Source organism: Clostridium sp. AF19-22AC (assembly GCF_003479085.1).
Lineage (GTDB): Bacteria > Bacillota > Clostridia > Lachnospirales > Lachnospiraceae > Faecalicatena_A > Faecalicatena_A orotica.
In genome coordinates, this window is sequence record NZ_QUGN01000016.1 from 1 (window position 1) to 115,343 (window position 115,343).

Annotated in this window: 96 protein-coding genes and 1 riboswitch (1 of these 97 running past the window's edge); of the genes, 76 read left to right on the top strand and 20 right to left on the bottom strand. The window is 46.2% G+C overall.

Going from position 1 to position 115,343, the window contains the following annotated elements; translation table 11 throughout:
• Window positions 1-341 precede the first annotated feature (341 nt).
• From DWX43_RS17315 to DWX43_RS17405, 16 genes are all read left to right on the top strand, one after another.
• Entirely contained in the window at window positions 342-1,268 is a 927-nt protein-coding gene (locus DWX43_RS17315; RefSeq protein WP_118621220.1) for an alpha/beta hydrolase, read from the top strand.
• A gap of 207 nt (window positions 1,269-1,475) precedes the next feature.
• On the top strand, window positions 1,476-2,453 hold the full coding sequence (locus DWX43_RS17325; protein WP_118621221.1) for a sugar ABC transporter substrate-binding protein: 978 nt from the start codon (window positions 1,476-1,478) through the stop codon (window positions 2,451-2,453).
• Window positions 2,454-2,481: 28 nt separating this feature from the next.
• Window positions 2,482-4,005 (top strand): sugar ABC transporter ATP-binding protein, encoded by a 1,524-nt coding sequence (locus DWX43_RS17330; protein ID WP_330582286.1) that lies wholly within the window; start codon window positions 2,482-2,484, stop codon window positions 4,003-4,005.
• Window positions 3,986-4,975 (top strand): ABC transporter permease, encoded by a 990-nt coding sequence (locus tag DWX43_RS17335; protein WP_207657845.1) that lies wholly within the window; start codon window positions 3,986-3,988, stop codon window positions 4,973-4,975. The genes DWX43_RS17330 and DWX43_RS17335 overlap by 20 nt, the downstream gene beginning before the upstream one ends.
• Window positions 4,976-4,977: 2 nt before the next feature.
• Complete coding sequence (locus tag DWX43_RS17340; RefSeq protein WP_118621223.1) at window positions 4,978-7,296, top strand: hypothetical protein; 2,319 nt, start codon at window positions 4,978-4,980, stop codon at window positions 7,294-7,296.
• A 15-nt stretch (window positions 7,297-7,311) separates the two neighbouring features.
• The gene (locus DWX43_RS17345) at window positions 7,312-8,913 is read left to right on the top strand and encodes a glycoside hydrolase family 43 protein (RefSeq protein ID WP_243099373.1); all 1,602 of its coding nucleotides are present in this window, start codon (window positions 7,312-7,314) and stop codon (window positions 8,911-8,913) included.
• 25 nt (window positions 8,914-8,938) lie between these two features.
• Window positions 8,939-11,290: a hypothetical protein gene (locus tag DWX43_RS17350; protein ID WP_118621224.1), complete on the top strand. Its 2,352-nt coding sequence runs from the start codon at window positions 8,939-8,941 to the stop codon at window positions 11,288-11,290.
• Window positions 11,291-11,334: 44 nt separating this feature from the next.
• A complete protein-coding gene (locus tag DWX43_RS17355) occupies window positions 11,335-12,372 on the top strand; it encodes a LacI family DNA-binding transcriptional regulator (protein ID WP_109729748.1) in 1,038 nt (345 codons plus the stop codon).
• A gap of 370 nt (window positions 12,373-12,742) precedes the next feature.
• Window positions 12,743-13,270, top strand: a complete 528-nt coding sequence (locus DWX43_RS17365) for a nitroreductase family protein (protein WP_118621225.1) — start codon at window positions 12,743-12,745, stop codon at window positions 13,268-13,270.
• A 358-nt stretch (window positions 13,271-13,628) separates the two neighbouring features.
• The gene (locus DWX43_RS17375; RefSeq protein WP_118621227.1) at window positions 13,629-14,345 is read left to right on the top strand and encodes a nitroreductase family protein; all 717 of its coding nucleotides are present in this window, start codon (window positions 13,629-13,631) and stop codon (window positions 14,343-14,345) included.
• Between the two features lie 12 nt (window positions 14,346-14,357).
• On the top strand, window positions 14,358-15,494 hold the full coding sequence (locus tag DWX43_RS17380; protein ID WP_118621228.1) for a metallophosphoesterase: 1,137 nt from the start codon (window positions 14,358-14,360) through the stop codon (window positions 15,492-15,494).
• Between the two features lie 97 nt (window positions 15,495-15,591).
• A complete protein-coding gene (locus tag DWX43_RS17385; RefSeq protein ID WP_118621229.1) occupies window positions 15,592-16,260 on the top strand; it encodes a response regulator transcription factor in 669 nt (222 codons plus the stop codon).
• Window positions 16,257-17,270: a sensor histidine kinase gene (locus tag DWX43_RS17390; RefSeq protein ID WP_118621230.1), complete on the top strand. Its 1,014-nt coding sequence runs from the start codon at window positions 16,257-16,259 to the stop codon at window positions 17,268-17,270. The genes DWX43_RS17385 and DWX43_RS17390 overlap by 4 nt, the downstream gene beginning before the upstream one ends.
• 114 nt (window positions 17,271-17,384) lie before the next feature.
• Complete coding sequence (locus tag DWX43_RS17395) at window positions 17,385-18,152, top strand: ABC transporter ATP-binding protein (RefSeq protein WP_118621231.1); 768 nt, start codon at window positions 17,385-17,387, stop codon at window positions 18,150-18,152.
• A complete protein-coding gene (locus DWX43_RS17400; RefSeq protein WP_118621232.1) occupies window positions 18,142-20,358 on the top strand; it encodes an ABC transporter permease in 2,217 nt (738 codons plus the stop codon). Before DWX43_RS17395 ends, DWX43_RS17400 begins: the two co-directional genes overlap by 11 nt.
• Before the next feature lie 241 nt (window positions 20,359-20,599).
• Window positions 20,600-21,796 carry a DUF6070 family protein gene (locus tag DWX43_RS17405; RefSeq protein WP_243099374.1) on the top strand — a complete coding sequence of 399 codons (1,197 nt, stop codon included), beginning with the start codon at window positions 20,600-20,602 and terminating at the stop codon, window positions 21,794-21,796.
• 8 nt (window positions 21,797-21,804) lie between these two features.
• Here the strand turns inward: DWX43_RS17405 and DWX43_RS17410 are convergent, their stop codons facing one another.
• Window positions 21,805-22,716 carry a cation diffusion facilitator family transporter gene (locus tag DWX43_RS17410; protein WP_181368564.1) on the bottom strand — a complete coding sequence of 304 codons (912 nt, stop codon included), beginning with the start codon at window positions 22,714-22,716 and terminating at the stop codon, window positions 21,805-21,807.
• A 233-nt stretch (window positions 22,717-22,949) separates the two neighbouring features.
• On the opposite strand from DWX43_RS17410, the gene DWX43_RS17415 reads away from it, so the two are divergent.
• Window positions 22,950-23,279 (top strand): nucleotide pyrophosphohydrolase, encoded by a 330-nt coding sequence (locus tag DWX43_RS17415; RefSeq protein WP_109729744.1) that lies wholly within the window; start codon window positions 22,950-22,952, stop codon window positions 23,277-23,279.
• 30 nt (window positions 23,280-23,309) lie between these two features.
• Here DWX43_RS17415 and DWX43_RS17420 read toward each other — a convergent pair whose 3' ends face one another.
• Window positions 23,310-24,173 (bottom strand): helix-turn-helix domain-containing protein, encoded by an 864-nt coding sequence (locus DWX43_RS17420; protein ID WP_182440751.1) that lies wholly within the window; start codon window positions 24,171-24,173, stop codon window positions 23,310-23,312.
• A gap of 157 nt (window positions 24,174-24,330) precedes the next feature.
• Between DWX43_RS17420 and DWX43_RS17425 the strand changes: the two genes are divergently transcribed.
• Genes DWX43_RS17425 through DWX43_RS17435 form a run of 3 tightly spaced genes read left to right on the top strand, consistent with a single transcriptional unit; the run spans window position 24,331 to window position 27,214 of the window.
• Window positions 24,331-25,686, top strand: coding sequence for an MATE family efflux transporter (locus DWX43_RS17425; RefSeq protein ID WP_118621234.1), 1,356 nt, complete (start codon window positions 24,331-24,333; stop codon window positions 25,684-25,686).
• A gap of 36 nt (window positions 25,687-25,722) precedes the next feature.
• The gene (locus DWX43_RS17430; protein WP_109729741.1) at window positions 25,723-26,508 is read left to right on the top strand and encodes a histidinol-phosphatase HisJ family protein; all 786 of its coding nucleotides are present in this window, start codon (window positions 25,723-25,725) and stop codon (window positions 26,506-26,508) included.
• Window positions 26,509-26,566: 58 nt separating this feature from the next.
• Window positions 26,567-27,214 carry a sugar O-acetyltransferase gene (locus DWX43_RS17435; RefSeq protein ID WP_118621235.1) on the top strand — a complete coding sequence of 216 codons (648 nt, stop codon included), beginning with the start codon at window positions 26,567-26,569 and terminating at the stop codon, window positions 27,212-27,214.
• Window positions 27,215-27,357: 143 nt separating this feature from the next.
• On the opposite strand, the gene DWX43_RS17440 is transcribed toward DWX43_RS17435, so the two are convergent.
• Complete coding sequence (locus DWX43_RS17440) at window positions 27,358-28,779, bottom strand: phospholipase D-like domain-containing protein (protein WP_118621236.1); 1,422 nt, start codon at window positions 28,777-28,779, stop codon at window positions 27,358-27,360.
• Window positions 28,780-28,933: 154 nt separating this feature from the next.
• A riboswitch (cyclic di-GMP riboswitch) is annotated at window positions 28,934-29,018 on the top strand.
• Between the two features lie 170 nt (window positions 29,019-29,188).
• On the opposite strand from DWX43_RS17440, the gene DWX43_RS17445 reads away from it, so the two are divergent.
• From DWX43_RS17445 to DWX43_RS17475, 8 genes are all read left to right on the top strand, one after another.
• On the top strand, window positions 29,189-34,453 hold the full coding sequence (locus DWX43_RS17445) for a M60 family metallopeptidase (RefSeq protein WP_118621237.1): 5,265 nt from the start codon (window positions 29,189-29,191) through the stop codon (window positions 34,451-34,453).
• A gap of 12 nt (window positions 34,454-34,465) precedes the next feature.
• A complete protein-coding gene (locus tag DWX43_RS27425) occupies window positions 34,466-35,884 on the top strand; it encodes a collagen-like protein (RefSeq protein ID WP_118621238.1) in 1,419 nt (472 codons plus the stop codon).
• A gap of 140 nt (window positions 35,885-36,024) precedes the next feature.
• Window positions 36,025-38,004, top strand: coding sequence for a sensor histidine kinase (locus DWX43_RS17455; RefSeq protein WP_118621239.1), 1,980 nt, complete (start codon window positions 36,025-36,027; stop codon window positions 38,002-38,004).
• Entirely contained in the window at window positions 37,964-38,680 is a 717-nt protein-coding gene (locus tag DWX43_RS17460; RefSeq protein ID WP_109729736.1) for a response regulator transcription factor, read from the top strand. The genes DWX43_RS17455 and DWX43_RS17460 overlap by 41 nt, the downstream gene beginning before the upstream one ends.
• 101 nt (window positions 38,681-38,781) lie before the next feature.
• A complete protein-coding gene (locus DWX43_RS27040) occupies window positions 38,782-38,958 on the top strand; it encodes a hypothetical protein (protein ID WP_181368562.1) in 177 nt (58 codons plus the stop codon).
• A gap of 34 nt (window positions 38,959-38,992) precedes the next feature.
• The gene (locus DWX43_RS17465) at window positions 38,993-40,012 is read left to right on the top strand and encodes a response regulator (protein ID WP_118621240.1); all 1,020 of its coding nucleotides are present in this window, start codon (window positions 38,993-38,995) and stop codon (window positions 40,010-40,012) included.
• Between the two features lie 136 nt (window positions 40,013-40,148).
• Entirely contained in the window at window positions 40,149-42,812 is a 2,664-nt protein-coding gene (locus DWX43_RS17470; RefSeq protein WP_118621241.1) for a DEAD/DEAH box helicase, read from the top strand.
• Window positions 42,793-44,847, top strand: coding sequence for an ATP-dependent helicase (locus DWX43_RS17475; RefSeq protein WP_330582287.1), 2,055 nt, complete (start codon window positions 42,793-42,795; stop codon window positions 44,845-44,847). Before DWX43_RS17470 ends, DWX43_RS17475 begins: the two co-directional genes overlap by 20 nt.
• 35 nt (window positions 44,848-44,882) lie before the next feature.
• Here DWX43_RS17475 and DWX43_RS17480 read toward each other — a convergent pair whose 3' ends face one another.
• Window positions 44,883-45,125, bottom strand: coding sequence for a helix-turn-helix transcriptional regulator (locus tag DWX43_RS17480; RefSeq protein ID WP_243099375.1), 243 nt, complete (start codon window positions 45,123-45,125; stop codon window positions 44,883-44,885).
• 210 nt (window positions 45,126-45,335) lie between these two features.
• On the opposite strand from DWX43_RS17480, the gene DWX43_RS17485 reads away from it, so the two are divergent.
• The 14 genes from DWX43_RS17485 (at window position 45,336) to DWX43_RS17550 (ending at window position 65,473) form a co-directional block, all read left to right on the top strand.
• Window positions 45,336-46,928, top strand: a complete 1,593-nt coding sequence (locus DWX43_RS17485) for a response regulator (RefSeq protein ID WP_118621244.1) — start codon at window positions 45,336-45,338, stop codon at window positions 46,926-46,928.
• A complete protein-coding gene (locus tag DWX43_RS17490) occupies window positions 46,925-48,712 on the top strand; it encodes a histidine kinase (RefSeq protein WP_118621245.1) in 1,788 nt (595 codons plus the stop codon). Before DWX43_RS17485 ends, DWX43_RS17490 begins: the two co-directional genes overlap by 4 nt.
• Window positions 48,709-49,992, top strand: coding sequence for an ABC transporter substrate-binding protein (locus tag DWX43_RS17495; protein WP_118621246.1), 1,284 nt, complete (start codon window positions 48,709-48,711; stop codon window positions 49,990-49,992). The genes DWX43_RS17490 and DWX43_RS17495 overlap by 4 nt, the downstream gene beginning before the upstream one ends.
• 93 nt (window positions 49,993-50,085) lie before the next feature.
• Window positions 50,086-50,679, top strand: coding sequence for a type IV toxin-antitoxin system AbiEi family antitoxin domain-containing protein (locus tag DWX43_RS17500; RefSeq protein ID WP_118621247.1), 594 nt, complete (start codon window positions 50,086-50,088; stop codon window positions 50,677-50,679).
• Window positions 50,676-51,506, top strand: a complete 831-nt coding sequence (locus tag DWX43_RS17505) for a nucleotidyl transferase AbiEii/AbiGii toxin family protein (protein WP_118621248.1) — start codon at window positions 50,676-50,678, stop codon at window positions 51,504-51,506. Before DWX43_RS17500 ends, DWX43_RS17505 begins: the two co-directional genes overlap by 4 nt.
• Before the next feature lie 183 nt (window positions 51,507-51,689).
• Window positions 51,690-52,964 (top strand): extracellular solute-binding protein, encoded by a 1,275-nt coding sequence (locus tag DWX43_RS17510; RefSeq protein WP_118621249.1) that lies wholly within the window; start codon window positions 51,690-51,692, stop codon window positions 52,962-52,964.
• Between the two features lie 38 nt (window positions 52,965-53,002).
• On the top strand, window positions 53,003-54,385 hold the full coding sequence (locus tag DWX43_RS17515) for a sugar ABC transporter permease (protein ID WP_118621250.1): 1,383 nt from the start codon (window positions 53,003-53,005) through the stop codon (window positions 54,383-54,385).
• Window positions 54,385-55,245 carry a sugar ABC transporter permease gene (locus DWX43_RS17520; RefSeq protein WP_207657843.1) on the top strand — a complete coding sequence of 287 codons (861 nt, stop codon included), beginning with the start codon at window positions 54,385-54,387 and terminating at the stop codon, window positions 55,243-55,245. The genes DWX43_RS17515 and DWX43_RS17520 overlap by 1 nt, the downstream gene beginning before the upstream one ends.
• Before the next feature lie 9 nt (window positions 55,246-55,254).
• Window positions 55,255-57,195: a type I pullulanase gene (gene pulA, locus DWX43_RS17525; RefSeq protein ID WP_118621251.1), complete on the top strand. Its 1,941-nt coding sequence runs from the start codon at window positions 55,255-55,257 to the stop codon at window positions 57,193-57,195.
• Window positions 57,196-57,235: 40 nt separating this feature from the next.
• Window positions 57,236-59,206: an amylo-alpha-1,6-glucosidase gene (locus DWX43_RS17530; RefSeq protein WP_118621252.1), complete on the top strand. Its 1,971-nt coding sequence runs from the start codon at window positions 57,236-57,238 to the stop codon at window positions 59,204-59,206.
• A gap of 44 nt (window positions 59,207-59,250) precedes the next feature.
• Complete coding sequence (locus DWX43_RS17535) at window positions 59,251-61,509, top strand: glycogen/starch/alpha-glucan phosphorylase (protein WP_118621253.1); 2,259 nt, start codon at window positions 59,251-59,253, stop codon at window positions 61,507-61,509.
• Window positions 61,510-61,578: 69 nt separating this feature from the next.
• Entirely contained in the window at window positions 61,579-63,045 is a 1,467-nt protein-coding gene (gene malQ / locus DWX43_RS17540; RefSeq protein WP_109729722.1) for a 4-alpha-glucanotransferase, read from the top strand.
• Window positions 63,046-63,054: 9 nt separating this feature from the next.
• Window positions 63,055-64,848: a glycoside hydrolase family 13 protein gene (locus DWX43_RS17545; protein WP_118621254.1), complete on the top strand. Its 1,794-nt coding sequence runs from the start codon at window positions 63,055-63,057 to the stop codon at window positions 64,846-64,848.
• Window positions 64,838-65,473 (top strand): sugar O-acetyltransferase, encoded by a 636-nt coding sequence (locus DWX43_RS17550; protein ID WP_243099376.1) that lies wholly within the window; start codon window positions 64,838-64,840, stop codon window positions 65,471-65,473. The genes DWX43_RS17545 and DWX43_RS17550 overlap by 11 nt, the downstream gene beginning before the upstream one ends.
• 107 nt (window positions 65,474-65,580) lie before the next feature.
• Here the strand turns inward: DWX43_RS17550 and DWX43_RS17555 are convergent, their stop codons facing one another.
• Together DWX43_RS17555 and DWX43_RS17560 are read right to left on the bottom strand one after the other, a co-directional pair.
• Window positions 65,581-66,132, bottom strand: a complete 552-nt coding sequence (locus DWX43_RS17555) for a hypothetical protein (RefSeq protein WP_118621255.1) — start codon at window positions 66,130-66,132, stop codon at window positions 65,581-65,583.
• Between the two features lie 38 nt (window positions 66,133-66,170).
• Complete coding sequence (locus DWX43_RS17560; RefSeq protein WP_118621256.1) at window positions 66,171-66,530, bottom strand: metal-dependent transcriptional regulator; 360 nt, start codon at window positions 66,528-66,530, stop codon at window positions 66,171-66,173.
• A 284-nt stretch (window positions 66,531-66,814) separates the two neighbouring features.
• Between DWX43_RS17560 and DWX43_RS17565 the strand changes: the two genes are divergently transcribed.
• From DWX43_RS17565 to DWX43_RS17635, 15 genes are all read left to right on the top strand, one after another.
• Window positions 66,815-67,030 (top strand): FeoA family protein, encoded by a 216-nt coding sequence (locus tag DWX43_RS17565; protein ID WP_109729718.1) that lies wholly within the window; start codon window positions 66,815-66,817, stop codon window positions 67,028-67,030.
• 15 nt (window positions 67,031-67,045) lie between these two features.
• Window positions 67,046-67,267: a FeoA family protein gene (locus DWX43_RS17570; protein ID WP_109729717.1), complete on the top strand. Its 222-nt coding sequence runs from the start codon at window positions 67,046-67,048 to the stop codon at window positions 67,265-67,267.
• A gap of 139 nt (window positions 67,268-67,406) precedes the next feature.
• On the top strand, window positions 67,407-69,590 hold the full coding sequence (feoB, locus tag DWX43_RS17575) for a ferrous iron transport protein B (protein ID WP_118621257.1): 2,184 nt from the start codon (window positions 67,407-67,409) through the stop codon (window positions 69,588-69,590).
• 27 nt (window positions 69,591-69,617) lie between these two features.
• Window positions 69,618-69,758: a FeoB-associated Cys-rich membrane protein gene (locus DWX43_RS17580; protein ID WP_109729715.1), complete on the top strand. Its 141-nt coding sequence runs from the start codon at window positions 69,618-69,620 to the stop codon at window positions 69,756-69,758.
• On the top strand, window positions 69,748-70,158 hold the full coding sequence (locus tag DWX43_RS17585; RefSeq protein WP_242995939.1) for a transcriptional repressor: 411 nt from the start codon (window positions 69,748-69,750) through the stop codon (window positions 70,156-70,158). The genes DWX43_RS17580 and DWX43_RS17585 overlap by 11 nt, the downstream gene beginning before the upstream one ends.
• A gap of 90 nt (window positions 70,159-70,248) precedes the next feature.
• The gene (locus DWX43_RS17590; RefSeq protein ID WP_118621259.1) at window positions 70,249-70,449 is read left to right on the top strand and encodes a hypothetical protein; all 201 of its coding nucleotides are present in this window, start codon (window positions 70,249-70,251) and stop codon (window positions 70,447-70,449) included.
• The gene (locus tag DWX43_RS17595) at window positions 70,439-72,172 is read left to right on the top strand and encodes an ABC transporter ATP-binding protein/permease (RefSeq protein ID WP_118621260.1); all 1,734 of its coding nucleotides are present in this window, start codon (window positions 70,439-70,441) and stop codon (window positions 72,170-72,172) included. Before DWX43_RS17590 ends, DWX43_RS17595 begins: the two co-directional genes overlap by 11 nt.
• Window positions 72,173-73,831, top strand: a complete 1,659-nt coding sequence (locus DWX43_RS17600) for an ABC transporter ATP-binding protein (protein WP_118621261.1) — start codon at window positions 72,173-72,175, stop codon at window positions 73,829-73,831.
• Window positions 73,832-73,847: 16 nt separating this feature from the next.
• The gene (locus DWX43_RS17605) at window positions 73,848-74,129 is read left to right on the top strand and encodes a DUF2325 domain-containing protein (RefSeq protein ID WP_118621262.1); all 282 of its coding nucleotides are present in this window, start codon (window positions 73,848-73,850) and stop codon (window positions 74,127-74,129) included.
• Between the two features lie 237 nt (window positions 74,130-74,366).
• The gene (locus DWX43_RS17610) at window positions 74,367-75,089 is read left to right on the top strand and encodes a phosphatase PAP2 family protein (protein ID WP_118621263.1); all 723 of its coding nucleotides are present in this window, start codon (window positions 74,367-74,369) and stop codon (window positions 75,087-75,089) included.
• Window positions 75,079-76,140, top strand: a complete 1,062-nt coding sequence (locus DWX43_RS17615) for a lysylphosphatidylglycerol synthase transmembrane domain-containing protein (protein ID WP_109729707.1) — start codon at window positions 75,079-75,081, stop codon at window positions 76,138-76,140. The genes DWX43_RS17610 and DWX43_RS17615 overlap by 11 nt, the downstream gene beginning before the upstream one ends.
• 43 nt (window positions 76,141-76,183) lie before the next feature.
• The gene (locus DWX43_RS17620; RefSeq protein WP_109729706.1) at window positions 76,184-76,861 is read left to right on the top strand and encodes a CDP-alcohol phosphatidyltransferase family protein; all 678 of its coding nucleotides are present in this window, start codon (window positions 76,184-76,186) and stop codon (window positions 76,859-76,861) included.
• 12 nt (window positions 76,862-76,873) lie between these two features.
• On the top strand, window positions 76,874-77,764 hold the full coding sequence (locus DWX43_RS17625) for a phosphatidylserine decarboxylase (RefSeq protein ID WP_118621264.1): 891 nt from the start codon (window positions 76,874-76,876) through the stop codon (window positions 77,762-77,764).
• A 196-nt stretch (window positions 77,765-77,960) separates the two neighbouring features.
• On the top strand, window positions 77,961-78,875 hold the full coding sequence (locus DWX43_RS17630) for a sugar phosphate isomerase/epimerase family protein (RefSeq protein ID WP_118621265.1): 915 nt from the start codon (window positions 77,961-77,963) through the stop codon (window positions 78,873-78,875).
• Window positions 78,876-78,905: 30 nt separating this feature from the next.
• Complete coding sequence (locus DWX43_RS17635; protein WP_118621266.1) at window positions 78,906-79,847, top strand: ROK family glucokinase; 942 nt, start codon at window positions 78,906-78,908, stop codon at window positions 79,845-79,847.
• Window positions 79,848-79,894: 47 nt separating this feature from the next.
• On the opposite strand, the gene DWX43_RS17640 is transcribed toward DWX43_RS17635, so the two are convergent.
• From DWX43_RS17640 to DWX43_RS17655, 4 genes are all read right to left on the bottom strand, one after another.
• Entirely contained in the window at window positions 79,895-80,758 is an 864-nt protein-coding gene (locus DWX43_RS17640) for a sugar phosphate isomerase/epimerase (RefSeq protein ID WP_118621267.1), read from the bottom strand.
• 78 nt (window positions 80,759-80,836) lie between these two features.
• The gene (locus DWX43_RS17645) at window positions 80,837-81,847 is read right to left on the bottom strand and encodes a Gfo/Idh/MocA family oxidoreductase (protein ID WP_330582288.1); all 1,011 of its coding nucleotides are present in this window, start codon (window positions 81,845-81,847) and stop codon (window positions 80,837-80,839) included.
• A gap of 53 nt (window positions 81,848-81,900) precedes the next feature.
• Window positions 81,901-83,094: a Gfo/Idh/MocA family oxidoreductase gene (locus tag DWX43_RS17650; protein WP_118621269.1), complete on the bottom strand. Its 1,194-nt coding sequence runs from the start codon at window positions 83,092-83,094 to the stop codon at window positions 81,901-81,903.
• A 48-nt stretch (window positions 83,095-83,142) separates the two neighbouring features.
• Window positions 83,143-84,027, bottom strand: a complete 885-nt coding sequence (locus DWX43_RS17655) for a TIM barrel protein (RefSeq protein ID WP_118621270.1) — start codon at window positions 84,025-84,027, stop codon at window positions 83,143-83,145.
• A 163-nt stretch (window positions 84,028-84,190) separates the two neighbouring features.
• On the opposite strand from DWX43_RS17655, the gene DWX43_RS17660 reads away from it, so the two are divergent.
• On the top strand, window positions 84,191-85,423 hold the full coding sequence (locus DWX43_RS17660; RefSeq protein WP_118621271.1) for an AraC family transcriptional regulator: 1,233 nt from the start codon (window positions 84,191-84,193) through the stop codon (window positions 85,421-85,423).
• A 50-nt stretch (window positions 85,424-85,473) separates the two neighbouring features.
• Here the strand turns inward: DWX43_RS17660 and DWX43_RS17665 are convergent, their stop codons facing one another.
• The 3 genes from DWX43_RS17665 to DWX43_RS17675 form a co-directional block, all read right to left on the bottom strand.
• A complete protein-coding gene (locus DWX43_RS17665) occupies window positions 85,474-86,181 on the bottom strand; it encodes a DUF975 family protein (RefSeq protein WP_118621272.1) in 708 nt (235 codons plus the stop codon).
• Between the two features lie 86 nt (window positions 86,182-86,267).
• Window positions 86,268-87,686 (bottom strand): AbgT family transporter, encoded by a 1,419-nt coding sequence (locus DWX43_RS17670; RefSeq protein ID WP_118621273.1) that lies wholly within the window; start codon window positions 87,684-87,686, stop codon window positions 86,268-86,270.
• A 49-nt stretch (window positions 87,687-87,735) separates the two neighbouring features.
• Entirely contained in the window at window positions 87,736-89,538 is a 1,803-nt protein-coding gene (locus DWX43_RS17675; protein WP_118621274.1) for an aminopeptidase P family protein, read from the bottom strand.
• A gap of 285 nt (window positions 89,539-89,823) precedes the next feature.
• Between DWX43_RS17675 and DWX43_RS17680 the strand changes: the two genes are divergently transcribed.
• Window positions 89,824-90,837 carry a LacI family DNA-binding transcriptional regulator gene (locus DWX43_RS17680; RefSeq protein WP_118621275.1) on the top strand — a complete coding sequence of 338 codons (1,014 nt, stop codon included), beginning with the start codon at window positions 89,824-89,826 and terminating at the stop codon, window positions 90,835-90,837.
• 362 nt (window positions 90,838-91,199) lie between these two features.
• Here the strand turns inward: DWX43_RS17680 and DWX43_RS17685 are convergent, their stop codons facing one another.
• The gene (locus DWX43_RS17685) at window positions 91,200-92,516 is read right to left on the bottom strand and encodes a HAMP domain-containing sensor histidine kinase (protein ID WP_118621276.1); all 1,317 of its coding nucleotides are present in this window, start codon (window positions 92,514-92,516) and stop codon (window positions 91,200-91,202) included.
• Window positions 92,506-93,189 carry a response regulator transcription factor gene (locus tag DWX43_RS17690; RefSeq protein WP_118621277.1) on the bottom strand — a complete coding sequence of 228 codons (684 nt, stop codon included), beginning with the start codon at window positions 93,187-93,189 and terminating at the stop codon, window positions 92,506-92,508. Before DWX43_RS17690 ends, DWX43_RS17685 begins: the two co-directional genes overlap by 11 nt.
• A gap of 170 nt (window positions 93,190-93,359) precedes the next feature.
• Between DWX43_RS17690 and DWX43_RS17695 the strand changes: the two genes are divergently transcribed.
• The 11 genes from DWX43_RS17695 (at window position 93,360) to DWX43_RS17745 (ending at window position 105,354) form a co-directional block, all read left to right on the top strand.
• Entirely contained in the window at window positions 93,360-95,606 is a 2,247-nt protein-coding gene (locus tag DWX43_RS17695; RefSeq protein WP_118621278.1) for an extracellular solute-binding protein, read from the top strand.
• The gene (locus DWX43_RS17700) at window positions 95,515-96,483 is read left to right on the top strand and encodes a sugar ABC transporter permease (protein ID WP_243099378.1); all 969 of its coding nucleotides are present in this window, start codon (window positions 95,515-95,517) and stop codon (window positions 96,481-96,483) included. Before DWX43_RS17695 ends, DWX43_RS17700 begins: the two co-directional genes overlap by 92 nt.
• Window positions 96,467-97,312 carry a carbohydrate ABC transporter permease gene (locus tag DWX43_RS17705; protein ID WP_109729690.1) on the top strand — a complete coding sequence of 282 codons (846 nt, stop codon included), beginning with the start codon at window positions 96,467-96,469 and terminating at the stop codon, window positions 97,310-97,312. Before DWX43_RS17700 ends, DWX43_RS17705 begins: the two co-directional genes overlap by 17 nt.
• An 18-nt stretch (window positions 97,313-97,330) precedes the next feature.
• Window positions 97,331-98,863 carry a hypothetical protein gene (locus DWX43_RS17710; protein WP_118621279.1) on the top strand — a complete coding sequence of 511 codons (1,533 nt, stop codon included), beginning with the start codon at window positions 97,331-97,333 and terminating at the stop codon, window positions 98,861-98,863.
• A complete protein-coding gene (locus DWX43_RS17715; protein WP_118621280.1) occupies window positions 98,853-99,896 on the top strand; it encodes an ABC transporter permease in 1,044 nt (347 codons plus the stop codon). Before DWX43_RS17710 ends, DWX43_RS17715 begins: the two co-directional genes overlap by 11 nt.
• Window positions 99,897-99,962: 66 nt before the next feature.
• Window positions 99,963-101,321, top strand: coding sequence for an MATE family efflux transporter (locus tag DWX43_RS17720; protein ID WP_118621281.1), 1,359 nt, complete (start codon window positions 99,963-99,965; stop codon window positions 101,319-101,321).
• 287 nt (window positions 101,322-101,608) lie between these two features.
• Window positions 101,609-102,610, top strand: a complete 1,002-nt coding sequence (locus tag DWX43_RS17725; RefSeq protein WP_118621282.1) for a hypothetical protein — start codon at window positions 101,609-101,611, stop codon at window positions 102,608-102,610.
• A gap of 102 nt (window positions 102,611-102,712) precedes the next feature.
• A complete protein-coding gene (locus DWX43_RS17730) occupies window positions 102,713-103,060 on the top strand; it encodes a DUF134 domain-containing protein (RefSeq protein WP_118621283.1) in 348 nt (115 codons plus the stop codon).
• Between the two features lie 120 nt (window positions 103,061-103,180).
• Window positions 103,181-103,585: a NifB/NifX family molybdenum-iron cluster-binding protein gene (locus DWX43_RS17735; RefSeq protein WP_118621284.1), complete on the top strand. Its 405-nt coding sequence runs from the start codon at window positions 103,181-103,183 to the stop codon at window positions 103,583-103,585.
• Window positions 103,586-103,744: 159 nt separating this feature from the next.
• Window positions 103,745-104,689, top strand: a complete 945-nt coding sequence (locus tag DWX43_RS17740; protein ID WP_118621285.1) for an AEC family transporter — start codon at window positions 103,745-103,747, stop codon at window positions 104,687-104,689.
• Window positions 104,690-104,736: 47 nt separating this feature from the next.
• Window positions 104,737-105,354 carry a flavodoxin family protein gene (locus tag DWX43_RS17745; protein WP_118621286.1) on the top strand — a complete coding sequence of 206 codons (618 nt, stop codon included), beginning with the start codon at window positions 104,737-104,739 and terminating at the stop codon, window positions 105,352-105,354.
• Between the two features lie 89 nt (window positions 105,355-105,443).
• Here DWX43_RS17745 and DWX43_RS17750 read toward each other — a convergent pair whose 3' ends face one another.
• Entirely contained in the window at window positions 105,444-106,496 is a 1,053-nt protein-coding gene (locus DWX43_RS17750; RefSeq protein WP_118621287.1) for an ABC transporter substrate-binding protein, read from the bottom strand.
• A 177-nt stretch (window positions 106,497-106,673) separates the two neighbouring features.
• Here DWX43_RS17750 and DWX43_RS17755 point away from each other — a divergent pair, with 177 nt between their 5' ends.
• Window positions 106,674-107,699 carry a hypothetical protein gene (locus tag DWX43_RS17755; RefSeq protein ID WP_118621288.1) on the top strand — a complete coding sequence of 342 codons (1,026 nt, stop codon included), beginning with the start codon at window positions 106,674-106,676 and terminating at the stop codon, window positions 107,697-107,699.
• Window positions 107,700-107,857: 158 nt separating this feature from the next.
• On the opposite strand, the gene DWX43_RS17760 is transcribed toward DWX43_RS17755, so the two are convergent.
• Both DWX43_RS17760 and DWX43_RS17765 read right to left on the bottom strand, forming a co-directional pair.
• The gene (locus DWX43_RS17760; protein ID WP_118621289.1) at window positions 107,858-109,147 is read right to left on the bottom strand and encodes a DUF4013 domain-containing protein; all 1,290 of its coding nucleotides are present in this window, start codon (window positions 109,145-109,147) and stop codon (window positions 107,858-107,860) included.
• 197 nt (window positions 109,148-109,344) lie between these two features.
• Window positions 109,345-109,569, bottom strand: a complete 225-nt coding sequence (locus tag DWX43_RS17765) for a hypothetical protein (RefSeq protein WP_109729670.1) — start codon at window positions 109,567-109,569, stop codon at window positions 109,345-109,347.
• Window positions 109,570-109,668: 99 nt separating this feature from the next.
• Here DWX43_RS17765 and DWX43_RS17770 point away from each other — a divergent pair, with 99 nt between their 5' ends.
• Both DWX43_RS17770 and DWX43_RS17775 read left to right on the top strand, forming a co-directional pair.
• The gene (locus tag DWX43_RS17770) at window positions 109,669-110,400 is read left to right on the top strand and encodes a phosphatase (RefSeq protein ID WP_118621290.1); all 732 of its coding nucleotides are present in this window, start codon (window positions 109,669-109,671) and stop codon (window positions 110,398-110,400) included.
• 83 nt (window positions 110,401-110,483) lie between these two features.
• The gene (locus DWX43_RS17775; RefSeq protein ID WP_109729668.1) at window positions 110,484-110,789 is read left to right on the top strand and encodes a YerC/YecD family TrpR-related protein; all 306 of its coding nucleotides are present in this window, start codon (window positions 110,484-110,486) and stop codon (window positions 110,787-110,789) included.
• 48 nt (window positions 110,790-110,837) lie between these two features.
• On the opposite strand, the gene DWX43_RS17780 is transcribed toward DWX43_RS17775, so the two are convergent.
• Complete coding sequence (locus tag DWX43_RS17780) at window positions 110,838-111,449, bottom strand: DUF1836 domain-containing protein (RefSeq protein ID WP_118621291.1); 612 nt, start codon at window positions 111,447-111,449, stop codon at window positions 110,838-110,840.
• Between the two features lie 245 nt (window positions 111,450-111,694).
• On the opposite strand from DWX43_RS17780, the gene DWX43_RS17785 reads away from it, so the two are divergent.
• Window positions 111,695-112,615, top strand: coding sequence for a class II fructose-bisphosphate aldolase (locus tag DWX43_RS17785; RefSeq protein WP_118621292.1), 921 nt, complete (start codon window positions 111,695-111,697; stop codon window positions 112,613-112,615).
• A gap of 53 nt (window positions 112,616-112,668) precedes the next feature.
• Here the strand turns inward: DWX43_RS17785 and DWX43_RS17790 are convergent, their stop codons facing one another.
• A complete protein-coding gene (locus DWX43_RS17790) occupies window positions 112,669-113,529 on the bottom strand; it encodes a PocR ligand-binding domain-containing protein (protein ID WP_118621293.1) in 861 nt (286 codons plus the stop codon).
• Between the two features lie 186 nt (window positions 113,530-113,715).
• On the opposite strand from DWX43_RS17790, the gene DWX43_RS17795 reads away from it, so the two are divergent.
• Window positions 113,716-115,116, top strand: a complete 1,401-nt coding sequence (locus DWX43_RS17795) for a hypothetical protein (RefSeq protein ID WP_243099380.1) — start codon at window positions 113,716-113,718, stop codon at window positions 115,114-115,116.
• Between the two features lie 39 nt (window positions 115,117-115,155).
• Window positions 115,156-115,343, top strand: the 5' portion of a protein-coding gene (locus DWX43_RS17800) for an FGGY-family carbohydrate kinase (RefSeq protein ID WP_118621294.1). 1,297 nt of this gene lie beyond the right edge of the window; only the first 188 of its 1,485 coding nucleotides appear in the window; its start codon is at window positions 115,156-115,158; its stop codon lies off the right edge, out of view.

Below are 115,343 nucleotides of genomic sequence, written 5' to 3' on the forward strand. Positions count from 1 at the left end.
GATAGGCTGGGAGCCGTAACGTAAAACAGCCAATAAGCCTGGTCTACGCTCCGCTTCGGTCCGTGCTAAACGTGCGCCACTGGCGCACAGCACCTCTCGCCGAAGGCGACTTTAAATGGGCAGGCGCGTTACTGTTTACAGGCTTGCCTGTGAACAGTAACATATACAAAAGGAAAGAGCCACACCGTGTGTGACTCTAAGGGGGAAAAAGTTTATGAAAAAGTGTTCTTATCTTTTGAACAATTATAGTATAAGATTTACTTGTGTAAAAACTGTGATACAAATTTGAATGAATTGTAAACATATATATAATAAATTGTGAAGAAAGGGATGGCAGTAATATGAAACGTGTGTGGAAAGGGCTTTCAATTATGGCAGGGGTACTGGGAGCGGCTGACGTGCTGGCGGTCGGTGCCTTCTTTAATCTGGCAGCAGGGCGGCGATGTGTATTTTTAAGGAAGAAGAAAGAGCCGGAGTTAAAGCGTACTGAGGGCGTCTGCTGGATGGAAGGGATGAACCCTGAAAAAGCAGTGATCGAAAGCAGGGACGGATTGAAGCTGAAAGGATATTATCTGGAAGCTGAGAACCCAAAACGGATTGCTGCCCTGTTTCATGGGTGGAGGGGGTCCTGGGGACATGATTTCGGGCCCTGCATCAGGTGGCTTTACGAGGAGGGGACGAGTCTTCTTCTCGTGGACCAGAGGGCGCAGGGGGAAAGTGAAGGCAGATATATGGGATTCGGTGTTCTGGAAAGGGAGGACTGCCATGCATGGATGGACTGGCTGATTAAGCGGAATCAGGGCGGACTCCCGGTCTACCTGTATGGGGTATCAATGGGGGCCGCAACAGTGCTCATGGCAGCGGGGGAGGAACTTTCCGGGGATGTAAAAGGTGTTATAGCTGACTGCGGATTCACATCTCCCTATGAGATGGTATACCGGTTCGGTAAGCTGAACTTCAAACTCACGGAACATCCGGTTATGGATCAGCTGAACTGGCTGTTTAAAAGAAGGGCCGGATATGGCCTGAAGGAATACAGTACACTGGAGGCGATGGGGCACTGCAGGGTACCGGTTCTGTTTATCCACGGAAAAGCAGACACTTTCGTGCCATATGAGATGACAGTGCGTAATTATGAGGCATGTACGGCTCAGAAAAAGCTGCTTCTTGTGGAAGGGGCGGATCACTGCATGAGCTTTCTGAAGGACGAAGAAGCATATAAGGAGGCGTTAAAAGAACTGTTTCAGGAAACAGCAGGGGGAATATAGGACTGTGTGCAATTTTGCACGGTCCTTTTTTATTGGTAAAAACAGAGAAATTTACAAGCAAAAAATATCGAAATTATACAAAAATAAATTGAAAAGCAAAAAACAATTGACATTTAAAAATACGGGTGCTATTCTGAAAAAAAGAAAGTCCGTGCACGGGCACAATAAACAAGAAGTCAGAATATTTATTTGAAAGGAGTAAATTTTATGAAAAAGATTCTTAGTATTATCTTATGTATCGGTGTCATTATTTCTATGTGTGCATGTAGTTCAGGAGGTAAAAAAGAAGAGGGCACCACTAAGGAATCAGAGGTAGGAGATAAAGGGCTTATTGGGATTACCACCTCTATGTATACGAATGAAGGACTTACAATCATGTGTGACACGATCAAAGAAAAGGTAGAGGAAGAGGGCTATCAGGCAGTTATCAAAGACGCAAATCTGGATCAGGCACAGCAGACAAAGGATGTAGAAGATTTTATCAGCCAGGGAGCCAAGCTGATTATCGTAGAGGCATGTGATTCCGTAGGTGTAAAATCCGCATTTGAGCTATGCAACAAGGCAGAAATCCCTGTTCTGAGCGTAAACCAGATACTTGGCGATGATCTTTTGGAGCTTGTTACGGGTTCTGTTACAAGTGATAACTATACGGCAGGATATGAAGTAGGTAAAGAAGTTGCAAAAGAACTGGATGGAAAAGGGAAGGTATGCATTCTTACTTATGATGTGGCTTTTGTATGCAGGGAAAGAGGAGACGGATTCAAGGATGCTATGGCTGAAAATGAAGGGATTGAAGTGCTGGAAGTCTTCGACGGAGTATGTACAGAAGATGAAGCCATGAAGAAAACGGAAGACTGGCTGCAGCAGTATCCAGATGTTACTGCAATCTTTGGAAACAATTCAAACTGCGGTGTTGGAATAGCGGCGGCAGTCAGGTCAGCAGGCAAGGTTGATGATATTCTGGTTGCCAATGTGGACGGGCTTTCCGCGGATATCCGGAACATGGAAGACGGTGCACTGGATGTGACGGCTGTTTATCCGATGAAGGAGCTTGCAGCAGCGGCATCTGAACGGGCAGTTGAAGTACTGAAAACAGGAAAATGCGGTGAGGACCCACGTTTGAAATTTAGTCTGTGTACGATTGACGACCTCGATACATATAAAGAATACTGGGGAATAGAGTAGCAGAAAATGCTTCGCAAAGGAGAAGTGGATGATGAATGAGGATTACATTCTGCAGATGAAAGGCATAAACAAGAGTTTCGGCGGAGTACAGGTACTGTATGATGTGGATTTTAGTATGCATGCCGGAGAAGTAAGGGCCTTGGCGGGTGAGAATGGTGCCGGAAAGTCTACTTTGATGAAAATACTGGGAGGCATTTATGACTGTGATTCAGGTGAGGTCCTGATAGACGGGGAGAAGACCAGCATAGGTTCTGTTGAAGACGCACAGAAGCGGGGGGTATCCATAATACATCAGGAAATCGTGCTTGTGCAGGATATGACAGTCGGTGAAAATATATTTCTTGGGCGGGAATTTAAGACGAGAATGGGGTTCATCGATTATCAGAAAATATACAGGGAAGCGGCGGAGATTCTTGGGAGGATAGGCCTTGAAAGCCTTCGCCCGGATACGATTGTCAGAGAACTGAGCATATCACAGCAGCAGATGGTGGAAATTGCGAAAGCACTTTCCACCAATTCCAGAATTTTAGTCATGGACGAGCCGACCTCTTCCCTGACTGACAGAGAAGTAGAGTTTCTGTTTGAGCAGATAAAAACATTGAGCCGGAAAGGAGTATCGATCATTTACATTTCCCACAAAATGGAGGAAATCAGTCAGATCGCGGACAGCATAACAATTATGCGGGACGGTCATCATATTCTGACTACTTCCATCCGGGATATCAGTTATGAGCAGATTATCCAGAATATGGTGGGACATAAAATAGAAGATTACTATCCGGATTATAAAGTCAGGCTTGGAAAAGAAATACTCAGGGTTGAACACCTGACAACGGAAAAGGTAGAGGACATCAGTTTTTCCCTTGCAGAAGGTGAAATCTTGGGAATAACAGGACTCATGGGTGCCGGGCGTACAGAACTGGCAAAGGCGGTCTTTGGACTGGATGAGATTCTTTCCGGCAGTCTCTATATAGATGGTAAGAAATGCACGATAAAATCGCCGGGGGAAGCAATCAGGAAAAAGATAGCGCTTGTGCCGGAGGACCGGAAAGAGAATGGTTTATTTTTGGAAAATTCAATTTCCTTCAATATGACCGTTACAGTCATGGATGAGTTCATAAAGGGAATATCTGTTGATGCCAAAAAGGAAAAACAGATATTAGAGGAATATATCAGCCAGCTCGAAATAAAAATGGCAGGTACAGAGCAGCTTGCCGTGGAGCTGAGCGGGGGGAACCAGCAGAAAATTGTGATTTCAAAATGGCTGGCGTCCAATCCTAAAATACTGATTCTGGACGAGCCTACCAGAGGCGTGGATGTGGGGGCAAAATCTGATATATATCATTTGATATGTAAAATCGCAGAAACAGGAGTAGCAATTATCCTGATTTCGTCAGAATTACCAGAGGTTATGAATATGAGCTCCAGAATAGGCGTGATGTGTGAAGGAAAGCTGGTCAGGTTTTTTGAACCGGATAAAGAAGAGGTTACACAGGAGCAGATAATGCATTATGCAACAGGAGGATATGAACATGAAACCTATAACGGATAAGATAACAAATCAAAAAAGCCTGCTAAAGTTCCTGAAGCGTAATTCTATGATACTGATAGCTCTGCTGCTGATTGTATCGGCACTGTCAATATTTACAGATACGTTTCTGACAACAGATAATATTTTATCAGTCATGCGGCAGATCAGTGTGGATTCAGTATTGGCATTTGGGATGGCAATGGTACTAATTATAGGATGCATTGACCTTTCTGTAGGCAGTGTGCTTGCACTGAGCGGCTGTGTATGTGTTTCCATGATAGAAGGCGGTATACCTACGGAGGCGGCGCTTATTATTACGCTGGTATTTGGTGCTTTCTGCGGGATGATCAATGGATTGCTTGCAACATTTACAACGATTCCCAGTTTTATCATCACTCTGGCTACACAGCAGTGTTTCAGGGGAGCGGCATATTTAATGACGAATGGCAAATCTATCATGTGCTATGATGAAAAATTTAGCGCGATCGGCACCGGGTATATAGGCCCTGTCCCCATTTTGGGAATCGTGATTATTGTCTGTCTGGCCTTTACCTGCATTCTGCTGAATAAGACAAAATTTGGAAGAGGAATGTACGCAATAGGTGGAAATAAGAGTGCGGCCGTGTATGCAGGAATCAAGGTAAGGAAAATAACCGCCTGTGTGTTTATCTTTACAGGGGTTATGAGTGCTATGGCGGGTATCATGCTGGCATCCAGAGTTTATTCCGCACAGCCTGCATCCGGTGCGGGATATGAATGTAATGCAATTGCAGCAGCCGTATTGGGCGGCGTCAGCTTTAACGGGGGAATCGGAACTGCCGGAGGCGTTATGATAGGTGTGCTTATAATCGGCTTTATGAATAATGGACTGAATATGCTGCATGTGACATCATATTGGCAGATTATCGTAAAAGGCCTTCTTATATTATTGGCAGTATATCTGGATACTTTAAGGAATAATAAACGTTTACACATTAAGAAAAGAGGTTAAATATGTTTACAGATTTAGAGTTTGTCAGACAGTATGAAAAATATTCTATCGTCATAAAAGGATTTCATCAGGAAGGTGAGCAAAAACTGGAGATATTTCTTGATTTCCCGGTAGTGTTACAGGACATTTCAGGTGCGGGAAAAAAACTTCGGTATGACAGCTATGAGAAGAAGGAAAATGGATATGAAGCTTTGGCATCTGCCGAAGATTTATATGGCAATAAGTATGAAATAACAGATATATGGAGTCAGGAAGAAAACGGATATAAGCTCAGCCGTCAGGTTGCATGTAAAGAAATAAAAGAAAAGACAGGGATTCGACTGACATCCGAGTTTCGCTGCAGGGACCTGGAAGCGGCAGATTTTTCCGATTACCAATTCATAATACCGGGAGCTTTATACAATCAAAATGATACAGACGGGGACGGCATGGATGATTATCTGGGGACATTTAACCAGGATTATAAAGACGACAGAAATCCCTCGCTTTCAGTTACCGCATATGGGAAAAAGAGCAGATGGTTTGTTTCACTGATCAGGGGTGATTTGCCAAAGACAGATGAGACAATAACGCGGGAACAGATCCGTGCAAGGCATTTTATACACCATACGGATATCGGGTCATTAGGGATCTCGCCATCGGAGTACAGGACACAGGAATTTATCTTAAGATGTGACTATCCTTTTTATGAAAGAAATTCATTCTGCCTGAACGTGGATGGCTCAGAATGGTCAGCATATAAAGAAGTAGCAGAGAATCAGGTTTTTTGTATGGAATATCTGCTATATGCCCGGGAGGCAGGAAGTCTGACGGAAGCGTCCTGGAATACGACCCGTCTTCAGATGCAAAGAATTATGGACCCAGATGTAGAATTATCGTTTACTCTGGAAGAAGCACAGCATTACAGACGTGAAATGATACATAACAGTTACAGGGAATTTCCGGATAAAAAAGGAAAGCCGGCGGGGTACTTTGTCCATTTTTCCCCGCGCAGCCGCTATGGTGAGCAGAATCTGCTTGAATACGGCTTCTGCGGAGCACAGACTCTGTTGAGTTTAGATATGATGGAAGCGGCAAAGGAGAATGGCTCTGAGGAATATAGGGAAAGGGCTGTAAAGACGGTCGATTATTTTGTGGAAAACTGCATAGAAGAATCCGGGCTTCCAAATGGGATTTATAATGTAGATAAAGAAGAGTATGTGTACTGGTGGACCGGGATTCTTTTCCCATTCCAGTACTCAGATGACCGGGATGAGCTGGAAGCCTATCTTGGGAACCAGGTCGTAAGTTCTCTGATGGAAATTGCAGGGGAACTTAGAAAAGTAAAGGGGAATTATTGCAGGTCTATGGTAGATTCCATGCACTATCTGCTGAGATGTTATCTGTTTGAGAGGGAAAGCGGGATTGAGCATCCAAAATGGCTGGAAGCCGTTGTGAAATTCTGTGACAAGCTCTTAGAAATGCAGAATGGAAATGGTTCGTGGAACCGTGGATATACGATGGATGGGAAGCCGATTACGAACCCGCCGCAGTGGTTTGGCGCCTCTGAAAAGGAACAGGGGTCAGGTGCAATCTTCCCGGCCCAGGTCCTGACGGAACTGTACCGGTTTACTAAGGAAGAAAAATATTTGAGGGCAGCCGAAAGGGCCGCATATTTCGTATATGATAATTATGCCGGAAATGTAGAATACATCGGAGGCCTCAATGATACGACCCACAGGAAGTCTGTAAAGATTGACGCAGTAGGCGTTATGTTTGCAATGCGTACCATGCTGGTCGTGTATGAACAGACAAGAGATGTGAAACTTCTTGCAGGCGCGCGTGATGCGGCACGTATTTTAGCAAGCTGGACATATCTCTGGGATATTCCGTTTGATAAGGATACACTTCTTGGAAAACATGGATTTAAAACCACAGGCTGGGCCGTATGTGATGTCATCCCGGCAGGAAGCTATGTGGACTGTGAATTTGTTGAATTTATTCCGGAACTGCTGCGTATTGCAGAATACTGTAAGGATGAAGACCTGGCTGTACTGGCAAAGATCGTGACAAGGGGGATGCAGCACGGTCTGTCGATGCCTCAGAATATGTATGGATATGCAATGCCGGGGGTACAGTGTGAAGGGTATATGACTTCCTTATGGCTGGCAGATACGGAGTATAAAGGATTTTCGGGAGCAGCGGCGAAAAACAAAGGGGACGATAACGATACGTGCAATGGTCTGGTGAATGGACAGGCGCTGCTGAATCTTGATTATTTGTCCAGAGAATACAGGACAATGGATTTTGACACAATCATACGGCAGATTATGGCCGGGTAGGGATGGAGGAGCTATATGGCAGAAATGATTAAAAATCCGGTTCTGCGGGGATTTCACCCGGATCCATGCATATGCAGGGCCGGAGATGATTATTATATTGCAACGTCAACGTTTCAATGGTTTCCCGGGGTGGAATTGTACCACAGCAGGGATTTAGTACATTGGGAGTTTACCGGCCGGCCGCTGGATGAAAAGCGGCTGCTTGATATGACCGGGGTGCCGGATTCCGGAGGGGTGTGGGCGCCTTGTCTTACATATGAGGACGGGATGTTCTATCTTGTATATTCTAATGTGAAAACATTCCGTAATTATTATAAAGATGTGGATAACTTTTTAACATGCAGCAGGGATATACATGGCCCGTGGTCCGATCCTGTGTACCTCAACAGCAGTGGGTTTGACCCTTCCCTTTTCCACGATGATGACGGGAAAAAATATATCTTAAATCAGATCTGGGACCACCGGGATAAAAACGATCCATTCGACGGGATTGCGCTGCAGGAGTATGACCCAGAACAGCAATGTATGAAGGGGAAGCCTGTGCAGATATTCAAAGGGAGCAGCATAGGAGTGACGGAAGGTCCCCACCTGTATAAAATAAACGGCATGTACTATTTAGTGTGTGCAGAGGGCGGAACATTTTATGAACATGCAGTGACCGTTGCACGGTCAAAAAATATAGAGGGGCCATATGAACTGTCACCATACCATCCATTGATGACATCGTACGGACATCCGGAACTGCGCCTGCAGAAATGTGGACACGGAAGTCTGGTATGTACACAGAATGGGGAGTGGTATATGGCACACCTGTGCGGCAGACCGGAAGGTGTCCATAAGCGATGCATGCTGGGCAGGGAGACATCTATCCAGAAACTTAAGATGACAGAGGATGGCTGGTTTGTAATCGACCACCCCTCCGGGCTGCCACAGAATGAAGTTCCGTCTCCGGGCCTTCCGGATTTTATAGTCAGCGAGAGGCCTGTAAAAAGGGTGTTCCCGGCGAAACTTCCGGATGAATTCCAAACCCTGCGTATTCCTCTTGGCCAAAGGTGGATGGCTTTTAACGAGGAGAGGCAGTCACTGGTTCTGTATGGGAAAGAGTCTATGGAATCTTTACATACACAGAGTCTGGTTGGAATACGCAGAGAACACTTCGATTTTATGGCAGAGACAAGTGTACGGTTTTGGCCGGTGAATTACCAGCAGATGGCAGGAATGGCATTGTATTATGATACTACGAACTATTTTTACCTGAATGTTTCCTGGGATGAAGTGCTGGGAAGAACGGTATCCATGATTGTCTGCGACCACGGGGAAATAAGTGTAAGCGGAGAAAGATGCCAGATAGCTGAGGGAGAAGACAATGTATACATGAGAATGAAGGTAAAGAATAAGACGGCGCAGTTTAGCTGGTCACCGGATGGAGAAAACTATTTTGAGATCGGGGAAGAACTGGACGCTACGAAGCTGTCGGATGATTATTATAATGAGGCCGAGCATGGCCTGAGATTTACAGGGACATTCATTGTACTCTGCTGTCAGGATACCTCAGGGCAGCGCTGTCCGGCAGAATTTGAGTATCTGACTTATTCGCCTTCAGGCGTGGAGGCATGATACACACTGGAAGGGAGCGAAAGTATTGGACACTAAAATTGAGTTTATCCGCCGGTATGAAAAATATTCACTGCTGATTACTGCAGGGGATGACAGAAACGGTCAGGATCCGGCTTTCAGTATCTTTCTGGATTTCCCGGTTGTACTCAAAGACATAAAAGGAGCTAAAAAGAAACTGCGCTATGATGTGTGGAGTACAACAAAAGATGGATACTTAGGAGAGGTGGAGGCCAAAGATTTATATGGCAGCCAGTATAAGATAACAGATTTATGGACGGTGGAAGAAGGGGCGGTAAGGCTGGACAGGAAACTGGAGTGTATCCGGTGTGTGAAAGAAACAGGGATTCACCTGACGACTGAGTTCAGGTGCAGGGGCGGTCTGGAAAAGTCTTTTGATGATTATCAGTTTATCGTCCCGGGGGCATTTTATAATAAGAATGATACAGATGAAGACGGGGTGGAGGATTACCTTGGCACATACAGTCAGGATTATAAGGATGACAGAAACCCTTCTTTATCCGTAACCTCTTATGCCCGGAATAGCAAATATTATGTATCCCTGATCAGAGCGGATCTTCCACAAAAAGATACGACCATTACGCGCCAGCAGATTCAGAAACGGCATTTTATCCATGATACGGATATTGGGTCTCTGGGCATGGCACCTTCAGAATACCACGCAGGAGAGTATATTCTGCGCTGTGATTATCCATTTTGTGAACGGAATACATTCTGTCTGAATGTGGATGGTTCCGGGTGGGAGGCTTACAAAGCAGTAAAGGAAGGAATGGTTTCTGAAATGTCTTACTTATTGCAGACTGGGAAGGCACGAAACCTTACGGACGCCTCGTGGCAGACAACAGCCATGCAGATGGAACGGCTTCTTCATGGTGAGATAAGGCCGCCGGTTGGGCTGGAGGAATCAAGACATTACAGAAGGGAAATGGTTCTTCATAGTTTCCGGGAATTTCCTGATAAGAAAGGAAAACCGGCCGGATATTTTATTCATTTTTCCCCGCGGCAGGGCTATGGGGAACAGAATCTTCTGGAATATGGTTTTTGCGGTGCACAGACGCTGCTGGCACTGGATATGCTTACGGCTGCATGGGAAGGAGCGGACGGTGTGACCTGCCGGGAAGATTATCGGGAAAGCGCGCTAAAGACATTGGACTATTTTGTGGAAAACTGTATAGAAAAGTCTGGTCTTCCTGTGGGGCTGTATCATGTGGATAAAGAAAAAACGGTGTATTGGTGGACAGGAATATTACTTCCTTTCCAATATTCAAATGACAGAAAAGAATTAGAAGATTACCTCGGAAATCAAGTGGTCGGGGCATTGATGAGTATTGCAGGGGAACTTGGCAAAGTAAAGGGGAATTATTCCAGATCCATGACGGATACGATGTACTATCTGATGAAGTGTTATCTGGCGGAGAAGGAAAATGGACAGGAGCATCCGAAATGGCTCGCAGCCGTTCTGGATTTCTGTGAAAGGCTTCTTAAGATGCAGAATACGAACGGTTCATGGAACCGCGGGTATACAATGGAGGGAGAACCATTGGTATATCCTCTGGAATGGTTCGGGAGTTCAGAAAAAGAACGTGGTTCTGGTGCGATTTTCCCGATCCCCCTGCTTGTGGAAGTCAGCCGGTATACAGGGGAGAAGAAGTATTTGGATGCGGCGGAAAGAGCAGCAGATTTTATCCTTGCGAATTATGCCGCAGAGGCAGAATATATAGGGGGCATTAATGATACAGCCCATAAAAAGTCAGTGAAATTGGATGCCGCAAGCGTCATGTTTGTCATGAGGAGCCTGCTGGCGGTATATGAAGAGACTAAAAACGTGGAGTACCTTTCCGGTGCATTAGATGCCGCAAGAATTCTTGCAAGCTGGACTTATCTGTGGGATATCCCGTTTGATGAAAATACACTTTTAGGCAGGCATAAATTCAAGACAACAGGCTGGGCCGGATGTGATGTAATACCTGCCGGAAGTTATGTAGACTGTTCCTTTCAGGAAGTGGTTCCGGAACTTTTAAGGCTGGCAGAATACTGCAGGGATGAGAAGCTTGTAAAACTTGCTGAGGCCGTGACAAAAGGGATGCAGTACGGGCTTTCGTCTCCGGCAGATATGTATGGCTATGCGATGCCCGGAGTCCAGTGTGAGGGATATATGACTTCCTTGTGGCTGGCAGATACGGAGTATAAAGAATTTTCGGGAGCTGCGGCAAAGAATAAAGGGGATGATAACGATACGTGTAACGGTTTTGTAAATGGTATGGCACTTCTGAATCTGGATTCTCTCGGGAAAAATTATGATACGCTGGATTTTGGAAAAATTTTCATGAGAATTAAACAAGAATGGCCGAAGGCGTGATATACTTATGAAAGCAAAAGAATCACACAGATGAGGATGAAGGTATGGTAACGATTAAGAAGATAGCAGAAATAGCAGGTGTATCAAGAGGAACAGTGGACAGGGTGCTGAATAACCGGCCCGGGGTGAATGCGGAAACATATCACAAGGTAAAAGAAATAGCGGATAAGTTAGGCTATGAACCCAATATGGCCGGGCAGATGCTGGCAGCAAGGAAGAAGAAGATCAGGCTGGGATTCATTGTGTGCGATACCCCGGTGGATTTGTTCTTCGCAGACGTGTACAGGGCGGCCTGCAAAAAAGCGGAAGAGTTAAAGACATATGGTGTTACTGTTCATTTTTACCTGATAAAAGAATTGTCAGATAAGGTTATCGCACCACTTCTCAGGGAAGCAGAGGAAGACGATCTGGATGGAATTGCACTGGTGCCGCTTAAGATGTCGTCCGTACAGACATTTGTGAATAAAATGAATGCCCGAAAGGTTCCTATGGTATTTTTCAACCTTGATATGGAAGATGTCCAAAGACTTTCTTATGTAGGATGTGATTATTACGATTCAGGAAAAGTAGCTGCCGGTTTGATATCTCTGGTAACGCGGGAAAAGGGGAAGATCGCTCTGGCAACCAGCTTTGATGAACAGTCACCGGCTTTCAGACAGAGGCTGGAGGGCTTTATTAAAGAGCTTGATGAGGAATATCCACAGATAGAGATTGTTAACAGAGACTCTAATTTTGTTTTTCAGAAGGGCGATTATTCAAACATTCTGGATGTGGTGAAAAGGGAGGGCCATTTGGAGGCTTTATATATCATCAATCCGGGAGACTACAGCATTTGTGAAGAAGTTGAGAAGCTGGACAAAGAAAGAAGAATCAAAATCATTACAAATGACGTGAATAATAAACAGAAAAGCTTTATGGACAGAGGCATCATTTCTGCGACAATCGGTCAGCAGCCGGAAAAACAAGGGGCACTGCCGCTTCAGATTCTGTATGATTTTATCGGTTTGGGGATAGAACCTGCAAATCAATATTTAACAGAACTTTCAATCCATATAAAGCAAAACATAGCAGGTAAAGTGTAGAGAATGACGAAAGATCCGGGCACATCGAAAAAGGTGTGCCCGGATCTTTAGCTATGCCTGCCCGATTGCTTTTAATACTCCTTCAGTAAGAAGTGTATGTATCACTGCCCCCAGATCATCAGTACTTAACTCATGGCCGTTTTTCTGCCATTCACTTACAATGGATATAATTCCCGTCTTCCCTTCGATTTATACGACAGATAGGATTAAAGTGTTGGTTGCATTTTTGACAGGGCAGAGTATAATTCGAATTATACGACAGGTGTCGGAAAAAAACAAGGAGGGGCGATGAGGAGGCTTTATGCAATCCCTGGAATGAGCCAGAAACCGTCCTGTCATACAAAAAATATTCAGTCAAAGGAGAATTACTATGGAAACGATGAAAGCTATTGCAAAAAGAAAGTCTACCAGAGCTTTTGACAGTGAGAAGCAAATTTCAAAGACAGAACTTGAGGCCATTCTGGCAGCAGGCTGTGCGGCCCCTGTTGGAGCTGGGGATTATGCATCTCTTCACCTTACTGTTATTCAGAACAAAGAAACGCTGGACAAAATCAGCAAAGCAGTGCAGACGACAATGAAAATGGACCGTGATGTCCTGTATGGTGTTCCGACAGTTGTTCTTGTGTCATCATCTGAACCTAAATTTCCAAATGTGCAGTATGCAAATGTAGGCTGCATTATGGAAAACATGCTGCTTGCTGCTACAGATCTGGGAGTGGACAGTATCTATCTCTGGGGAGCGGTGAATGTCATCGCACAGATGTCTGAATTACAAAGAGAACTTGGTGTTCCAGAAGGATTTAGGCCGATTTCCGCTGCGGGGCTTGGTTATGCGGCTGAAAGCAGCCCGTATGAGAAGGAACTGGAAGTTACGCTCGCAATTAATTATGCACCGTGATCACAAATTCCTGCCGCTTCGCATCTGGGACGAATATAGGAAATGGCGCGGGAACTGGGATGACTTATGCAGCCATTGCGGGCGTTGCTGCTATGCCAGGTCCGTTTCATATGACGGAGAGGTTGAGATAGACTTCTCCTCACCCTGTGAGTTTCTTGATGAGGAAACGCGGTTATGCCGTGTATTTGAAGATCGTTTTAGAAAGTGTCCAACCTGTCAGAAGGTAAATCTGTTCCGCGCCTTATTCCACCGCAGCCTTCCGGTGAACTGTGCATATGCCAGAACGTTCCGGTTATGGAAAAAAGAGGAGTAAAGCTTGTACTATATTACCACGACAGTATATGAAAGGAGGTTCACTATGGATTTATATTCACCAATATTTACCCGCGCTTCTACGCGCAAATTTGACCCGTCACCGCTTCCTGAGGATATTCTTTCAAAGCTTGGTGACTTTTTGGCGGAGGTAAAACCGCTGCTGCCCGATGTGGAACTGAAACATGAGATCGTGTCAGGCAGGGATGTGAAAGGGATGGCTCTTCCGAAAGCACCCCATTTCCTGTTGATTTCCGGTAAAAAGCATCCGCTGCGCAATACGGCGGCAGGATATTTATACCAGCATGCCGAGCTCTGGCTGTATGCACAGGGATATGCGACCCGGTGGCTTGCAGGTGTGAAACCAAAAGAGCCGGATCCGGACTATATTATAGGGATTGCATTCGGAAAACCGGCAGAGCCGGCTGTGAGGAAAACGGAAGAATTTAAACGTAAAGCAATGAGTGAAATAACAGGTGGGAGGGATTCACGCCTGGAAGCGGCGAGGCTTGCACCGTCCGGCATGAACGGCCAGCCCTGGTATTTTATTGTGGATGGCGGAAAGATCCATACTTATTACAAACCAAATCTTGGCGGCCTGCTCAGCAGGATGTATAATCTTACTGATTTGGATGTTGGAATTGCTCTCTGCCATTTAGCCGTGGCAGGCGAACATGAGGGAAGGACGTTTGAATTTGCTGTAATGGAAGAGAGCGTTCCGGCACCGCCGGCCGGGTTTTCTTATGTAGGAACCGTCAAATAGGGGAGAAGAATAATGCAGATTCTAATGATTCTGGTATTTTTAGGGGCTTTTATAGGACTGATTGTAAATACGGGCAGAAAACTTTTTCTTTGGTTCAGGCCGCTTTTTTCAGGTGCCAGCCCTCTTGCATTCGGGGTAATATACGGCATTATTATGACTTCTGTCATTGTCTTATTTGTACTCAGCCGCTTACCGGACAGCCGGATTCCAAGAGTGGTTTTCCTTGCGGACCATTATGCATTGGGTGTGGCTGTTTATGTGGTGATGTTTGTAAACTTTGCAGATCTCGTTTTATTTGTGCTCAGGCTGAGCCGGATGTTTACGTCACCACTGCCGAAAGGGGCGGCTCTTGCGGCGGGAACGGCTGCATTGGTTTTATCCGTGGTGCTATCTGTGTACGGAGGGATTCATGCGTCGGGGATTCAGACGAAAAACTATGAGGTTGTACTAAAGGAAGACGGGAAAGCAGATTCGATGGAAATTGCCCTGATCAGCGATATACATCTGGGCTATGTCGTAGGGGAAACACATTTGGAAAAAATCGTTGCGGCAGTAAATGCGGCGGAACCAGATCTTGTATGTATAGCGGGAGATATATTTGACGGAGATATTACGGCACTAGAGAATCCGTCTGGTCTTCAAAAACTATTCCGTGAAATAAACGCCCCCTATGGTGTCTATGCATGTCTCGGGAACCATGATGCCGGGGCGGGATATGAAGGAATGCTGGAGTTTCTGGAGAAAGCGCAGGTACGCCTGCTTCAGGATGAAGAGGTGGTGATTGACGGCAGGCTGATTCTGGCGGGCAGAAAGGATTCGGGACCGATCGGCAATCAGGGCGCAGACAGAACTGAGATTGACGATACTGCAAAGAAAGAGAATCTGCCAAGGATTGTGCTGGATCATAAGCCGGAGAATATTGGCGAATATGACAGGAGGACGGATCTCATCTTATGCGGACATACCCACCGGGGACAGTTCTTCCCGGCTAACCTGATTAACGAAGCCACGATGGATGTGAACTATGGATATTACCGGAAAGACGCTAAGAGCCCTCAGGCGGTCGTTACTTCGGGAGCGGGAACATGGGGACCGCCGTTTCGGATTGGGACGGACAGTGAGGTTGCGGTGATTCAGGTGACCTTATAAAGAGCGGGCGCCGTTACTGTGCATACCAGAAGGAGGGAACAGTACCTTGAGAAAGCCTCTCTGATACAGTATAATGAAGTATCAGGGAGGTAACTTTATGAAGAAAAGAATACTTATTATTGAGGATGATTTTACAATACAGGCCCAGCTAAAAAATCTCTTGACCGGAAATGGTTATGATGTTTCAGCGGTTACGAATTTTGAAAATACAGTCGGGCAAGTAAAAGTTTTTGACCCTCATTTAGTGCTTTTAGATATAAAACTGCCGGGAAACAACGGTTTTGAGATATGCTCACAGATCCGGGCCTTTTCAGATATGCCAATCGTATTTGTGACAAGCAGCAATACCGATATGGACGAGCTAAACAGTATCATGCTGGGCGGGGATGCATTTATCACAAAGCCATACAATACAGCCATACTGCTTGCTAAAATAGCTGCACTGTTAAGAAGGGCATATACTTCTGAACAAAAAGAATTGTTCTCATGGAATGGGGCAGTTCTTCATTTGGAAAGCAGTTTCATTGAGTACAACGGTCAAAGAGCCGAATTAACCAAAAATGAAGTAAAAATTCTCTATTATCTCTTTAAGAACGCCGGAAAAATATGCTCCCGCAGTGATATTGTGGATTTTCTATGGGACAACCAGTTATATGTTGATGATAATGCTCTTAGCGTCAATATTACCCGCATTCGTGATAAACTGTCAGCCATTGGCCTGACAGATTTTATCAAAACAAAGCATAGACAGGGGTATATTATATGAGCGGGAAGCAATACTTAAAAGATCAACTTGCGCTTATCCTAATCAATCTTTCAGGTATACTCGCGCTCTCCCTGTTCCTGCTTGCCAGTGGCAGCAATATAGAAAGTATCCTTTTTATAGCCATTATTTGGCTGGCTGTTTTTATTTCATGCTTGATGGTAAGTTACGTTATGCGGAAAAAACATCTTGAAAAATTACTCCATATGACAGAGCAGTTAGAAGAACGCTATTTGATACCAGAGATTATGGAAAAGCCTCAGAGAGCGGATGAACAGGTTTTTTACAAGATCATGAAATTGGCTGAAAAATCCATGTTGGAAAAGATAGGAGAGGTCCGGAGGGAACGGAAAGAATATAAAGAATACATTGAGCAATGGATACATGAAGTAAAAACACCGATAACAGCCATGAAGCTGCTTTGTGAAAATAACCGTTCCGATTTTACCAGGGATATGTTAGTCGAATTGGAAAATATCAATCGCTTTACGGAACAGGCTCTTTACTATGCCCGCAGCGAACATACGGAAAAAGATTACTCCATCCGTGAAATCAGACTTGGTGATATCGTACATGGTGCAATCGCAGATAATAAATATCTCCTCCGCCAAAATCATGTTTCTATAACGGTAGATGATATGGAAAACGATATCTATGCTGATGATAAATGGGTACGGTTTATTTTGAACCAGATTATAAGTAATGCTGTGAAATACCGCACAGAACAGCTGACACTACATTTTTTTACAACGAAGAAAGACGACAGGATTTTGTTATTTATAGAAGATAACGGGATAGGAATACCTCAAAGTGACCTGCCCCGTATTTTTGAAAAAGGCTTCACCGGGCAAAACGGGCGGACGATTCAAAACTCTACGGGGATTGGACTGTACCTTTGTAAGCGTCTGTGTGATAAATTAGGAATCGGGCTGGCAGCTAATTCAGTGGGAAAAGGAACAACGATTGTCCTTTCTTTTCATATTAATGATTTTGTTTCGGGAGTGCAGGGATGATGATTTGTCCTGCACTTCTTACATTTCTGTAAGAACTGTGTAAGAAAACCTGATACAAATATCCATGCACAGCACTTATAATAAAAGCATGAAAGCTATATGGAGGAAGGACACATGAATACAATTTTGAAACTGGAACATATCCAGAAATATTATGGCAGCGAGGGGAATATCACAAAAGCCATTCAAGATATTAGTTTTTCAGTAGAACAAGGCGAGTTCCTCGGCATTATGGGAGCTTCCGGGTCCGGCAAAACAACGCTGCTTAACTGTATTTCTACCATTGACACCGTTAGCGCAGGACATATTTACTTAGAGGGAACAGATGTAACAGAGATAGAACCAAAGTCCATTGCGAGATTTCGAAGAGAAAATTTAGGGTTTGTATTTCAGGAATTTAATTTGTTAGATACACTGACGATTTCCGAAAATATCGCTTTAGCGCTGACGATTAACAAAGTACCCGCCAAAGAAATAGAGCCGCGTATTGCAGACATTTGCAAAAAATTAAACATCAGTGATATTTTGAATAAATTTCCGTACCAGGTATCCGGCGGTCAAAAACAGCGCTGTGCCTGTGCAAGAGCAATCGTCAATAACCCGAAATTGCTATTAGCGGATGAGCCAACCGGCGCATTAGACAGTCATTCTTCGCAGATGCTGCTGTCCACCATTGAAAGTATTAATGAGCAGCTCGGTGCTACCATTTTAATGGTAACCCATGATGCTTTCACAGCCAGTTATGCAAAACGTATTTTATTTCTGAAGGACGGGGAAATTTTCACAGAACTGCGTAAAGGCGGTGACAGCAGAAGTGTCTTTTTTGATAAAATTCTAAATGTCCTTACCATGATTGGGGGTGGACAAAATCATGTATGCTAAACTTGTTTTCAGGAACGCAAAACGGTCTGTAAAGGATTATTTAATCTATATCGTGACCATGACGATATGTGTGACCTTGTTTTATTCATTCCTTTCTATTTCCAGTAGTTATTATAAGCCAGATATAGGAAGTGAATATGATTTTACGATGCTGAGTGACGGTATGAAAGTGGCTGTCTGCGTGATCACATTGTTTCTGCTGTTTTTGATACGATTTGTCAACAGCTATATGCTCAGGCGCAGGCAGAAAGAATTTGCGGTACAGTCAGTCATGGGAATGGAACAGAAAACCATAGGCAGAATTTTCTTTGCTGAAACACTTGTTATGGGGATAATCTCTATTGTGACTGGTATTTTTATCGGTTTGTTCTGTTCTCAATTTATTACGGCGATGTTAATGACTTCCTATGGCGGGAATTATGAATTATCATGGACCTTGTTCCCGGACACAGTTATGCTTACGGTTTGCTTCTTTGTCCTGAGTATTCTTGTTATAGGGATATCCAATACCCATACGATTCAGAAAACCAAAGTTATTGATATGCTTTCCGCTGACAGAGAAAATGAACCTTCATTGAATAATAGCCGTTGGATCTCCGGTATTGTGACAGTCTATATAGTATGTGTCGTTTGGATGCTTGTCACAGGAATACAGAAAGTCCATTTTTACTATGACAGCCGCTTTGCTATTCCTGTACAGATCATGTTTTGGGGAAATGTTCTTGCTCCGGCTGCTGCCCTGCTTTGGTTTGCCGTGTGGCTGTTCAGGAGGAAAAAATCAAGTGTCCGGACACTTATTACCGGGCTTCTGGTATTTTCTGTTCTAAATATTTTTATGGCTGCGGGAGTCCCCTCATTGACAAATAAATATTACCTGTCACTGGGAGCTGGTACTATCAATCAGTATATGCTGTTTATTCTGGTTGATTTACTTTTTCTTATCTGTTCCCTGATATATCTTGCAGGCAGCTTCATTACTGCCTGGAAAGAAGATTCACCGGATCATAAATACCATAACGAAAACCTATTCTTTTTTGGGCAGGTTATATCTAAGCTGAACACGACCAGTAAGACTATGACACTAATCAGCATTACCTTAGTGCTTGCAATTTTTCTTTTTATCGCTGCACCCATACTGACAGGATGGGCTTCCGGTTATCTGGAAGTACGCTCTATGTATGATGTGCAGATTTCTTCCAGATACAATAATGTATACGAGGAAGATAACCTGCCGCGTGATGATTATAAGATAGTGACAGATTTCCTTACAGAACACGGTATTAAGACAGCCTATGATTGTACGTTCAGCCTGTATCTGTCTGACAAAAATGATTTTCATAACCGGATAAAATATGATTTTCCTGTTGTGGCACTCTCATTGAGCGACTACAATCTAATACGGACTATGCTGGGATATGAGACTATTTCTCTAAAGGACAATGAGTATACAACACAATGGAAATCCATTGTAGCAGAGGAAGAACGGGAAAGTTTTCTTCGTGAACATACGGGCATTATGACGGATGCCGGAGCATTAACGCTTTCTTCTGAACAGCCTTATCATGAGGAACTTATTGGAGAAACTGTTTACAACTCCTATACGAATGTGCTTTATGTGTTACCGGACAGCATTTGTGAAAATTTACTTCCAGTTATGCAAAACCGTTATATTTCCACAACTGAAACTATTTCTTATGATAATGCCCGTAAGTTGGAAAGAGCTTTTACATCAATTTATCCAGAAGAAGCAGATACGGGTGTCAGCTATGGGATACGTTTGAGTACTTTACAAATCAATAGTTCAAAAGCAAATAACTTTGTCTTACAGGCTGCAATGCTTTATGGTGCAATTGTTTTGATTATCATTTGCCTTACCGTACTTTCCCTGCAGCAGCTTTTTGATGCAGGGCATTACAGCTACCGGTTTTCTGTACTTAGAAAATTAGGGGTTGAGGATCAAAGTATTGGAAAACTCGTGTTAAAACAGTTAGGGGTTTGGTTTGGGCTTCCAATCGTTGTTGCGATAGTTGTGGCATCTATTGTTATTGTCTATTTTATTCAGACGATATCCGCAGAAATTTCGGCTTATATCGGATTCCATGTATTGATGCTGCAAATAGGTATGACCACAGGTATCCTTGTATTATTGTTGGTTTGTTATTTCATTTGCACATGGATACTTTTCAGGCGTTCTATAAACTTATAGATATTCAGGGCATCTGCTTTTCGCCGAAGGTGATTTTAAATAAGCAGATGCCGTTTCTGTACACTCTTTTACTATAAGCCGGATGAAGATCTGACGTAACTGTTCAGAACCATGAACAGTTACGTCAGATCTTCATCCACTTTCTTCTTGACTTGATAGTATTACAGATGTAAGATTTAATAAACGACAGTATAAAATTTTTTACGGTAAAATATTACAAATGTAAGAAAAAGGAGAAAAGATGAGGCTTAGAAGGATATTCATTTTCATTATCGTATTGCTCATGGGAATAACGGGCTGTGCGGCTGCGGACAGCGAACCGGCAGGAGATGTTCACAGAGCGGATGAAAATAAGCAGGACAGCGAGGCGGCAATACATAAGGATTCGGAGAAGATTGCGGAAGGTTACCGGGAAATTTATGAGCAGGCGTATCAGGAGGATAATATTAGCTCGCTTGAGGTAAAGGAAAAAATCATAGCCAGTCTGGGAGATAAAGGGTACACGGCTGTAGATATGGGAAATCAGATTGATATGGTGAACCCGGGACAGGCGGAAGCGTTTTGTAAGAGCGTTGGGAACAAAGAGGAGGATCAGGCCACTATATTGATCATCGGGAATGATGGTGGATTCGTCCGGTATGACCTGAGAACAAAGGATGGGGAAGTGAAAGTTTTGAGAAGTTCTCTGTTCTGGAAAGACGGCCTTCCGTCGGCGGAATTTTATGAAAGGTTCACGGCCCATACGTGGAAATATACAAAGGAAGGATACATCTTCATCGAACAATACCATATGCCCGGGTATGACGGGGCACCGGGGATTACGGCAATCAGGGTAAAACCGCTGGACCGGAGCCTGCGTGAACTTAATCGGCAGTATGTCATGCCGCTCGGGTACGAGAGAAACAATCTGCTGATTACGGACTGGAGTGCCTCTGATTATGGTGCGCTTGATTTCTATGACCTCTATGAGGAGATGTATAAGCTGAAATATGGAGACTATGTACCATACGAATACGGATATGGAGGGGAAGAGTACGAGGTTCCGGAAAAGGAATTGGAGGAAGTGATCCAGACATATATCGGAATAGACAGCACCCTTCTGAGGGAAAAAACGATGTATCAGCGGGAAAGCAAAACATACCTGTACAGGCCGCGGGGGATGCATGACGCAGAAACTCCCTACGAACCGGAGCCGGAAGTGACCGCATGTGAAGAACAAGAGGACGGGACGCTTAAACTCACAGTGAATGCAGTATGGCAGATGGAAATGCAAAGTTGTGCATTTACCAGTGAGCTTGTGGTCCGCCCACTTGTAAACGGGGCCTTCCAGTATGTCTCAAACAGGGTGGTACCACTGCCGGACAGTAATGGGGCAGTTTGGTATACGCCGCGTTTATCGCAGGAGGAATGGACAGCTTTTTACCGGAATACGCAGTAAAGCTCCTGCTAAATGGCAGGTTCCTTTCTAAGAGCCTTTTTATCGGCCAGATCCCAGTAGAGTGTGGCTTCTATATGTAATTCTGACCTCAGCCTCAGCTTGATCTGATCTAACGTCCCAGAAGCCTCCGGGGTATGCGGGGAGCTTTGAAATGTGACCTTGATAAAGGCAAACTTTTCTTCCGGGCCGTAATCATGAAGCGCAATCGTTTCAACGCTTCTGATCAGCGGATAATCTAAGAGCATCTGCCGGACCTTCTGTTCCGTCTCAGAGTCCGCACCTTTTCCGAGTAGTAAAGCAAAGTTTTCAGCGAACGAAGTGAGTCCTGACCAGAGGACGGACAAGGACACGAGAAGCCCTAGCAGGGCATCGACCGGAAAAGAGGTGAAAGGAGCAATTAGGATTCCGCTCAGTGTTACCGCAGTCACAAGAGCATCAGACAGATTGTCATTTCTGACTGCTTTCAGGGCTGGGGAGGAAATCGTCTTGTTTGTACGGTTTACCAGCCAGGCCATAATGAGCTTTATCAGAACGCTCATCAGCAGGATAAGTATAATGGCTGTGGAAAAATGGATTGTCTCCGGATGGATGAGCCGCTTTATGGAGTCTTTTCCTACGGAGACGGCGGTGATAAGGATAAAAATCGAGATTGTGAATCCACAGATATACTCGATACGCCCATGTCCGTAAGGATGTACCCGGTCTTCTTTCCTGCCTGCAATACTAAAACCGAATATAGTTATCACTGAGGAAATACAGTCTGTCAGATTATTGAAGGCGTCGGCGATGACAGCAATACTATTGCTGAAATAACCGATGGCGAATTTTACGAGTGTCAGAATAAGATTACCGAAAAGCCCGGTCCATCCGGCATTCTTGCCGGCAGTGTCACGTTCAGAGAGGGGATTTGAGGTATTCATAATAAGGTCTCCTTTCATATATGTAAATGGTTAAATAGTGTACATGTCAGACAGTAGTGAGGAGATTTAAGTAAGGTACCTAATGATTATAGGTTAACACCAAACCACTACAATGTCAAGGTACCTAAAAGAAAACGTGGTAAATTTTTTATAACTGATCTATCGTAAGCGGAAACCTTGTCATGAGTAGGAACTGGTGATATTCTTAATAATAAAAGAAAAGAGGACAAGAGATGGAAGATAAAATAACGACACTAAGCGAAGTGAAAAAATATATTCAGGATTTCTCAGATGCCAGAGGATGGCGGAAAGACCAGAATGCAAAAGACCTTGTGATGGCCCTTACGGTAGAGGCATCAGAGCTGGCAGAGATATTCATGTGGCTGCATTCGGATGAAGCGGACAGCGTAAGAGAGGATGAAGGAGAGTTCGAACACCTGAAAGAAGAGGTGGCGGATGTATTCTGGTATCTCTGCCGTATCTGTGAACACTTTGGAATTGACCTTTCAGCGGCTGTCGAGTCTAAGGCCGGTAAGAATGCCGTCAAGTATCCTGTGAAGTAACCGTTCAGCACCGGCCGCATACTTGATGTATCAAACCGCCCTAAACCGGGTCGGTGAACATCCGTAATACTTTCGAAATGTTTCTGTAAAGTAGCTCGCGCCGCTGAAACCGACCTCATAGCTGATCTCAGTGATGGACATATCGGTGTTACGAAGCAGGTCCGCCCCCTTTTTCAGACGGTAACCGGTCAGATAGCCTACCGGGGTCTGGTTGAAGTAACTGCGATACAGGGAACCGCACTTGCTTTTGCATATATTTCCGGCGGCTGCGATATCGTCAAGAGTGATTTTTTCTTTATAATGTTTCTGCATATAACCGACCATATCCTTCAGGACAGAGAGCTGATGAGACTGCTTAGAGGGGGCATGGTCTTTCGGCGCATGTACATAAAGTTCATTCCAAATAAGGAAGAAGAGGCTTTGTATCTGTAATTCAGGCGCCGGTGCTTCTCTGGCGGCGTAGATCTGCTGCATGGCGTTTAAAATATGGTTCTGCCAGGCGGTCTCTTTTGTAAGAAGCTGGAATGGAAATGCAAGGTTTGACATCAGCGGCATGACGTACTTCTGTTCCATGCCGGGGGTAGAGCAGAGCATCAGCGGATGCAGAATGATACAGATAAACTCACTCTCCGTGCAGTTCTCTGAGAATCCATAGTGAAGCTGGCGGGAATTGACAAATACCCCGCTGCCCTGTTCAAGCGTTACAATTTCACCGTTAATATGGTACTGCATCTCACCTGACAGGATATAAATCAGCTCAATGTCATCGTGCCAGTGGCTTACAGCCGCATAATCATACTGTGATAAAAAATCTTTCCGGATATATATGGAATAATCTGTAAAATCATACTGAACATCTTCGGAACGGTCATCCCTTAATTCTACTTCTTTCATTGTGTACCCCTGAACATACGATATTGTTATAGAATTATACAATATATCAGTAGATAATGCCAGCATATACAAGATATAATTATGAGAGTCATAAAGAAATGGATGCGTTAACATCCCGCTTGGACTGACATCAGAGAGAAAGAATCGGAGAGCTGTTATGAATAAATCACTGGATCAACAATTTATGAAGAAACTGGCTGCATTAGTGTTTCCCATCGCCTTTCAGCAGTTTATGCTGGCTCTTGTCAGCGCGTCAGACGCTATAATGCTGGGGATGCTGGACCAGGGGTATCTGTCGGCGGTTTCACTTGCCGGGCAGGTACAGTTTGTTTTTAATCTCTTTCTGGCAGCAATGACAATCGGCGCCAGTATGCTGGCTGCACAGTACTGGGGGAAAGGGGATAAAGAATCAGTGGAGAAAATATTTGCGGTGGTTCTTAGGATTTCATTCCTTGTATCATTGGTCTTCTTTACCGGCGCTGTCTTTCTTCCGGAACAGGTGATGAGAATTTTCACCTCGGAGGAGGCCCTCATTGCCGGAGGTGCAGGATACCTTCGGGTTGTCGGTCCGTCATACATACTGTGCGGGGTATCCCAGATTTATCTCTGCATTATGAAAAACAGTGGATATGCTGCAAAAAGTTCTGTCATAAGTTCATCGGCGGTCATACTGAATATTGTGCTGAATGCTGTGCTTATCTTTGGATTGTGGAATGCACCCAGACTGGAAATTGCAGGGGCGGCTCTTGCAACGGTGACCGCCAGGGCGGCAGAACTTGTGTGGGTGATTCTGGATTCTGCGAAGGATGGCCGGATTAAGGCGAGAGTTTCTTATCTTTTGCATCCGGATAAAATCCTGAGGCGGGATTTTTGGAAGTATACAACTCCTGTGCTGGGAAATGAAATCGTGTGGGGCTGTGGTTTTACGATGTATTCTGTCATCATGGGACATCTTGGGTCAGATGCCGTGGCGGCCAACTCTATCGCTAATATCGCGAAAAACCTGATTTCCTGCTTTTGTCTGGGGCTGGGAAGCGGGGCAGGGATTATCGTCGGCAATGAACTCGGCGCCGGACGCCTCGAAAAGGCGAAGGAATATGGAAGGCGGCTATGCAGACTATCTGTGGCAGGCGGGGCAGTCTCAGGGGTGATCCTGCTGGCCGCCAGCCCGGTTATTCTTGCTTTTGCAAATCTCAGTGAGCAGGCAGGAGGATATCTTCAGGCGATGCTTGTTATGTGTTCCTACTATCTGATAGGCAAGTCTGTAAATGGAACAACGATCGCCGGTATCTTCTGTGCGGGGGGAGATTCCAGGTTTGGTTTTTGGTGCGACACGGTTACGATGTGGTGCATCACAGTGCCCCTCGGGTTCATCGCGGCTTTCTGGCTGAAACTGCCCGTAACGGCTGTATATTTCATCGTAAATCTGGATGAGATAGTGAAATTGCCGGCAGTTTACAGAAACTATAAAAAATACCGCTGGGTAAAAGATCTGACAGTAAAGATGTCGTAACCCACGGACAGATAACAAGGAAAAAAGGAGGATATTATGTTAGCAGATTATCATGTCCACACAAGTTTCAGTGACGATTCGGACTGCCCTATGGAGGAAATGATACAGAAGGCTCTGGAGAACGGGATGGACGAAATCGCATTCACGGAGCATGTGGATTACGGGGTGAAAACAGATTTGAACTGTGATTATGAGCACTACTTCCCCCTGTTGAAAGAGATGCAGGAGAAGTATCAGGGGAAACTTCGGATTAAAAAGGGGATTGAGTTTGGTGTTCAGACACATACGGTTTCTCTTTTCGAGCGGGATTTTGCAAAATATGATTTTGACTTCGTCATACTGAGCAACCACCAGATCGATGATCAGGAGTTCTGGTCATATGAATACCAGAAGGGAAAAACACAGGAGGCATACCAGAAAGCGTATTATGAAGCTATTTATGAGGTTATGAAGCAATATACGAACTATTCGGTGCTCGGCCATCTGGATATGATCAAGCGTTATGACGATGCAGGGGAATATCCAGATGAAAAGATTCTGGACATTGTGGAAAAGATTTTCCGTCTGGCTATTTCCGGGGGAAAAGGAATCGAGGTAAATACGTCCTGTTTTGCCTATGGCCTGAAAGACCTGACACCCTCCGAAAAGATTCTCAGACTCTATCATGATCTTGGCGGCAGGATTATCACGATAGGTTCCGACGCGCATGATACGAACAGACTAGGGGATCATATCAAGGAGGCAAAAGAGATTCTAAAAAGGATTGGTTTTGAGCAGTACTGTACATTCAGCAGGATGGAACCAGTCTTTCACAATTTATAACGGGTGCCCCCTGTGCTGGTTAGTGAAAGGATTTAGAAAGGAGTAAAAGGAAATTAATATGGAAATAAATCAGAATACAGATCAGACAAAACTTAACAGTATCTACGAGAAAATGCACAATGAGGAGTTGTATCTTCCCGGCGATGAGGAACTTGTAAAAGAACAGACAGTCTGCCTGAACCGCCTGTATGACTTCAATATGACGCGGCCTGACGAGATGGTGAAGCGGGACAGAATGCTGAAAGAGATGTTTGCCGAGATCGGAGAGGGATGCTATATCGAACCGCCTCTCCATGCAAATTTCGGGGGCCGCCATGTACATTTCGGGGAAAATATATATGCGAACTTTAATCTAACCCTTGTAGATGATACACATATTTATATCGGTGACAGCACGATGCTGGGGCCGAATGTCACCATTGCAACGGCAGGACATCCGATTCTGCCGGAACTCCGCCGGGAAGGATACCAGTACAATGCATCTGTCCGAATAGGGAAAAACTGCTGGATCGGGGCCGGAGCCGTCATTCTTCCGGGAGTCACCATCGGGGATGATACAGTCATCGGAGCGGGCAGTATAGTTACAAGAGATATCCCTTCCTGTGTAGTGGCGGCAGGGAACCCGTGTAAAGTCCTGCGCGGGGTGAATGAACACGACAGAGAGTATTATTTTAAAGGGCACAGGATGCCTGCCTTTTTAAAATAATCCTATCAATTAAGGCAGAGCTATGGGGATAGATAAATGAAGTAATATTTATTATCCCCTCTTGTTACTTCATATATAGTAGATACCGACCCGACAATTTTTTATGCTTCATGATCCTTTTGGACGCTGGAACACCAGCGTCCTTATAAAAATCTCCTGATAGGGATAACAACAATTCGAAGAATTGCATAAAATATCTTTTTCCCTGTGGTCATCTCTTTTGTTTTATAATTTTCCCCATAGACATAACCACCCCCAGTCATTGTTTTACTAAACGTTTTATCCGTTTCTATTTCCTTTCGTATGATCTGGTTCAGTTTCGGGGAATCTACCGCAAGCATTAACTCTGTATCCTGATAGGTACTGCGCATATCAAGATTATAGGAACCGACAATACTCATGCGGTCGTCGATTACGACGGCTTTTGTGTGACAGGAGTGTTTCCCCATAAACTCATAAACGTTTACTCCGGTGTTCCAGATCTGCTTTTTTTGGTTTAAGTAATCCGTACAGCCCCAGGGATTTGCTCCCTTAGCCACATCGTTGGTGATGATTTCCACCTTTGTTTTATTTTGTGTAAGCGATTCCAGATCCTGGTACATTTCCTTTCCACAGATAATATAAGGAGTGTAAATGGAAACCTGGTCCCCCTGTGCCATTAGCTGATGCAAGGAATACCACATCCAGGGTTCTTTATTTTCTGCTTCGGCCGGGTTGTACAGTAAAGAAATGCGGTTTGTCTCAAAAGTGAGGTGCAGCCAGTCCCAGCTTTCCCATGCGGACGGATATTTCTGGCGTAAGGTATCATAGTTTGTGCATAATTTGGCGTTATATTCACCGGTCTTTTTCGCGCTTTGTGTACAGGTGTAAGCCTTGCTGTCTTCTAGATTCCAGACATGTTCAAAGTAATCTAAAAGCTGATAAAGGGAAGAATCCGGTGATTCTTCTGTTTCATAGACAAATAATTCCCGGTCGATATTCCGGGAGGAGGAATAGTCACCTAAAAAGAGATTGGTTGTATTTCTGCCGCCCAGAAGATACATTTTTTTGTCAATGACCAGATATTTATCATGAAGCCTTGCCTGAAGTTTCCAGGGCTTTAAAAAGTTTACCGGATTGTAAATGCGTATCTGGATATTGGGATGGGCGGCAGCAGTCTGAAACCATTCGTCATGTCTTAGATCAAGAAAGCCGCTGATCCCGTCTACAATAATGCGTACATTAACGCCGCGGCCGGCAGCATTGTTAAGGGCCGCAAGGATATCCTTCCCAGACTGGTCAGAATTGAAATCAAAAGTAGAAAGGATAATATCTGACTCTGCCTCTTCGATCATCCGCAGCCGGTACAGGAGCGCTTCGCTGTTGTCGTCAAGGTATGCGGTTCTTTCCGTCCCGGCAGATGTTCCGTAAAATTCTCTGCTATGGAAGGCGCTCTGAAAGGCTTCATTTACTTTTTTGTGGGAAATATAAGGGACAATGAGCCCGGAAAGATAGAGCAGGAATAGGAAAAGTAATATGTATTTAATAGAAATTTTGGATAAAAGTGAGTAAAATTTTTTTTTCATGTATATAAATCTCCTTCCCTTCTCTCATTTTATCTGTTTTTCAAAATAAATCAATGGACATCTTTCTATTTTGTCCAATGAATCGTCTTATACGCACTGGCAGTGGCGATAATAAAGTAGATTGACACAGTTCGTTTCAGATGATATATTTGAATTACTAAAAAGGCAAAATTGTCGTAAGGCAGTGACGCAAAGCCACAGATCCTGACTGAAAAAGGCAGGATGGCTGGGTTGCAGATGTACATAGGAAGGATTCCGCTTTTCATAGAAAAGGCGGGGGTTTTTCAATTGGGGGAATAGGGGAAAAGTTTATATTTTCCGGACTATCACAGCATCGGTCTGCAGGCGGTATCAATGTCTTTTGATACCGCCTTTTTGTGTCCACAACAAGATTGAGGAGGGGAAATGTATGAAGAAAAAGCTGGCATGGCTTCTGGCCATGTGCATGACGCTGCAGCTTACGGCTGTCAATGTTTATGCAGAAGAGGGTGTGCTAAGGACGCCTGATACAGCCGCAGGAACGATTGCGGATACTATCGGCAAAGATGCCGGTTCCGGGGAACAGACAGGTACGGACCTGGCGGACGGTCAGGAAGGTACGGACCCGGCGGACGGCTCTTTGGAAGATCAGTCAGGAAATGAGCAGGAAGAAGGCAAAGACCCGGGAGTGGATCAGGAGGAGAAAGATGCGGCTAACGAAAAAGACACAGCGGCGGCTGCTTCTGAGGATCAGGATTCCGGGCAGAAACAGGGAAATTTATCGGTAGAGCTCACATGTAATCTGCCGGTTACTGATGTACAGACACGTATCGGGCAGATATCCGCGGTTTTGTTAAAAGACGGAACTGAGGCTGTTAGGAAGGATTTTACGGCGAAAGACGGCAGTACGACAAAAGGTACGGTTGATCTGAACGGGATTGAAGAGGGAACATACCTGCTCCAGATTAACGGAGGTGGTTTTGTTTATGGCCAGGAAATCGAAATACAGGCAATGAACCAGCAGATACGTCTTGTGGATATGACTGCAGTAATCGAAGGTGCGGCTCATCCGGGAACCTATGGATATGGGGATGTGAACGGGGACGGCGCAGTAGATGACATAGACCGTTCACTGCTTCTTGATGCGGTCAGCGAAGCTTCTTCAGACCTAATGTATGACCTGAATGGGGACGGTGCAGTGGATCTGGCAGATATTCAGTGCTTCACTTATAGTTACGGGACAGAGAGCACAGAGGCGACTGTGACAAGGACGGCATTGATCGATGAAACGAAGGTTGAGGCTAAGGTTTCCGAGGGGACGGAACTGGCACAGGGAAACAGTGTCATGGATGTTCTGACCGGGGCCGGGAGCATTTCGGTGAAGCCGGTATCGGATGAAGTGATATCCGAAGAGAATCCGGTTGAGATCAGCATTGATCTCTCCGGCCAAAAAGACCTGGCAGTCGGGGGCATTACAATTGCACCGGTACAGGACTCTGTAAATATCATTAAAGGCGGAACCATCGACGTCACCTATACAGACGAAGAAGGGGAGCATACGGAGACATTTGCGATTGATGAGCGGGCGGCCTATTTCCGGTCAAGGGCGGCGGCTGTGGTGACGCAGGAAGCCGATGGTACATTGGTTGTGAATCTGGGAAAACAGGTGGCAGTCAAGAGGATCAAGATCAAGGTTACAGATACCGGAAGTACGAAGCTTGCCGATATCGGAAAAGTAGAGTTTTTAAATGATATGGAGTCAAGAATACCGGCCCCTGTCATGAATATTCCGGGGAACCTTACAGTGACACCGGGCAGTAAGAAATTTACTTTGAACTGGGACGCGCAGGAGAATGTGTCAGGGTACGAGGTGGAGATTACACACGAAGAAAAGACGATCGTTATTCCGGCATCCGTGAACTGGCTGAATGTAACCTCCTTTGGAAATGAAAAACTGAAGAACCTGGAGGTTTACAAAGTCAGGGTCCAGTCTGTGAACGGCGAGTGGAGCAGTGGGTACAGTGATGCGATAGACGCCGTCCCGGCTGCAGACAAAGCACCGGATGCACCGGAGAATGTAAGCGTAAAGGGCGGGTACCGCCTGCTTGATATCTCGTGGAAGAAGATGGAGGATACGGATTACTATACCCTCTATTATAGAATAAAAGGTAAGACTGAGTATCAGAAAGTGGATAACATCACAGCAGCAAGCTACCGGCTTACTGGTCTGGAGAATCAGACAACCTATGAGGTGTGCCTGACCGGGACGAATGACTGCGGGACAAGTAAAAAGTCAACAGTTTATGTAGGGACCACGATGGATCTGGATCCGCCTGTGACATCGAATTACAAACTGATCAATACCGACCAGGGGGTCGGAACGGCAACGGCGCACATTGCAGGTGTGGAATACCCGAGCATTAAGCCGGATAATGAGATGACAGTTGTTGATAACGATTATGCATCCTCCTGGATATTCAATTCATGGGATGCAGGGGGATTTAATTCAGGAAAGCCGTCCCCGATCGTAGAATTTGACCAGGCATATGAGATGAACCGGATTACGGTCGTTCCGGATGCAGGCCAGGCAGGGGGCTATAACTATGCCAAGACCCGGTATTGGGATGAGAATGGCAGCGAACAGATGATAAATGGCTTTTTGACATCCAAGAAAAGTTCCAATGGAAAAGTATATTATGAGCTGTGGTTTGATAAGCCGTTTACAGCAAAAAAAGTACAGGTTAATCTGGCACAGTACTGGGCAGGGAACAACAGTGTTTCGATTGCGGAGATGAAGTTCTACTATTATGACAGTCTGGACGATGAAGTGGAGGCTTTGTATGCTGATAGTCTTCATGTGACACTTGCCGATAATGTGACAAAGGAAATGGTCGATGCTCTGGAGAAACGCACCAACACGAAGGACGAAGTAAGCGGCGAGTATCATCCGAGGCGGGACCTTCTGCTGCGGGAGATCGAAAATGCACGGAATATTCTGGAGAACGAGAAGCTTTCTGATCCGATCCGGGTGGATACAAGCATTATCAAGGCGAAGGACAATGTTCTTAAGATGGCGTCCGGACTAAATTCCTGGCAGCCGCTCGGGGTTGTGGCACATGAGGGCGAAGAACTGGCAGTCTATGTGGGCAGGGAGAATACCGTAGTTGGCGCCGGTACGAATGTGCGTCTGATTGCGGCCCAGTATCATGCGGAATCAGGCAGTTGGAATAAAGTCGTCGTATCGAATCTGGTGCAGGGGAAGAATGTAGTGACGATGCCGTCCATCAGCAGTCTGAATACGGAACACGGTGGCAGCCTGTATGTAGAATTTACCGGAACTAATAACAAGATTAACATACAGGTCAGAGTGAGCGGCGGCACAAAGATCCCGATGCTGGATATTTCAAAGGCATCTACTGAGGCGGAAAAACGTGCCGCGGTCAGGGCATATGTAGAAGAGTTAAATACGTATGTACCAAAGATTGAGCAGATGCATAACAGCCAGCATCTGGACAAGGACGAAACCCACTGCAATTATGCATATGACAAGCAAAACTGTATTCTGGGAGCGACCGAGATTGTTTTGGATAAGATGATGTATTCTGTCTCAGCAGAACAGATTTTAAACGGTATTAATAAAAAAGCAGGTACAGACGGGAATGATGTGGACAGCCAGACAGAGGTCCTTTACCAGTCTCTGGAGGCAATGGATCAGATGATCACGTTGTTTTACCAGCATAAGGGCCTGACAGACCAGACAGTGCCAGAGAATTATGGCGCAAACAACAGTTTTCCGGTAAGCAGGCTGAATATCCGGTATATGAGGATGTTCGCCGGGGCATTCATGTATGCCGGAGGGCTGCATATCGGAATCGAATGGGGAAGCATCCCGGGCCTCGCACGGTCACAGCCGGTTGTAAGTGACAACGGCAGATATGTGAGCGGGCAGCTGTTTGGCTGGGGCATTGCCCACGAGATCGGGCATATAATCAACCAGCCCGATTATGCAATCGCCGAGATTACGAATAACTATTTCTCTATTCTGGCGCAGGCTGACGAGACGAACGACAAGGTCAGATTCAAATACAAAGATGTTTATGAGAAAGTAACATCAGGAACAAAGGGAAGGGCGTCCAGTGTATTTACGAGTCTGGCTATGTACTGGCAGCTGCATCTTGCCTATGATGACGGTTTTAATTACAAGACTTACGATAACTACGAGGACCAGTTCAATAACCTGTTTTTCGCCAGAGTAGATGCTTATGCGAGAAACACCTCTCTTGCACCGAACGGGCTCTCACTGAACGGGGCAGATACGGACAATAAGCTGATGAGGCTTTCCTGTGCGGCCGCCAGAAAGAACCTTCTGCCGTTCTTTGAAAAGTGGGGAATGACACCGGATGAAACAACGAAGGCATATGCGGCGCAGTTCGGGGAAGAGACAAGAAATATATACTATATCACGGATGAGGCAAGGGTTTACCGTGTGGAAGGCGGGACAGACGCAGCTTCCGGCAGCACGGTCAATGCACAGATGGAGTATAAGAATAATTCAAAGCAGGTTACCCTGAAATTATCTAATACGGCAGCCGACCAGGATGCAATGCTCGGTTATGAAATATACCGCAACGGAAAAGTGGTTGGTTTTGTCGCGGCAGAAGATGGTGAGACCGTATTTACAGATACCATTGATACTGTGAATAACCGGGTATTTACCTACGAAGTAATCGGATATGACAAATTGCTTAACAAGACGGAAAAGACCGTGCTTGACCCGGTTAAGATCTCGCATGACGGCAGTGTTTCCAAGAAGTTATGGTCTGTGACAACAAACATGACGTCACCGGATGACGAACAGGAAACAGGCTCGGATGATAATCCGGAACCAGAAACAGTATCGGCAATTGGGAAGGTTTACAACGATGATTATAGTGACAGCTATGTTGGAGCCTCTAATGAGGCACCTTCTCTGGTCATCAGTTTTCAGGAAATGCTTGCAGTGGCAGGCATGAAGATTACTGTGCCGGAGGAAAGCGCAGATGCAATTAAGAAGTATGAGGTCTATGTAAGCAAAGATAATTCCGAATGGACACTGGCGAAAGCAGGCACCTTAACCTATGATGACGGTACGGCTGCCGTATATTTCAGTAAAGAGAATGACAGCTGGATGTATACTTATGATGCCTCATACCTGAAGCTTGTCGTAAAGGGCCAGAATAAGGCCGAACTGTCAGAGATAGACATCCTCGGTCCGGCAGGAGATAATGTGGAGCTTCTGAAAGATGGGATCGGGATACTGAAATCCGATTATGTCTATGATAAGACTCTTGAAGATGGTATGATACCAAAGGGATCGCTGATTTTTACCGGAGAATACAAAGGTAATCCGGCATATAATGCCCTGAAGCTTTATGACCAGAACAAAGAAATCATAGAAGGCACGCAGGTGATCTTTGCGGAAGTGCCGGATAAAGGTGAACTCGGGGAGATTTCTTCCGGAACATGGATCTATTATATTGAACCAGATACCTATCAGGAACTTAAGGCAGCCGGCAGGATTCCGCAGAGTGTCACGGCAGAGCTCTACAGGGTCGATGATGCACACACAAATGAAGGTGAGAGGCTTGTAAGTGATACGCTGGAAGTAAAATTGCCGGCCGAACTGAAGGATATTGAAATAAAGGATAACAAGTAGGAGGGATTGAATGTGAAGAGAATAAAAAGAATATTACCGGTTCTTCTGCTTGTGATCTTCGGATACTGTCTGCCTGTATCGGCTCAGGATGCGAAGAATGATGCATTCATTCAATGGAAAGCAGATGAAAAGCAGGAGAGTGCACAGCTTATCTTTGCACCAAATAAGGAACTTGTGAACAATGCAGTGACAACCATGCAGATTACGATGCTGGTTACAGATATCACGGGGGATACCCCCGGGGTATCCGTATCCTTTGACCAGTCAGGTGCAGGGGCATACCGTATATCTGATTACAGGTACAATCCTCAAAAGAAGGAATTAAATATCTTTCTCTCGGATACAAAATTACTGTTTGATAAAGACACAAAAAGCTGCTCTATCGGTACCGTGAGCCTCGATATGGATGATTCAGAATGTGAGATTATGATACAGCCGGTCTCTGTGAAAACAGTCAGCCAGAGCCATGCCGCAGGAGAAATCCAGTCAGGGGACCTGGCAGATATGGCTGTAAATCTGAAGAGGGTCAGCGGTACAGACAGCCCGGATGAACCGGGACAGCCAGACCATCCGGATAATCCGGGTGGAACAGATAATCCTGATGTACCGGGGGATTCCGGACAACCGGATAACCCGGGGCAGCCAGATAACCCGGGGCAGCCAGGCAACCCGGATGTACCGGAGAATCCCGGTACCCCGGGACAGCCGGATGCAGATGCTGTATACGATAACGTAAAAGATGTGGTGAAAGAGCTGGAGGAGGGACAAACAGCCCAGATCACATATAAGATTGGAAAAGACGCTGTACTGTCGGACGAAGATCAGAAAACCGTTTTTCAGGCTCTTAAGGGGACCGATAAGTCGCTGACATTTGTAGTGGAAGACGATGGAGGCCTTCTGTATTCCTTCACATTCCGCGGAGATCAGATCACGAATGAGAACATCGTCATGGACTTCAGGATAACGTCACTGATCAGCAGCCCTGACATCGGGAAGCTTCTCCAGAAGGGGGCACAGAATCTGTTCCTTGAATTTTCACACAGCGGTAAGCTGCCCGGCCCTGCGGAAGTGAAAGTATATGCAGGCAGTGTATTTGCGGATGGGCAGAAGCTGTACCTGTACTATTACAATCCAGATAAGAAGGCGCTGGAGCCGGTACAGAAGGAGATTATCGTTAATGGAGGATATGTAGTATTTGAACTGACACATTGTTCCAGCTATGTACTGACGACTAAGGAAGTCAAAGAAGCAGGTAAATTCCCGGTACCGGGAGGACAGGAGGCTTCCGGCGGCACTGATGGAAAGAAAGACTTGCAGAAGGGCAATGTGGCGACGGGAGATAACAGTCCGGTTGTGCTGTATATCGTATTACTGGCTATTGCGGCGGTAGCCTTAATCACAACAGTAATATGGCGGAGAATACGGAAATAAAATCATAAGAAACACAAAAATCCGCGGGATGATTCCTGCGGATTTTTGTGTGGGATACAATAAATCAATGGAATTTTGTTCCTATACTTGAAATTATCTGGTATAATCGACCCATAAAAGAGAGTAAAGGGGACGGTGAAATGTCAGAGAAAAAAGAAAAAAGGATACTTGCTGCCATTCTACCCCTGATTGTCGTCCTGATGCTGATAGTGTGGGGCGTAAAGCCGCGCACGGGCGAAACCACAGTCATGACCTCGGCAAACGGCGAATGGGATTTAACCAGTTCCGGTCTTATGCAGAAGAATGTACGAGTTACCGGCGATGTGGAATATGTGCCGGATGCCCTGCTGACCCCGCAGGAATTTTCAGGACGCACGGATATCTGTCTTGGTCAGCCAGATAACGGGACCCAGTATGCCACAAGCCGGATGCAGCTGAAGGTCCCCCGGGGCAGCTATCTCATCTGCGGGTACAGTGTGGACTTTGCAAGCCGTATGTATGTAAACGGCGAACTGCTTTTTGAGGCCGGTGTTCCGGGGGAAAACCGGGAAACAACCACACCGGGTGTAAAATTCTATGTACTCCCGGTATCCCCTGACGAGAATGGTGAGATAGTCATTGTACAGCAGGCGTCCAACTTTACCCATAAGGACAGCGGCACCCACGGAACTCTTTACATAGGCCTGCCGGAACAGATCAACCGGTATGTCTTGAGGAACCTTTGTCCGGAAGTCGTACTTATGGGGTGTTATCTGGTACTGTTTATCGTCCATATGGTTCTTTACACGATGATGCAGCATTACAAACCGAACCTATTGTTTGCACTATTTTGTCTGACGTGGTTTATCCGCACCGGTGTCACCGGGCAGCGCATACTGGGGGCGGTACTTCCAAATCTGCCGTGGACGGTAATCTTCCGGCTGGAATACTTAACGATGCCGTTAAGCGGTATCCTGCTGGTGTGGCTTCTGTACCTGCTCTTTCCCGGTGTACTGCAGAAATGGTTCCCGCCTGCCGCGAGTATTCTGTGCGGGTGCTTTGCTGCCATTGACATATTCGGCCCAACCCTGCTGATGTCCTATACCGCAGTATGGCGTGTCGGGATACTGGGGCTGATCGGCCTGTATTTCTTTATCCGGCTTATCTTTCAGAAACAGCGGCCTGATACCGGACAGCTTGCCGTGCTGGCTGGCTTTGCGTTCCTGTTGTTTGCGGCCCTGTGGGATATGCTGTACCATATGGACATCCATATGCTGCCTGCACTTCGCTTTGCCGTTTCGGAAATGTCAATGGCGGTGTTCGTACTATTTGCCATGACAGCCCTGTTTTTTGGCACTATGAGTGAGGTGCGCCGGGCGAAGGAGCGTGAGGAACGAATGGCTGCCGAAAAGGAAATGATGGCGGAGATGAACCGTATGAAGAATCAGTTCTACACCGATATGTCCCATGAGATGAAAACACCATTAACGGTCATTTCGGTCAACGCACAGTTTGCAGCCCAGAATATCGGGACCGGTGTGGTGGATGAGGAAACGGTAGCGGACTTAAATGCGATCTCCACCGAGGCCAGACGGCTTGCCCAGATGGTAACAAGCCTTGTAGGACTTGGACGTATGCAGGGGACTGATTCCGTGTGTAAAAGGCTGGATCTGGAGTCTCTGATCGTGGAAACGGTGAGGATTTACCAGTCCATGTTTGCCCGGCAGGGGAACACCCTGACAGCAAAGACAGAGCCGGGGCTGCCCCCGGTGGAGGGAAGTGCCGACCAGCTTGTGCAGGTGTTGATTAACCTGCTGAGCAACGCCAACCGGCATACAAAGAACGGGACTGTCCTCGTCCGGGCAGAAGCGCTGGAACATCAGGTGCGGGTGAGTGTTGCCGATGACGGGGACGGTATCAGCCGGGAGCTGCTGCCTCATGTATTCGAGCGGTTCCGGCGTGGTGATGAAGGAGTTACGGGTCTGGGACTTACCATCTGTAAAACAATTATCGAAGGGCATGGCGGCCAGATCGGCGTTCAGAGTGAGGAAGGCAAAGGGGCGGAAGTGTGGTTTACACTGCCGGCGAAGGAGGTTGAACATGAAAGAGACAGGGATAATCCTGCTGGTGGAGGACGATAAGAATATTCAGCGAATCAACCGCCGTATTCTGGAGCGTGAGGGATTTTTTGTGCTGTGCGCGGCAGCGCTTTCAGGGGCACGGAAACTGCTTCAGACGCATACGCCCGATGTGCTGGTGCTGGACATCATGCTGCCGGACGGAAGTGGCCTTGCATTCTGTGAGGAAATACGGCCGACCACGTCGGCCCCGGTGTTGTTTCTGACGGCCCTGGATGAAAAGAGTGAGATCATCGAGGGACTTGTAGCGGGCGGCAATGACTATATCACAAAGCCGTATGATGTAGATGAATTTGTGGCCCGTGTCAAGGCACAGCTTCGTCTTGTGCGGATGAACCGGCGGGATACGGAGCAGGCAAAGACCATCACGCGGGGACCGCTTGTGCTGGATACCGTAGCCCTGCGTGCTTTCTTGAACGGTGAAGATATGCTGCTTGCAGCGAGGGAATTTTCTGTCCTGCTCTACCTATTAAAAAATGAAGGCAGGACTATTCCGGCGAAGGAAATCTATGAGGGGGTTTGGAAACAGCCTTTATCAGGGAATGCCAGCGCCATTTGGAAATGCATGTCCCGGCTGAAGAATAAACTGGCGTTGTCCGGCGGGAAAGTATCCCTGATGACCTTTCGGAACGAGGGTTACCTGCTGGAGATTATGGAGGACAAACCTCAGAAAAAATAATAACATTCCGAGTGGATCAATGCGAACCTGACATTTTGGTAAGGTTCGCGTTTTTTATCCCTTTTTTTGCTATCCTAGAATAAAGGAAGGAGGCAGTTTTTATGGAAAAGGAATATCAAGAGGTAACTTTTGAAGTTTGCATAGAGGAAGTACAGAATTATATATGGCAGGGAAAAGTAAAAACAAACGGGAAAACCATATCGTTTAAAAGTGATCTCGAACTAATGCTGCTTTTGGACAGGCTGGTGAATGAAAATTGTCAGGTACCCTGCCCCTAATCCGATGCGTGATATAAAAGAGGAGGGACAGCATATGAAAATGAATTCAGCGGGTATTGCTGGATGCCCCCCGAACCGGTCCTGTGAGGAGAGTGCTGCGCGCAACGAGCAGTTTGTAGGGGAATGTCTGAAGAAGATCAGGAAGGCCCCGGATGCGGAGGATGGGCTTAAGCGGCTTCTCTGTTTTTTGGGAGAACAGCTGGAGTGTGACCGGGTATACGTTTTTGAAGAAATGGACCGCCAGCACATCCGCAACACTTATGAATGGTGCAGGGCTGGAATATCGTCCGGCATCGAAGAACTGCCTTATGTGGCGAAAAAAGACCTGCTTCCCTGGTACGGGCAGTTGACGAAAGGTGAGAACATCATTGAACCGGACGTGGAACTGCTGAGGGAAAAGGACACGCTGATTTATGAGTTTTTACAGCCCCAGAAAATCCAGTCCATCATTCTGAGTCCTCTGCTGGCCCAGGGAAAAATGTATGGTTTTTTAGGGACAGATAATCCTCCGCCAGAGAAGATGGAACACATCTCGGTGGTATTTGACGTACTGGCCTATTTTGTCTGCTCACTGGTCAGCCAGCGGGAACTGTCAAGGCTTCGGGAAAGCTATTCCCATAAGAAAAGGCCAAAGACGGACGCACTGCATACGGGAAAGACTGTTCTTCTGGTGGATGACAGTCCGCAGCTGCTGCGTCTGAACGAACGTGTCCTGCGCCCGGAAGGATATTCCATCTTAAGTGCGGGAACATTGTGGGAAGCAAGGACAATTTTGCATAAAACAACGCCGGATGCGATTGTTCTTGATATTGACCTGCCGGATGGGAACGGCCTCGACTTTTGCAGGGAGCTGCGGGCCAGAAACGAAATTCCGGTCGTGTTCCTTACCGCCCACTCCGACGCACAGACAGTACAGGAGGGTGCCAAAGCCGGAGGGTGTGCACTTTTAACAAAACCTTACCAGATGGAAGAATTACAGAATGCCGTGGCAGATGCGTTGTCTGGAGTTAACATAAAGAAATCCGAAGGGATTGTCGGTAAATCCCAATATTAGTCCCCCTTTACATATCCCCACTGGAGTCAATGCTTTTGCGGCATTGAAATTCCCAGTGGGGATATGCTATAATAAAAAGAACATTTGTTTTGGTTTGGGATTGAGTAACAGAAATGTTTTATGGGAGATTACGGATATGGAGATTCAGGATTTGATCATACACAGGGAAAGACTGGCCAGAAGAGGGGCAGAGTATGCCGCTTTCCCGGCTGGTTTACAGAAAGAGATTAAAAGCTTCTTAGGGCAGAGTAAAATAGAGAAACTATATTCCCATCAGGCAGAGATGTTTGAGGCTGCCCTCAGGAAAGAGAACGTGGTGATTACGACCTCGACTGCCAGCGGGAAGACGTTAAGTTTCCTTCTGCCTGTGCTGCAGTCGGTCCTGGATGACCCGCTGACGAGGGCCGTCTTTGTCTATCCGACGAAAGCGCTTGCAGCCGACCAGTTCCGTGCACTGAAGCCGTGGCTCGAATACTTTGGGGAAGGGCGGGTATCGGCCGGGGTATACGACGGTGACACCCCGCCCCGGGAGCGCAGCAGAATCCGGAAGAGCGCGAATATCATTCTTACGAATCCGGAGATGCTAAACGGTGCATTCCTGCCGAATCACAGTAAGTATGGTTTTGACTTTATTTTTACAAACCTCAGATACGTGGTGATCGACGAGCTGCACAGCTACCGTGGGGCGTTCGGCTCCCATCTGGCCAATATTTTCAGGAGGCTTAAGAGGGTATGCAGTTATTATGGGTCATCCCCGCAGTTTCTCTGCAGTTCTGCCACGATTGCGAATCCGACTGAACTGGCGGAGAATATATGCGGCGGGAAGTTCACCCTGATCTCACGTGACGGTTCCCCGTGCCCCGAAAAGGAATATCGGATCATACAGCCGCCTGTCATCAAAGGCTCCAATGACAAGGTTTATGGAAGATATTCTTCTACCGCAGTGGCTACGGACCTGCTTCCGCGGCTCGTCGAAGAGAACCATCATTTCATCGCCTTTGCGAGGTCCAGGAAAAGTGTGGAGATTATCTTAAAAGAGTCAAGGGACAAGCTGGATTCAGCGGGGTTCCTGTCACAGGGGGACAGCCGGAAGATCGCGGGTTACCGCGGCGGATATACGCCGCTGGAACGAAAAGAGATCGAGAGAAAGATGATTTCCGGTGAACTATCGGGACTGGTGTCTACGAATGCACTTGAGCTCGGGATTGATATCGGGAATCTGGATACGACGGTAATCGTCGGCTATCCGGGAACAAGGGCCTCCTTCTGGCAGCAGACAGGGAGGGCCGGGAGAGGGCAGGACGCATGTGTAAATTATCTGATACTGGAAAACCAGCCCTTTGACCAGTATATAGCCATTGATCCTGACTGGCTGTTTTGTCAGGAGAGCGAGAATGCGATTGTGGACCGTGACAATCTGCTGATCCAGCTTTCGCATATCCGTGCCGCCGCGGCCGAGATGCCGCTGACGATGGATGATATTGCCCTGTTCCCTGCATTGGGTGAAGTCATCCCAGTACTCCTAAAGGCGGAGGAATTAAAGAGTCTGGGAGGGAAGTTTGCATGGTCCGGCCCCGCATTTCCCGCAGGGGACTACAGCCTGAGGAACATGGACCAGACGAGGTTCAAACTGATTCTGGAAAAAGAAGAGAGAGAAATTACGGAGATGGACGAATCCCAGGCATACCATGAGATTTACCCGGGGGCGGTGTATATGCATGAAGGGACGTCCTATGAGGTACTGAGCCTTGACCTGAAAAGCCGTACCGCCAGATGTATTCCTTTTGACGGCAATTTTTATACCGTGCCGGCAGGAACCAAGGAAACGAGGGTCCTTCAGGTTTTTCAGGAGGAGCCCTACGGGCGCACGCACATCCGGTTCGGGGATATCAATGTGAACGAACTGGTCTCCATGTTTAAGAAGCTTCAGTTCCATAATCATCAGAATCTGGGATATGTAAGCTTAACAGTGCCGCTTCAGAAGGACTATGATACGGAGAGCACATGGCTGGAGATCCCGGAGAATGTGGTCTATGTTTTCCGCAGGCTCTTACAGAGGAACCAGTCAGGAGAACTCGTGAGGAACAATCACTTTGACGGGCTGTCAAACGCTGTCAGGAACGCGGCGATGATGGTTACGATGGCTGCACGGGACGATATTGATGTAGTTGTTTCCGGCAACGCGCTGATTCCGGATGACAGGGACGAAGCAGTCGTATACATGTTTATTTATGATAAGTATGTGGGCGGGCTGGGATATTCGGAGAAGATATACGACCTGATCCCGAAGATCCTGGAAAATGCAGTCCACATGGTGAAAAACTGTCCCTGCGAGGATGGGTGTCCGGCATGTGTGGGTGATTATACACTGGATAAAAAGCTAGTACTGTGGGGGCTTACTAATCTGCTTGAGAAGACAGCGGCGCCGGAATCTGTCAAAATGGTTGAAGAGACGGAGAAGCCGGCCGTACAGAAGCAATTTTCCTTTTTCTCTCTTCCTGAAAACTGGGAAGAGTTCTGTGACTGTGTGGAGAAAAACGGCGAGACCGGAGGGGCATTCTTAAAGACGGTACAGCGCGTGGATATAAAGGGGCACTGCCTGACCATAACCGTAGGAAACACTTTCAATGAGATGTGGATCAAGGAGCCGGAGAACAGAAAGAGTATTGAGAATATCCTTCGCTATCATGCAGTCTGTCCCGCGGATATGAGACTGGAAGTGGCGGCGCAGATAGATGAGGACCGGGAAAAGAAGACAAAGGCAAGGCTGGAAAGAAGGTTTGAAGATATTGTATTATGAAGAACAGTGGGAACGCCTGAATGAATACCAGAGGGCAGCCGTGCTGGATGAAAGCCCGGCCTGTGTCGTCAACGCCAATGTCGGAAGCGGCAAGACAACAGTACTGATTGCTAAGATTCTGTACCTGCATATAGAGAAAAAGGTTCCGGTGCGGAGCATGACGGTCCTTACATTTACGAATAAGGCTGCAGGGGAGATCAGGGAGCGTCTGCTTAAGATAGAGCCGGGCCTTACCGACGAAGAACTGGCAGGATTTGGAACCTTCCATAGTGTCGCAATGAATTTTTTAAGATCCTCTCTCCCGGTTGAGAAGGCAGGGCGGACGAAGGATTTCATGATTATCGAGCCGGATGAAGAGGCGGAGCTGGCCCTGCGCCTTGCGAAGGAAAGAAAGCTGAACATCAAGTACAAGAACCGTCTGAAAAAGCGGATGGAGCAGGAGTATGCGGCCTTTTGCCAGGGAAAGAGTGTAAGCCGTTACAAAGATGACCTGTTTATTTTGTTTCAGGCCTTACAGGAAGAGAAGAAGCGGCAAAATAAAATGTCCTTCGCGGATCTGATAGAAATCAGCACAGAACTGTTGAAAGAAGAAAATGAAAAGCCTGCATGGATCATCATTGATGAGGTGCAGGACAGCGACAGAAAGCAGATGGACTTCATTACCGCGCTGAAGGGGGAGCAGACAAGGCTCTTTGCGGTAGGTGACCCGAACCAGCTGATCTACAGCTGGAGGGGGAGCGTGGAGACGATGTTCTACTTTCTGAAACATCAGTTCGGGGCGAAAGAACTTTCACTTCCGGTTAACTACCGTTCCAGCGGGACGATACTGGAGGCGGCGGAGAAGTTCCTGCAGTATGGGAATACCGTGGCGGGCAGCAGGGAGGCCGGAAGTCCCATACTGGTGAGAAACCATTACGATGCTTTTCAGGAAGCCGTATATCTGGCACAAAAGATCAGGCAGATGAACGAAAAAGGTATGGATTACGGGGAAATTGCAGTTTTTTACAGGCTCCAGAGCCAGTCGGAGATATTGGAAAACGTTTTTGAAAAGGAAGGGATTCCGTTTACCGTCTCGCTGAGAAAGACACTGAGGGATATTCCTGTTCTGGAGTGGTTTGTGAAGGTACTTGCATATGCCTGCAATCCGGAGGATATCTATGCGGCAGAGGCTGTGCTGACCCATCCGTCCTATGGGGAGGGGGCAGGGAAAAAGGGCTGGAAAAGCTTTCTGGCAGAACCGGAAGAAGGCCGGTCCCGGATTTTTGACAGGATGCGCGGTTTTATGCATACATTCTCGGAAGTGCAGGTACAGGAGCCGGAACAGATCTACCGGTATTTTTTACTGGATGACTATTTACGACCCAATGCAGCTTCATTTGTAGAAGACAGGGAGATGGTCCTTGATTTCTGCAAAAGGCTGACTGACTACAGCAGCGAGAATCACAGGCCCTTCTTTGAGGGTACCTCAGAGTTTCTTCGTTCATCGGCACTTTATGGTATCCAGATACTAAAAACGGAGGAAAATCCGGGGCGGGACAAGGTGAGGCTGATGACACTGCATGCCTCCAAGGGGCTGGAATTTACCAGTGTATTTATCATCGGTGTAAATGACGGGCTGCTTCCGCTGGCTGGGCGCGGGTTTGAAGAGGAGGAAGAAGAACGCAGACTTTTCTTCGTGGGAATGACAAGGGCAAGGGAATATCTGGAACTGTCTTACTATACGAATCCGGGACAGCCCCGTGCGGCGGGCGGCCCGGGCAGATATCTGAAAATGCTTCCCCGGCATCTTCTGGACTGGGAGGAGGATAAGACCCCGGAAGAGAAGCAGGCGAATCTCCAGCAGCTGAGGAAAGCAGTGAGTAAGGAAATGAACCGTGTACAGGTAGAGAAGCAGGAAGTAAAGAAAGTCAGGCACGCCAGATACGGCACCGGTGTACTCATCTCGGAAAATGAAATGACTGTGGAGGCAGAGTTCGAGGGGTATGGTAAAAAAGAATTTTTGAAGGCGTTTGGTGAGGTTGAGATATTAGGATAAAAAAGATTAGCAGGAAATCTAAAAAGGATTTCCTGCTAAATCCGCAGTAATTCATTTACTGTTGCATCCAGCACTTCGGCAAGGGTTATAAGTTCATAATCGGCGACAATACGTTCACCGGTTTCGATACGGCTGATGGCTTTTTGATTTAAATTAAGACCTGCAAGCTGCAGCTTTGCGGCAAGCTGTTCCTGCGAGAGTCCGGCTTTTTCACGAAGCATTTTGACTTCAGGACCAGAGGCATTGCATTTGCCATCTATATATTTGTATATTTTCAAAAGACAGCTCCTCCATTTATTCCTTAAATAGGTAATATATATTTTGACATTATCATAGTACTTCATGCATGTTTATCCCAAAGATGACTAATTTTAATATGGGAACAATGTATACCGGTCTTTGATTGCAAATTACTAAATTGTCTGATAAATTAGAAGTATATAAAAATATTGGGGGAAATACTCCTGAACAGATAGGAGGCATTGCTTATGGAACTGCTTACGCTATATCTGGTCGATGATGAACCGATCATATTAAAAGGACTGCTGGAAACCTATGACTGGGAGCGAATGGGTTTTGAGGTGACGGGATGGGCGCGCGACGGGGAAGATGCGCTGAAGGAGATTCCCGCAAAGAAACCGGATGTAGTCCTGACAGATGTCCGGATGAAGAAGATGGATGGACTTGCGCTGATTGAGAAAGTAAAAGCGATGGACCTGAAGACGAATTTCGTGGTAATCAGTGCCTACCGTGATTTCGAGTATGCAAGGAAAGCGTGCCAAAACGGGGCGCTTTCTTATCTGGTAAAACCGATTGAGGAAGAAGAACTCGAACGGACGATGTCCGAGATCTACGAGATGTGTACAGAGAAAAAGTTCAAGGAAAAGAACTATTCTCTCTGGGAAAAAGTGCTTCTAGAGGATAAGGACAACTTCCTGAACCAGATGGTCGGGAAATATCTGGATGATGCGATGGACGAGCCGGAGCTTGCTGAATTCTTCATCAGCCTGTCCAGGGAGGCGGAGATGAATCATTCCTTTGCTGTTATCACGGCGGGGATTGACATTGCACAGCGTGTCGTGAACCAGAAGGAGTTTGACATGAAGCAGTATGTTCTGGACACAAGCCTGAATAAGAGGATCCGGGAAAAGTATCAGGTCTGGACGAAGGGGACGCAGGAGGGCGCCACCTGCTATATCGTGGATCTGGGGGAAAGCGGAAGGGTTGAACCGCTGAAAATCATCCTGACCGACCTTCGATCAGAATTAAAAGGGGATATGATCTCGGCCCTGTCGAACAGTGAACACGGGATCAGCGGTCTGAAAACTGCATACATACAGTCTCTCAATCTCTTTGAGGTGGCGGCGGAGGCCGGCGCGGGACTGCTTTCTATGGAAGGAAAGTCCCTTCCCAGGACGAAGAACCAGTATTCACTGGATGTGGAGACACAGGTTCTGGGAGCGCTGCGAAAAAATGACATAAAGCAGATCAAGAAGGCTTATGAGAAGTTTGTCTATATTCTCCCGGAGGACGAAGATGCTGTCCGGGTATATCTGCGCAGGCTTGCCGTGCGCGTGGAGTTTTCTATCGAAGATTCCTACGGGCTGATACCGGAAATGAAGCAGAGTTTCCGCAACTTCTATGATGCGGTGGATACCGTGAATCCTCCGAAGGGCGTGAATATCCTGTATCAGCTTCTTCTGCATATTATCGAACTGCGAAGTAATATGGAGGAAGATACGTCAAGGGAGTATTTTCAGGATTACATACCGGTTGCTCTGAATTACATCCGGGAAAATCTGCAGGATGAGAATTTATCAATCGGCAGTGTATCTGAACATGTATATCTGAATCCGGTTTATTTCGGCCGGATTTTTAAGAGTGTCATGAAGATGCCGTTTAAGCGCTATGTGCAGAATATGCGGATGGAAAAGGCGAAGGAACTGATTCTGGAGGATCAGGAGAGCATTGCAAATATCTGTGTACAGGTGGGGATTCCGAATCCGTCTTATTTTTCACAGGTGTTTAAACAGTATACGGGAATTCTGCCCAGTGAATATAAAAGGAGTCTCGAAGCATGAAAACCGGGAGCAGAGAATCTGGCACAGGGAAGGCGGGGTACAGAAAGTATTTCTTCGGCATCCGGAAAAAGGCGGTCGTATCGATCACTGTCATTTTCGGGATCATTTTTTTCCTGACCTATCTTGGAATCAACAAAATAGTAAAAGATAATACAAGGGAATTCCTGACAGACCAGTATTCTTATCTGAACGATAAGGTACTGGGTTCTTTCAGGAATACTTATGATGAGCTGAATTCCCTGACAGCCGACTTCGTGACCAATGACTATGTGCAGAAAACACTGACGAACCAGACAGTGACGGCTTCGGACAGAGACATGATGGAGCGGACGCTGTCTTATTATAATAAAAGTTTTCTGGATTCTTATCTGGTGATTGATAATAAGGGAAACCAGTACTCCCAGAAGGGAATCCGGCTGGATATGGAAAAATTCAGGAAAAGTGCAATCTATCAAAGTCTGGGGGATGAGTATTCGAAAACAAAGATTCTCTGGACGAGGGACGTAATCTTTGGAACGAATGAAATGAGTTTCTTTGCGGTGCGGTATATCCGTGAGATGAATTCTGTACACGATGCGGGGGTTTTAATCCTGAAGCTGAATGAACGAGTCATGGATGCCGTGAGGGAGAGTGCGGAAAATGAAGAACTGGCTTATTTTATCGTCAATTCAGACAAGGAAATCTGTTATAAAATCATACCGGACGGGATGGATGAAAGCTGGCATCAGGAACTCAATGAGAGACTGTGGAATCCGGATGAAACAGAGTCCAAAAGCCTGAAAAACGGGATATTCAGCGGAAGAACCGACGAGAGGACGAAGTTTGCCGTAATCACGTATGCACCGGGCAGTGTGACCAATCAGGTAATCCGTGAGATCCAGCTTGTCATGGGTCTGATTTTTGGACTGATGTTTGTATTGACAGTGGCGGGGGTGGCCTTTTTTACAAAACGCCTTACGAGTCCGATTGAGTATTTGAGCTCCACGATGCGGGATTTCGACGACAGTAAACTGGATGAGCGGATTTCCCTCGATACGAATACGGAACTGGATTTTATCGGGCATGCCTACAACAAGATGATCGAAAAGGTAAAGAGCCTGATGAACGATGTTATGAAGAAAGAGAAGGAACTCAAAGACAGTGAGATGCAGACGATGCTCTACCAGATCCGCCCGCATTTCCTGTATAACACACTGGATACGATCTATATGCTTGCCCGGATCCAGAAGGAAGAAACGATCATGAAGATGACGCAGTCTTTGTCCAGATTCCTGCGGATTAACTTAAGCAACGGGCGGGAGAGTATAGAGGTGAGTCAGGAACTGGAGCATGTCAGTTCCTATCTGGAGATCCAGAAGATCAGGAATACAGACCTTTTTGAGTACGAGGCCAGCGCAGAGCCGGGAACAGAGAAGCTTTTTGTGACAAAAATGATTCTCCAGCCAATTGTGGAGAACAGTATCAAACATGGCTTCCGGGATATTTATTCCGGTGGGATGATCTGGATTCGGGCATACTGTGAAGACGGATATCTCTGCTTTTCCGTGGAAAATAACGGGACGCCCGTCCTGCCGGATGCGCTTGAGAAACTAAACAGGATGGAGCAGGTGTCTATGGATGAGATTGACATGCTGATCGAGAAAAGACAAGGCGGTTTTGGCATCTGCAACGTAGTAAAACGTCTGCGGCTTAAGTACAATGACCAGATTCGTTTTTACTATGTAGCAAAAAGCGCAGGGACAGAGTGTGTGATAAAAATCAGGCTGGAGGAACTGGAACATTGAGAAAAAGAAAAATGATGAATGTATGTGTATGTTTGATTGCTTTCGCAGTACTGCTCCCCCTGTCCGCATGCAGCCCCAAACAAGAGGTACAGAGGAATGACAGGGAAGAGGCAGCAGGCATCCCTGTTACATTTCTCATTAATCCGGCCACAAACTTAAGTGAGAATCAGGAGCTGGCTGAGGCATTTAACGAGGAGTATGAAGGCGAATACTATGTGGATGTGGAATGGTTGACGGAGAGCGCCAGCGGCTACAGGGAAAAGCTGAAGCAGTGGAATATTCTGGACGAGATGCCCGCCGTGATCACAGATGCGGGATTCGATTATGACTTCTATACACTTCTTACAGAAAACAAACGGCTCGTGAATCTGAGACCATATATGGATGCAATTCCCCAGTGGAAGGCCGCGGTCGAGCCGGAGATACTGGATGCATGTACTGAAGAGTCCGGGGACATATATCTGGCGCCTCTGGGGAGCGGGATTCAGTCCTATGCCGGGATCATTTACAACAAGGAGCTGTTAAGACAGGCAGGTTACGAAACATTTCCAAAGACGTGGGAGGCATTCTGGGACTGTCTCGATGCCTTGCAGGCGAAGGGCATAACGCCGCTGTCCCTCCACGGCTACGGGAGTTACTGGGTGCCGATGCTGTTTGCAACAAGTTATCTGTACGGTACGCAGGAGGGACAGGCCTTTTTAGACCAGGATTTTCCGGACAGTTACCAGACGCCTGAGATGGCAGATATGATGGAAATGCTGGACAGAATGTACGGCTATACATACGCGGATGCCGTAGAAATTGATTATGACGAGGCAGAGGTACGCTTTTGCAGCCGGGAAGCCGCAATTTTTGCAAACGGGTACTGGATGATTCAGGAGATGCCGGATAACGTGAAAGAAAACATGGGGTTTGCCCCATTCCCCGGAAATATTTTGATGAATTCGCCGCGCATGAGTGCATGGGCGCTCACTGCCGGTTACGATGCAAAAGTAACCGATGGGGCCGCAAAGCTGCTGGCATTTAGGGTGGAACTGGATGCACGGAATTCGGAGAAGCTGCAAAACAAAGAGGGGGTGAGTGCGCTGGAGTGTAGTTATATAGACGCGGTCGAAAGCGTCAGCACCGTCATGCCGAATTACCAAATGAAATGGGAACAGGAGATACAGAACGATTTCTTTACAGAAAGACTACCGGGGTATCTGGATAGGGAAACAGATACCGGGACACTTCTGAAACAAATGGATGAAAGGCTGGAACAGATACGGGCGAAAAAGTAGGAGGTTTGTTCAAATAATTGGATATCTGAAATTTGACATTCATACCGAAATGAAGTAACATATAGGCATAAATGTCAAATAGAGGTGATGTTAATGGATATTAACCCTATCATATTAGATAATCTCAAACGAAATAATAATACTATAACAACGGAACAAGTAGTCAAGTTAGGATTTACACGGGCACTACTTTCAAATTATGTGAAAAATGGTTTATTAGAGCGTGAACGACAAGGGGTTTATGTTCTTGCTGATTCCATTCACGATGATATGTATACGTTAATGCTTTGTTCGAAGAAAATAATTTTTTCCCATGATACGGCCTTATTTTTAAATGATTTGTCAGAAAGGACACCATTCACTCATTCTGTAACGATTCCGAGCAATACGAAATTATCAGGCACTTTACAAGAGGAATGTATATGTTATTATATTAAACCAGAATTACATCAACTTGGTGTTATTATGAAAAAAACAACACTGGGTAACGAAGTTCGTTGTTATAACGCAGAAAGAACTGTTTGTGATATATTGCGTTCACGAAATAGACTTGATGAAGAAACAGTTGTCAGTGCAATAAAAAATTATGCTAATTCATTAGATAAAGACCTTAATTTGTTGGCTGCATATGCTCCACAGTTTGGTGTGGATAAGATTTTAAGAAGGTATTTGGAGGTCCTATTATGAATTCAAAAGCAATGAGCTTAAAAGGGAAAATAAAAAATTATGCTAAAAGCAACAGTATAGCAGCTCAAGTTGTTTTGCAAAATTATATGTTTGAACGATTTTTGGAAAGACTATCTATATCAGAATACAGTGAAAAATTTATTGTTAAAGGTGGTATGCTAATCGCGGCTATTGTTGGGCTTGATACCAGATCTACAATGGATTTGGATACAACATTAAGAAATTTACCTTTGACAGAGGAGCAAATTACAACCGCAATCAATGCAATTTGTGGAATTGCTTTGAATGATGATGTCTCATTTGAAGTAAAATCAGTTGCACCTATTCGTAAAGATGATGTCTATGGCGTTTTCAGTGTAAGATTAGATGCGGTTTATGATACTATTATTACTCCGCTTTCAATTGATATTTCTACAGGAGATATTATTACTCCACAAGCTGTTAAATATGAGTTCAACGGAATTTTTGATGAGAATGTAAAAATTGTTTTATGGGGATATAATATTGAAACTGTAATAGCAGAAAAGGTTGAAACTATTCTAAGCCGGGGTGTATTTAGCACAAGGCCGAGAGATTTCTATGATGTGTATATCTTAGCAGCAACGCAAAAAATTGATAAAAATGTTTTTAAAAAAGCATTAAAAGCTACAGCAAAACATCGTGGATCTCTAGAAAAAATATCTGATGCAAGTGCAATTATTGAACAAATATCTACCAGTGGGGATTTGAAAAAAATGTGGAAAAAGTATCAAAATAAATTTGTTTATGCAAAAGATATTTCATATGAAAGTATTGTAAAAATACTGGTTGATATGATGAATCTTTGATAAACTGCATCATAGTGATTCAATAGAATGAACCTATCAGCAGAGTAATCTTTTTGAATTAGTTATAAACCTCAAGTGTTTAATTATTGATACTTGAGGTTTATTTATTTGTATATCCTTATTTCTTCCCGATGCTATAATTCAGAAAAAGTTAAACAAGTCCACATAGTAAAGGAGAAGGAAATGAAGAAGAAAGTTGTATCAGTTTTTTTAGCGGGTGTAATGGCGGTATCAGTACTGGCCGGATGCGGGGCAGATAAGAAGGAGGCTGCGTCTGGGTCAGGAACGTCGAAGGCGGCGGGATATGCCGAGGATGCGAAGCTGAAGATATGGGGGTCACAGGAAGACCAGGATATGCTAAAGGGGATTATCGAGGACTTCAAGGCGGACAATCCGGAAGCAGCGGGATGGACCATTGAGACAGCAGTGGTAAGTTCACCTGACGCCAAGACTGAGATTTTGAAAGATCCGTCTGTAGCCGCAGATGTGTTTGAATTCGCTTCCGACCAGATCGCGGAGCTTAAGGATGCAGGTGTTCTTTACAGAATTACAAAAAACAAAGATGAAATTATTGCGAATAACGTTGAAAACTCAATCGCGGCGGCAACCGTGGACGGGGAACTGTACGGGTATCCGAATACATCCAATTCATTTTTTATGTACTATGACAAGAGCAAGTACACAGAGGATGAGGTAAAGAGTCTGGACACGATGCTTGCAAAAGACTTAGGTTCAGGCGTGACGAACTTTTCTATGGACCTTGACAACGGATGGTATACATCTTCCTTTTTCTTCGGGGCAGGCTGCACCTTATTCGGAGAAGACGGATCTGATCCGAAGCAGTGTGACTTCAATAACGAAAAAGGTGTTCTTGTAGGGGATTACCTGCTGGACCTGTGCAATAACCCAAAGGTGAAAAATCAGGACGACGCACTTCTTCTTGCATCTTTTAAAGAAGGCAAGCTGGGGGCCAGCCTGACTGGTACATGGAACGCAGCAGCACTTCAGGAGTCTTTAGGGGACAACTTCGGAGTGGCAACTGTACCGGCAATTACTCTTGAGGACGGAACGGAAGTTTCACCGAGTACCATTGTTAACTTTAACCTGTACGGCGTAAATGCGCAGACGAAATATCCTGCCGAATCCATGCTTTTAGCAGAATATCTGTCTAATGAAAAGAGCCAGAAGGTTCGCTTCGAAGTAAGAAATTCAGCACCTACGAACCAGGCACTGGCAGCAGATACAGAACTTCTGGGCACAAGCCCTGCTGTAGAAGTACTCTCCAAACAGATCGAGACATCCACAGTACAGCCGTCCATCGCACAGATCGCCAATTTCTGGAGTCCGATGGAAGCCTTTGGACAGGACTGCATAGCTAAGTCTGTTACGAAAGATAATATGCAGAAAACAATGGACACGATGGTTCAGGGAATCCTCTCAAAGCTCGGTGAAGAATAGAGAAAGGGACCTGTTTTGAAGGTAAGGAGAAGAGCTTTATGAGTAAAAATAGATCAAAAAAAGCTGCACAAAAGCCAAGGGAATACCTTCTGAAAAGAGTCATCCGTGAGGGTGATGTGTGGGCGAAGGCATCCATGCTGGTTATGGGAATCGCCAATATACGCAGGAAGCAGATTGTAAAAGGTCTGCTCTTCCTGCTGGCAGAGGCAGCATTTATTTTTTATATGGCAGTGAGCGGTATCAGGGCTTTAGGCAATATGATTACACTCGGAACACAGACACAGGGCTGGGTATTCGATGAAACGCTGGGAATTGATGTTCTGACAGAAGGAGATAACTCCATGCTTCTTTTATTATATGGAGTTGTATGTCTCTTCCTGATTGTATTCTTTGTTTTAACATGGAGGGCAAACCTGAAATCGGCCCTGGAGGTACAGGCACTGGAGAAGGCCGGGAAGAAAGTTCCGGGACTGATTGATGACGTGAAGGTATATCTGGATGCGAAGTTCCACCGTACTATTCTGACATTTCCTATGATCGGAGTGCTCGCATTCACGGTACTCCCGCTAGTATACATGATTCTGGTTGCGTTTACCAACTATGATAATGCACACCAGCCGCCGGGAAATCTTTTCACATGGATCGGTTTGGATAACTTTGTTACGATCTTAGGCTCGGGCAGTACGATATCCAAGACCTTCTGGCCGATCCTTGGCTGGACAATTACATGGGCCGTTTTTGCGACGGTGCTGAACTACATAGGGGGAATCCTGCTTGCCCTGCTGATCAACCGTAAAGGAGTGAAATTCAAGGGCCTCTGGAGGACGATTTTTGTCATGTCAATTGCGATTCCGTCTTTCGTTTCGCTTCTGATAATGAAGACGATGCTTCAGCCGGAAGGTGCTGTGAATGTCCTTTTGAAGAGCTGGGGAGTCATTCAGGACAGCATTCCATTTCTGACGAATGCAACTCTGGCAAAAGTGACGATCATCGTTGTTAATCTTTGGATTGGAATTCCGTACACCATGCTGATTACTTCCGGTATTCTGATGAATATTCCGGCTGACCTGTATGAGGCGGCTCGTGTGGATGGGGCGAATGCAAGGGTTATGTTCAGAAAGATCACAATGCCATATGTCCTGTTTGTTACGACACCATACCTGATCACACAGTTTATCGGAAATATTAATAACTTTAATGTAATTTACCTTCTGTCGAAGGGCGGACCGTCTACCCTGGATTACTATCAGGCGGGAAAGACAGACCTGCTTGTCACATGGCTTTACAAGCTGACAGTAACAAGCAAGGACTACAGCTATGCATCGGCAATCGGTATTCTTGTATTTGTCATTTCCGCAGTATTTTCTCTGATTACATACAGAAGAACGTCTGCATATAACAATGAGGAGGCATTCCAGTAATGAAAAAAACAAAATCTATGTCAAAAAATAAAAAAATCAGGAACATTGCCTCTTATATTACATTAACCATATTGTCCGTCATCTGGATGATTCCCGTTTTCTGGGTAGTCATGACATCTTTTAGGGAAGAAAGCGGTTCCTATACATCTTATTTCTTTCCGAAGGGGCTTACGATTGCAAATTACGTCAATCTGCTTACTGATAACTCCCAGTTTCACTTTGTGAAATGGTTTGGAAATACGCTGTTTGTTGCAGTTTTCAGCTGTCTGATTTCCACGTTTTTTGTATTGTCCGTCTCTTATGCCACGTCGAGGATGCGGTTTAAAATGAGAAAGCCTATGATGAATGTGGCACTGATACTGGGGATGTTTCCAAGCTTCATGTCCATGATAGCAGTCTACTATATCTTAAAGGGGCTGGGAATTACACAGTCACTTGTGGCGCTGATTATGGTATACTCAGGAGGGGCGGGGCTGTCGTTCTTTATTGCGAAAGGATTCTTCGACACGCTGCCGAAATCACTGGATGAAGCTGCCTATCTGGATGGGGCGACGAAGTTTCAGATTTTCAGGAAAATCACACTGCCCATGTCCAAACCGATCGTTGTCTATACGGTACTGACCTCGTTCATGGCACCCTGGATGGACTTCATTTTCTCCAGTGTAATCATGGGAGACAATTATAACAACTATACGGTTGCCCTGGGACTGTTTAAGATGCTGGAGAGAGAATTTATTAACGATTACTATACACAATTCGCCGCGGGCTGCGTACTGGTATCCATACCGATTGCGGCACTGTTCATCAGTATGCAGAAGTATTACGTGGAAGGCGTATCCGGCGGGGCAGTCAAAGGCTAGGTAAAAAACATGAAGAAGACAGTAAAACAGTGGAAAGAATATTACTCCAGTCCGGAATTCAGCCAAAACTTTGTTTATGACGGAAAGGACCTCGGGGCGGTATGCACGGCTAAAGGAACGGCCTTCAGGCTGTGGAGCCCGTCTGCTGATCAGATTGCAGTCAATCTGTATCAGGCGGGTACTGAAGTGCCCGCATACGCGGTCCATCCGATGAAACGGTTAGAAAAGGGCGTATGGGAGTATCGGACAGAAGAAAACCTGCATGGAACCTATTATGATTTTACCCTGCTTCTGGATCGTGAGATTGTTGTTTCCGCGGACCCCTATGCAAGGGCCTGCGGTGTGAACGGCAGACGGAGCATGGCGGTGGATTTAAGGAGGACCGACCCCGCAGGATGGGAACAGGATCAGGCGCCTTCGTATGGGCAGGAACGCATCATCTATGAACTGCATGTGAAGGAATTTTCATGGGACAGGGCAGGCGGATTCCCGGAAGAGTGCAGGGGAAAGTATGGTGCATTTTTGCATATTGACACGACCTTGAACGGGGATGGGAAACATCCTACAGGAATCTCTTATCTGAAGGAATTAGGCGTGACCCACATCCAGCTTATGCCGGTCTACGATTACGGGTCTGTGGATGAGGCGAAAAGGGATGACCAGTTCAACTGGGGATATGACCCGCTTAACTATAACGTGCCGGAGGGGTCTTACTCTTCTGACCCGGACCACGGGGAGGTCAGAATCCGGGAACTGAAGGAACTGATTCAATCGTTCCACAGGGAAGGTTTCCGTGTGATCATGGATGTGGTTTACAATCACACCTATTCTATGGATTCCTGGTTCCAGAGGACGGCTCCCTGGTACTTTTACCGGGCGGATAAAAATGGAAAGCCCTCCAATGGTTCCGCGTGCGGCAATGATGTGGCAAGTGAGCGTGACATGTGCAGCAAATATATACTGGAATCCGTATTATACTGGGCAGAGGAGTATCATATGGACGGATTCCGCTTCGACCTGATGGGTCTTCTGGACGTGGAACTGATGAACCGCATACGCGCCGAACTGGATGTACGCTACGGGGCGGGCGAAAAGATGGTATTCGGGGAACCCTGGGCGGCGGAGAAGACAGCGATGGAAGACGGTGCATGTCAGGCTCTGAAAAAGAATATTCGTAAGCTGGATGTAAATATCGGTATGTTTTCGGATGATATCAGAGATGCCGTGAAAGGCTCCGTGTTCGAACTGGACGAACCCGGGTTTGTAAATGGCGGGAAAGGCTTTGAGGAGGATATATTAAGCAGTGTGCGTGCATGGTGCCATAAAAGGAAACCGGGAATCAAGGCGCCCTCACAGGTCATCACGTATGTATCCTCCCATGATAACCAGACGTTGTGGGATAAGCTGGCCGAGACCATTACCGATGAAAATATGTTAAGGAAGGCATACCGGCTGGCGGCTGGAATATACATGACCTGTCAGGGAAATCTATTCTTTCTTTCCGGGGAAGAATTCGGGAGGACGAAGAACGGCATTGCAGACAGCTACAATTCCCCCATCAGTGTGAACCGGCTGGACTGGAAAAAAGCATGGGAGGAGCGGGAGCTTGTTACATACTATCAGGGGCTGATTGCACTGCGCAAACAGCTTCCGGGCTTATGTGACAAATCAGAAACTGCATGGAAAAGAGTAAGAAAAGAGTGGAAAAAAGAAGGAATCGTGGGTTTTGAACTGGATAACTCGTCAGAATATGCAGATTCTGTGTGGAAAACTCTTCAAATCATATACAATGCCGGTCAAAACGAGGAAGAAATCCGGCTTTCCGGAGGAAACTGGGAGATATTAGCAGATTCCCGGGACAGTTTCCTGTGGAAAACACCGGTTACTGTGACCGGTTCCGTTATGGCGGCGCCGGTCGGAATACTGATCTTAGGACTCAGGGAAAAATGATGAATCAGCCCAATTCTTTAGAAAGTGATACGAATAGAGTATGAAATGGATTTATGGAAAACATGATTGGAACACCCCCCGGCGCGGGGAAGAAAACTGCTGGCTGATGACAAACGGGCTTGGTGGTTTTTCTTCTATGACAATGACAGGAGCGGTAACCCGCAATGACCACGCCCTTTTGATGGCATGTGTTAAGGCCCCGAACCACCGCGTGAATCTGGTGCACCGCATCCGGGAGCAGGTGGAGTTCAAAGACAAACAGAGCGTTACGATATCCAGTCAGGAATTTGCAGATGGCCGGAGGGAAGAAGGATGTCAGTATTTGTCCGCATTCAGTTATGAGGATACGCCGGTCTGGAGATTTCAAATCGGGGGTGTGGAGATTAAAAAGGAGGCGGCAATGGGGCAGGGCACCAATACGGCGGTCCTGCGCTATGAAATAGAAAACCGGGGCAGAGAGACCTGTACATTGTGTGTTACGCCGTTTTACCAGTTTGTACCAAAGGGCAGTGACATGAAAGAAGGCCAGAGCATTGAAATGACCGGGCATAAAATATCTTCCGGCGGGACTGTACTATATCTCAGGACGAATGGAACTGTGGAAGAGATTCCAGAAACTTCAGAAACCTATTTTTACCGCTATGATGCATGTGACGGCAGGCGGAAAAACGGAACGGCAGCGGCAAACCACCAGATTTCGGTGTCAGCAGAGCCGGGTGGAAAAAGGGTGCTGGAAATCATATTTGAAATGCAGGAATCAAATGAAAGCGCTCTGGAAATCATAGACAGTGTGAAAATGTTCCGCCGGGAGTGGGAAGAACGTGCCGGTTTCACCTCCAGGGCCGGAAAAATGCTGTCAAAGAGCGCGTCACAGTTTATTTCCGAGAGGGAATCCACAGGCGGTCTGACAGTGCTGGCCGGTTTTCCGTTTTTTGAAGACTGGGGCCGTGATACCATGATTGCACTGCCGGGCCTGTGTATCACAACCGGGCAATATGGGACAGCAAGACAAATCCTCCGTACATTTGCTCTCAATGAGAGAGACGGCCTGATGCCGAACCTGTTTCCGGAGGGCGGCAGTGAGCCGCTGTACAATACGGCGGACGCGGCACTGCTTTTTATCAATTGTATGTATCTGTATTATGAAGCAGCAGGGGATGCGGCGTTTTTAAGAGAAGTATATCCGGTTATGGAAAGAATCATGCAGGGATATCGGAGGGGGACCGGGTTTGGAATCCGCATGGATGAAGACGGACTCATACAGGCCGGGGAAGGGCTTTCCCAGGTTACATGGATGGATGTCCGTATCAACGATATTTTACCCACGCCGCGCCACGGGAAACCAGTGGAAATCAACGCATACTGGTATAATGCGTTATGTATTATGAGCAGGTTCGCCGAGATTTTTTCACAGGAGACACGGGTTCAGGCAGGGGAATATGCTGCGCTTGCTAAGCAGGTTAAGGCCTCCTTTACGGAGCAGTTCTGGATGGAGGAAAAACATTGTCTCAAGGATGTGGTATCAGGCACTGCGGCAGACAGGCAGATCAGATGTAATCAGATCTGGGCGGTTTCCATGCCGTTTACCATGCTGGACAGAAAAAAAGAGGAACAAATAGTAGAAACTGTCTTTGAAAAGTTGTATACTCCATATGGGCTCAGAACTCTGGAAGAGGGGGATGAGCAGTTCCATCCGTGCTATGCGGGGACAATGGAACAAAGGGATATGGCATACCATCAGGGAACTGTATGGGCATTTCCACTGGGCGGATATTACCTGTCGTATCTGAAAGTACATGATCACAGTGAAGCGGCAAAACAGACAGTCAGAGAACAACTGGAGGTTATGGAAAGTGCAATGCGGGAAGGTTGCATCGGCCAGCTTCCTGAAATCTATGACGGAAAGATACCGTCTGCATCAAAGGGCTGTTTTGCACAGGCCTGGAGCGTAGGAGAGCTGCTGCGCGTATATGAAATGATAGAAAAACAGGAAAGAGTTTCCGGTGTGTGAATGGAATGGCCAGATACACCCGGCAATTGTGAAAGGAGATTTTAATGGAACAGGCATTGGAAATGATGTTGAAGGAAAGATTCAACAAGAGTATTGCAGAAGCATCAAAGGAAGAGATTTATGCGGCCCTTTTGTATGTGACGAAAGAAAAAATGCAGGGGATGAAGAGGAATGAGGGGAAGAAAAAGCTGTATTATATATCGGCTGAATTCCTGATCGGCAAGCTGTTATCCAACAACCTGATTAATCTCGGTCTGTTTGAGGAGACGAGGGAGGTACTGAAAAAGCATGGTCACGACCTGACAGAAATAGAAGAAATTGAGCAGGAACCGTCTCTTGGAAACGGTGGCCTGGGACGTCTGGCGGCATGTTTTTTAGACTCCATTGCCACACTCGGGCTTGAAGGCGATGGCGTGGGATTAAATTACCACGATGGATTGTTTTTACAGAAGTTTCATGATAACAAGCAGCAGGAAGAGAAAAATCCGTGGATTACCAGTGACTGCTGGCTGAATAAGACGGATGTCAGCTTTGAAGTGCCGTTTAAGGATTTTACCCTGACTTCAACGATGTATGACATTGATGTACCCGGCTGTCACAGTGGATGTAACAGACTGCACCTGTTCGATCTGGATACGGTAGATGAGTCAATCATCCACGACGGAATCCAGTTTGACAAGGACGATATCAGAAGGAACCTGACGCTGTTCCTCTATCCGGATGACAGTGACGAGAAAGGACAGCTTCTGCGTATCTACCAGCAGTATTTTATGGTAAGCAATGCGGCACAGCTGATACTGAAAGAGGCAGAGGAGAAAGGGATCAACCTGTATCACCTGCATGAACATGTCTGCATCCAGATCAACGATACACATCCGACAATGGTCATACCGGAGCTGATCCGCCTGCTGACACAGAGAGGGTTCAATATAGATACTGCCGTAGACGTAGTGAGAAAGACCTGTGCATACACGAACCATACCATCCTCGCAGAGGCACTGGAGAAGTGGCCGGTTTCTTATCTGGAGAAGGTCGTACCGCACCTGCTCCCGATCATCCGTGAACTGGATGCAAGGGTCAGAAGGGACTACCACGATGAGAGAGTCTACATCATTGACAAACAGGACCGCGTGCACATGGCCCACATTGATATCCACTACGGATATGCGGTAAACGGCGTTGCAGCGCTTCACACAGAGATTCTTAAAGAGTCTGAGCTGAAACCGTTTTATGACATCTATCCGGCGAAGTTCAACAATAAGACGAATGGGATCACTTTCCGCAGATGGCTCGTGCACTGCAATCATGAGTTAGCAGAATATCTGGAAGAACTAATCGGGCCTGCTTATATGGAAAACGCAGACGAACTAGAGAAGCTTCTTTCATACAAGGATGACGAAAAGGTTCTGGACCAGCTAATTGCAATCAAGAAGAATGCAAAGCGGAAACTGAAGGATTACCTGAAAATGTCACAGGATGTTGATATCGATGAAAACGGAATCTTTGACATACAGATCAAACGCCTCCACGAATACAAGAGACAGCAGATGAATGCATTGTATGCTATATATAAATACAAGGAAATTAAAAAAGGAAACCTGCCGAAACGTCCGGTCACAATGATTTTCGGTGCAAAGGCGGCACCCGCCTATACGATTGCAAAAGATATTATCCACCTTCTGCTCTGCCTGCAGCAGCTCATCGACAATGACCCTGCTGTCAGCCCGTACCTGAAGCTTGTCATGGTCGAAAACTATAACGTGACAAAGGCAGAAAAACTCATCCCTGCCTGCGACATCTCCGAGCAGATTTCCCTTGCATCCAAGGAAGCAAGCGGAACAGGCAATATGAAATTCATGTTAAACGGTGCAGTAACACTTGGAACAGAGGACGGGGCAAACGTAGAAATCCACCAACTCGTAGGAGACGAGAATATTTACGTTTTCGGCGAAAAATCAGAAAATGTCATCAAACTCTACGAGACACAAGGCTACTGTTCAGCAGATATCTACGACAACGACCCAATGGTGGAAGAACTGGTAGACTTCATCATCAGCAAAGACCTGATCCGCATCGGCGACCCGGTAAATCTGGGAAGACTATACAAAGAGATCGTAAGCAAAGACTGGTTCATGACACTGCTCGATGTGAAGGACTACATCAAGACAAAAGAACAGATGCTTGAAGATTACGAAGATGAAAAAGCATGGGCGAAAAAAATGCTCGTAAACATCGCAAAAGCCGGCTTCTTCTCATCCGACAGGACCATCGCGGAATACAACAGGGACATCTGGCATTTGTAGGGGTCAGACCCTTTTGCGCTCCATTTTCAGAATATTCTTAAAATATGAGGTAGGATAAAGGAGATAATCATGAGGAAAACAGGGATTTTGATGGCAGTTTCTTCTCTTCCGTCGAGGACTGGCGTGGGGGAACTGGGGAAGGAAGCGTATCGTTTTATTGAGCTTCTGAAGGAAAATAGTGTGAAAATTTGGCAGATTCTTCCGCTGAATCCGGTGGGATATGGAAATTCTCCGTACCAGCCGTATTCCTCCTGTGCGGGAGATGAACTTTATATTAGTCTGGATATGCTGTATGAGGATGGGCTGCTGAGTGAGCTGCCCCCCTCATTCAATGAACATGCAAAAAGTGTGGATTATGATGCGGTACGTGTGTTTAAGGAAACATACTTAAGAGAGGCGTTTCGTAATTTCTGTGAGAAGGAATGGCTTCAGGAAGAGGATTATCAGGAATTTGCGTCTCAGGACTGGGTTTATGAGTATGGTGTGTTCCGTGCTTTGAAAGTGGCAAACGGTGGGATATGCTGGAATGAGTGGAGGCAGGAAGATAAGGACTGGCCGGCGAAGAGGACGGAACTGGCGGAGGAGATCGAACTGGAGGCACAGTACCATATGTTCCTGCAGTATTTGTTCTACACCCAGTGGATGCAGGTAAAAGACGCCGCAAATGAAAGCGGCATCGAGATCATGGGAGATGTACCGTTTTATGTAGGCGTGGATTCTGTGGACGTCTGGGCAGGAAAAGACAACTTCCTTCTGGATACAGACGGCAGGCCGGTTTTCATTGCAGGAGTACCGCCGGATTATTTCAGCGCTACCGGCCAGAGATGGGGCAATCCGATCTATGACTGGGAATATATGAAGGAACAGAACTATCAGTTCTGGGTGGACCGGATTGGTTACAGCAGCAGGCTGTTTGATATTATCCGCATCGACCATTTCCGTGCGTTTGACACGTTCTGGAAGATTCCTGCCACATGTCCGACAGCGGTCGAGGGTGAGTGGATCGAGGCGCCGGGCTATGAGGTGATCGATACTTTAATCGAAAAAATCCCCGGGCTGAATCTGGTGGCGGAGGATTTGGGAGATCTCCGTCCGGAGGTACTGGAACTCAAAGACCACTACCACTTAAAAGGAATGAAGGTTCAGGTATTTTCGATCGAAACAAAAGGAAAATTCGCATATGACAGTTTCCATGATGTAGAAAATATGATCATTTATACAGGCACCCACGACAACGATACACTGATGGAGTGGTATCAGGGACTGACAACTGCTGCAAAGAGGAAGGTGCGCCGGTTCCTGAAACGCGAAGGATTTAAGCAGGGTTCCGTGAAAGATCGTCTGCTTGCATACACACTGGCATGTAAGGCCGAATATGCGGTCATCCCTATGGTGGATATTATTGGGCAGGGAAAAGAAGGCCACATGAATACTCCGGGGACGGTCGGATCACCGAACTGGGAGTGGCGTATGCCTGACTTCGCAGAAGCGGAAAAGGAACTTAAGGTTTACAGAAAACTGATCATAAACAGATAAGGGGCTGCTATGGATTTTACAGGAGTTTATCACAGAACATCAGAGCAGATGAGCTACGCACAAAATGAAAATGAACTGGTCATAAACCTGAAGACAGGATACGATGTAAAACAGGTTTTCATTCACCACGGCGACCCTTATGATGCAGGAATATTAGGCGGAAATGAGGTATGGCACGGGAAGAGGGAAGAGATCTGTTTTAAAAAACGGCTCCGGCACCAGCTCTGGTGGACGACAACACTAACGCCGGAATATAAACGGTGTAAATATTATTTTGAGCTGCATACAGATGGTGAAGTCTGGTACTATCTTGAGGATGGATTTCTGACGAAAGAGCAGCTGAACATGAAAGGGAGGATACTGCAGTACTTTATCGTACCGTGGATGAATCCGGCAGATGTTTGCAGGACACCGGCATGGGTCAATGACACCATATGGTATCAGATCTTCCCGGACCGGTTCTGCAACGGGACAACGGAACTAAATACGGGGGATATCAGAACGTGGCAGTCGGGCCCGGCCAAGAATGAAGAGCGCTATGGCGGGAATTTGGAAGGAATCCGAAAGAAGCTCCCTTATCTGAAGGAGCTTGGAATTACCGGAATCTATCTGAATCCTATCATGGAAGCTGAATCCAATCATAAATATGATACAAAAGATTACACAAAGATAGATCCGGATTTTGGCAGTAATGCTGACTTTGGCAGGTTAGTGCAGGAGGCCCATGAGCAGGGGATCAAAGTGATGGCTGATGCCGTATTCAACCACTGCGGACGTAGATTTGCCCCTTGGGTGGATGTGCTTGAAAAGGGAGAAGCATCCCCATACGCGGACTGGTTCATGGTGCAGATATGGCCCATCCCGGATAAACAGGCTGATACAAGGGACGGCAGGTTTTATTCATTTGCATTTGCAGACTGGATGCCGAAGCTGAATACGAACAATGAAGAGGTGATTACATATTTCTGTAAAATATGTGAAGACTGGATCCGTGACTATGATATTGACGGGATCCGTTTTGACGTGGGAAATGAAGTATCCCACAGATTCTTAAAACGGATCAGAGAGCATTTGCACCGCATAAAACCGGACATCTACCTTCTGGGGGAAATCTGGCACGATGCCGGTCCGTGGCTTCAGGGGGACGAGTATGATTCTGTCATGAATTACCCGCTGATGAGCGGCATCCATGAATATTTTCTGGATAAAAGTCTGGATAAATCAGAGTTTGAATATATGATAAACCGCTGTTATACGATGTACATGCAGCAGAACAATAATGTCATGTTTAACCTGCTGGATTCGCATGATACGGAACGGCTGATGAACCGCTTTCACGATCTGGATATCTTTTACCAGCAGCTTGCTGTCCTGTTTACCATGCCGGGAAGCCCGTGCATTTACTATGGGACAGAGATTGCAATGGAGGGAGGTTTCGACCCGGACTGCCGCAGATGTATGCCCTGGGAAGAACTTGGGACAGAGGAAAACCAGAACCGCATCGAAGCAGTGCGTACCCTGATCCGGCTGAGGAAGCAGGAAAAAGCACTGAGAAGCCTGTATTTCCATTTCCCGGAAGAGTATCCACAGCGCAGATGTGTAGAATATATTAAAATAGATTCACAGGGCAGAGAGATAGAAGTACTTTTGAATTGTTCTGAAGAAAAGATAAAAGTAAAAGAGGGAGGAGAAATCCTGTTTGCCAGAAACTTTTCTGAAGGCGTTCTGGAGAGAAACGGAACGCTGGTCCGCAGAAAGAAATCAAACACATGGAATACGGAGGAAATGGAAAATGGAGCATAAAAGGATAGATAACATTAACCGCAGAGACTCAGGAATGGCCTACATTTCAGATGATGCAGTCATGGAAGAACAAAAGGTATGCAGGAAGATTTTGCAGGAACTAAATTTTGCAGACCGCTCTGATTTTGACAAACTTAGCGCAATCGTAAAGGAACTGCTCGGCGAGTCCGAGGATGCGTTCATCAACCCGCCGTTTTACTGTGATTACGGTTCCCACATCAAAGTCGGGAAGAACTTCTTTGCAAACTACAATTGCTCTATTATAGATGTAGCCCCGGTGACAATCGGTGACAACTGCCAGCTGGCTCCAAACGTTGCGATCTATACCGCAGGGCACCCGTTACATCCCGTTTCCAGAAATTCCATGTATGAGTACGGGATTGAGGTTACAATCGGCGACAATGTGTGGATCGGCGGTAATACAGTAATCCTTCCCGGCATACACATAGGGAGCAACACTGTCATCGGTGCGGGCAGCGTCGTGACAAAAGATATTCCGGACTGGTCACTTGCGGCGGGAAATCCATGCAGGGTTATAAGAAAGATCACAGAGGAAGATAAGAAATATTATTATAAAGACAGAGAATTTGATGAAGATGCGTGGGAAGAGATCCAGAAACAGTAAGGCCTGCCAACATGATATTATTTCTGTTATTTATATGATGCATAAAAAGATAAGCCGTCAGATATTTTAATATCCGTCGGCTTATTTGAAACAAACAGGGATTGTTTCTATCTTAGACTATAATTTTGAGATAATTTCAACTCTAAAAATTCTGGAGAGATATATTCTTTATGTTTCCATTCTTTTTCTTGTAAATAATCTTCATCTCTGGTACTGATATATGTATCTGTCAACTCTGTGTAAGGGGCTATCTTTTTTACTACTCTGACTAATTTATTATATACTTTTGTGACAGATTCTGGTCTTGAAATATATGCGCCATCATTATAATATCCAGAGATCACATATAACCGGCTTCTTGAAAGCCATTTTTTGTCATCATTCCTATAAGAAAAATTTGCTTCAATTACGACATTTCCAGAGGAATCATATCCTCCGATACATTCGTCCCCAGATGGTAACTGTCTGGAGTTAAGTTCACCCGCTTCTGGTACATAGAAATAGTAATATTGCTCGTCTTTGGTGACAATATCTAAGGTGTTTCCATATACCAGTTTCCCGCCAACGGATTTTATAATAATGCATCCGGAATCTAATGCCGCTTGTGCAATTGGTAAAAAATCTTCATATCCCAGCCAATAATTAATTTGCTTCCCCATAAGTTATTCCCTTTCCTTCAAACAGGCTTATAATAATGCTACCGGATATGCTTTTTAATCGCATCGAAGCTTTCTTTACTGATTACATGCTCAATCCTGCAGGCATCTTCCGCCGCAGTCCTTTCATCAACACCCAGCCGTACCAGCCAGTCTGTCAGCAGCTCGTGCCGCTCATAGATCATCTCGGCAATCTCGCGCCCTGCATCTGTAAGGGTAATATACCCTTCTTTAGACACAACGATCTGTTCCTTTTCACGCAGATTCTTCATAGCAACACTGACACTGGATTTCTTAAAATTCAGTTCCTCCGCAATATCCACAGAACGTACGACAGGATGCGATTTGCTCAAAATCAGGATCGTTTCCAGATAGTTTTCAGCTGATTCATTCGTTTTCATAGGATGTCACCCCTTCTTTATATGTAGTAAATTAATGTATCTGCTTTAAAAAATATATCAATAACCGTATGGTAACATATTTTAACAAACAGGGCAAATACATAAAATTTTATGGATAAATTCAATATGTAAAGGGCTTACTGATCGAATTATCCTTTCCCGCTATCTCTTCCTTCTTAAAATTGAGAAATATTTTCAACAAAGTACTTGACAATTAATGGAAGTTAGAATATACTAACCTTGTAATTGAAAACAATTATCATTAAAATGGAAAGAAGATGAAGATGATGCCATTAACAATGGTAAAAGAGGGCAAACCCAATATCATCCGCAAAGTCGGAGGAAAAGAAGAGACGAGAAGGTTTCTTGAGAATCTTGGTTTTGTAGTTGGAGGTACAGTCACAGTAGTTTCTTTAATTGGAGGCAATATGATTGTGAATGTCAAGGATTCCAGAGTTGCCATTGGGAAAGATATGGCAAATAAAATCATGGTTGGCTAAGGAGAGGGCAAGAAGATGAAGACATTGAAAGAAGTCCCGTGCGGCGAGACTGCTAAGGTAACAAAACTAACCGGTGAGGGTCCGGTTAAGAGAAGGATTATGGATATGGGAATTACAAAAGGTGTAGACGTATTTGTAAGAAAAGTAGCGCCCTTCGGAGATCCTGTTGAAATCACGGTCAGAGGATATGAATTGTCGGTAAGAAAAGCGGATGCGGAAATGATTCTTGTAGAATAAGGATATTTATTTCTGCATCAAATTTTTGATTAATGGTTAGCGAAAACTAACATAAGACAGGGGTAACGAATTACAAGAGTGTACAAAGCTGAATGTCATTTGTTCTGCGTACGATTGTTGTCAGGAGGAAAGGGTAAAAATGGCTATAAAAATTGCATTGGCAGGAAATCCAAACTGCGGTAAAACAACATTATTCAATGCTCTGACCGGTTCCAACCAGTTTGTTGGCAACTGGCCGGGAGTTACAGTAGAAAAGAAAGAAGGAAAACTGAAAGGACATAAAGACGTCATCATCATGGACCTTCCGGGAATCTATTCGCTTTCTCCATATACACTGGAAGAAGTAGTTGCAAGAAACTATCTGATCAATGACAAACCGGATGCGATACTGAATATTGTAGACGGCACGAACATTGAGAGAAACCTGTATCTTTCCACACAGCTGATGGAGCTGGGAATTCCGGTTATCATGGCTGTTAACATGATGGATGTTGTGGAAAAGAGCGGTGATAAGATACATATTGATAAATTGAGTAAAAAGCTCGGCTGCGAGGTTGTTGAAATATCTGCCCTAAAAGGAAACGGAGTTGCAAAAGCGGCAGAGAAGGCTGTAAAGATTGCCAACAGGAAGGATGCGGCAGTACCGGTACATAAATTTGCACCGGAAGTAGAAAGTGTGCTGGATTCCATTGAAAATAAATTAGGCAGTGATATTCCGGAAGAACAGAAGAGATTCTTTGCCATCAAACTTCTGGAAAAGGATGATAAGATATCCGCCCAGATGAAACGAGTGCCTGATGTGGCCGAAGAAATCGACGCGATTGAAAAAGAGCTGGATGATGATACCGAAAGTATTATTACAAATGAGCGGTATGTTTATATTTCTTCTATCATAAATGAGTGTTATACTAAGATAAGTAAGGGAAAACTATCCACGTCAGATAAGATTGACAGGATTGTTACAAACAGATTCCTCGCCCTGCCGATCTTTGCATTGGTTATGTTTATCGTTTACTATGTATCCGTCACAACGGTTGGAACATGGGCGACTGACTGGGCAAATGACGGTGTATTTGGAGAGGGATGGAGCCTGTTCGGACTTCAGATCCCCGGTATCCCGGTTCTGCTTGAATCCGCACTGAATGCCATAGGCTGTGCAGGATGGCTGCAGGGACTGATTCTGGACGGTATCGTTGCCGGGGTTGGAGCGGTTCTTGGATTTGTACCGCAGATGCTTGTACTGTTTATTTTCCTCGCTTTTCTGGAAGCATGTGGTTACATGGCCAGAATCGCGTTTATCATGGATAGAATCTTCCGCAAATTCGGACTCTCGGGTAAATCCTTCATTCCGATGCTGATCGGAAGTGGATGCGGTGTTCCCGGAATCATGGCTTCACGTACGATCGAGAATGACCGTGACCGCAAGATGACCATTATGACGACGACATTCGTGCCATGCGGGGCAAAACTGCCGATTATCGGCTTGATTGCAGGAGCCTTATTCGGCGGGGCATGGTGGGTTGCACCGAGTGCTTACTTCGTTGGAATCGCAGCAATCATCTGCTCTGGAATTATCTTAAAGAAAACAAAAATGTTTGCAGGCGATCCTGCCCCGTTCGTTATGGAGCTTCCGGCATATCACCTTCCTACTGTTGGGAATGTACTGCGAAGCATGTGGGAACGTGGCTGGTCCTTCATTAAAAAGGCAGGTACGATCATCCTTCTTTCTACAATCCTCGTATGGTTTACTTCATACTTCGGATGGGTTGACGGTAAGTTCAGAATGCTGGAGGATATGGAACTGAATCATAGTATTCTGGCGGCAGTTGGAAATGGGATCGCATGGATATTCACTCCGCTCGGATGGGGAGACTGGCGGTCAGCTGTTGCAGCCATTACAGGCCTTGTAGCGAAAGAGAATGTAGTCGGTACGTTTGGCATCCTTTATGGATTTGCAGAAGTTGCAGAAGAAGGAAACGAAATCTGGGGAACACTTGCAGGAAGTATGACGGCTGTTGCAGCTTATTCCTTCCTCGTGTTTAATCTCCTGTGCGCGCCCTGCTTCGCGGCAATGGGAGCAATCAAGAGAGAGATGAACAATGTAAAATGGTTCTGGTTTGCAATTGGTTATCAGACACTGCTTGCATATGTGGTTTCACTTTGTGTATATCAGATCGGGACCTTCATCACAACAGGCGTATTCGGCGCTGGTGTGGTTGTTGCAATCCTTCTGATTATTGGATTCATCTATTTATTAGTAAGACCATATAAAGAAAGCAGGACTTTGAAAGTAGATTTAAGAAGTGCTGCATCAGCAAAATAGGCATCAGCCGGAAAGGAGGCAGCATTTATGGGCACATTGATTGTAGGAGCTATCGTAGTGGGAGCAGTCGCACTTGTTATCAGGGGAATGATACGTGATAAAAAGAATGGAAAGTCTATTCAGTGTGGCGGTGACTGCAAACATTGCGGAGGACATTGTGGACACTAAAGAAATGATCGTAGAGAGACTGAAAGAGAACGGATGCAGGATTACAAAGCAGCGTCTCATGTTGATCGATATCATTCTGGAAAATGAGTGCCAAAGCTGTAAAGAGATTTACTATCAGGCCGCGCAGGCAGATAAAAGAATTGGCGTTGCTACAGTATACAGGATAGTGAATGCCTTAGAAGAGATCGGGGCAATCAGCAGGAAGAACATGTATAAAGTAGAGTGTGCGAAAGACTCATACGAAGAATGTGCAGAGGAAGGAACCTGCATTGTTGTTCTGGATGATGAAACGACGTACCATCTGACACCCGGCATCTGGAATAAGGTTGTGTCAGAAGGGCTGAAAAGATGCGGTTACCTTAAGAACCAAAGGGTCGCATCCATAAAAATAGAAAAGTAATGCGAAGCGCTTAATGAGAGCCTCTCCCAGTAAGCGCTTTTACTTTGAAAAAAATAAAATGAGAATGATTATCAAAGGAGAAAGCTTAAGATGAAAAAGTATGGCGAGGTTTTGTTTTATATAATAACAGCAATCATGATTCTTTCCGGGTTCTGCATACACCCGCTGGGAGGGGGTCTGGCGGTGAAGATGATACATAAGGTGTCAGGGCTTTTGTTCTGCATTTTCCTGATTACTCATGTGACACGTTACGGGAAAAAGTTAAGGAGGAAGAAAACTCATGTTTCATAAACGTTTGTTGAAAGAATTCAATGATAACCGGAAATACATAGCAGGCATGGTGCTCACGCAATGGGTCACTTTACTTGCAAATGTTGTTCTGATGCTCTTCGCAGCCTCTTTTATTGGACATATGAGTGATGGGAGCCTTACGGCCTCTGATTTTCAAATTATCCTTCTGGCACTGGCGGGGGCTTTGCTTATCCGTGGGATTATGAATACTTGGAACAGCAGGCTTTCCTTTCAGGCTTCGACGGAGGTCAAGAGCAGGCTGCGTGAAAAGATTTACCGGAAACTGATGGAACTGGGAAGCCTCTACCGGGATACCATCGCAACATCCGAGGCCGTCCAGATCAGCACGGAAGGCGTAGACCAGCTGGAAATCTATTTTGGCAAATATATCCCCCAGTTTTTCTACAGCCTTCTGGCTCCGGTTACACTCTTTATCATTGTCGGCAGCATGGACATGAAGGTGGCGGCAGTGCTTCTTTTATGTGTTCCGCTGATACCGCTGTCGATTGTTGCGGTACAGAAGTTCGCAAAGAAAATGCTGAGCCGTTACTGGGGAACTTACACAGAGCTTGGAGATTCTTTTCTGGAGAACCTTCAGGGGCTGACGACGCTGAAAATCTATCAGGCAGACGAAAGATACGCAAAGAAGATGGACGAGGAGGCAGAAAAATTCAGGAAGATTACTATGCGTGTGCTGGTGATGCAGCTGAATTCCATCAGTATCATGGATCTGGTGGCATATGGCGGTGCGGCAGCAGGGATCATACTGGGGATTCTGGCCTATGGAAAGGGCGGCATCAGACTTGAGGAATGTTTCTTTATCATTATGATTTCAGCCGAATTTTTTCTGCCGTTACGTCTGCTTGGTTCGTTCTTCCATATCGCGATGAACGGAAACGCGGCGGCGGATAAAATCTTCCGCCTGCTGGATGCACCTGTCCCTGAAAAAGGCAGTGTTTCAGAGATTCCGGAGAGTTCTGTTGTTTTTGAAAATGTCACATTTGGGTATGACGAAGAGAAAAAAGTGATTCAGGATGTAAATTTCACCGTGCCGGAGGGCAGTTTTACGGCTTTGGTTGGAACATCCGGATGTGGGAAGAGTACGATCGCATCACTGCTTATGAGAAATTATCTGGAATATGGGGGCAATGTAAAAGTTGGCGGTGTCAGCGTCAGAGACATTGATGAGGATGCACTTTATCAAAAAATCACCAGAATACGCCATGACAGCTACCTGTTCAAAGGCACTGTCTGTGAGAATCTGAAGATGGGAAAAGCAGATGCGTCCAGAGAAGAAATGTTGTGGGCGCTGAAGAAGGTGAACCTGTATGAGACCGTGATGGAAAAAGGCGGACTTGACATGGTGCTGGAAGAAAAGGCAGCGAACCTGTCAGGCGGCCAGAAACAGAGACTGGCTCTGGCACGTGCGATCTTACATGACAGTGATATCTACATTTTTGATGAAGCAACCTCCAATATAGATGCCGAAAGTGAAAATCTGATTATGGAAGTCATACGTGAACTGGCCGAAGTGAAGAGCGTGATCCTGATTTCACACAGACTGGCAAATGTGACGTGGGCGGACCAGATTCTGATGATCCAGAACGGGACAATTATCGAGCGGGGAAGCCACAGGCAGCTGATCGAAGAGGGCGGAGAATATGCGAAGCTCTATGAGAGTCAGAAGGAATTGGAAAAATACGCAGGAAAGGGGGCGGCATAGATGAATCATACAAAGAAAAACAGAACTTCACTGCAGGTCATGGCCGGACTGATCGGAATGATAAGGCCGCTCTTAGGACTAATGTTCCTGGCGGTGCTGATGGGATGCGCAGGCAACCTGACTGCTACATTCCTGACTATTTTCGGGGGATACGGGATGCTTGAGGCGGCCGGAGTATATACAGGGCTGTCATTCGGGACAATTGCCGCAGTGCTGGTTGTATTTGCCGTGTTCAGGGGAATCCTGCGTTATGCGGAACAGTCCTGTAACCATTATATTGCATTCAAGCTTCTGGCGAGAATACGGCATCAGGTATTTGCAGCGCTCAGAAAGCTGGCCCCGGCCAAGTTAGACGGCAGTGAAAAGGGAAACCTGATCTCAATCATTACCAGTGATATTGAACTGCTGGAAGTGTTCTATGCACATACGATTTCCCCCATCGCGATTGCCGTGGCCTCCTCGGTCTTTATGGTGGTATTTCTGGGGATGCTTAACCCGGCGGCAGGAGTAGTGGCCTTTGTTTCCTATTTGATAGTGGGGGTGGTCATTCCCGTCAGGAACAGCAGGAAAGGGAAGAAAAGCGGCCGGAACTACAGGGATTCCTTTGGAAATCTGAATACATCGGTTCTGGATAATCTTTACGGGCTGGAGGAACTTCTCCAATACCAGCAGAAAGAGAAACGCATGGCTGATATGGCCGGAAAGACAGAAGCACTTGAAGAAACGGGAAGGAAGCTGAAAAAAGATGAGAACATACAGCGGATTGCAACCGACTGTGTAATCCTTGCAGCGGGAATAGTGATGCTTATCGTATGCGGACTTTTTGTGCAGGCGGGGCAGATGGAATTTTACCAGGGTGTGACTGCCGTCATCGGAATGATGAGTTCCTTTGGTCCTACAGCAGCTCTTTCGGCATTGTCAAATAATCTGAACCATACTCTGGCAAGTGGAAGCCGGGTGCTGGATATTCTGGAAGAGACACCAGTTGTAACGGATAATGAAGAGGGTGTAAAACTGCCCGAAGGTGACGTAGTCTGCCGTAATGTTTCATTCAGCTATGAGGAAACGGACGAAGGAGTGCTGAATGATTTTAACGCGGTTTTCAGACCCGGAAAAATTCATGGAATACTGGGCCGAAGCGGCTGCGGAAAATCAACACTGCTAAAGCTGATGATGCGTTTTTATGAGGCAGGAGAGGGGAGTATTACATACGGGGGAGAGGATGTAAATGAGATCCGCACATCGTCCCTGAGAAAGAAGCTTGCTTATGTAACGCAGGAGACATTCCTGTTCCATGATACGATTGAGAATAATATCAAGATTGCCAATGAGAATGCGACCCGGCCGGAGGTTGAGGATGCGGCAAGGAAAGCATCTATTCATGAGTTCATCATGTCACTGCCAAACGGGTATGACAGCCGGCTGACTGAGCTGGGTGACTGCATCTCCGGGGGCGAGAGACAGCGCATCGGGATTGCCCGTGCATTCCTCCATAAAAGCAGGATGATACTGCTGGACGAACCGACGAGCAATATTGACAGCCTGAACGAGGGTATTGTTCTGAAAAGTCTGGAACGGGAAAAAGAAGACAGGACAATCCTCCTTGTTTCACACAGGAAATCAACGATGGGGATTGCAGACGAAGTGGTTCAGATGTAAAAGTAAGGAGGGCACAATGAGCGTAGTGATAATCGGAGGGCATGACCGTATGGTATGCCAGTATAAGAAAATATGCAAACAGTTCCACTGCAAGGCAAAGGTGTTTACACAGATGTCTGCCGGATTAAGCAAACAGATTGGCAGCCCGGATCTGATCGTATTATTTACGAACACAGTGTCCCACAAAATGGTAAAGTGTGCTGTGGAAGAAGCCGGAAGGTGTAATGCCGATGTTATAAGATGTCATACAAGCAGCAAGAATGCACTCGAAGAAATATTGGGAAATGTCTGCTGTTAATAAGTTGTGGATTACACTTCTTTGGTTTATAAAGAAAAACGTACAGCTCAGGCGCAAAAAGCCTGAGCTGTATTAATATACAATAAATTACAGGAATTTCCCTAAGAAAATCAAAATATATTGGAAGAAATTTGAAAGATTTATTATGAATTCATTAAGAAACCTACTTTACCGGTGCATCTTTCAAAAAGTCTGTTATAATAGTCACTAGACCGAGATAAAAAGGAGTTGGACATCATGGGAAACAGGCTCGGAAAATTAAAGAAAATCATACCGGCATATGCAGTATTTCCTCTGTTATCCTGTTTGGCGGTTAATTTTATTGTTTATATGGGAACGGACCGTATTACAGAAAACTGGAAGCATTATGACCTCACACTTCCGATTGACAGGGCAGTCCCGGTAGTGCCTGCGTTTGCAGCGGTATACTTAGGGTGTTACCTTTTCTGGACTGTAAATTACATAATCATAGCGAGGCAGGGGAAAGAATACTGCATTCGTTTTGCGGTGGCAGACATGATGTCACGACTGATATGCGGGACTTTCTACCTGCTTATGCCTACCACGAATATCAGGCCTGTGCTGGCGGAACCGGGATTCTGGGATTCGGTGCTTTTGTTTGTTTACAGCATTGACCCGCCCACAAGGCTGTTCCCGTCCATCCACTGTCTCGTAAGCTGGTTCTGCTATATCGGGATCCGCCGGCAAAAGAATATACCGAAGGGCTACCGGATGTTTTCCTGCTTTTTTGCACTGCTTGTCTGTGTCTCAACGCAGCTGACCAAGCAGCACTATATTGTAGATGCCATAGCAGGCATCGTACTGGCAGAAGGTACATACTGGCTGGCTTTTCATACGCGGCTTTATCAATATCCCCAGAGGGTATTTGACTGGCTGTATCAGAAATGTTTTCACAGGAGGGTAAGACCTGTGGGAAAGAGAGTGAACTGTGACGAGTAAGAAGAAAAAGATTGCGAACGCGGCATTCGTTGTGCTTGTATTTGCACTGACAATTTACAGTGTATTTAAAGGAGAAGATCTGCGTGCCGTTATCCGGACAATTTTAAAGGCGAATCCACTGTATCTGATTCCCGGGGTGGCGGGGGTGGTCTTCTTTATCTGGGGGGAATCCATCATTATCCATTATATGATGGGCACCCTGAAAATCCATACGAAGAAGTGGACCTGTTTCTTATATTCCTGTGTAGGGTTCTTCTTCAGCGCCATCACACCATCTGCGAGCGGCGGGCAGCCGATGCAGATATATTATATGAGAAAGAATAAAATTCCGGTTCCGGTATCGACATTAGTGCTGATGATTGTTACAATAACATATAAGTCAGTCCTCGTTGCTATCGGACTGTTTGTTGCATTCTTCCAGAGGGGGTTTGTACATAAGTATCTGGAAGGGATTCTGCCGGTGTTTTACCTCGGGGTGGGTCTGAATGTTGCATGCTGCATTGCCATGTCGATTCTGGCATTCCACCCGGCCCTGGCGAAAGGGATTATGATGTGGTGCCTGAAGATTCTGGAACGGCTGCACATTTTAAAGCATAAGCCAAACCGTACAGAGAAACTGTCTGCTTCGATGGACCAGTATAATGCAACGGCGGCGTATTTGAGGACACATGCAGGAGTGATTGTGAATGTGCTGGCCATAACATTTTTACAGAGGTTTGCCCTGTTTTTTGTAACATGGTTTGTGTATAAGGCATTCGGGCTTCACGGGGCACACATCTATGATGTTGTGATGCTGCAGGCGGTAGTGTCGGTATCGGTTGATATGCTTCCCCTCCCGGGCGGCATGGGGATCAGTGAGAATCTGTTCCTGATTATATTCAAAGGCATTTTTGCCGCAGGACTCCTTCTGCCGGGTATGGTTTTAAGCAGGGGGATTGCATACTACGTACAATTGCTGCTCAGTGCGGCAATGACCCTGTTTGCCCATCTTACCATAGGACGCAGACAGAAAGAAGCGGCAGAGAAACCGTGTTGTGAGGCGCAGGGATAAATGTGGTGAAAGATAAAATCTAAATGAGAAGAGAGAGAATAAGATGATTGGTTTTTATAATTATACAGTGGTACTGACTTATATCAGCCTTGCCACATCAGTATTCGGGATGACTCAGGCGGTTCACGGAAGGTTCAAGACGGCAATCCTGTGCCTTGCATTATCGGGCCTGTGTGATATGTTTGACGGTAAGATTGCGCGCAGAAAGAAAGACAGGACGGAGGATGAAAAGTCCTTTGGAATCCAGATAGATTCCCTGTGTGACGTGGTTTGTTTCGGAGCCTTCCCGGCATTGATCTGTTATCTGCTGGGGGTAAGGGGGCCGATCGGTATCGCGGTCATTATGGTGTATTGTGTGAACTCCGTCATAAGGCTTGCTTACTTCAATGTCATGGAGGCAAAGAATGCACTTGTGACAGAGAGCGGGGAGAAGTTCTACAGAGGACTTCCAATCACCTCGATGGCGATTGTGCTGCCCCTCGTATTTATGATCCAGTTTTTCGTTCCGGATTCGATTTTCAGAATTTGTCTTCATTTGGCACTGCTGATCGTGGGAATCCTGTTTGTTGTTGACTTCCGGCTGAAAAAGCCGAAGAATGCCACACTTGCTGTGCTGGTTGCCGTTGTCGGTGCCGCAGTAGTCATTATGATTGTTTTTACCCGTTACCGTATCAGCTTCCATCCGGGATGGCCCTGGCTGTATTGGGTGAGAAGGTTATAAGAGAGAGGGTAAATGATGAAGTATATTGACAGAGAAGGACGGATAACAACAGCAGATTCCGGGCAGGACAGACTGCTGAAGAGGATGTATTTGAGCCGCGCGGGGCGTAGGATTCTGAAAGTTCTGGTCTGCCCGTTTGTTTCCAGGGCAGGCGGCTGGCTGCTGGACAGAAGTTGGTCACGGGTCCTGATTGCCCCGTTTGTGAAGGCGAACCAGATTGATTTAAGTGTCTGCGAGAAGGAACGTTTTCGTTCTTATAACGATTTTTTTACGCGAAAACTGAAGGACGGGGTCCGTATCATGGAGGGAGACGAGTGGACACTTACAAGTCCGTGCGACGGAAAGCTGAGTGTCTACCCGATCGTCCATGAAAAAGGTAAAAAAAGCAGGTTCAACATTAAGAACACGTCTTATACAGTGGAATCTCTCCTCCGGTCGCCGAAACTTGCAGCATATTATGAAGGGGGAACGGCGTGTGTGTTCAGGCTGACGGTCGATGACTATCACAGGTACTGTTACGTTGATGACGGGATGAAGTCAGAAAACTGCCATATCCCCGGGATCTTTCATACGGTGAATCCTGTGGCGAACGATGTCGTCCCCATTTATAAGGAGAACACAAGGGAGTACTCACTCTTAAGGAGCAGACATTTTAAGACGGTACTGATGATGGAAGTGGGGGCCCTGATGGTCGGGCGGATTACCAATTACCATGAAGCATGCCTTGTAAAAAAGGGCGAAGAAAAAGGGCGTTTCGAATTCGGCGGTTCCACGGTGATCCTGCTGTTCCAGAAAGATGCAGTCAGGATGGATGAACGGCTGTTTCAGAATACACAGTCCGGTTATGAGACAATCGTAAAGATGGGTGAGCGTATCGGAGAATCAATAAGAGGTCAAAAATAAGGGTATTATTTTTGACCTTTTTGCATGCCTTAAGGCAGGCAGATTAAAAAATGTCATTTTTGTACTACAAAGTCAGACAAAAAGTGAAAAGCTTAGTGGGACAGATTTCGTTACAATAAAGAAGACAAAAAGAAGAAACTGTACTAATAGAAATGTGAATAAGAATAAGTATCGTAACGAAAGGAGCAGTCAAACTATGAAGTTAGGATTTATTACAGCAATTTGTGACGGAATGACATTTGAGGAAGTCGTGGATTTTGCATCTGAGAATCATCTGGAATGCCTGGAAGTAGCGTGCTGGCCGCAGGGGGGCGCACAGAGGAGATATGCAGGGGTCAGCCATATTGATGCTGCAAATATGAATGAAGACAAGGCGGCATACATTAAAAAGTACTGTAAAGACAGGAATGTGGAGATATCTTCCCTTGCATACTACCCGAATACACTGGAGCCGGACATAGAAAAGCGTCAGAGTTATATCGAACATCTGTATAAGCTGATCGACGCATCGGCTATGCTGGATGTGAATATGATTACTACGTTTGTAGGGCGCGACCCAAAGAAAACGGTGACGGAGAATTTGGAGACTGTAAAGGAAGTATGGCCGCCAATCGTAAAGTATGCAGAGGAAAAAGGTGTGAAGATCGGGATTGAAAACTGTCCGATGTTATTTACGGAAGATGAGTGGCCGGGCGGGCAGAACCTGATGACGTCCCCTGCAAACTGGAGGAAGGTATTTGAGATCCTTGACAGCCCGAACTTCGGGATTAATTACGACCCGTCCCATTTTGTATGGCAGCAGATTGATTATATCAAACCTCTTTATGAGTTTAAGGATAAGATTTTCCATGTACATTATAAGGATATCAAAGTATACCAGGATAAGCTTGCCGATGTGGGAATCATGGCGGCCCCGCTTGAATATATGTCGCCAAAGCTTCCGGGACTCGGGGATGTGGACTGGGGCAGATATGTTTCTGCGCTGACCGATATCGGATATGACGGATATACATGTATCGAGGTGGAAGATAAGGCCTTTGAAAAAAATCTGGAAGATGCAAAGAAGGCAGTACTACTGAGTGCAAAATATCTTAGGAATTTTGTTATATAATACAGCCGTAGTTTAGGAGGATACGTGAAAATGAAGAAATATGCATTTGGAGTAGATATAGGTGGAACGACTGTAAAGCTGGGATTATTTGAAACAGACGGGAACCTGCTTGAGATGTGGGAGATCCCGACCCGCACCGTGAGCGGCGGAAAGTTTATTCTGGGGGATATATCGGAGGCAGTCTATGAAAAACTGAGTGAGAGGGGCATCTCTCATCTGGATGTGGAAGGGATTGGCATAGGTGTTCCCGGTCCGGTCGGGCAGGACGGTACCGTGTTTAAATGTGTGAACCTCGGGTGGGATGTATTCAATGTGGAGCGTGAACTCGGCGAACTTACCGGAATGCGGGTGAAGGCAGGAAACGATGCAAATGTGGCGGCTCTTGGTGAGATGTGGCAGGGCGGCGGAAAAGGCTGCCGCAATATTGTCATGATCACACTGGGAACCGGCGTAGGAGGCGGTGTTATCATTGACGGGCATATTCTGGCAGGGTATAACGGTGCGGCAGGGGAGATCGGTCACCTTCCGATGACAGATGACGAAACAGAGTGCTGCGGGTGCGGAAAGAAGGGGTGTCTGGAACAGTATGCTTCAGCGACAGGGATCGTCCGCATGACAAAGAAATATCTGGACGCACATAAAGATATGGATAGTTCGCTGAGAAGCATCGAAACCTTCAGCGCGAAGGATATCTTCGATGCGGCGAAGGCAAAGGATGAGGCTGCCGTGGTCATGGTAAATGGGTTGGGACGCATGCTCGGGAAGGGGCTGGCACAGATTGCCTGCGTCGTGAATCCGGAGGCTTTCGTTATCGGAGGCGGAGTGGCAAAAGCCGGGGATATCCTGCTTGACGCTATCAGGAAGTATTATGTGGAATACGCGTTTCATGCGGCAAGAGATACGGAATTCCGTCTGGCTTCCCTTGGAAATGAGGCGGGTATCTATGGCGGCGTAAAACTGATTATAGGGTAAACTAAAATCCCCACCGGAAAAGGGACTCCGATGGGGATTTGCTATTGTTATAAATTGAACCAGTCGCCGTAGCCCATTTTGATCAGGTTGTCCCGGCTGATTTTCAGGCTCTCGAACGGGTCCCTGCCGTAGGTAGAATCCTGTTCGATGAGGAAGTATTCACTTCCGCCTTCCAGTCCGGCCTGAATGCATTCCTGAACAGGCAGGCTGCCTTCCCCGATTTCTGCAAATTCTACGATGTCAGTGAACGCCTGCATGAATTTCTGGGGATCAAAATCCCCTTCTGGCATACGGAGTTCTCCGATGCGGTAATCCTTTAAGTGGAGCAGGCGGATTCTTCCGGCATATTTTCGGATAAATTCAACCGGATTTTCTCCTCCGCGCTGAATCCAGTGGATATCCAGTTCAAATCCCATATGCTTGGTTGTGTCTTTGATGATATCCAGCAGGTATTCGCCGTCATACTTTGCGAATTCTACATGGTGGTTATGGTAGTAGAGGTCGATATCGTGTTCCTTTAACCGGGCTGCCATTTCATCTGCCCGTTTTACAAAGTCCAGTGCCTTTTCGCGGCTTCCCATGCAGGTCATTGGCAGCATGCCGATACGCAGCATGTCACAACCGAGTTCTTTCATGTCCGCCACAATTTTATCAAAATCACTCACAAGATACTCTCCGGGCATTCCCGGAAACATTGGTTCGAGTGATGCAGAGCAGGCTGCAATCTTTACACCGAATTCTTCCGATGCTTTTTTCATGCCGGCTACGTTTTCAGGGGTCATTGGAATCTGGCTGACCTCTACACAGTGGTAGCCAAGTTCCGCACATGCCTTCAGCGTGCCGTAGGCCCCTAACTCATTAATTTTATCTTTAATCGTGCTCATCTGTATGCCGATTAATCCTTTTTCCATTACAGTTTTCCTCCCTATTAAAAACAGTTCGTAACTGTTCAGGACCATGAACAGTTCATTTTTAGTTACATGTGCCTCTCAGGGCCTGACGTGCTTTCCTGTCCGGCCCGACTGCTGAATCGCGTCAATCAGCCGGATGCTCATGACAGCGTCTTTGACATGCAGATAGTCCTGACTGCCGCTTTCAATTGCCTGATAGAATGCCCGGATCAGTTTTTCATGGCTGGCGCCGTAGTAGAATTTCTCCCCCGGCATCTTTGCGTCTTCTGCAAGGCGTTTCTTGTTACCGTCCGGTTCTGTCTGGTAGAGCACATTATCGATGATGGAAAATTCTGCGCCCCCGGTCTGTACCGAAATCTGTACGCCTTCGTTTCTATAATTAGCGTTGGTTGCGAAGAACAGGCCCTGTGCCCCGCTTTCAAACCTAAGTGCGGCAGATACGGTATCTTCTACCTCTATGCCGTAATCCAGCAGCTGGGATACAGAGGCGTTAATACTTTCAATTGGTCCACCTAAATAGTAGAGCAGATCCAATGTATGTACGGATTGGTTGATCATGCAGCCGCCGCCTGCATAGTTCCATGTGCCGCGCCAGGGCTTTTCATCATAATAGGACTTTGGCCGTGCCCAGGGGACGAAGCCCTTCAGGCCTGTTATCTTTCCAAACTGTCCGCTGTCTATCAGTTCTTTGAGCATTTCTACCGATTCATTGAAACGGTTCTGCAGGCAGATGCCGATGTGTCTGTCTGGATGGGCTGCCTCGAAGGCGGCAAAGTCCTCAGCCTCAGCCGTATTCATGGCGACAGGTTTTTCACAGAAAACATGTGCGCCCAGATTAACGGCCTCTTTGGATACCGGTACATGCAGATAATGCGGCAGGCAGACATGTACCACATCCGGCTGTTCTTTTTGGATCATTTCATGGTAATCCGTGTAAAACGCAGTCCCCTCAGGGGCTCGCTTACGTGCCTCTTCATCAATGTCACACACTGCTTTAAGTGTAATATCAGGATTGCGCCGGATTGCCGCGATATGTATTGCGGAGATGTCTCCTAAACCAATTACGGCTGCACTTTTCATCTTATTCATATCCTCCAGTCCTTTTTATGTTCTGCCGAAATCCGGAATATACCCGGAACGGCTTATCTGGCCGGGAACTTACTTTCTTCTGCAATTTTCTTGTTCAGTTCGCTCAGGTACAGTTCTTCATCTACCGGGTTGTCTACCTCTTTTCCGAGCCAGGAAGACAACTGGGTGGCATTGGCAAGATTTACGCCGTTGATGCCGTCTGAACCAGGTGCGAGCAGGTCAGTCCCTTCCAGAATATGCAGGGCGAAGTTTTCCATTACAGTCGTATGCTGAACGCCCCAGCCGTCTGTATTCTCAAATGTTTCCACTGTGTACATGCCGTCTGCGCCGGAAGCATTGCCCATAGTCAGTTTGGCAACATCCATCATGCTCATGGTCTCATTCATCTCTTTTTCATCCTTTTTCAGGCGGTAAACGGTAGCAGTCTGGCTGGAATCTACTACAATCTTGCCACCGTCAAGGTCTATTTCAAGACGGTCTGTCCCGATCGGGTCATGGGTACAGGTGATAAAGGTTCCTGTCGCCCCATTCGGGTACTCTGTTACAATGGTCACGTCGTTTTCTACGGCAATATCCCTGTGGCATCCGTACAGGCATTTGGCATATACTTTACTTGGAATACCGCAGATCCACTGCCAGAGGTCCAGCTGGTGAGGTGCCTGGTTAACGAGTACACCGCCGCCTTCTCCGCCCCATGTAGCGCGCCACTCACTCTGTGCATAATAGCTGTCCGGGCGCCACCAGGAATTAATGATCCAGTTGGAACGGCGGATTTCTCCCATTTCACCGGAAGCCACGATTTCTTTAATCTTCTGGTAGAGTTTGTTGGTACGCTGGTTGAACATAATACCAAATGCAGTTTCAGGATGTTTTGCCGCGCATTCGTTCATCTCGCGCACAGATTTTGCAAATACACCGGCAGGCTTTTCTACAAGTACGTTCATACCGTGCTCAAGACAGTAGATTGCAATCTCCGGGTGCAGGTAGTGGGGGACAGTCGTGATGACAGCGTCTACATTACCGGAAGCCACCATCTCTTTCCAGTCTGTATAGAATGGATATTCCGGATAGTTTTCCCTGCACATTTTTTCTTTTTCAGGGTCAATATCGCACAGCGCCCCCAGTTCACAATGTGGCGGGCACTCAGGCGCGGGCATTCCCGGAAAGCCTCCTTTCCCTGTCAGAAATCCGGCATAAGCGCCTCCCTGTGCACCAATTCCAATTAGTCCAAAACGAATCTTTTTCATGTTTTTCTCCTCACTTTTCTTTTTTGTTTTACGGACAACTGCATGGTATTAAGGCTGTCCGATCTTTTCTAAAATGCTGCATAATGCATGGTACTGCATGGCGTACCCTTCCCTGCCGTCTTTGGCTTTGTTTTCTTTAATGATATTTTCTGCCGCCGTAGTCTCTAATGAAGCCAGGGAATCAAACAGCACCAGATGCGGTTCCAGTGTCAGGAATCCGGTATATCCTTCTTTGCGGATGGCGCGGTCCAATAAGAGTTCAATCTTTCCTTCCCCCGTGCCGCAGACAACATTCTCCTGATTTGAAGAGACAGCATCCTTGATATGAATGTACCTGATGAAAGGCTTAAGCAGGTTCCAGCATTCCTCCGGGTCTTCACCGCACTGTACGAAGTTGGCAAAATCAAAGGCGGCGTAAAAATGTGGATCCTTCAGTTCGTCAAATAGTATTCTGCAGCGTTCCTTCGTATCCCCATATATATCCTTTTCATTTTCATGGAGCAGTATGATGTCGTGCTGTCTGGCAATATCCAGAAACTGTCTGGTTTTTTCAAGGACTGTATTGCGGAAATCATCCGGATTTTTTCCTTCCGGGATGAAAAAGCTGAACATACGGATATAACTGCAGTCCAGTAACTTACAGATCCGGCACAGCTCTTCCAGCTGGAGTTTCTGCTTTTGGAATCCTTCTTCGTCCTCTATGTCTACCTTTCCGACCGGAGAACCGATAGATGATACTTTTACGCTGTATTTGGAAAGCAGGGGCATTAATTCCTCCTGCACTTCCTGTACGGTATAGTCTGCAATTCCCTTCTTGTTTGCGGAACGCAGGGAAATGTAGTACATTCCAAGCTCCGTGACAACCTTAAGCTGCTGTTCAAAATCCGGGCTGATTTCGTCTGCAAATCCTGATATATGGATTTGTTCCTCCATACCTGTTTACCTCCTTCTTTTATGATATGATTTAAGTATAGCCCTGAAAAAAAATAGTAGGTATTCCAGTATTTGTTGAAATTAGTAAATTTTTTATATTTATTTGAGACACCCTGAATATTATGCTAATATTAATGTAATAAATGCGAATAGGAGAACAGCTATGCCTGATAATCAATTGTTACTGTCATATACACAGGCCATATTGTCTGAGATGAGGATATCCTCCAGAATCATTCAATATCCATTTCTCTGGGAGGCGCAATTCGATCATGAATTACGCAGATCCATTTATACGGAAGCAGACTACCGCACCTTCTGTAAGAATATCTCAGCTGACTGCATGGATATTTACCAGAAGCATATTCTTGGAAGGGGGACAGACCGTTTCGGGTGCGAGTACATCTTCGTCAGACTGCCGCAGGAAACTCCGGCCCTCTTTGTCGTGGGTCCGTTCACCTATGTTCCTTTTACAATGACACGTGTCGATGAATACTGCCGGAAAGCAGGCCTTCCGGAACATTTTCAGGACTTTATGCAGCAGTATTATGTGTCCCTCCCTGTGATTCCTGAAGAACATAGGATGGAGAGCCTGATTGGAAATCTGGCACAGTTCCTGTGGGGGGAAGAGAAACTTTCCATGCCCCATTTGATCTTGAATACGCATCAGGCGGGGTTTAGTGACCATACGGATATGATACCAAAGCCAACCCCGAGTTCGATTGTCTATATGGAGAGCAAATATGAGAGTGAAGAACGGCTGTGTGCCTATATAATGGAAGGAAATCTGGAAAAGATAGAAGAAATCAGAGAAAAGCTCAGTTTAAGTTCTATAAAGCAGCACTTTCCGGATTCGCTGCGTGACCAGAAAAATAATCTGATCATGTTCAACACAATCTGCCGCAAAGCTGCCCAGTCGGGTGGTGTTCATCCGGTCTATGTGGACACAGAGGTCAACAGAATTACGGCACTCATAGAATATGCCGTGAACATAAAGCAGCTTGACAGCATCTACAAGGACATTCCCCGGAAGTACTGTATGCTTGTGCGGACATACTCGATGGAAGATTATTCGCCGACTATTAAAAAGATTGTGACCCATATCAGGCTGAATCCGGACACGGACCTCACGCTGAAGGCAATTGCAGAAAAGTTTTCCATGAATAAGAACTACATTTCGACTCTTTTTAAAAAAGAAACCGGAACCAGCCTTACGGCATTCGTGAATCAGGAGCGGTTAAATTACGCAATCCGGCTGCTGAATCTTACACAGCTTCCGGTTGGGGAGATTGCTAAGATGTGTGGAATTGATGATATGAATTATTTTTCGAGGCTGTTTAAGCAGCATGTAGGGACAAGCCCGAGCAGTTACCGGAATAAACTGAAGAAAGCCTGACAGGCGGTCCGGGATGAGAATTAACTCACCCGGACTTTCTGATATATTATTTACAGCAGATGCTGTGACAGCTTTGTATACAATGCTGCGACAGCCGCATGGTAATAGGCTGCAGGAAGCGCATAGATGGCTGTCGAAACCGCGCGTCCTATGCCGGTCGGCAGGACCAGGCTGAAACGGTAGGAGAGGAAGAAGCAAAGGGCAATCCAGCCTAGGAATGTCAGCTGCATGATGAAGAGGTTCATCTTTTGCCCGGCCGTCATTTCACGGCTTTTCTGCATTGCCACGCCTGCGGTCATATCCGGATGCTGTGCCAGAATCCACGGAGTAAAAAATGTGCGGTAATACTGCATGATTCCCGGTACAATCAGGATCAGGCCGCCGGCAAGGACGGTCAGATATCTCACGGTCATTCCTTTTACGATAGAAAGGTATGTCTTTTTCCCCCGGGTGAAAAAATGCCACAGGGTATCAAATTCTGCGCTGCCGTCATTCAGATCCATATAAAACCTGTTCTTTCCTGCATTCAGTGGCAGATAAATAAAAATAGTGCCAGCAAGCAGGATGGCAAGGAGCAGGGCGGAGCCTGACAGAGACAGAGAACGGATACTGCTGCCCTGGTTAAAGAAGAGTGCAGGGATATCTGCGATCAGTCGGATTACCAGAACCGCCAGATAGGCCTGTATAAAGTTTTTATTTAAGCAGGTGAGTCCTTTTTTCTTGATTTCTTTTGATGACCATACCATAATTTCTATCACAGGCCCCGGCTTTTTGCCGGGACCCTTCCTCCATTTCTTGAATATACAGCCGACAGTGCTTTCTTATTTCACAGGAAACTTTTTTCCTACAGTCCAATTACAGATGCAATAATTGTGAACACGGCGCAGATAACAAGCTGGATCAGGAACATCGGCATTGCAAAGCGCACCCATTTCTCATAGCCTACGTTTCCGGCGCCGAGGCAGGCATTCGTTGTGGAGCTGGTCGGGATGACTGCATTACTAAATCCTTCGCCACCCTGGAATGCCACGATTGCTGTCTGCATTGTAACTCCTGTCAGGGATGCGATGGCCGCCATGAATGGCATAACAAGTGTAGCCTGTCCGCTTCCGGATGGAACGAAGAAGTTAATGACTACGTTGGCGATCAGCATACCGATCGAGATCAGTGATGACGGAAGCATCTGCAGCAGGGATGAAAGTCCGGAAACGATGGTGTCCATGATCATACCATTTTCAAGGACGATCAGGATGGCGCGTCCAAGCCCGATAGCAAGGGCACCGAATACCATTGTCTTAGCACCTTTGATCCAGGATGTACAGATCTTGTTACCACCAAGTCCCCCGATGATACCTGCGAGCAGTCCCATTCCGAAGAATGCGGCAGCCATGTCTGAGGTACCCCAGGATAATTTGAGGGAACCATATACAACACATCCTAATCCGCCGAACAGAACAAGGATTACGAGAATCTGGCGTACGGAAAGTTTTGTTGTGAAATTTGCCTGTTCTTTCTCGTGTGCTTCTTTTTCGCTTAACTCTAATTCATAACAGTAGCTTGTAGAAGGAGATGCCTTCACCTTTTTCGCATAGCGGATAATGTATGCGCATGTGAAGACAAGTGTAACAATCTGCCATACCACACGGAAACCGAGTCCGGAGAACAGCGGGACACCGGCGATTCCCTGTGCAACAGCCGTTGTATAAGGGTTCAGGGCACCACAGGAGAATCCGACATATACGCCGCCGAGCACCATTGCGATACCGGTGATGGCATCATAACCGCATCGACGGGCAAGGGCGACACCGAGCGGGATAAACATAATTACCTGAGGGTCGAATGCCATCGTTGCACCGAGGATGGAGAAAATGGTTGTGATGGCGATGATCATCAGGGTTTCTTTTCCATTTAGCCGGTGGGCGATTTTATTGATCCCCACATTCAGTGCATTAGTCTCGTCGAAGATACCGAAAGTTCCCCCGCAGACGAATACGAAGAAGATCAGAGCTGCCTGTGCCTCCAGTCCGGACGGGACAGCCTTCAGGAAATCCATCAGTGAAATCGGATTGGATTCTACTTCATGGAAGGAATCGGCTACAACGACCATCCTCCCGGTATCATTTTCCACGCGGTCATAAGAACCTGCAGGAAGGACATAGGTGAGTATCGCACATAAAATCAATATTATGAAGATGATAAAATATGTGTGTGGAACCTGTATGTCCCATTTTTTCTTCTTTTGTTTCTCACTATTCTCATTCATTTTTTCTTACTCCTTTTTGATAAGTAATAACTGGTCAGATTCTGAAACTTTACACAAGCGGCTGTGTCTTTTCCCCCAGCCAGATTTTTTCCTCTTCATTTAAATAAGGAGAGAGCTTGTGATAAGTCTCTTCGTGGTAATGGTCCACCCATGCTGTTTCCTCTTTTGTCAGCAGCCCGGTCAGGATAAGGCTGCGTTCAAACGGGCAGAAGGTTACAGTTTCAAATTTCAGGAATCTCCCGAATTCATTTACACATTCTTCCTGAACAAGAAGATTATTTTCCAGACGGACCCCGTGCCTGCCCGGTTTGTACACTCCCGGCTCATCGGAGAAGAGCATGCCGGTATCGAGTGGCACCTGTCTGGCATACGGGAACGGCGGTGCAAATTCGGTAATGATTTTTCCCGGACCTTCATGTACATAGAGCAGATAGCCCATCCCATGTCCGGTTCCATGCCCGAAATGGCGGGAATGATTCCACTGGACAGCTTTGGAGACTCCGTCGAGGACATCGCCGGTCATTCCGTAGACAAATCGCTGGGTGGCCAGTGCAATATTGGATTTTAGTGCCAGTGTGTAGTCGGTACGCATCTCCTCCGTGCACGGGCCTGTCGGGATCACCCGGGTAATGTCTGTTGTGCCGGTTTTATAATGGGCACAGATGTCGAACAGCAGCATTCCTTCTTTCTTTACCTCGGAATGTATCTCCTCAGTAGGACGGTAGTGGGGCAGGGCAGCGTTCGGACCATAAGCGATGATCGCCAGATTGGCAGGCATCAGGTAGTCTGGGTCCATCCTGCGGAAAATCTCCAGATCCCGGACCAGATCGTATTCTGTCACAGTACCTGTTTCCAGCCGGTCATAAATATGCCGGATAAAGCGGACAATCGCGGCGCTTTCCTTGAGATTACTTGTCCGAATATTCTCCTGCTCTGTCGGATTCTTCCGGCTTTTCAGGTAAGTGATGATATCCATCTGCTCGATGATATGTACATCTTTTGGGACAGAAGCGAAAAGCTTCAGGCTTGTTTTGTACGGATCCATCAGAATCCTGCTGCCGGATGTAAGCCTTGAAATAAGCGGGAACACTTCGTTTCTCGGAAAGATGCTGATTCCGTCTTCCTCCAGATGGGTACGGATGGCAGCGCTGAGTTTTTCCTCATCCATACACAGGCAGACTTCTTTCGGAGTAATCAGCAGATATCCATGAAAAATTGGGTAGATCGGGTGGTCCCCTCCCCTTAAATTCGTAAGCCATGCCACATCATCCAGACAGCAGCCCAGATAACAATCGGCATTTCTGTCCGAAATGGCAGAGCGCACGCGGGAAATCTTATCCTTTCTGGATTCGCCTGCATAAAGAAGTTCGAGCTCCCAGACCGGGGCATCCGGGATATCGGGGCGGTCTATCCAAAGCATTCCGGGATAATTCGCCTCATGCCGGATACAGATATCATACTGCTTCAGATAGTCCCTGCATTTCCTGAAATCAGCAATGGATAGGACCTCGCCGTCCATAGAAAGAACGGAACCGGCGCCCACATTCTTTACAAGCCATTCCATCCATCCCGGTGTTCCCTGCACCGAGGTGTTGCAGAGTTCAAAGACGCTGCTGTCCAGCTCCCGCTCCATCTGCGCTGCATAGCGTCCGTCACTCCAGAATGCGGCCTTTTCCAGAGTGATTACACAGTAACCTGTAGTTCCGGTAAATCCGCTGAACCACTGCATGGCACGCCAGTGTGTCGCGACGCCTTCACTCTGATGTGGATCTGCAGTACCGATGTAGACTGCATCCACGTGTTCCTGCCTCATCAGGTCCCTGAGGGCAGATACATGTTCTTTTCCTGACATTTAAAACCTCCTGACATTATCCTTGTTATTCTGGCAGCTGACAATACCAGAAATGTAGGTTAATCGTATAAGCAAAAAAGTAAAAATAAATAATTTGTGCCCTTGATGAGCTTACAAATTACTGCTATAATGACAATAAAGTTTTTTGCTTATACCTATAAGCAAGATTTATATTAGCATAAATCAATAAGAAATACAAGATAGAATGGAAAATGTTGTGCAATTTTTTAAAAACTTTCAGGAAACATATCGGCATTACGACTAACTTTGAATCGGGGGATTTGTATGAAAGGCAATATTACAGCAAAAGAGATAGCAAAAATATGCGGAGTGTCCCAGGCGACCGTCTCCTATGTGCTCAATGACCGGAACGATAAGCGTATCAGTGAGGAGACAAAGGAGAGGGTGAGAAAAGTCATTGCAGAATACCACTATGTCCCCAACGAGGCGGCACGGAGTATGAGGAATAAGAAATGTACTGCCATCGGCATCGTCTGTGCGTGGGACTACAGCCGCCAGTCTTTTCTCGATACCATCGAGGGTATCGGAAGATATCTGGATAAGATGAATTATACACTGACCTTGTTTTATGAGAAGAAGGAAGACACTTCACCATCCTATATTAACAGCTATAAATCAAACCTGATCGACGGGCTGATCTATATCTCTAATAAAGAACATGAAAAGTTTGTAGAGCCTGCGGAGAAATATGACATCCCCTACGTGGTTGTCTGTATGGACGGCGTATTTTCAAAAAAATCACCGAAGCCGCACGCCTTCGACGATGTGCTGGAAGAATGCGTCCTGTTCTGCAGGCAGAAGCAGCTGAGGACCATCCGGTATTTCTCTGTAGATAACGAGGGTGTATTTGTAAACAACAAATATCCCCAGTTTGCAGAAATGGCCGCCAGAATCTACCCGGAGTGCGATCTGGAGCATGTAGTGATCCCGGTGAAATACCGGTGTCCCGAGAATATCTACCCGGGGCTGAAGGCATACATGGACACCCATGAATTCGATATCGCAATCTCCCATAACTACGATATTGGTTACCTGATCCAGCGCGAAATACTGAAAAGTGGCGTCGTACTGCCCCAGCATCCGAAGAACATCTTCATTAACAACGTAGACTTCTACGCCATCACATACCCGTCCGTCACAGGCATTACCATCCCCTATCACGAAATGGGGCGGTATGCGGCCAAACTGATCTTATCCATCTTGGCGGGAAAAGAAGAGGAGTTTACCTATCAGGAATTTACATGCAGGCTCATCCACAGGCAGTCTACCATATGCTAATTTTTTTTGTTTGAAATGTTTTGTTCATTTTAATGCTTGACATTCGATATGTTTTTCTGCCTGTCGGATGGACCAGCTTCATGTAAGGTTTGGTGGCCGGGGCTGTATATGCCGCTGCAAAATGCTAGAGTGTGCTTACGGATTCTAGAAAAAATGACACCTGAATGGCAGGGAAAAATATGATTCCGAATCATATTTTTGGAGAACTCAGCGCGAGAAATCATCAGATTTCTCGTGATGTGTTCTCTGTACCTGTCATTCAGGTGTCATTTTTTAGTAGAATCCGTTAGCAACACGGTGTGCATTTCGCAGCGGCATATACAGCCCCGGCTACCAAACCTTACATGGGGCGTCCCCGTCACCTAAAAGTTCCCTCTCTTTAGTCTGAGTGTGAATGTGCATCCGCCCCCGGCCGTGTCTGTGAGTGTGAGTGTGCCATCGTGCAGATGTGCCAGTTCTCTTGCCACGCTTAAGCCAAGGCCGAAGTGGGATTTATCTCTGCGGGACTGGTCGGTGCGGAAGAAACGGTCGAAGACCTGTGGTTTCTTTTCATCTGTGATTCCGGGGCCGTGGTCGGCTACAGATACGCAGAGATGGTGTTTTGAAACTTCTGCCCTCAGTTCTACGGGCAGATTCCTGCCAGTGCCGCCCTTCCCTGTACCATAGGTGAGCGCATTGTCAATCAGGATGGAGAAGATTTGTTCCAGCCGTTCTTTGTCTCCGAGGACAGGCGGCAGGGGTTCGTCTGGAAGGCTGATACAAAGCGGAACGTGTTTTTCTGAACACAGGGGTTCATAATGTTCATAGATGTCTAACAGCAGGGTATCCATATCAATCTGTTCACGTGCCACGTGCCACCCTTTTGTGTCGGCGGAGGCAAGGACCAGCATGTCATTTACAAGCCGCCCCATCCGTCTGCATTCTTTCTGTATAGTCGCCAGGAACTCCCCGGATCTGGAAGTATCCTCCAGAACTGCAGAGGAAGAGGCCTGAATGACAGCAAGGGGGGAGCGCAGCTCATGGGAGGCGGCAGCGATAAATTCGTTCTGTTTTTCTCTGTTTTTCGCAAGCGGCTTTAAGGAATGTTCTACAAAGAACCAGCTCACAAGAAAGATGGCGGCAATGCCGGACAGGCCCGTCGTGAGGAACAGGATGCGTCCGTTTTTGATCTGCATCTTTTTCTGCCGGTTATCGTGCAGGACCACCATGCTTTTAAAACCACCGGTCTGCGACGGCGTGACCATGACATAGGCCAGATAAGAGTCTCCATTTTCGCCGTTTAGGGACATGATGTCTGTTTTTTGGAGAGAGGTGGAGACAGGGGGGATATCCGGGCTGACCTGTTGTTTGCTTGCCATGTTTTTAGCCTTTTCTACGAGGAGGTCCCTGTCCGTCTTCGTGGTATAGGAACCTGGAAACAAGAAAGGAACGGTATTTTCTTCGATGTGGATGATCAGCTGATTCTCTATTTCCTGATCTGTCAGCCAGGACTGGGAGATGGAGCTGCCGTACTGCAGCTTCGAACTGAGCTCCATGATATTCTTTTCAAAGTTTTCAATGTTGCGCTCGGATATGGAGCGCTCTGTCGTATACAGGATGACTGCGAGAACGCAGACAAGGACCATGCCGGTCGTAACCGTGTAGGCCAGAGTCAGTTTTTTCCTTAGTTTATGAAACATCAGATTCCTCCATGCGGTATCCCACACCGTGAATGGTTACGATTTTAGTACGGCTGTTGAGGGCCCTCAGACGTTTTCTCAAGAAATGGATGTAATTATCAAGATTTCCGTCCTCGACTTCTGTATCCGGTCCCCAGATGTGTGTAAGGATGAGGGAACGGGGCAGGACCTGCCCTGCATTTTTGATGAAAAATTCAAACAGGCCGGATTCTCTCTTAGAAAGAGAGAGAAGCTGCCCGCCGCAGGAAAGCTCGTGTTTCTCTTTGAACAGTTCAAGGTCGCCGAAGGTGAGGCTGTGTCCGGGGAGGATTGCGGCAGGCCTTCTTGTCAGCGCGCGAATCCTTGCCATCAGCTCCAGCACGTCGAATGGCTTTACAATATAGTCATCTGCACCTGCATCCAGACCGTCGATCCGGTCCGTGATATCATTCATGGCAGTGGCGAGGATGATGGGGGTCTGGATACCGTTCCTGCGGATGGACTGCAGAATGGTCATGCCGTCAACGCCCGGAAGCATCCGGTCCAGGATGATGGCGTCGTATGCCTGGTGAGATGCGTAAAACAAAGCATCTGTCCCTGTATTGCAGATATCTGTGTCATAGTTGTCCTTCACAAGATGGAGGCGCACGGCCTCACACAATTCCAGATCGTCTTCAATCAATAAAATTCTCACGATATCGGATCCTTTCTATTCTCAAAGAAATGAAAGCAGCGAAGCTGCTGAATATAGTATAGCAAAGATTTCTCTAAAAAATCTGTAAAAACATTAAGAATCCTTAAAAGATTTTTAGAGAAATGTTTGCTAGACTAAAGACGTACTAAAAAGAAACGGAGGACGATTCAATGAAAATAAGAAGATTTGCGGCAGTACTGCTTGCGGTGGCGCTGGCAGCGGCCGGGATAACGGGATGTTCAGGTAAAAAAGATAAAGATGCTAAAGGCGGTCAGGAGGCGATGGGGAGATATGTAGAGGAACCAGTTGAGCTTCCTGTGAAAGAAGGAGAAAATGTGATAGCGCTGACTGCAGGGGAAGAGAGTGATTCCTGGCTTTATACCTATAACACATTGGCAGGAACATACGGGGCATACCACTATGAGGACGGTAAATTTACAGAAGGTGACGCGGCCTGGCTGGATCATGCAGGCAGCACGTTAGGAGAGTTCAGCAATATAGCAAGGGGAGAAGACGGTAAACTATATGCACTGTTTTTTGACAATGAGAATAAATCCCATGTGGTCAGAGATGCAGGGGACGGCACGAGTGAAGAGATTGTGATACCAGAGCTTGCCAGCCAGGGAGATATGGATATGTATCCGATTGTTTCGAACATGGCGGTTGATTCCGACGGAAACCTCTTCCTTGCGTTTCCGGTTACGGGAGAGGTAAGGATGTATGACCAGAAGACAGGGGATCTGATCAGGAGCTTCCAGAGCGGGGAGTATACCGGAGTTCTGTCCATGCTCATGGATGTCAGCGGAAAAGACCTCATCATGGGAAATCAGGACGGGACTGGTTTTATCTACTATGATACAGCAACCGGCGAAGTGAGGGATGAAATCAAATATGCTGACATGACGAGTGACGGCATTGTCAAAATCAATGAGAAGAATGACTGCATTTATGCGGATTCCAAGGGGCTGCACCACCTGACAAAAGGGGGAAGTGTGGCAGAGGACCTGATTAGTGAAAACGCGTCCGCATTCGGTATTCCGCAGGCGGGTGCCATAAACCTTGTGGAGACAGAAAAAGGGACATATCTGGTACTGTTTCATACACAGACTGCAGGCGGAGAGACGACTTACCAGCTTTACCGGTATGTATATGATAAGACTGCAAAAGCTAAGCCTTCCCAGATGCTGACTGTTTACGGGCTGACAGAAAGCAGTGCGGTACGGCAGGCGATTGCGAAGTTCCAGCAGGACAATCCGGATGTGGGAATCGAATACAAGACAGGCAGTGCCGGAGAGGGAACCGGAACAAAGGCGGACAGCATCCGTGCACTGAATACGGAACTGCTGGGGGGCAGCGGCGCTGATGTGATTATGCTGGATGGTCTGCCGGCAGAGTCTTATATTGAAAAAGGTATATTAGCTGATCTGGGCGGCATATTGGATGCTGTGGATAAAGAGGATGGAATCAGCGCGAATATAACAGATCCTTACGAAAAGAACGGCAAAATATATCAGATTCCGACCAGATATGGTGTCCCGGTCCTGATGGGCAGCAGTGAAAAAGCCAGGATACTGAAATCGTCAAATACACTGATAGATTACATGAAAGACCATAAATGGAATGATTTAATGGAGATGGCCGATAAAAATAAGGTCATGGGCCTGTTGTTAAATATTTACTATGATGAGATTGTAGATGAAAAACAAAGCATTGATACAGAATTACTTGCTTCCTTAATCGAGACAGCAGGAAAAACCGTAGAATCGGACGGCGTGGAAGGAACCATATTTTTTGGGGGAGGATCACAAACCCCGGACTCAGGCTGGAATGTCGGGAAGGTGGGAAACCTGGAGGAAACGGATACGATTGCATCATATGAAATCAATGGGATTCAGAGTATGATGATGCCTTATCATTACATGAGAAAAACAGGTACAGAACCAACGGATACGAATGGCATTTATACCCCCCATGACCTTGTAGGAATCAATAAGGCTTCCAAGAATACCGAGCTCGCCAGGGAATTTGTAAAAACGTTGTTGTCCAAGGACGTACAGACTGTAGATGTGGACTGCGGTTTCCCGGTGAATGAAAAGGCAATGGAAGCCTTGATACAGAGTTTGGAGGAAGAACCCGATGAAGCCAACGGCAGTGTAAGTATTTCATCTGCCGCATCTGCTACAGATGGCGAAGAAGATGAAACAGAACCAGTGACGGAGAATATTACACTTCCCCACAGAAGTGAGGTACAGTCTCTGGCCGATATGGGAAAGAAACTGAAAAAACCGGTACAGAAGGATGACATCATAGGAGAGATGATACTGGATGGAGCAAAAACATATTTTGACGGCAGCAGAACGGCCGAAGAGGCAGCGAAAGATATCGCTGAAAAAGCAGATACCTACCTTTCTGAATAGCGCGGTGCCTTCTATGCATATGGCAGGGGGAAAACGAAAGGGGATACGGTACCCCGGCAGGTTTCTTTTCCTCCTGCCAAGCCTGGCGGGAGTGGGGATCTTTATCCTATTTCCGTTCTTAGATGTGTTCAGGCGTTCCTTTATGGACGCAGTGGGCGTGAATTTTACGGGACTGGATAATTATTTGACCGTAATCGGAAAGAGTTCGTTTCAGCTGGCGGTGTCAAATACGGTGCGTTTTATCGTGACCTGTATCCCCCTGCTTTTACTCCTTTCCCTGGCGGTGGCTGTTCTTATCAGCAGTATTACAAGGCTTCGTGAGCTGCTTAAGACGATATTCCTGTTTCCGATGGCGATCCCGGTCGCTTCTATCGTGGTATTGTGGCGGCTTGTATTTGACAACCACGGATTTTTGAACGGTTTTATTGAGCGGTTCCATATCAGTCCCACAGACTGGATGAACGGACCGTCTGCATTTTATGTCCTTGTGTTCAGCTACCTTTGGAAAAACACAGGGTATGACATGATCCTGTGGCTGGCCGGACTAAATGAAATCCCGGATTCTCTCTATGAGGCGGCCAGAATGGACGGCGCGGGGAAAAAAGAGTGTTTCTTTCACATTACCCTGCCTCTTCTAAGACCGACTGTGGCGATGATTGCCGTATTATCACTGGTCAATTCGTTTAAAGTATTCAGGGAGGCCTATCTGATCGCCGGAGATTATCCACACAAGAGTATCTACATGCTGCAACACCTTTTTAATAACTGGTTTGTAAAGCTTGACATACAAAAGATGAGCGCTGCCTCTGTCATGATGGCAGCCGCTGCATCACTGATTATAATAGGAGTGCATCTGACATATGAAAAGAAAAAATAGGTGGATCACGGCGGGGTTAGTCCTGCTGAGCAGCGTTATATGGCTCCCTCTGCTGTACATGGCGGCGCAGTCCTTTATGGGAAAGGGGGAGCTGATTGAAAATACAGGGGCAGTCCTGGCAGGCGCTGACGGAAGGGCACATTTTTCTCTGCTGCCGAAGTATCCCACTCTGGAACCATACGTGGAACTGCTTTTGGATTCCCCCGGATTCTTTGTGATGTTCTGGAATTCATGCAGACAGGTATTTCCAGTCCTTCTCGGCCAGCTTTTAATCGGGACACCGGCCGCATGGGCACTGGGGCGCTATAAATTCAGGGGCAGGAATATCCTGATGCTTCTCTATATGATATTAATGATCATGCCCTTTCAGGTAACAATGGTGTCGGGATACCTTGTATTGAAGCAGTTTCAGCTTCTGGATACACATCTGGCACTTATCCTTCCCGGCATATTCAACACATTCCCGGTATTTATCATGTCAAAAGCATTTTCAGGAATCCCGGATTCACTGATCGAAGCTGCCAGAATAGACGGGGCAGGTGAATTTAAGGTCTTTTGTATGGTCGGGGTCCCGATGGCACTGCCGGGGATTATCTCTGCCATGATTCTGGGATTTCTGGAATACTGGAATGTCATTGAACAGCCGATGACATTTTTGAAAACAAAGAATTTATGGCCGCTGTCTCTGTATTTACCTAATATTACATCCGATAAGATCAATGTTTCTTTTGCGGCATCCATCGTTATGCTGCTTCCGGCTGTTTTTCTGTTTCTGTGGGGGCAGCAGTATCTGGAACAGGGAATTGCGGCTTCCGGGCTGAAAGAATAAAAGCGAGGTTGGACAGTTATGACTCAAAGAACAAGGCGTAAGAACGTAAAAGAGAAGATAAAGACAAAAGCATTCTGGGGAAAACTGCTTGCTATTTTTTTTGCAGTGATGGTACTGTGCACTATTGTGTCACGGGCAGCAGATTCAGTGATCGTCCCCAAGGTCAGGCTTGAAAAACCTTCCTCGGGAAATTTAAAATATAAGATAAAGGGAAAAGGCAGCATAAGAGCGTCGAAGGGGGATCTGGTGACGGTTCCCGCAAATCTGCGGGTTAAGGAGGTTACAAAACCAGGTACAAATATAAAACCAGGAGATCCCCTTGTACTGATCGATACAGAGGAGCTTTCAAGAGAACTGGATCAGCAGAAGGACAAACTGGAACAGCTGCGCCTGCAGTTTGAGAAAGAGCAGATCAGCCAGACGCCGGACGCCCGGACACCCCAGACCTATCTGGCAGAAAAGAATCTGGAAATGGCCCGGAACAATTATCAGGAGGCATCTGCCAGACTGGATGAAGCAGTAAATACAGAGAATCAGGAGGCGGCGGAAAGACAGCGGAAGGCGGATGAGCAAAAACAGACGGCATATGATACATTTTTGATGCAGGGCGGTGAGGAGAATGTGGAGGCAAAAGCGGCATACGACCAGACCATCAGCAGCATTGATCAGGAACTGGAGCGCGCAGCATCAGAAAAGCAGACACAGATTGAGTCTCTGAAGCAGAGTGTGGATGCCATGCAGGATGCACTTGACCAGGCTCAGGCGGCATATGAGATTGCCCAGACAGAGGATGAGAATACAAATGCAAATGAACAGAAGGCAAAGCAGAGCTCAGACCTGACCCTTGAAGGATTGAAGATAGATATCGGACAGCAGGAGAAAGTCATAAAAAGACTGCAGGATATTATGGATGCGAAAGGCGTTATAAAATCGACTGTGAAAGGAACCATTACGCAGAACAGCATGTCGGAGGGCATGGTTACTTCAGGACAGGAATATATACGGATCGGAACAGGCAGTTATGAGTTTTTAGCCCCTGTGGATAAAGAAGATGCCCTAAAGCTGAAAGAAGGAGATACAATACTGGCAGAATTTACCGGCATGAAGGGACAGAAAAAACTGAAGATCCAGAGCATCCGGACAGAGGAGAACCGGTCCGGGGATGAAAGCGGGGCGGCAGGGGGCACTGGTGACGGAACAAAGCAGAATCAGGATGACATACGGTATATTACCGCCAAGATAGAAGGGGACGAATATTCGGATGGTATGGAAGGTGCGTATGTGATTGAGAAAGAGTCCGATATCCGGTATGACTGGATTCTGCCGGTAGAAGCGGTCCGCGAGGATTCAAAAGGGGCATACTGCCTTGCGGTCAGAAAAACAAACACGATTCTGGGCGAGGAATATGTGACGGAGAGAATCAGTCTGGTAAAAAAGGCAAAGGACTTAAACAGGGTAGCCGTGGAAGGAGCATTGACAGACAAAACAAAGGTAATCAAAGAAAGCAGCAAAGAAATAGAAGAAGGAGACAGGGTGCGAATTGACCAGTAAGAGAAAATATATACAGAGAATACTGCTCCTGTTCAGCATTGGCCTTCTGGTGCTTTCTGTTGCAGAATATTCTTATATACATGCAGGAGAAACGATCATACATGTCAGGTTTGAGAAGAATACAGTAAGTGCAGAACAGCTTGACAGTTATTATGAGCAGCTTCGCGGAGAAAAGACAAATTTAGAAAAGAAGGCCGGTGAGATACCGGAAGTGACTCTCTGGAACATAAAAGACCGGATTGAGGCGGCAGCAGGGGAATATTTCAGTGAAGGGGATTTTTCGCTGATAGAGGGGTACGGTGATCTGGAAAAAATTCTGCCCGGACAGCGTATAGACGGCATGTATCCTTCGAAAGGGGACAACCGGGGCTGCGCCATCAGTGATGAAGGCGCCAGGGTTCTGTTCGGGAGCAGTGATGTGGCCGGAAAAACACTGACTGTGAACCAGGAGGATTATGTGATACGTGGTATTATCAAAGAAAAAAGGAAAATGCTGTGGATTCAGAATCCGGATGCATCTGGGTTTTCCAATATCGAAATGGTCTATAAAAGCAGGACCGCTGTATCAGCGGCCGAAAGCTGGCTTATCCAACAGGAGTTTGGTACTCCGGATACAGTTCTGGCAGGAGGGGATTATTCGGCCTTTAATTTCCTCTTCCTGACGCTTCCTGTCTGGGCCATTATTATTTATGGATATATTGTACTGAAAAGGCAGATAAGTATGGTTGAAATAGTCGTACTGAGGAATGTGCTGCTTGCATTTTGGGGGATAGGCCTGGCCGCATTGATATTTGCCGGAATCCGACTCAGCTTTCGGTTTAGTCTGGATTATATCCCGAAAAGATGGTCCGATTTTAGCTTTTATCAGGGAAAGGCCGAACAACTGGTGCAGTCGGCACAGAATATAGCCGGATCAAAGCAGCTTCCAGGGGATGCGGCACTCATAAAACACAGCAGGAACAGTGCCTATCTTGCGTGGGGGAGCCTGCTTTTGATGGGGGCGTACCTGTACAGGCGGCGTGAAAAAGATTAGAATATAATTGCAAAAGGCAGGGACAGGCGCGTATAATGAAAATGTTATACGAAGGGAGAGGGAAAATTGTCAGAGAACAAGAGTTTTTATAAGAATTTCTTTTCCATATATGCAGCGCTTGTTTTACAGAATGTCATTACAATCAGCGTCAATCTGGCGGATAATATGATGCTGGGGGCTTATAGTGAAACATCCCTGGCGGGTGTGGCAGCGGTGAACCAGATACAATTTGTCTTTCAGCAGGTATTAACGGCGCTCGGGGAAGGGCTTGTCATCATAGGCAGCCAGTACTGGGGGAAAAGGCAGACAGAACCGATGAAAAAGATTGCGGCTATCGCTATGCGGATCGGTTTATATGTAGCTGTGATTCTGTTTCTTACCGTCAGTATCTTTCCTTATCAGGCAGTCGGGATCTTCACAACAGATGGCCCGATTATACAGGAAGGCGTAAATTATTTAAAGATTATCCGGTTTACATATCTGTTCTTTGCCGTGACGCAGCTTTTACTTGCGACACTGCGCAGTACGGAGATCGTGAAGATTGCATTTCAGCTTTCTATTATGACCTTTTTTGTAAACTGCGGAATCAATTACCTGCTGATCTATGGGAAATTCCACTTTCCGGAGATGGGGACTGCAGGAGCGGCAGTGGGTACACTGACGGCGCGGATTCTGGAGTGTGGTATCCTAATTATATATATGGTGAAGAAGGAGAAGAATCTCAGAATAAAGCTGAAGGATTACCTGCAGTCTGATAAGGTCCTGAGAAACGATTATGTCAGAATCACAGGGCCGATGGTACTGGTGCAGGGGCTGTGGGGCGTGAATACGGCCTTGCAGACGGCGATTCTGGGACATATGACATCAGCAGCCATCGCGGCAAACAGCGTGGCTTCAACGGTGTTCCTGCTGGTAAAGTCCACCGCTGTGGGAGCCGCCTCCACGGCATCTGTTATCATCGGAAAAACAGTCGGGACAGGTGATATAGACCGTGTAAAGCGGTACGCGGGAAAACTGCAGAGACTGTTCCTTGTAATAGGAGTTTTGTCCGGCATCATTTTATTCTTTATCCGGATTCCGATCCTGAGCCTGTATGACTTATCGGCATCCACAAAAGAGATGGCGAACACCTTCCTGATCATCCTGAGTGTCGTATGTGTAGGCATGTCCTACCAGATGCCGACCAACAACGGAATCATCAGGGGAGGCGGGAATGCGATGTTCGTTGTCAAAATGGACCTCATCAGTATCTGGATGATCGTTATACCGCTGTCGTTTGTCATGGCATTTGTTGTAAAGGCTTCTCCGGCGGTCGTTGTATGCTGCCTGAATGCGGACCAGATCTTTAAATGCGTGCCGGCATTTCTGGAGTCACATTATGGCAACTGGATACGGAAGCTGACAAGAGAAGACGCAGAAGGTTAGGAACAATGCGAAAAATAGAGATTTAAAATAGTTTGACAGAGTGAGGCGGCCCCGGGGCCGCTTCTTTTTTCACTTTTTCAGAAACGTCCTTTGAATTTCGCATAGTTACATTTTAGAAAAAATTTATGGTAATACCAGATTGATTTTTTGAAATTTATCTGGTATGATTACCATACTTCGATATGACAGTTCATGTCATTCAGGTATTCTGTTTATTATTATTTTATTCTGGTAGAAATAACTACTTTTCCCAAACTGATTATGATAAAATGAAAGGAAAGAAACATATGGCAAATATTGTTTTAAAACGGTTCAAGAAGATTGGACGCAAGTTTCGAATTAACAGAGCATATAAAGATCAGCTTTTCCGGTTGATATTTAATAACAGGGAGGATCTGCTGGCATTATATAATGCAGTGAATTCTACCAGCTATACGAATCCTGATGAACTGATTATAACAACGATGAGTGATGCCGTTTATCTTGGCATGAAGAATGACATTTCTTTTCTCATCGCTAATGTTCTGAATCTTTATGAACATCAAAGTACTTTAAATCCGAATATGCCGCTGCGCGGGCTGTTTTATTTCGCTGATGTGCTGCGGGTATACATAGAGACTATGCAGTTCAACATTTACGGCAGTAAACTAGTACCTTTACCGGCTCCTGTTTACCTTATTTTTTATAATGGGGCAGATTCGGCACCAGATGAGATGGATCTGCTGCTGTCGGATGCTTTTTATGATCTGCCGCCCGGACAGAAACCTGCGCTGGAATGCCGTGCAAAAATGTTGAATGTAAATCTTGGGCATAATAAGGATTTAATGAACCGCTGCAGGAAATTGAATGAATATGCCTGCTTCATCGCCCGTGTCCGGGGATACCTGAGCAGGAAATTTGCTTTGGAGGATGCAGTGAACAGGGCGGTGGATGAATGTATAGAAGAGGGGATACTTGCTGATATTCTTAGAAAGAACCGCGGTGAGGTGGTTAATATGATACTTTCAAACTTTAACGACAAACTCCATTATGATTCACTTCGTAAAGAAGGATATGAAGAAGGATACGAATCAGGATACGAGGGAGGATTTGGGAATGGATTTGAGGACGGATTCGAGGATGGATTCGAGGACGGATATAAGAAAGGCAACATGGATTATCTGAAGTCCCAGATTCAAAAGAAGCTTAAAAAAGGCCATTCTGTGGCTCAAATCGCTGAGCTTTTGGAAGAGGATCTTTCTGTTATTGAAAAGCTGGTGGAGGAAATACAGAAAGAAGATACGGAGTAACTATTCATGGGTTCTGAATAGTTACGATGCTGATAAAAGTAGATTTGACAATGGAATAAATGATATATTTTGTTTCCGTTTTTAAGATGAGAGGTGTGGTACATGGGACGTCGGGTTAAGTGCAGACGAATCTGCGAGATGCCGGGAATCGATGAGTTTGCCCCTGCAAAGATAGATTCCGGGGAAGAGATAATAATGACGATTGACGAATACGAGGCTGTCCGTCTGATCGACCATCAGGGATATTCCCAGGAGGAGTGTGCACAGCAGATGAATGTGGCAAGGACTACTGTACAGTCCATTTATGATTCGGCAAGAAAAAAGCTGGCAGAAACACTCGTGGAAGGTAGAAAATTAAAAATCGGGGGCGGTGTGTATGAAATCTGCCCAAAGGCAAAGGAGTGCTGCCGCAGAAGATGCAGCCAAAGAGACTGTAATAAGAATAATTGACATATGCCGGAAAAAGCTGTACAATGAAACCATATCCGCAAGACGTAGTGTCAATCTGAGTCTATATTGCCCACTCAGAAGATGGATTAAAATCAAACAATCATCAAGGAGGCATTCATTATGAGAATTGCAGTAACATATGAGAACGGACAGGTATTTCAACATTTCGGACATTGTGAGAACTTTAAGATTTACGAGGTCGAGGACAGAAAGATCGTATCATCAGATGTAGTGAGTGCGGTTGGCAGTGGACACGGTGCGCTCGCAGGATTTCTCCAGAACCACCATGTACAGGCCCTGATCTGCGGCGGAATCGGGGGCGGAGCCCGCGTGGCACTTGCTGATATCGGCATTGAACTGTACCCGGGAGTGACTGGAGATGCAGACGCCAGTGTAGAAGCACTGCTGGAAGGGACACTTGCATATAACCCAGATACAATGTGCAGCCACCATCATCATGCAGAAGGACATGACTGCGGAAGCCACTCCTGTGGAGAAGACAAACACGGGTGTGCAGGTAATTAGTTTATCTTATAAGAAGCAGCTGGCTGCTTAAGGGGGACATGAAGTCGGAAATGAAATTCTGTTTCATGTCCCCTTGTGTTTCCTCTATTGTAAATTTATGGGATTGCATCTATAATTATATGGGGTAAATTCAAGAACAATTAGAAAGCACAGGCAGTCATGGAGAATTTAATATTTAGTTTAAATGCTACTGTCCCGGTTTTTCTGTTAATGATGCTGGGACTTTTTTTCAAAAAAATCGGATGGATAGAGGAAGATTTTGCGGCAAAAATGAATAAGTTTGTATTTGTCGTCCCGCTTCCGGTCCTCGTATTTAATGATTTGGCATCCGTTGATATCCGCAGTGTATGGGACAGCAGGTTTGTGTTATTTTGTGCGGCAGTCACGGTGCTCAGCATAGCGATTTCTGCGGTTATTTCCCTGATATGGAAAGATAAGGCCATAAAAGGGGAATTCATACAGGCTTCTTATAGGAGCAGTGCAGCGCTGCTTGGAATTGCAATCATACAAAACGTATACGGAACAGCTCATATAGCGCCGCTCATGATTATCGGCAGTGTGCCGATCTATAATATCATGGCGGTCATTGTCCTGTCGCTGTTTGGTCCGGGAGAGAGTAAACTGGATAAGGAGATGTTGGTCAGTACAGGAAAGGGAATCCTGAAGAATCCGATTATCTTAGGAATAGCTGCCGGAATTCTCTGGTCTCTGCTTAGAATCCCGATGCCGCCCGTTATGGAAAAAACCGTAACAAGTGTAGCGGCAATGGCTACCCCGATGGGGCTTATGGCAATGGGGGCCACCTTTGATATTAAGAAAGCATTTTCTAAAGTACGCCCGGCCCTTCTGGCGGCCTTTATGAAACTGATTGGATACTGTGCCCTGTTCCTGCCGCTGGCTGTGAAAATGGGGTTTCGGAAAGAAGAACTCGTAGCCATCCTGGTTATGCTGGGTTCTGCCACGACTGTAAGCTGCTTTGTCATGGCAAAAAATATGAAGCACGAAGGCATTCTGACGTCCAGCGTGGTCATGCTGACTACACTGTTCAGCGCTTTCAGCCTGACAGGCTGGCTCTATATTCTCAAGAACATGGGAATGCTGTAAAGCGGATGGATTAGAACGATATTTTATTGTAGAAGGAGGAAGGATTTATGAAAGTACTATTATTAAACGGAAGTCCACATGCAAAGGGAAGCAATTACATTGCCCTTCAGGAGATGGTGAAGGTTTTTCACCAGAATGAGATTGAGACAGAAGTGATTCAGGTCGGAAATCAGGCTGTCAGGGGATGTATGGCCTGTGGTTACTGCTTCGAACACGGTAAATGTGTGATAGATGATTTGGTGAATGAGATAGCCCCTAAATTCGAGGCCGCAGATGGTCTGGTGGTATCCAGTCCTGTTTATTATGCGTCTGCAAATGCCACATTGATCGCACTGCTTGACAGGCTCTTTTACAGCACATCCTTTGATAAAACGATGAAAACAGGAGCAAGTGTTGTGACTGCGAGAAGGGGCGGATTATCATCGACATTTGACGAATTGAATAAATATTTTAACATCTGCGGGATGCCTGTAGCGTCCAGCCAGTACTGGAACAGCCTTCATGGGAACAATGCCGGTGAGGCAGTACAGGATGAAGAAGGGCTGCAGATTATGCGGACACTGGCAGCGAATATGTCTTTTCTGATGAAGAGCATTGCACTTGGCAAAGAAAAATACGGGCTGCCGGAAAAGGAAGAAAGAATCGGTACTAATTTTATAAGATAGTTAAAATGCATGGGGCAGTGCAGCAGAATTTGGATTTTGTCCGGCCGGAAATAGAAGCTGGTTTTCCGGCCGGACAGGGCATCTGACAATTATTTCGCTACTTTTTCAGCAAATTCAGTTGTCACGAGATCTGCGTAAGGAGCCCTTTGTTCCAATTCTCCTGCACTTTCCAGTATATCCTGGAGCAGATTAAAACTGTCTTCCTCAAATACCAGATTATCTTTCCATGTATCCTGATCATAGTATCTGGTAACAATCGTGGTGATTGTTTTTAAATCTGTTTCCGGAAACTGAGGTTCAATTACTTCGGCAATTTCTTCCGGAGTGTGTGACTGAACGTAGTCCATTCCTTTCTGGAGTGCGTTGGTAAATCCCTGAATGACGTCAGGGTTTTTCTCGATATAGCTCTGTTTTGCACTGTAAGCGGTGTAAGGTACGTAGCCGCTGTCTTCGCCGAGAGAAGCAACGACATTGCCTTTTCCTTCCGATTCCAGAGAAGTTGCACCGGGTTCAAATTCAACTGTATAGTCTGCTTTTCCCTCTGCGAAGGCTGCAGCAGTTGAGCCAAAGTCGATGCTCTGATTGATTTCCAGATCCTTTGCCGGGTCGATTCCGTTCTCCTTCAGGATATACTCGAAGACCATCTCCGGCATGCCGCCTTTTCTTCCGCCGAGAACGGTGCTGCCTTTGAGAGCATCCCATGAGAAGTCCGGCATTTCCTCACGTGCAACAAGGAAATTCCCCGCACGCTGGGTGAGTTGTGCAAAATTGACAACATAGTCGTTGGCACCTTCATTATAAGTATAAATAGAAGCCTCAGAACCCATGAAACCGATGTCAGCCTCACCTGAAAGGACAGCGGTCATGGTCTTATCTGCACCAAATCCGCATACCAAATCGAGATTAATCCCTTCATCTGCAAAATATCCTTCTTCCACGGCCACATACATTGGCGCATAAAAAATGGAGTGTGCAACTTCGTTTAAGGTAACATCCATCATTTCTTTCTGAGTATCATCCTTCTCTGTTCCTGACTTCGTATTTGCAGAAGTCTCTTTTCCGGTATCCTTCGAGCCGCAGGCACTCAGGGCAGCCATGATCATAGCCGCACACAGAAGTACGGCAAGTATACGCTTTTTCATAAATTTCCTCCTGTAACATAATTCAATCACTTATAATATATGAGAAATTCAGGAATCGGTTCCAGAAACAAAGATAATCGGATTCCGAATCGGGAATAATATGTGGTAATTTGCGACCGGTTTTGATATGATGGAAGTAACAATAAACTATAAGATTCCGAATACGAAGGAGTTTATATGAGGAAAGAAGCATCACTTGAACAATGGAAAGAGCTGTATGAACTGGGAATAGAATTGAAGGGGTTAGAACCCTGGAAGGATTTCTGGGATATGGATTTGATCGTTATATGTCCGAAAGGACGCAAGGAACCTTTTTTCTGCAGTGTGATGGGAAAAGGCGGTTCCTGTTATGGGATCAGTGTATACAGCGGCTATGAAGGCCTGAAGGATTTTGAAATGCTTACAGCTACTGAGATAACCGGGATATCTTCTGAGTATGCGATGTTTGAACAGAATAATCTGACCTGCTATTTGGGGGACAGGGATGAAGTGCCGCCCCAGCAGAAGAAGGTGATTAAGGAGCTGGGGCTTTCATTCCGGGGCAGGGGGCAGTGGATGTATTTCCTGTCGTTCAAACGGCGGTATATGCCGTATACTCCGGATGAGGACGAAGTGGAAGAATTGATCCGGGTTTACAGGGGGCTTGCGGCCGCAGTCAGGGAATACCGTGAGAATGACATACCGGTGGATTACGAGTCAGGGGAATGCTTCTGGTATATCTATCATGAGAAGGAACAATGCTGGAAATCAGAGATACACGGTCTTCCTGATGATGCCGGGACAGAATATCCTATTGTAGAACTGGAAGATGAGATCCTGAAAAAGAAACTGCAGAAGAGACCACTGATAGATGGAGAGCTTCAGCTTGACTTTATTTATCTGAACGGCGGGGTGAAGGAGAGCGGATATGACCGTCCCATTAATCCACTTCTGTTTATGGCCGTCGATGGTGACAGTGGTATGGTGATTACCGTGGAAATGATGGGTCCGGAAGATGACGAGATTGATATTTCACTGAACTTCCTGGTGCAGTTCATAGAACAGTATGGAAGGATAAAAACGGTGAAAGCGAGAAACGCATGGATATTCTCGGCACTGGAGGATCTCTGTGAATACTGCGGCATTAACCTTGTGAGTGAGAACATGCCGGAGTTGGAAGAAGCCGTGGAGAATATGAAAGGATATTTTGACAAAAGACCGTAATCTGTTATCTGTCCGATAGTTCGCAGAGCAGCAGGAGCCATATGTTTTCTGCAAACAAGGGATATGGTGACTTCTAAATTTACACAAAAAACATCCGGGGAATGTAGTGACCTATAAGCTGACTTATAGGAATCACCACATTCCCCGGATGTTTGACTTTAATAGTTATCGTGATCTTCTTCAAACGGATCGTCATAATCGTCATAATCGTAGTCATACTCATCATCACTTCTTTTCGAAGCAATTGTGAGCACAAGGAAGATGACAGCGAAGACACCGCCTGCGACTGCACCATACAAAAGGAACTTGTCATCGCCACGTTTTAAGAATGCAAAAACAGCGCCGCCCGCATAAAAAATCAGCGGCAGAAGGAAGGCAAAAATAGTATGCTTCTTCTGCATAATCAAAAGAAGAAGGCCGGATACAAGCATGCAGAGTGCAAGTACAATATAAATCGTACCTGTTGTAGCATTAGATCCATCTGATATGTTATTCAGCCCTGCGATAAGTGCCTTATATGCAAAGAATCCAAATGCCACGATGGAGATAATACCAAAGATAATGCGAACCAGCCTGAATTTCGGCTTTGGTTCTTCCTTCTCGACAGGAGCCTTTTGAACTGGCTGCGGAGCCTGCTTTTTACGGGCAGGGGCAGATCCGGACGCGGCAGGTCTCTTCTTTGGTGCCTCTTCCTCAGGCGAAGCGGGTCTCTTTTTCTTTACAGGCTTTCTGTTCGGATCAGAAGCAAGCATGTCTTCATAGCTGTCGCGGACAGCTTTCTCTCTTTTTACCCGAACCTTTTCAGGTGGGATATTGCTGTAGCGCTGCTGCGTATTTTCACCGGCAGGTTTGCGTGAACCGGTATCAGAAGAAACAGGCCGTTTTCTCTGGACGGGTTTTCCGTCAGGCTCGGTTTTGGAAACTGGGCCGGCAGTTACACCGGAAACAGGTCTCTTTGCCGGAGCCGAGGTTTTCTCCTTAGGTGCTGATTTAACGGGAGGAACCGGTTTAGATGACGGAGCAGCTTTTTTTACCGGAGCGGCATCCGGATTGCTGGATTTTACCGGAGCAGCGGCTTTTTGTGCCGGAGGTACAGGCTTTGAATCAGGTGACACAGGCCTTTTCTTAGGGGCCGCTTTTTTCACCTGTGCATTCTCAGGCGTGTCTTTTTTGACCGGGGCTTTCTTACTTGCCGGCGGAACAGAAACAGGACTGGCCTCACTGGCTTTTGCGGCCGGTTTCACCTGTGCAGGTGTACTTTCTTTAGACTGTGTATGATTAGAAGCGCTTGCATCAGCGGCTTTTTTTGCTCTTTGTTTATCAAGATTCCACTGCTTTTTGCAGTCTCTGCAGATTGCGTATTCGTTAAAGATAGGTTTACCATTCTCGTCAACGCCTACTTGTTTCTTTTGTAATTCTACATCTTTTCCACATTTCGGGCATCTCATTTATGCGTTCCTCTCTTTCTTGGGTAGATTAACGTTACTGTACACAGGCACGCCTGTAAATAGTAACAGATTAACAACGCTTTTATTATAGCATTATGTCAGTGGAAGGACAAGGAAAAATGTAATATTGCGGGGGATTATGTCGAAAGCCACCGTCATATGATGTTGAATGGCGGTGGCTTTTCGGGGAATACTAATTAGGAAATGTGATCCTGGGGAAGACCCTTTCCCGTATTGGCATGTTTGTCTGTTTTTTCCTTAATTACAGGGGGCTGATACTGATATACATCATTATAGGCCTCCAGTTCTGCTTCCGATGTCGGAAGTGCGGGAATCAGGCCCGTGCAGTCTCTGGCTGATGCCGCGTTTGACAGATAATCATAATCGTCAATGATTTTTTCGTTTTCTTTGTTATTTAACATGGGCTTCACCTCAATATTAGTATCTGCCCAAGTGCAAATTGTATTCTGGCAGAAATATGGTATACTTAGAAACGAATGGAAAAGGAAAGAGGGATGATTATGAAATTAGAAGCAGATACACATGCACACACAATCGCAAGCGGCCATGCCTACAATACAATCCGTGAGATGGCGGCAGCAGCAGCGGCAAAAGGACTGAAAGCATTTGCACTGACGGAACACGCTCCGATGATGCCCGGCTCGTGCCAGTCGTTTTATTTTCAAAATCTGGATGTTGTGCCGAGAATGATGAATGGGGTCCGGATGCTGTTTGGATCGGAATTAAATATTATGGACACGAATGGTAAACTGGATCTTCCGGAATCGGTCTGCCGTGATCTGGATATTGTAATCGCCAGCATGCATAAACCGTGCTATGGAATGGAACATTCGGAAAAAGAAAATACGAGAGCTTATATAGAAGTTATGAAAAAACCATATGTCAATATTATTGGCCATCCTGATGACGGACGTTTTCCGGTGGATTATGAGGCACTTGTCCTTGCTGCAAAAGAGACAGGGACGCTTCTGGAAATCAATAATTCTTCTCTTCGTCCGAAAAGTGCAAGACAGTGTACGAGGGAAAATTCGATTACGCTTCTGGAGCTGTGTAAACAGTATGAGGTTCCTGTTACAACAGGAAGCGATGCCCATATGGATGTGGATGCCGGTAATTTCTGTAATGTAGAAGAAGTGCTTAAATACTGTGATTTCCCGGAAGAACTGGTCGTGACGACTGATTTTGAGAGACTGAAACCATACCTCAATCTGTATAAATATGGTGAATCTTAAATCTGTATAAAAAGGTGGACTTTACAAGTTTAGTGTGCTAAAATGTAACGGTAGTCATTTGACTGATAAAGGAGATCGGCAGTATGAGTAAGAAGATAAGAACAGAGGCGGTGGACTATCTGTTTAGCGCCATATTAAGTCTGGAAAACAAAGAAGAGTGCTATACTTTTTTTGAAGATATCTGCACAATCAATGAATTATTATCACTCTCCCAGCGGTTCGAAGTGGCGAAGATGCTAAGGGAACAGAAGACTTATCTGGAAATTGCAGAAAAGACCGGTGCTTCAACGGCAACGATCAGCCGTGTGAACCGTTCACTTAATTATGGAAATGACGGGTACGATATGGTGTTTGAAAGATTAGGACACAGCGAAAAGAGAGATGCGTGATGCATCTCTCTTTTTGTTTACGGAAACCATGAGACAGCTCAATTCCGATTACTTTTTAGGGGCCTTGCCGGACGGATCAGGCAATTCGTCAATGATCTTCTCGATCAGTAATTTCTTCACATAAACGTCGAAACTCAGACTGCATATAAAGGAAAACAGCTTCAGGTAATCCTTGTCTTCAACATCGATATCTTCAAAAGAGTCCTCGGCCCTCTTGTAAGCCGTTTTGAGCTCCTCTTTCAGTGGCTCAATCTGGGCCTTTTCCATTGCACATACTTCTTCATAAAGCTGTGTCATATCCAGTTCACTGGCAGAGTCGAAGTACTTGCTTGTGAGCGGCTTCATCAATGTCTCGATATCCTTGATGGAAAGGATATTCTTAAAGTAATAGATAAAAATCAGGACCAGTACATGTTCCTTTGTATACTTCTTCTTGACCGGCGGCGGAAGCAGATTGTTCTTGGCGTAATTGTTGATCATTGTCTTCGTCAGAATCTTGTCATCCTTGTACCGCTTGGTAGACTTAAGCTGGGCATCCATAAAGGTGGTTACCTGATCCATGTATAAATCTATATTCGGAATATCTCCCGGATGAATATAGTCAATGCGGGAGATGCTTTCTAAAATGCTGTTCAGCATATCGTTCGTATTAATCGTCATATTCTCACCTCAATATATTTATTATATAGTATTAAAAACTAGATGGCAAGTATTTTTTAACTACTAATACACTACTAATACACTGCGGACAAATTCAAAGTATTTTGAACAATTCTCTATATCAACCATGTGCATAAAAGTTATATGATGATAGCAGGGGGATAGTAACGGGATGTACAATGTACGTCCCGGGGCCCCGCCTGATATATGAACAGTAATGGAAAAAGTGACGGGAGGAATTGGAAATGTTAGTGACCCTGAAAGAGATATTGAATTTGTGTGAAGCGAAAGGCTGTGCCGTCGGTTCCTTTAATACGCCGAATCTGGAATCTATTATGGCGGTCATCGGCGCGGCGGAAGAATTAAATGTTCCGGTTATTATCCAGCACGCCCAAGTGCATGAAGAGATCATGCCGCTTGCGACAATCGGGCCGATCATGCTGGAGCTTGCGTCACAGGCGAAGGTGCCGGTGGCAGTCCATATTGATCATGGCGAAACTGTAGAGTACATATACCGCGCATTGAATCTGGGATTTACCTCTGTGATGTATGACGGCTCTACACTTCCATTCGAGGAAAATGCTGCAAATACGCGGCTGGTTGTCTCTCTGGCGAAAAGGACGGGGGCGTCTGTAGAGGCTGAAATCGGCTGTATGGGAAGGCGTGAGACAGGAGCTGGTTCTGCCGGGGCAGGAAATGATCCTGAAAAGATATATACAGATCCGGGAGAGGCAAAGCGGTTCGTAGAATTAACCGGGATCGACGCTCTGGCATGTTCTTTCGGGACAACCCACGGCGTCTATATCAGCAAGCCGAAGCTGGACTTCAGTGTTGTTGAAAAGGTCAGGAAGAACGCGGGAATTCCGGTCGTTATGCACGGCGGCTCGGGAGTAAGCCAGGAAGATTTCCGGACGGCCATCCAGAAAGGCGTCCGTAAAGTGAACTACTATACATACATGGCTATGGCCGGCGGCGAGACGATTGTCAATCAGTTCAGAATGGGATGTATCCCGGTTGAAAAAAACGGGAAAAAATATAAATACTGCTATTCCCTGATGGAAAGTGATAGGGATGTTCCGGTGATGTATCATGACATCGTGCAGTGGGGGACACAGGCTATGAAAGAGAATTGTAAGAAGGCAATGGAAATCTTTGCAATGAAATAGGGGAAGGAAGGGATGCTGTGCACATTTACGTGCAAGGCATCCCTTCCCTTTGTTTATGCAGGTGACAGGAAGTTTCTGCGGTTGATTTGCCTGTACTGCTTCGGAGGCATTCCTGTTGCCTTTTTGAATATGGTAATAAAGTAATTGTAGTCATTGAACCCACATTCTGCCGCGATTTCACTGATCCGCATTTCCGGACGGGAGACAAGCAGGCTCTCGGCCTTCGAAATACGCAGGCTGCGGATGTGGGCGGCTATGCCTGCACCGTAATTCTGGTTTGCGATCTCATAGAGCGTTGTCTTTCCAATCTGAAAATGTTCACAGATACTCTGAACATCGATTTCTTCCGTAAAATGTTTCATAATATATTCGTCGATCATGACAGGGAGTTCTTTCTGTCCGATGATTGCCATCCGCTCCAGACAGAGATAGGAAGCAACGGCCTGCAGGATGTGGGAGGCGGATTCTATGTAGCTTTCTGAGATCAGGGGGCGCTCCCAGCAGGCATCCTTCAGACGCTCCATGTCAACCTTGTAATCTTTGCAAAGCTTTTGTATATTTTCCCAGCCTTCTTCATGCGAAGAATAGGAGAAGACGTGGCCGAACAGCAGGTAGCCGATTACAATGTTGCCCATGTAGAGCGGGGCGATGCTTTCGGTCAGCTCGGAATGGCACTGGTAGGTAAACGGGGAATGCTGTCTGGAGGCTGTCTCGCAGGCAACCGCATCACAGCGGCGGCACTCTTTTTCAGCGGCAGGGTCCGTCCTTAAAAGCCGGCAGAAAGGAGCAATCTCTTCCGGATAAGCGGCCAGTTCCCGGAAGGTATCATCGAATACAGTGATCCGGATCTGGGTGAGCGTATAGAAGTCCTTGAGCAGAGAATTCAGTTTTGTCAGGTTGAAAGTGGAAATCATCGCGGTCCTCCTAAGTACGTGAAACAAGTTTTTCGTTTCGGAAGCGATCCCGGTTTTGCCAGAACGCAGTCCTTTCTTATTAGAATACCATGCGCGCGAACAAATTCAAAGTAAAAAGAACGGAATGCTATATATTGACGACAATCTTTCCGGTACAATGGGGATATAGATGAAAGGAGGCCGAATATGAAGAAAATGACATTTGCATTATGTTTCTGTAACAGAGGTTTTATGCCGGGAGAATTGATTTACGGCGCAAGAGAGGACATGGTTAAGGCGGTGACGGATGCCGGATATGAATACATAGCAATGGATGCCGGACTGACCAGATATGGGGGTGTTGAGACAAGAGAAGAAGGGCTCCTGTATGCGAAATGGCTGAAAGAGCATGAAGGACAGTACGATGGCGTCATATTTTCCATGCCGATCTTTGCGGACGAAAACGGAGCAATCACGGCACTTCAGGATGCAGGTGTGCCAATCCTGATGCAGGCATATCCGGATGAGCCGGGAAAAATGGATTTCGCACACCGAAGGGATGCCTACTGCGGTAAGTTTTCCGTGACAGATGTGTTCACACAATACCAGGTACCGTTTACGGTGATGAAGCCCCATGTTGTGCATCCGCTTTCTCCGGCATTTGCGGAAAATCTCAAAGATTTTGCGGCGGTCTGCCGGGTTGTAAACGGGATGAAACGTTTTAACGTGGGATGCCTTGGTGCGAGGACGACAGCTTTTAAAACGGTCAGATTCGATGAGATTACCCTGCAGAAATACGGGATTAACGTAGAGTCCTTTGATTTGTCTGAAGTCTTTTTCAAGGTAAACCAAAAGGCAGATGACGATAAAGCGGTGATAGAAAAGACAAAACGTCTGCAGAATTACACGGATTTTACGAAGGTGCCACAGAGCAATATGCTTACGCTGGCAAAGCTGGCAGTCGTAATTGATGAATATATCGAGGAATATAAGTTGGATGCGCTCACTCTGCGCTGCTGGAATGAAATGGAGACGATCCTGAGAGTCTGTCCGTGTGTCCTGCTCAGTGAGCTGAATGACAGGGGAATCCCGGCATCCTGCGAGATCGATATGTGTTCCGCGCTGACGATGCGCGCCATGAGCCTTGCCAGTGAAGAGCCGACAGCCGTTCTGGACTGGAACAATAATTACGGAACGGATGAGAACAAGGTGATCCTGTTCCACTGCGGGCCGGTGGCGCAAAGCCTGATGACGGGAAAAGGTACGGTTACAGAGCATAAGATGTTTGCAAAAGGAGACCCGGGATCAGGATGGGGCAGCAACGAGGGAAGAATCCGGCCGTTTGACATGACTTTTTCCAACTGCCAGACAAAGGACGGCAAAATCGTGGTATATGCGAGTGAGGCAAGGTTTACAGATGATCCGATAGAAGATAGTTTCTTCGGCTGCGGTGGTGTTGCAGAAATCCCGGGACTTCAGGATAAACTGATCAGACTGGCGCGGGGCGGGTTCAAGCATCATACGTCAGTCGGAGTAGGACATATGAAAGAGGTTCTGAAGGAAGCATTTACAACATATCTGCATTATGACTGGGTGGACCTGGATTAAAATCCGGGCGCACTTCACAGAGAAAACGAGGTGGATGTTATGAAAATAGCGGGGCTGGATATCGGTACAACCGGATGCAAGCTGACCGTATTTGACCAGACAGGAAAGTATCTCGATAAAGCGTATCAGGATTACCCTGTCACGAGAAAAAGTACAGAGCATGAAGTGGATGCAGAGGCGATCATGGAAGCTGTAATGTCTGTCATGAGCCTGATGGGGCACCGGTA

Excerpts from the sequence above, each read along its gene's own strand:
- DWX43_RS17380 (WP_118621228.1), top strand. The coding sequence starts at position 14,358 with ATGCAGATTCTAATGATTCTGGTATTTTTAGGGGCTTTTATAGGACTG.
- DWX43_RS17375 (WP_118621227.1), top strand. The coding sequence starts at position 13,629 with ATGGATTTATATTCACCAATATTTACCCGCGCTTCTACGCGCAAATTT.
- DWX43_RS17710 (WP_118621279.1), top strand. The coding sequence starts at position 97,331 with ATGACTCAAAGAACAAGGCGTAAGAACGTAAAAGAGAAGATAAAGACA.
- DWX43_RS17535 (WP_118621253.1), top strand. The coding sequence starts at position 59,251 with ATGGAACAGGCATTGGAAATGATGTTGAAGGAAAGATTCAACAAGAGT.
- DWX43_RS17725 (WP_118621282.1), top strand. The coding sequence starts at position 101,609 with ATGGCAAATATTGTTTTAAAACGGTTCAAGAAGATTGGACGCAAGTTT.
- DWX43_RS17790 (WP_118621293.1), bottom strand. The coding sequence starts at position 113,529 with ATGATTTCCACTTTCAACCTGACAAAACTGAATTCTCTGCTCAAGGAC.
- DWX43_RS17595 (WP_118621260.1), top strand. The coding sequence starts at position 70,439 with ATGTTTCATAAACGTTTGTTGAAAGAATTCAATGATAACCGGAAATAC.
- DWX43_RS17440 (WP_118621236.1), bottom strand. The coding sequence starts at position 28,779 with ATGAAAAAAAAATTTTACTCACTTTTATCCAAAATTTCTATTAAATAC.
- DWX43_RS17610 (WP_118621263.1), top strand. The coding sequence starts at position 74,367 with ATGGGAAACAGGCTCGGAAAATTAAAGAAAATCATACCGGCATATGCA.
- DWX43_RS17730 (WP_118621283.1), top strand. The coding sequence starts at position 102,713 with ATGGGACGTCGGGTTAAGTGCAGACGAATCTGCGAGATGCCGGGAATC.
- DWX43_RS17465 (WP_118621240.1), top strand. The coding sequence starts at position 38,993 with ATGAAAATGAATTCAGCGGGTATTGCTGGATGCCCCCCGAACCGGTCC.
- DWX43_RS17645 (WP_330582288.1), bottom strand. The coding sequence starts at position 81,847 with ATGAATAAGATGAAAAGTGCAGCCGTAATTGGTTTAGGAGACATCTCC.
- DWX43_RS17530 (WP_118621252.1), top strand. The coding sequence starts at position 57,236 with ATGAAATGGATTTATGGAAAACATGATTGGAACACCCCCCGGCGCGGG.
- DWX43_RS17550 (WP_243099376.1), top strand. The coding sequence starts at position 64,838 with ATGGAGCATAAAAGGATAGATAACATTAACCGCAGAGACTCAGGAATG.
- DWX43_RS17705 (WP_109729690.1), top strand. The coding sequence starts at position 96,467 with ATGAAAAGAAAAAATAGGTGGATCACGGCGGGGTTAGTCCTGCTGAGC.
- feoB (WP_118621257.1), top strand. The coding sequence starts at position 67,407 with ATGGCTATAAAAATTGCATTGGCAGGAAATCCAAACTGCGGTAAAACA.
- DWX43_RS17385 (WP_118621229.1), top strand. The coding sequence starts at position 15,592 with ATGAAGAAAAGAATACTTATTATTGAGGATGATTTTACAATACAGGCC.
- DWX43_RS17395 (WP_118621231.1), top strand. The coding sequence starts at position 17,385 with ATGAATACAATTTTGAAACTGGAACATATCCAGAAATATTATGGCAGC.
- DWX43_RS17355 (WP_109729748.1), top strand. The coding sequence starts at position 11,335 with ATGGTAACGATTAAGAAGATAGCAGAAATAGCAGGTGTATCAAGAGGA.
- DWX43_RS17765 (WP_109729670.1), bottom strand. The coding sequence starts at position 109,569 with ATGTTAAATAACAAAGAAAACGAAAAAATCATTGACGATTATGATTAT.
- DWX43_RS17315 (WP_118621220.1), top strand. The coding sequence starts at position 342 with ATGAAACGTGTGTGGAAAGGGCTTTCAATTATGGCAGGGGTACTGGGA.
- DWX43_RS17630 (WP_118621265.1), top strand. The coding sequence starts at position 77,961 with ATGAAGTTAGGATTTATTACAGCAATTTGTGACGGAATGACATTTGAG.
- DWX43_RS17445 (WP_118621237.1), top strand. The coding sequence starts at position 29,189 with ATGAAGAAAAAGCTGGCATGGCTTCTGGCCATGTGCATGACGCTGCAG.
- DWX43_RS17520 (WP_207657843.1), top strand. The coding sequence starts at position 54,385 with ATGAAAAAAACAAAATCTATGTCAAAAAATAAAAAAATCAGGAACATT.
- DWX43_RS17770 (WP_118621290.1), top strand. The coding sequence starts at position 109,669 with ATGAAATTAGAAGCAGATACACATGCACACACAATCGCAAGCGGCCAT.
- DWX43_RS17405 (WP_243099374.1), top strand. The coding sequence starts at position 20,600 with ATGAGGCTTAGAAGGATATTCATTTTCATTATCGTATTGCTCATGGGA.
- DWX43_RS17600 (WP_118621261.1), top strand. The coding sequence starts at position 72,173 with ATGAATCATACAAAGAAAAACAGAACTTCACTGCAGGTCATGGCCGGA.
- DWX43_RS17590 (WP_118621259.1), top strand. The coding sequence starts at position 70,249 with ATGAAAAAGTATGGCGAGGTTTTGTTTTATATAATAACAGCAATCATG.
- DWX43_RS17510 (WP_118621249.1), top strand. The coding sequence starts at position 51,690 with ATGAAGAAGAAAGTTGTATCAGTTTTTTTAGCGGGTGTAATGGCGGTA.
- DWX43_RS17785 (WP_118621292.1), top strand. The coding sequence starts at position 111,695 with ATGTTAGTGACCCTGAAAGAGATATTGAATTTGTGTGAAGCGAAAGGC.
- DWX43_RS17435 (WP_118621235.1), top strand. The coding sequence starts at position 26,567 with ATGGAAATAAATCAGAATACAGATCAGACAAAACTTAACAGTATCTAC.
- DWX43_RS17500 (WP_118621247.1), top strand. The coding sequence starts at position 50,086 with ATGGATATTAACCCTATCATATTAGATAATCTCAAACGAAATAATAAT.
- DWX43_RS17775 (WP_109729668.1), top strand. The coding sequence starts at position 110,484 with ATGAGTAAGAAGATAAGAACAGAGGCGGTGGACTATCTGTTTAGCGCC.
- DWX43_RS17650 (WP_118621269.1), bottom strand. The coding sequence starts at position 83,094 with ATGAAAAAGATTCGTTTTGGACTAATTGGAATTGGTGCACAGGGAGGC.
- DWX43_RS17490 (WP_118621245.1), top strand. The coding sequence starts at position 46,925 with ATGAAAACCGGGAGCAGAGAATCTGGCACAGGGAAGGCGGGGTACAGA.
- DWX43_RS17625 (WP_118621264.1), top strand. The coding sequence starts at position 76,874 with ATGATGAAGTATATTGACAGAGAAGGACGGATAACAACAGCAGATTCC.
- DWX43_RS17570 (WP_109729717.1), top strand. The coding sequence starts at position 67,046 with ATGAAGACATTGAAAGAAGTCCCGTGCGGCGAGACTGCTAAGGTAACA.
- DWX43_RS17675 (WP_118621274.1), bottom strand. The coding sequence starts at position 89,538 with ATGTCAGGAAAAGAACATGTATCTGCCCTCAGGGACCTGATGAGGCAG.
- DWX43_RS17505 (WP_118621248.1), top strand. The coding sequence starts at position 50,676 with ATGAATTCAAAAGCAATGAGCTTAAAAGGGAAAATAAAAAATTATGCT.
- DWX43_RS17660 (WP_118621271.1), top strand. The coding sequence starts at position 84,191 with ATGCCTGATAATCAATTGTTACTGTCATATACACAGGCCATATTGTCT.
- DWX43_RS17740 (WP_118621285.1), top strand. The coding sequence starts at position 103,745 with ATGGAGAATTTAATATTTAGTTTAAATGCTACTGTCCCGGTTTTTCTG.
- DWX43_RS17430 (WP_109729741.1), top strand. The coding sequence starts at position 25,723 with ATGTTAGCAGATTATCATGTCCACACAAGTTTCAGTGACGATTCGGAC.
- DWX43_RS17655 (WP_118621270.1), bottom strand. The coding sequence starts at position 84,027 with ATGGAGGAACAAATCCATATATCAGGATTTGCAGACGAAATCAGCCCG.
- DWX43_RS17670 (WP_118621273.1), bottom strand. The coding sequence starts at position 87,686 with ATGAATGAGAATAGTGAGAAACAAAAGAAGAAAAAATGGGACATACAG.
- DWX43_RS17545 (WP_118621254.1), top strand. The coding sequence starts at position 63,055 with ATGGATTTTACAGGAGTTTATCACAGAACATCAGAGCAGATGAGCTAC.
- DWX43_RS17555 (WP_118621255.1), bottom strand. The coding sequence starts at position 66,132 with ATGGGGAAGCAAATTAATTATTGGCTGGGATATGAAGATTTTTTACCA.
- DWX43_RS17455 (WP_118621239.1), top strand. The coding sequence starts at position 36,025 with ATGTCAGAGAAAAAAGAAAAAAGGATACTTGCTGCCATTCTACCCCTG.
- DWX43_RS17345 (WP_243099373.1), top strand. The coding sequence starts at position 7,312 with ATGGCAGAAATGATTAAAAATCCGGTTCTGCGGGGATTTCACCCGGAT.
- DWX43_RS17735 (WP_118621284.1), top strand. The coding sequence starts at position 103,181 with ATGAGAATTGCAGTAACATATGAGAACGGACAGGTATTTCAACATTTC.
- DWX43_RS17325 (WP_118621221.1), top strand. The coding sequence starts at position 1,476 with ATGAAAAAGATTCTTAGTATTATCTTATGTATCGGTGTCATTATTTCT.
- DWX43_RS17780 (WP_118621291.1), bottom strand. The coding sequence starts at position 111,449 with ATGACGATTAATACGAACGATATGCTGAACAGCATTTTAGAAAGCATC.
- DWX43_RS17605 (WP_118621262.1), top strand. The coding sequence starts at position 73,848 with ATGAGCGTAGTGATAATCGGAGGGCATGACCGTATGGTATGCCAGTAT.
- DWX43_RS17410 (WP_181368564.1), bottom strand. The coding sequence starts at position 22,716 with ATGAATACCTCAAATCCCCTCTCTGAACGTGACACTGCCGGCAAGAAT.
- DWX43_RS17485 (WP_118621244.1), top strand. The coding sequence starts at position 45,336 with ATGGAACTGCTTACGCTATATCTGGTCGATGATGAACCGATCATATTA.
- DWX43_RS17795 (WP_243099380.1), top strand. The coding sequence starts at position 113,716 with ATGAAGAAAATGACATTTGCATTATGTTTCTGTAACAGAGGTTTTATG.
- pulA (WP_118621251.1), top strand. The coding sequence starts at position 55,255 with ATGAAGAAGACAGTAAAACAGTGGAAAGAATATTACTCCAGTCCGGAA.
- DWX43_RS17415 (WP_109729744.1), top strand. The coding sequence starts at position 22,950 with ATGGAAGATAAAATAACGACACTAAGCGAAGTGAAAAAATATATTCAG.
- DWX43_RS17640 (WP_118621267.1), bottom strand. The coding sequence starts at position 80,758 with ATGGAAAAAGGATTAATCGGCATACAGATGAGCACGATTAAAGATAAA.
- DWX43_RS17760 (WP_118621289.1), bottom strand. The coding sequence starts at position 109,147 with ATGAGATGCCCGAAATGTGGAAAAGATGTAGAATTACAAAAGAAACAA.
- DWX43_RS17620 (WP_109729706.1), top strand. The coding sequence starts at position 76,184 with ATGATTGGTTTTTATAATTATACAGTGGTACTGACTTATATCAGCCTT.
- DWX43_RS17700 (WP_243099378.1), top strand. The coding sequence starts at position 95,515 with ATGGAGCAAAAACATATTTTGACGGCAGCAGAACGGCCGAAGAGGCAG.
- DWX43_RS17425 (WP_118621234.1), top strand. The coding sequence starts at position 24,331 with ATGAATAAATCACTGGATCAACAATTTATGAAGAAACTGGCTGCATTA.
- DWX43_RS17470 (WP_118621241.1), top strand. The coding sequence starts at position 40,149 with ATGGAGATTCAGGATTTGATCATACACAGGGAAAGACTGGCCAGAAGA.
- DWX43_RS17565 (WP_109729718.1), top strand. The coding sequence starts at position 66,815 with ATGATGCCATTAACAATGGTAAAAGAGGGCAAACCCAATATCATCCGC.
- DWX43_RS17400 (WP_118621232.1), top strand. The coding sequence starts at position 18,142 with ATGTATGCTAAACTTGTTTTCAGGAACGCAAAACGGTCTGTAAAGGAT.
- DWX43_RS17580 (WP_109729715.1), top strand. The coding sequence starts at position 69,618 with ATGGGCACATTGATTGTAGGAGCTATCGTAGTGGGAGCAGTCGCACTT.
- DWX43_RS17680 (WP_118621275.1), top strand. The coding sequence starts at position 89,824 with ATGAAAGGCAATATTACAGCAAAAGAGATAGCAAAAATATGCGGAGTG.
- DWX43_RS17460 (WP_109729736.1), top strand. The coding sequence starts at position 37,964 with ATGAAAGAGACAGGGATAATCCTGCTGGTGGAGGACGATAAGAATATT.
- DWX43_RS17745 (WP_118621286.1), top strand. The coding sequence starts at position 104,737 with ATGAAAGTACTATTATTAAACGGAAGTCCACATGCAAAGGGAAGCAAT.
- DWX43_RS17695 (WP_118621278.1), top strand. The coding sequence starts at position 93,360 with ATGAAAATAAGAAGATTTGCGGCAGTACTGCTTGCGGTGGCGCTGGCA.
- DWX43_RS17365 (WP_118621225.1), top strand. The coding sequence starts at position 12,743 with ATGGAAACGATGAAAGCTATTGCAAAAAGAAAGTCTACCAGAGCTTTT.
- DWX43_RS17685 (WP_118621276.1), bottom strand. The coding sequence starts at position 92,516 with ATGTTTCATAAACTAAGGAAAAAACTGACTCTGGCCTACACGGTTACG.
- DWX43_RS17755 (WP_118621288.1), top strand. The coding sequence starts at position 106,674 with ATGAGGAAAGAAGCATCACTTGAACAATGGAAAGAGCTGTATGAACTG.
- DWX43_RS27040 (WP_181368562.1), top strand. The coding sequence starts at position 38,782 with ATGGAAAAGGAATATCAAGAGGTAACTTTTGAAGTTTGCATAGAGGAA.
- DWX43_RS17635 (WP_118621266.1), top strand. The coding sequence starts at position 78,906 with ATGAAGAAATATGCATTTGGAGTAGATATAGGTGGAACGACTGTAAAG.
- DWX43_RS17420 (WP_182440751.1), bottom strand. The coding sequence starts at position 24,173 with ATGAAAGAAGTAGAATTAAGGGATGACCGTTCCGAAGATGTTCAGTAT.
- DWX43_RS17335 (WP_207657845.1), top strand. The coding sequence starts at position 3,986 with ATGAAACCTATAACGGATAAGATAACAAATCAAAAAAGCCTGCTAAAG.
- DWX43_RS17560 (WP_118621256.1), bottom strand. The coding sequence starts at position 66,530 with ATGAAAACGAATGAATCAGCTGAAAACTATCTGGAAACGATCCTGATT.
- DWX43_RS17390 (WP_118621230.1), top strand. The coding sequence starts at position 16,257 with ATGAGCGGGAAGCAATACTTAAAAGATCAACTTGCGCTTATCCTAATC.
- DWX43_RS17330 (WP_330582286.1), top strand. The coding sequence starts at position 2,482 with ATGATGAATGAGGATTACATTCTGCAGATGAAAGGCATAAACAAGAGT.
- DWX43_RS17750 (WP_118621287.1), bottom strand. The coding sequence starts at position 106,496 with ATGAAAAAGCGTATACTTGCCGTACTTCTGTGTGCGGCTATGATCATG.
- DWX43_RS17340 (WP_118621223.1), top strand. The coding sequence starts at position 4,978 with ATGTTTACAGATTTAGAGTTTGTCAGACAGTATGAAAAATATTCTATC.
- DWX43_RS17515 (WP_118621250.1), top strand. The coding sequence starts at position 53,003 with ATGAGTAAAAATAGATCAAAAAAAGCTGCACAAAAGCCAAGGGAATAC.
- malQ (WP_109729722.1), top strand. The coding sequence starts at position 61,579 with ATGAGGAAAACAGGGATTTTGATGGCAGTTTCTTCTCTTCCGTCGAGG.